The following is an 82590-nucleotide window of genomic DNA, read 5'->3' as shown; positions in this document are numbered from 1 at the left end:
ATTCTCCCCCTTTGAAGGGGAAGGAGGATGTTACACAAAGAGCTCACATCCTACTAGTAAACAATCACTTAATACTAAATGAATAAAATGTATTTCGATACTCAAACTGGGAGAAACATCCCCCTTCCCCCCTTCTAAGGGGGCTTTTATGTGTGTTTTCTAGCTTCATAACTCTGATCTTCTATATTCAAGTCTCCCCCTTTGAAGGGGGGAAGGGGGATGTTACACAAAGAGCTCGCATCCTACTAATAAACAATCACTTAATACTACCTGAGTAAAAATGTAATTCGATACTCAAACTGGGAGAAACATCCCCCTTCCCCCCTTCTAAGGGGGCTTTTATGTGTACTTTTAGCTTCATAATTTATTATCGACCTTACTGCTCATTCAAAAAATCAAGAATTCGCCGCTCGCAAGCATTTTTAAACATTTTTCTTATTTGTTTGTTTTCATCGGCGATAATCAAGACATTTTTCATTTTAGCTTGGCTAATTCCATATATTTCCAAGAGCTTACCTTCGTTTAGCACAAGTAAAGTCCCTTGTTTATCAATCGTTTTCTTTCCTAAATCATGATTTACAACTTCCTCATTAATTAGAATATTAAGTTCCTTAGTGGGGGTTTCATTCTTAAAAAAAAGAATAAAAAACTTAGCCTCCAGTTCAGATAATTGAAAATCTCTATTATGATTGCTTACTGCTCCAAAATCAATGAGCTGATCTCCTATTTTAAGATTGGATATTTGTTCAATTTCCTCAAAATTTGAACAATTTTCTTCTGGTGGTTTGGCTTGCTTACAGCTCCATGTGCCTATAAAAGAAAACATAAAAATGATTATCAGTGTTCTCATTGCTCAATCACTTCTATAGTTCCCACACTTCTAGTTCCTTTTCTCGATAAAATCAGATATTGATATATTCTATCCCAAGAATCTATATCTTTAACAGTTACACAGCCAGCAGATATATTTCCACAATGAAGGAATCGTTCTCCAGAATGCCCTAATCTAAACCATGTTTTGGCATATTTTGCTCTATTGGTATAATATTCACCTTTAGGGTGTGGTTCGTATGGAATTTCTATATCATGTTTCCCAAGTGCAGGAGGATTGGATATTTGGGTTGTTGCATTAAAATATCCTAATCCTTCTATACAAAGTTTTTGAGCTTTAATATTAAAGATTAGCTCAGCAGATCTTTTATACGGATAACCACTTTTAAGGTAGTCCTCAAAGAATGATCCATCGAAATCTTGTAGGGTGATTCCTTTCCGTAGTACCGAAGCTTTTTTCCCTTTAAACCGTCCTTCTAAAATTTCAAATTCTTCTCTATTCGATGACTTTGTTACACGAATTTTTAAGAATTCTGGAAGCGGCCAGATAAATCCATCATTCATTCTTACTCTTAGCCAGCCATTTCCTCCAAGTTTTTCAATATATCCGAAATATGCTCGAAAATTCATTTTTATTAAGCTGTTTAAATTCCTATTATACCTTTTTTGGTGTAAAATCTCTGTTAAATTATACGTTTCAAAAAGAGAATCCAAATAATTGATTATAAATCATTTAACTTTTGTTACGGATTTAATTGTTATTTTTTCAACAAATTACTCTAATCGCTTTAGCTTCCTGATTTCCAAGAAAAAGTAAAGAGAAATAAAAAACATAAGTAGGAATCCAATAAAAAACAAAACTGTAATATCCTTGAAGTATTTTTGGGTAAATTGGTGCTTTTCTTGAGTTTGTTTTTTTTGACTTTTTAATAAATTTTCGAAGGCTTCTTCTTGCTTTTCTATACTCTTTTGTAATTGTTGAAATGTCTTTTTTATTTGTTGATTATTTTTATTCTGTCTATAAAATCCATTTTCTATAGACTTGCGTAAATCTTCCAATTCTTCTCCCTTGCTTAAATACAAACTTTTGGGTTCAAAATGTTCCCAGAGCACTTGTTCGGGTCTTTGATTTTCTGCTTGTATCACAGAGGTATCTTCCAAAAAATATTGGAAAAAAAACGCAATAAATCCCACAAACAAAAGGACAGAAAACACCAATGCAAATGGAAACTTCCGTTTTTGTATAGTATGAATTGGTGTCGTTTCTATTGGTTCTCTTTTTTGGCTAGGCACAGACTCCTGCTGTTTTTCTTGAAAAAATGTTTTGGCTGTTTCTTTTGGTTTTGGTGGTGCTTTTTGCACTACTTTTTTAAGTTTTTCGGTTTTCTCAACAGTTTTTTGAGCTTTTGGCTTGTTTTTAATGTGTTTTTTATCAACCTTTTGATGCTGTTGTTTGAGTTCTAAAAATGCCGCTCTATTCAATGAATATTTCCCCGCATAAACTTCTACATCCCTTTGCCTTACTAACCAATCTAGCACTTCACGAATTTGCCTTTCAGAAATTTCTGGATTATCAATTTTCCATAATACATCTATGGGTTTCATTTCGGTAGCTCGTTCAGTGTTTTGAAAATACAAAATATCTAAAACGATTTCATGTAAAGGTTTTTCGGTTTTTTCTTGCATTACAAAAAGTAGTTGATGGGCACATAATAAAAAGTATTTCCTCCTCCGTCCATAAAAATGGGAAAGCGGTTTCTTTGCCAAGCAAATTCAAAATCGTCAATACGTTGTCGGGCATTTTTCATGGCTTTGGTAAACTCTTGATGATTGAGAATCCGCTTCTTTCTCACATCTTTTATTCTCAAATAATTGAGCTCTTCATCTTGTACACAGAACCCTGTTTTATAAAATATCATATCACTGATATAGTTGCGGTTATTTAAGATTTTTTCGCCAAACTTATCATTCAAATTCTTCACATTTCTTTTATAAACCTTTTTCAATCTTCGTCGGTCTTTTTTGGTAAGTGGCTTATCCACAATGGGAATCACAGAGCGACTCAGTTCTAGATAAGTAACTATTTCTTCTTTTTTCATCAAAAATCCTTTTTGTAAAGAGTCTATATTAAAAATGTTGGTGCTTTGATACAAGGTTTCCTTTTTGTTCCTTTTGGCAATTCTGTGAACCTTGTTTTTACCATATTCAGACTCCTCCAATAACTGATAAACCACGGGACGTGGATGACTCCTTAGAAAACCAAATTTATCGGCGGTATTTTCTAGGCTGGCTATAAATTTTTGGTTAAAACCAAAACTCTTATTAAAAATTGAATCCAGAGCTTGCTCAAAAGAAGGTGCTTGTAAACGCTTACCTATTTTAGGAAAAATCAATCCTCCATCATACAAACTTTGGTTAGGCGAATCATAGAGATAAATATTATCATTATCATTACTCAAGTCTGTAAAATTATTATCCTGAATAAGCATATCATGATCTACTAAATAATCGCTCAAAAAATCTTTATAATAATTTGCCGAAAGATCCAAGATTTCTTTTGCTTGCAGTATAAAATCTTGATGCCCCATGCTGGGTGAAGATTCTACTTGATAAAAAAGCATTCGGGCAGATTTCTTTGCCATTTTCTTTAGAACACTCTTACAGGCTGGCGGAACTCCTCCGTTAGACTCTTCTGTTGTTTTAAAAAGAGATTTTCTCCCAGCAACTAGTACAATATTTGTTTCAAACTGATTACTCATATTCTTTTCGGAAAAGCGTAAGGCAGGGGTAATTTCGTCACTTGCCAGCTGTGCATTGGGAAGTATATCTCCTGAGAAAATTTCTTGTAAATAATCAATCCATTCCGAAAAAGATTGCGTTCTTTTTAGTTGATACGCTTTGGTACACCCAAATGAGCTGCTACTGAAAGAAAAATGATAATTTCTATAGGTTGATTTAGAAAGCTCTACCCATATTTTTTGGATAGAAGCCACCAATCTATTTAGTTCTTTTTTTGTTACTTGGGAGCAATCAAAAAGTAAATGAAAATTGATATTTTTTTGCTCTTTTTCTATCTGATCTATAAAAGCGATAGGAAAACTTTCTCCTCGAATATTGATCAACTTATTTTTGGAATGATCCCAAACTTTATACCTCGCAAGTATTTCTTCATGATGCAAATTATACCCAGAAGAATCGATAATTTCATAATCATAATGATCATTATCGGTCACTTCTTTCAGCTTCTTTCTAAAAATAAAATCGTTTTTCAATAGCGCATTCTGAATCCAGACCATACTGTCTTCATGATGATGATATTTCTGCATCAAGGAATCCACCTGAATATCCGCAACTTCTCTTTGCCCTATTTCTCTTAATAATTCCGTGGGAATCCAGCCAAAAACGGCTTTTTCTTTTTCCTCTTCTTTGGTAGGTATTTCGGCTCTTGTCCCTATCAGTAATGCTTTTTCACCTCTACTCACTTTAAAAAGGTGTACAAATTGATGTAGAGGAAGCTTTTTGAAGGGATTGTTTAACTGAGGATCGGCATATAGCTGAATAGAATCTTTTTTTGTCCAATACCTCAAATCAAGTAGTGTATGCACATCATGCACACCCGTAATGTACTCAATGGGTTGATAATTGTGTGGACTAATTTTAGCGGCTTGATAATGCAATAAATTGTCCTTGTGCATCCACCCAACATATTCTGTTTTTTTAAAATCTTTTAAATGGTTTCTTTCTTTATAAAAGAAAGAGAAAAGTCCTTTTGGTTTTCCAATATTTTCGGGATCTACTTTAATAAGTTCATAAAAATCATCTTCTTGCCCTACGATATAAAAAGCGGTTAAAAACTCTTGTTTTTCAGAAAGTTCTAGACCTAAAGGATCAGCATAGGTAATATTATTTTTTCTGTCGGAAAAAACGATTTTTAAATCATTACTGGGAAAACGCCCTTGAATTCCTGGATGCTCGACACTAAAATTAAATCGATCTAAATCTTCTGACCAAACTTTTTGGTATCTCGATACTTGCCCCAAAGCAAACTGACCGATTAAAAAACTGATATATATAATTAAATTTCTCATTTTAAACGGCTTTGAGTTACCTCGATTCTTTTTACACAAACATTGGTATCTATATTCACTTTACTAATTTCAATTCCCCTACCAGATTTCTTTGCTAAATGATGAAGCCCTTGACAATAGCTATATAAATCATTGTATTTTTCATCATTAATTACAATGATCATTTCGTCTTCCACATTGCATTTATAGGTTCTTTCAATATGTCGTACATTTTTATAAAAAACTCTACGATTACTCGCTTTAGCATTAGCTATAGCTTGTAGCCTCGATCGGATATCTTCTTCTGCTATTCCTATAGAATCAGGTGGTGGCAAAATCTCTAATCGTTGAAACATGGGCAAAATCTCTATCCGATGCATCACTGGGAATCGGGTGGTATTTGTTTGAAGTTTTACGGTATAAATTCCTGGTTTTTTGTATTTATAAATTACTTGTTTTTCATAAGCATCTACAGCTCCTGTTTCACCAAATTCCCAATACCAAGTATGAACTCCAGGTGAATTTGAATAAAAAACCAATTCTTCATTTACATATCCTTTATCTACTCCATATATAACAGGAATAGAATCTCTTAATGTGTTGATATTTTTTTCAATAATATCCACAAATTTTGGAACACTAAACTGATTATCAACCGTAAGGGTAATTAAGTATTTCCCTGGTTTTTGATAGATATAATGTGGATTAAACTGATTAATAATTGAATCCCCATTTCCAAATTCCCAACGGATTTTTCTATTTTTAATATTAGTAGAATCACTAATCTCAAAATTTAATTGTTCATTAATTTCAAATTGGAAATTACCATTGGTATCATGTATGCTAAAATCTAAATCTTTTATTTGATTATTAAACGGCATCCAAAAAGCTACTACTAAAGCTATTAGGACCAACAATGCCAAAAAGGCGGTTAAAAATATGCTACTCGTTCTCATATTATACTAATTTTCTCATCTGTATAATACCGATACATTGCTAAAACTCAGTTATGAATACAGTGATATAAGTGAGTAATTTTAGTAAGCAATCGGTATTAATCAATATTTGCCTGACAATCTTTTAAATTACTCTCAATCAATTCTTTATTCTTCAATACTGCACTGTGTTCCCTTCTGGTTTCGTAGAACACTCTAAGCAATGTAGCTCCTTGTTTGGCAAAAACATATTTTGAATTCAAATTATTCTCTTTATACACAGATTCTATATTAAGCATTCCTCGCTTTAATTCATCTTGTGTTTGTACTTGATGAATATCATACTCAAATGCCGAAATCTTTTGTCGCATTTCTTCTACACTGAGCATAAGGTTTTCTTGGGTTTTTCTCACTTTTTCAAATTCTTCAATAGATTTTAAGATTTCGGTATTGTTGCTTACAGGTATTTTGAGAATAAATTTGGTAAGCAAAATATAGATGCCCAAAACACTTAATACAAACAGAAGAAAAAACTTTATTTTCTTCCAAAATTTTTCATTTGCTGATTGAATAATATCCATAACTCATTATTTATTCAAGATTCTCTCTATACAATTGGATGCATTTATCCAATAATTCCTGCTGATATTCATATTCGTCCTTATTTTGCTGATATTTATCTAAAACGGATTGAATTTCTTTTACAGTTAGCATCATTTCATTATAAATATTTTTTTCTTGCTCATTGATCATCGTTTCTGTTGATTTTTTATCAATCTTGGCTCTCAACTCCGAAATAATTCCTTGAAATGTCTTATGCTGATGCAAGCTTCTCTCTTTATTTTTGAGTTGATAAAGCTGTTTGGTAAGCTTATCAATCTCGAAAGAAAGAGCCGCTTCTATTCGAAATTTTTCTTTATAGTTTTGATGCCTTTCTTCCAAAACGGCAATCCCCTTTTTACCTGTGATAATGCTTAAATATCCTACACCAAAAAAGAAAATAATCAAAATTATAAACCTAAAAGCAAAGCCTTTCATCGCTTTGATTCTAGTGTCATTATTCATTGGTTTCATACAATCTGTTTTTCAATAAGTCTATTCTTAATCTAAAATAGAATAAGTTTTCTTTTGTTCTTTACTAAATGAACTGTGTTTCTCTTCTCCAATAACGATATTCTCACGCCTTTGACCGATATACTCTAACTCACTGAGTTTTTTCCATAGCTTGTGCATGATTGCCAAAAAGAAATCTAATTTTTCTACAGAAGATTTAATGTCTTTATGGTTATATTCTAGATGAATAATATCATTCAATGCGCCTTCTAAAACAGAAGGTGAAACATTAATCCATTCATAAAAATACTGGAGTAGTTCTTCTTTATTTTTCTTATTAAATAAAGCCAATTCTGTTGCCATATAATGTGCTAAAACAGATAAACTATTAACTAAAAATATGGGAGCTTGCTCTTTTCCCATTTGTTGATAAGCAAAGAGATTTTGCCCTACAAAGTCCAATACTTTTCTACAAAGCATAAAAGTGTTCTTTGCCAATCTGTTTTTATCGTATTTCCCTTCGTTTTTAGTATTAATGATTAGGGAGTAACTTTTTAGATCAACCAAAATCTTAGAAACCGAATCATAAAAAGCTAATAAGGTTTTGTTATACAAAATTTTTGAAGTTGGAGGAATATACTGATCATCGACTACAAAAGAATTATTTTGCCAAAACACCCTACCTACCGTGAGGTAATTGTTAACCAAAAAATCTTTATCAATTTCTTGGCTTGACAAAATATGTATATTCACTTTAGAAACAGTGTAAGGGTGGTGCAAAGGGATACAATCTGGATCAGGTTCTCCTGATGGGATTCTTTGGAAGGGATCTACCGCAAGTACTAAATAAAGCTCTACAGATTGAGTAATATCTATTCCATCTGTATCCAAAGAAGCTACGGCCTTATTAGAACCATAGAGTTTTTTATCATAATACACGGGAATTCCCCCTTGGGTAATAGCATGGCAATAATCTAATTGTACTTGCACTTTTTGATCATTAGTAGCATCTATTTGTAAAACACAAGAATCTGACTCCGTTCTATTCGATTCCAGCAATCCATAATTATAGGCGGTCAATTGTGTTTTTGCAAAATCCGTTTGACTTTGATCAATCTGTGCCTGTTGGTGAATGAAGTGGTCTTTGCTTAGTTTTACACCATCTGTCCAATTAATTGGTAATATTTTTTCACTTTTCTTGATTTTGTTCATTTTCATTCTCTTTTATTTCTACAACTCTACGGATATAAATAGTGGTTTTGTTTTTAATTTTATTTTCTGGTGCCGATTGATCATAATTTAGAAAACGGGTAAATAGCGGAAAAGGAAGCCATTTACTGGTATAAAATATCCAACTATAATCTCCATCAGCATATTTGGTCTCAAGAGGCTTATCTGGGAATTTTATATTTTGATCTTTTACAAATTTGTCGAACCATAAACCTATAGAAATATCGGGAGGGAGTTTTGCATTTATGGAAGCAAATCTATTGTCTCCTGCTTCTCGTTTTATCTTAATATTGACTTGCATTGTGTTTGTAGTGTCCACATTTTGCCAATATTGTTCGTTTTTATCCTCTTCAGATACAGCCCATAAATTGTAGAACTTAGCAGGGATTTCTAAATATTTAAACCTAGAAATACGATAAAGTACAGGAATAAAAAACCAGATTGTTGTGGTAGCTGCCAATAAACCAAATTCCATTTTACTCAACCAAGTAAAAACAAGATAATAGATCCATCCTGAAAAGATTACTACAACCAGGGTTAAGAAAAAAACAAACCAGTCATCTTTACGAAATCCAATTTTTTCATAGGATGTTGAAACCACAAATTGGTTAAACAAAAACCCTAAGAATAAATACAGAAGGATACAAAGTAATAGACCGCCCCAAATAAACTCGTACTTTAAGACTCCTAATAAGGAAGGTAGTGCCAAGATAAGGGAAGAAAGTATAACAAAAACAATTGCTTTTTTCATTTTGAAAGCATTGTTCCCTTTTGCAATTGCTTTCATAACAAATAGCATAACAACGACCAATACTGGGACTAATACAAACTTGAGTATTATTGTAATTAAATTATCCATATTAAACTTTATTCATTGATTTTCAATACATAAAAATTCTTAAAAATAACAAATGGCAATATTCTTGATTCTAGAAAACACTAAAATACTTTTAGTATTCTGCCAATACTAAACTGTTTTTTCAAAAACTAACAACTACATGTGGTTGCTATTTTTATAAGAATGGATAATCTTAAAAAATAGCAATTTCAAGATTAGACTTGGAAAAGAAAGAGTAATAAATATCTAATTATAGGTAAAGTAACAACTTAGTTGATGAATACAGTAATTATTTCGATAAAAACCACTTACAACTAGATGAATAGCGAAATCTAAAATTACGAAGCTTTTACCTCCAAAAAACATTCAAGACTTTATCTTTTTCCCAAATATTCCGTTATTTTTACTTGAAAAATAATTCTAAAATGAAACAAATTTTTGCCTGTATATTATTCACGCTCTTTTTAATCCAGCCTATTTTTTCTCAAAAAAGCGACAAAAGAGGGTATGTTATTCTCAATGATGGAACCAAAATTTCGGGGGTGATTGAAAACAGTAGTAAAAAGTACAAAACCAACCCGTTGAATAGAAGTTTACATAAAAAGGTAAAAATAACATCTGACAAAGGAAATAGACTCAAGTTCAAACCTAATGATGTAAAGTTCTTTGTATGTGAGAAAGAAAATCAAAAATGGGTCTCTCTAAGCATTGCGAAATCTCAAAACCCTAAAGATTCAAAAAAAAGAAGGTTTTTGTTTGAAGAAATATCAGGCGAGGCTTCCTTGTACATTCTCAATATCCCTTATAGTAATGGTGCTTCGATGCAAACTCCTTCTGTTGGGTTTTCACCATCTGGATTTATGATATCCCCTACAACGGCGTATTCCTCAGCGTTGATAGGAAAGAGACTCGAAAAATATATCGTATTCGAAGAAAAAATCTATCGAGTTTTTAGAAAAAAACATTTCAGAGAACTTCTGGAAATTTTATTTAAAAAAAGACCCGAAGATTTGAAATCAATAAAAAAAAACTATTTCAGAATGTCTGATCTTAATTTAATTATCAAATTCTTCAATCATCAAATATCTTTAGAGCAAGCCGTCTCTGAACTAAAAAAGAAAAATAGTCGTGCTCATAATAATTATATACCTGCTACTGAAAAAGATAATGGTGACAGAAAGAAGGCACAAACTGAATATATCCCATACACCCAAAGAAACAAGAATAAATCTAAATAAAACGTGAATTGACTTCCCAAAATCCTTCTTTTTTAACAATATCAAAGAGGAGAATTTTCGGCTTATTTTCCCATTTTTTTATTTGTTTATAAAGATATGAAGAAAGCGCTTCTTCGGTCTTGAAATTCTTCTGCTTAATTTCAGTTTCTTGAGTTATTTTCTCTATTGGAAGTATTTCTATATGCGTTGTATTATATTCTGCATCAAACTCTAACCGTAAAAAACTAATATCTTGTATAAGTAACGAAGAAGGTATCGAAACTGTGTTTGAAAAAACAGACTTATCTTTTAGTATTGCAGCACACATATTGAACTTAAAAGGAGTTATTTCACCTGTTTTACTATACAAATTCTCCATGCTTTCTTGCATTTCTCTGTCTGCAAAAACTTGATTCAATTCCTTCAAGGTGACCGTTTCTTCATTTCCTCTTAAAGAACATGAAAATATCAGTCCACTAAAAATAATACCTAAAATGATCTTTTGCATTGTTCCATTTTTTTAATTTAGCTCAAGATACTAAAAATCAATGCAGAAGAAAAAGTAATTTCTTTGGAAAGGTTATTTATTAAAAATCGTCTTCCTCTACTTGGGTCGCTTTTCCACTTCCCATAAGGTAGGCTTTGATAAAATCATCTATTTCTCCATTCATTACAGCATCTACATTGGTAGATTCAAAACTGGTTCTTACATCTTTAACCAGTTTGTAAGGATGCATGACATAATTTCTTATTTGAGATCCCCACTCTATTTTCTTTTTTCCAGCTTCTATCTCGGTTTGTTTTTCTCTACGAGCTTCCATTTCTAACTCATAAAGTTGAGATTTTAATAACTGTAATGCCTTTTCTTTATTTCCAAGCTGAGATCTGGTTTCGGTATTTTCTATAATAATCCCCGAAGGTTTATGCCTCAATCGCACTCCCGTTTCTACTTTGTTTACATTCTGTCCTCCAGCTCCACCAGATCGGAATGTATCCCACTCTATATCAGAGTTGTTTATTTCTATATTGATACTATCGTCCACTAGCGGATAGACATATACTGATGCAAAAGAAGTGTGTCTTTTTGCATTAGAATCAAAAGGTGAAATACGCACCAAACGATGCACTCCATTTTCCCCTTTGAGGTATCCAAAAGCATAATCACCATCAAACTCTAAAGTAACCGTTTTTATTCCAGCTACGTCTCCATCTTGCAGGTTGAGTTCTTTAATTTTAAATCCGTTTTTTTCTCCCCACATCAAATACATTCTCATGAGCATAAAAGCCCAATCGCAAGACTCTGTACCTCCTGCACCAGCGGTAATTTGCAATACGGCACTTAATGCATCTTCTTCTGCCGAAAGCATGTTTTTGAATTCCAAATCATCTATTTGTGTAATGATTTGATCTCTTAATTCTATGAGTTCAGATTCGTCTACGTCTCCTTCCTTAAAAAAATCATAGAGCACCGATAATTCTTCAATTTCGGTTTCTATTTTCTTAGTGGAGTTTACCCAATTTTTAAGATTTTTTATTTTTTTAAGCAATGCTTGTGCTTTCGCTTGATCATTCCAAAAATTAGGATCTTGAGTTTTTTCTTCCTCTTGCTCTATTTGAGCGATTTTTTTATTGATTCGGAGATACTGAAAAAGATCTTGATACTTTTTCTGAAGTTTCTTTATCGTGTCTGAAGTAATCATTCTTTTTATTATACTTTTAGCTTGGTAATACTCAGAGAGCTTGTAAGCAAACTGATTCCTGTAACTACCAATATGATGAGCAAATAGCTCCACAAACGTAAATCTATTGGGTAAGCAGATGATAAAATAGAGCTTCCCATTCTTACGAGTTCAAAATTTTGCTGAATTAGGCAAATAATCGTTCCTAAAATAAGACCAAATATTAATCCTATGGAACTCAAAAGAGCACTTAGATACCAAAATATTTTCCGAATATCGGATAAACGAGCACCTAAAACGGCAAGTGTGTTTAAGTTGCTTTTCTTTTCAATCATCAAGATCGTTATTGATCCTAAAAAACTAAAACTGGCAATCAAAATAATTAAACCGAAAATGAGAATGATAAAATTTTTCTCTAGTTCAATAAACCCAAACATTTCGGCGTGCTGATCTCTTTGATTTAATACTTGAAAATCCTTTCCTAGGCTCGTCTGAAGCTTATTTTTCACCTCTTCAATATCTGCTCTTGGGTCAACAGAAAGTTCAATTGCAGAGAAAGAAGTTGAATTCCCTGTTAACTTTTGTGCTTCTTTTAGGCTTACAAATGCGTATTTTCCATCGTATTCATTACCTATATAAAAAGCTCCATTTACATAAAATGAATGATTCCTAAAAGCTTTTGTTGGATCTAAATATTGTTGATTACTTGCTTTTGGCACCCAAATTTCGGCAATGGAATAAATATTTTGCACAGAGAGACCGAGCTTTGCTTGTAAATTTACACCCATAAACACATTGGAAAGGCTGTCTTTAAAATTCACAAAGCTTCCGTCAAAAGGTTTTTCATCTATTTTGGAAATCAAAGGGTAATTTGCTTCAACTCCTTTAATAAATCCAAACTCATCTTTTCCTTTTTTGGTTCTAAAAATACTTCGAGCTTCCAAAACTCGGCTATAAGCCAAAATTTCGGGCTGTTTTAAGACGGCTTCCATTTCTGGATGGATTTCAAATAAGCTACTTTTTTGGTGTTTTATAACCAAAGGTGGATCAAAAGAAGAGAACATTTTATTGATCTGTTTTTCAAAGCCAAAAAAACCAGACATTATTACAAGCATAGACGCCGTAGCAGCCGTAATGGCTATTACAGATATCCAAGAAATAATATTGACCACATTTCTATTACTGGGAGAAAAAAGGTATCTCCTTGCTATGAAAAACGGATAATTCACCTATCCTTTTAGTGCATCCTCTATTTCTTCTAGACGGTCTAAAGAATCGTCTAGGTAAAACTTTAGTTCTGGAACTACGCGCAGTTGATGTCTTACTTTTTTCCCTAATTCAAAACGGATTTCGTTTTTATGTTCATCTAAAATCCCCTTGAAATCTACTTCTTCATTGTGTGGAAACAAGCTCAATGCAACCTTAGCTAGTCCAAGATCTGGAGTAACGCTTACATGAGTAACACTCACCATTTGACCGGGAAAAAGTACCGAATCTTTGGTTTGAAATATCGTTGATAAATCTTCCTTGAGTAATTGGTTAATTCGTTTTTGTCTGATGCTATCCATTCAGTATTTTTATTTTAACCTACAAAGTTAATCCCAAATATTCCAATTTTGAAATTATGAGATTATTCTTTACAAAAAATCTCACGAAATTGTTCAAATATTTGTACCTTAGGAAAAGGAATTTTTCCTACAAGTAATGACATTTATGGTTTAGTTATCTATCGGTATAAGATAAACTTTCGGAGGAGAAAAGAGATATTCAACATCGAAATACACCGAGAAACAAACTAAAACCTATGAGTAAATAAACATATAATTCGGTTATCAAACAGGGTGAAACATCCCCCGTTCCTTCCCAAAAAGTTGGGACAAGCTACTTAAAGAGAGAGTTGATAATCATTAGTAAAAAGAAATGATAAAAATATGGAATGGATTTTAGGATTATTTTTAGGAATAGGATTAGCTGCTTCGGCTGGTTTTAGGGTTTTTGTGCCACTATTTGCTATGAGCTTGGCAGCTTATTTTGAAATTATTCCACTCAACGAAAGTTGGAAATGGGTGGGAAGTTTTACGGCTGTAGTGGTATTGGGTATCGCTACTTTAATAGAAGCTTTGGCTTATTTTTTTCCTTATGTAGATAACCTTTTAGACACAATTGCCTTGCCTTTAGCAACTGTTGCAGGAACTTTAGTGGTTGTAGCAACGGTGAATGATATGTCACCAGTAGTTACTTGGGCATTAGCAATTATTGCAGGAGGAGGAACAGCTGGAGCTATAAAAGGGATGACGACCTCTACCAGAGCCGTAAGTACGGTGAGTACAGCTGGTGTTGCAAATCCGATCATGGCAGGTGTAGAAACCATTTTTGCTGGTTTTATGGCTATTGTTTCCATACTTTTACCCATTTTGGCCATTGTTTTTGTGTTTGTAATTTTATTCTTTTTTAGAAAATTATTTCGATTTTTCAGGAAAAAACAGCGTTCTGAACCTGTCTAATACCATAAATGATCTAACACAGCGATAAAATCAAACTAAAAAAATCATCAAGCCCCTTGTAATAAGATTACAAAGGGCTTGTGATGATTATATTTTATGACAATACGTTTATTTAGTATTCCATCAAATCTTCAATAGCTTTATCTAATCGGCTATTTGCTAAATAATCTTTTTCTAAACTTGCTGCAAAAGGTATTGGGGTATCCAAAGAGGCAACCCGTTTTATGGGTGCATCTAGGTATTCAAAACATTCTTCGGCAATTAAGGCAGAAAGTTCTCCACCGATTCCAGAAAACATAGAATCTTCATGAAGAATCACAACTTTATTCGTTTTTTTAACAGTTTCCAGAACAGCATCTTTATCTAAAGGAACTAAAGATTGTAGATCTAATATTTCTATGGATTTTTCTGGATGTTTTTCTACATATTTTTTCGCCCAAACAACTCCCATTCCATAAGTAATGATTGATAGATCGTCACCCTCTTGAACAATATGAGCTTTTCCTATTTCCATATTGTAATAATCTACGGGAACATCTTCATAAGAAGACCTATATAATGCTTTATGCTCAAAGAACATTACTGGATTAGGGTCTTCGATAGCAGCAATAAGTAAACCTTTGGCTGCTGAAGGTGAAGAAGGATAAACCACTTTTAGTCCTGGGGTTTTTGTAAACCAAGCTTCATTTGTTTGAGAGTGAAAAGGACCTGCCCCTACTCCTGCCCCACAAGGCATTCTGACTACTACATCTGCATTTTGCTCCCATCGGTAGTGAGACTTTGCCAAATTATTTACAATAGGGTTAAATCCTGAACTTACAAAATCTGAAAATTGCATTTCCATAACGGCTTTTTTCCCATTGATACTAAGTCCTAGCCCTGCTGATACAATTGCCGATTCACATATTGGTGTATTTCTTACTCGTTCTTTTCCAAATTGATCAATAAAGCCATCGGTAATTTTAAAAACACCTCCATATTCTGCAATATCTTGCCCCATGATCACTAAATCATCATGTTTTTCCATGGCTTGTTGCAATCCTTTAGAGATGGCATCTACCATTCTTATATTCTCCGTTTTGTCATATTTTGGTTCAATCAAAACAGGAGTATAAGGTGCGTAAACATCTGCTAATTCTTTTGCAATATCACCATTCTTAGCTTCTTCTTCATAAGCTATTTGCCATTCTGAAAGAATATGAGCATTCAATGTTTTTTTGAGTTCTTCTACTTCAGAACTTGATATAATTTCTTCTTCTAAAAGGAACGTTTCAAAATTGTTTACAGGATCTTTTTTCTCCCAAAAATCCATCAGATCTTGTGGTACATATTTTGTTCCTGAAGCTTCCTCATGCCCTCTTCTTCTAAAAGTTTTGAATTCCACCAAAAATGGTTGAGGGTTTTCAGCTTGAATACTTTTTATCTCTTTGATGGTTTTGTAAACTTCTAATATATTATTTCCATCTACAATACGAGATTCCATTCCATATCCCACAGCTCTATCTGCCAAATCCTTGCATCGGTATTGCTCAGAAGTGGGAGTAGATAAACCATATCCATTATTTTCTATCACAAAAATAACAGGTAAATCCCACACTGCAGCAACATTCAATGATTCATGAAAATCTCCTTCTGAGGTTCCTCCATCACCTGTAAAAACTGCAGTAGTTTTTTTGTTGTTTTCCAAAAGATTCGCTAAGGCTATTCCATCGGCAACGGCTAACTGTGGACCTAAGTGAGAAATCATCCCAACGATATTGTAATCTTGTGTTCCAAAATGGAAAGAACGGTCTCTTCCTTTGGTAAAACCATTATCTTTCCCTTGGAATTGAGAAAAAAGTTTTCTTAGAGGAATGTCTCTAGTTGTAAACACACCTAAATTTCGGTGCATAGGTAAAATATATTCTTCTGCTTCCAATGCTTTGGTTACTCCCACAGCAATGGCTTCTTGCCCTATTCCTGCAAACCATTTAGAAATTCTCCCTTGACGGAGAAGTATCAGCATTCTTTCTTCTACCAACCTTGGTAAAAGAATGGCTTTATAGAGATCAACTAATTCGTTGTTCTCAAAACCTTGACGGTTAAATTTTATTTCCATTATTTTTTTTCAAAAAAAACTAAAAGTCTTTTTAGTGTTAAATTCCTAACACAAATTCTGTGGCAAATTACTCATTTTTCCGATTTAGAAAGAAAAATTTGCAAAAAAAGCAATTAAAAATCCAAGAACGATGGCGATAATTTTTTTAAGTTGAATTTTATGATCTGATGCAGACTCAAAAAGTATGGTGGTAGAAATATGCAATAGCAAACCTATTACAAGTGCCATAAGTTCGTTATGATAAGTAGAAAAAATACTTACACTTCCTCCAATCCAAAGCCCTAACGGCGCTGAAATCACATATAGTACAAGAAATAGAATATTTAGTTTGTTAGGGTTTTTTCTTAAAATATTCCCTAGAACCAAAGCAATTGGAATTTTATGTAAAACGATTCCATAAAGCATAGATGAATGTGCATGAGTATGCCCCAAAATAGGCATGGTTTCTATCAGTGAATGAAGGCTCAAGGCTACTACAACCCCCAAACCTATTTTACCGTGAACATGACCGTGCTCTATACCTTTACTCCAATAATCTAAAATTAATTGAATAAAAAAACCAATAAAAATCCATAAACCTAAATAAACACCTTCTTGATGTTGATGTCCATGGTGGTCGGAATGCGCTACCGCTCCCTGCGAATAAATTTCTGGCAAAATATGAAGAAAAACGATTCCCAGTAGATATGCACCACTAAAAGTAGTAAGCCAACGCACCACTGGACTACTAAATAATTTAAAACCATGATAGTAATACCAAAAAGAGAATAATCCTGCTAAGGTAAGTAATGCAAATTCCATTTATCTTTTTTGTGCAATTAAGATCAATCTTGTGGAAGATTGAAGGTCAAAAGGATTTAAATCATAATCTCCAAAAGTTTGAACAATTTCAAGGTCATTGGATTCAAACATCTTTTTAAAATCCAATAATTCTAAACCAAATACTTCTTCTTGAAAGTCAAACTGATGTCCTTGGTCATTAAAAGAAATATTCTTCTTGATTTTTGCACCCTCAACAGATCTAGAAATTTTGAAGTGAATACCTTCTTTGACAATTTCTTCTTTTTCTATAATGTTGTTTTTCACCAAATGAGCATTCATAAAATCAAAAACAAAATACCCTTTAGATCGAATACACTGAGCAAAGTTTTTAATAACCATCTCATGACGCTCAAGAGTATCAAAATAGCCAAATGAAGTGAAAAGATTACAAACTAAATGAGCATTTTGAAATACTCCTGCGGGGCTATTAAGCATATTGTGTTCAAAGAAATGAAGATTACATTTTTCATATTTTTTAGCTTCCGCAATACTTTCTGGCGATAAATCTAAACCTATTGTATCATATCTTTTATCAGCAAAAATACGTGCGTGCCTACCCTTTCCACAAGCCATATCAACCACTTGATCATCTGCATTTAAAGGAAGAAAATCGCATAATTTATTAATAAAATGTGCGGCCTCTTTATGATTTCTATTATTATATAAGATATGATAGTAAGGACTATCAAACCATGATTCATACCATTTACTCATCCCAAATATTTCGATTGTTGCCACAAATATATGAGATAAATATTAAATGCAACAATATTTCACTTAGAGTATTCTTATGAGTCAGCTAATCCCATAAATCATTTTAACAAAAAGGAAAACCATTTCAAAAAAAAACGAAAAATTTTAGTCATTTTTTCCCCTAAAAATTAAAACGAGTAAAATCAAAGCACCTTGTATCAATAAAATGCATATTTTTTTCCAACTACTGTTTATATTTAAAATAAAAGCTATTATTTTTGTGCATCAAATTTATAAAGATGGCAAAGAAGAAACACGAAAAGAAGTTATCTAAATCAGAACAAGAAATTCAAGAAACAGAAAAAACCCTTGAAGCTTTTGAGCAGTCTCTGACAAAAACGGAGTTGTATATTGAAGAAAATAAGAAATCTATTTCAATCATCCTTACAGCAATTATTGTGCTTTTTGCAGGGTATTATGCTTATCAAGCATTTGTGGTAAAACCTAAAATGACAGAAGCCCAAGATAATATGTTTACTGCTGAGAGCTATTTCAAAAATGGAAACTGGGAAATGGCCTTGAATGGAGATGGACAGGATTTAGGATTCTTAGATGTTGCTTCAGATTATTCTGGAACTCCAGCAGGTAACTTAGCCAATGCGTATGCAGGTATTTGCCTTGCAAAACAAGGAAACTTCGCTGAAGCCATTGACTACCTTGAAGCTTATTCAGGAGATTCTAAAGTGGTTTTACCAATGGTAAAGTCGGCTTTGGCAGATTGTTATGTTCAAACACAAGATATGGCTGCAGCCAAAGGAGCGCTATCAACAGCGATTGCTTCTACCGAAAATAAGTTTTTGAAATCTAACCTTCTTAAAAAAGCAGCTCTACTTGCAGAAAAAGAAGGAGATGTTTCTTCTGCAAAAGATTATTACAAGCAAATTTTGTCAATTGACAAAAAGTCTCAAGACGGAAGATTTGCTGAGAAAATGCTTGCAAAACACGGAGAATTCTAAAGAAAATATCCAATTGTAGGATTTTTCGCCAATACAAACAAAAAAAAGGTTATACTTGCAAAAGTATAACCTTTTTTATATTATGGCTACAAGCAATTTATCAGATTACAACTCAGAATCAGTACCTAACGGGGAAGGATTTAAAATTGGTATCGTAGTTTCGGAATGGAACAAAGATATCACTGAAAACCTCTATAATGGAGCTTATGAAACACTCGTAGAAAACGGTGTCAACCCTTCAGATATTATTCGATTAAATGTCCCTGGGAGTTTTGAATTAATCTATGCATCAAAATTGATGATTCAAACAACTAATGTGGATGCAGTGATAGCTTTAGGTTCTGTAATTAGAGGAGAAACACCTCATTTTGAATTTGTTTGTGATGCCGTAGCTCAAGGTACTAAAGACATTAATTTGAATTTCGAAACTCCAGTAATTTTTGGATTACTTACAGATGATTCTTATGATCAAGCTGTAGCCCGATCTGGAGGAGACAAAGGAAACAAAGGTGTTGAATGTGCTGTGGCAGCTCTAAAAATGGCAGCTTTAAACCAAGTAATGATGCAAGATGAGGACTACGACTCAGATGATATCGACTTTGATAATTTGTAGAAAAAACATAAATTCATATCTTTAAGTCTCTTTTTATAAAGGGACTTTTTTTTGAATCATTTTTTTCCTAATAAATGTCTAAAAAGAACAATATAGCAAATAGAATTATTGGAATTGATATTGCACGTGCCTTGGCAATTTTCGGAATGATTGTGGTTAATTTCAAAATGGTGTTAGGATCCAAAGGTAATGGCTGGGAATACCATTTCTCAGAATTTTTGAGTGGAAAAGCTGCTGCTTTATTCGTTGTTCTAGCTGGTACTGGCTTAGCACTGATGTCTAACAATGCCATTGCGAATAATGACCTGCACAAACAGGAAATAATTCGAAAAAACATCTTTAAAAGAGCCCTTCTCCTATTTTTGATTGGGCTATCCTATATATGGATTTGGCCTGCCGATATTCTTCACTTTTATGGCATCTATATGCTTATAAGTTTATGGTTTTTAAGAAAAAAATCATCCACCATATTTCTCGGAATTGCGTTTTTCACACTTTTATTCCCAGTATTGTTAGTTCTTTTACCTTATGAAAAGGGCTGGGACTTTGTAACTTTAGATTATCAAGATTTTTGGTCTCCAATTGGTTTTTTTAGAAATCTATTTTATAATGGTTTTCACCCAGTAATCCCTTGGGTTTCTTTCATGCTTTATGGTCTTTGGCTGGGTAAAAAGGACTTAAACAATCTTAAAGTTATCAAGAAATACTTTGGCTATAGTCTAATGATTTTTCTATTGATTCAATTACTCTCATTTTTACTTCAAACCTTTTATACCCCTGCGAATAGAACCATAGATTGGGAACAAGAAATATGGTTTTTCACGACTTCTCCTATGCCACCACTGCCACTCTATTTGATTAATGGTATGAGTTTCGCTACTTTTGTGTTAACAGGAAGCATTTGGCTTGGAAAAAAATGTAAAGACAATCATTTCATTCATTTTTTGGCGAACACGGGAAAACTAGCTTTAAGTTTCTATATCATTCACGTGGTTATTGGAATGGTGTTACCCGAAGTTATAACTTCTAAATCTCTCGGTCAATTTTCCATTCAATTTTCGGTGAGATATGCTTTGCTTTTCTGCATATTTTGTTCAATATTTGCCAATATTTGGTTGAAAAATAAGAAATATGGACCTTTTGAATGGATTATGAACAAAATTTTAAAATAAAATATGACCTATAAAGAATTATTCCGTGTTGTGATAAAGTTGTTTGGATTATACCTCTTCTTTACAAATTTCAATCTCCTTTTATTAAATCCACTTATATCAATTATTTCTGAACCACGTCTAGAATATACTTTCCTCTTTTTCTTATCTAGCCTTGCGCTTCTTTTAATCGTTTGGATTTTCATTCTTGATACCAATATGATTATACGTCTTTTCAAGCTAGAGAAAGAATTTGAAGGAAAAACAATTTCTCCTGCTCTTCAACCGAAACAAATATTAGAAATTGCACTAATTATTCTGGGAGGATTTATATTTATCCAAAATATCTCAACATTTCTTAGTCACACCTTTTTAGCATTTAAAACCTCGGTAATGGCTGAATCTTTAGGCATGGTCACAGGAAAATATTCAGCATCTAATAGCTATCTACCTTGGCTTTCAAGCTTTTTAAATTCCTTAATAGGTTATTTATTGGTCACCAACTATCAACGGGTTTCAAAATATTTAATAAAATAGAATCTTGTTGCTCTGTTAAAAATTCGAAAAATCAATAAAATTGTCATAATAAGTGTAAGTTTTAACTAATAATTTAGACCAAATTTAAATTATGTAGTTTAGCATGATTTATTAGAAAAACACTTTTTTATGAAATTGCGAAGAATCTCCCTTGGTCTTTTGGTTACTTTCAGCTTATTGTTATCAATAGAAAGTAAAGCTCAAAAATATTCCGATACTGAATACAAAAACAATCCACACTGGATTGAAATGATGAGTAATCCCGAAGCCAATTTCTACGAAACCCAAAAAGCCTTTAAACTTTATTGGGAAGGTAGAGAAATCACCAAAGGTTGTGGTTATAAACCCTTTAAGAGATGGGAAGAAAGTATGCAATACTGGGTTGATAAACAAGGAAACAAACCCAATAGCTCTAAATACCAAGGTACAATCATAGAAGGAATAAAATCAAGTATTTCATCTTCTAATAATGAATCGACTCAAGCACAATTCATTAGTCAAAATACTGCAAACACCTCAACGACGTGGAACTCTTTGGGTCCTATCAATGTTCCATCTACCACCAACTGGACTAGTTCTTCTCCTGGAATAGGACGATTAAATACCGTTGCATTCCACCCTACTGATAGTAATACATTCTATGTAGGTGCACCAGCGGGAGGTGTCTGGAAAACAACAGACGGAGGAAACACTTATACCTGTTTGACCAATCAACTTGGTACTATGGGAATTTCTGATATTTATGTTCATAAAACAAACCCCAATCATATTGTAATAGGTACAGGTGATGCAGATGGTTCTGATGCTTTAGCATTTGGATTTTTCTACTCAACTGATGCAGGAAGTACATGGATTGCTTCAACTACGGGACCTCCAACAGGAACCGTCTCTACTATTGTTGCAAATCCATCAAACCCTAATACGCTTTATGCTGCAGTTAGATATGATGGTGTTTATGTCTCTCATGATGCAGGAATAAACTGGACAGAGAGCATTAGCGGAAATTTTAGAGATATCGCATATCACCCAACAGATTCTAATAAAGTTTATGCAGTAAAAGACAGTAGATTTTACAGAACCATAAATGCAGGGTCTTCTTGGACAAGTCAAAATATCGGTGGAGGAAATCATTCAAGACTCACCATTGGAGTTTCTCCGAACCAAGCCAATACCGTATATCTCTTTGCTGCTACAGGCTCAGGATTTGGAGCTTTTTATAAATCTACGAATCAGGGAGTTAGTTTCCTTGCACAAACAGATGCAAATACCCCTAACCTGATGGGATGGCAAGTGAGTGGAAATGATTCTGGCGGTCAATCTTGGTATGATATGGCAATCGTAGTAAACCCCACCAATGCTAATGAAATATATGTGGGTGGAGTAAATATCTGGAAAAGTATCAACGGAGGTCAAAACTGGTCTATAGTAACACACTGGTATGGAGGCGGAGGAAATCCAAATGTTCATGCGGATCAGCATCGATTTAGATATGACCCACATGGAAGAATGTTTATTTGTAATGACGGAGGTTTACTCATAAGAAAAAATGACAACCTTTTCACCTTAAAATCAGATGGTTTAGTTATTTCTCAAATATATAAACACAGTGTTTCGGCACAAAACCCGAATTTAATTATGGCAGGTTTTCAAGATAATGGTACAGCACTTTATCGAGGTGGAAATTGGCAAAGAGTTATTGGGGGTGATGGAATGAATTGTATTATTCACCCAAATGATTCGAATGTTCTATTAGGTTCTTTATACTACGGAAGTATCAGACGTAATTTAAGCTCAGGAAATGGATTTTTCACAACTATTGCAGCAGATAATGTTAATGGAATAACAGAAAGTGGTGCTTGGGTTACGCCATTTGTATTGAACGAGTTTAATCCAAACAGAATGTATATAGGATATAGAAATGTTTGGACCACTGACAACTATCAAGAATTTAACAACCAAAACATTGATTGGGAGCAAATTTCAACTAATTTAATTGGTTCTACAAAAAAATTAAGAGTGTTAGAAGCTTCGAGAGCAGATTCCAATATACTGTATGCAGCGGAAAGCACAGGTTTAAAAGTTTCAAAAAATGTAAATAGTCTCAGTCCAAATTGGTCAAATGTTAGCCTTTCTGGTACTCCTGGGAATGCAGATAATATTTATGCTATAGAAACTGTTCCAAATGATTCTTTAAAACTTTTCATAACAATTGATCAAAAAGTTTATCAATCTACAAATGGTGGAATTTCTTGGCAAGACATCAATTATAACCTAAATACTTCTGTGATAAAAAGAAGTTTACTTTGGGTAGATATTCCAAATGGAAAAGGACTCTACACTGTAGATGCATTAGGTGTTTACTTTTTACCCGAAGGTCAATCAATATGGCTAGAAATCACCGATGGTTTACCGAATTATATTTCTGCAAGAGATATTAAAATTTACAAAGGTTTAAATATAAGTGACTCAAAAATTAGTATCGCAACCTACGGTAGAGGAATCTGGCAGGCACCAGCATACACTACTTCGGCTTTTCAATTTACGGCTTCTGATAGTGTGGTAAATCTTTGTAAAGGAGATGTTAAATTAGTATCCACAAACATTGCTGATAGTATCGGATGGTTTAATGATTCATTTCAACAAATAAGTGTGAATGCAACTTATATTATAGGTAATACCACAGGTGGAAACATCTTTGCTATAGGTACTTATAATGGTATTAAGGACACCGTGGAAATTATCATTAACAATATTACTTTTGACACTACCATTATTGCAAGTGCCACAGGATTAAGCGTTCAAGATGCTCAAGCGGATAGCTACCAATGGGTTACTTGTCCAAGCATGACAGAGATATCAGGTGCGACAAATAGCTCTTATACCCCAACATCTTCTGGATCTTATGCCGTAAAAATGACCAAAGCAGACTGCGAAACCGTAAGTTCTTGTAGGTTCTTTGTTCCATTGTCTGTAGAAAATGTAGAAAATTCTTTATTTGGCATTAGCCCAAATCCATTTTCGAATGTTTTACAAGTTAATTTAAACAGCATTCAAGTTGAAAAAATGACCTTGACAGATAGCCAAGGAAGGCTTATCTGGGTAAAAGAACAAGGATTTGGAGAAAAAGAGATTATCGATACAGAGAAAATCCCTTCGGGAATCTATTTTTTAAATATCGATACAAAAACGGGTAAAGAAACCCATAAGGTGGTAAAAGAATAGTTTTTTAAAAAAATATAAAGATCCTAATCCCAAACACACCTGTTTGGGATTTTTTTATTCAAATTTGTTGAATCAACCAAACTGAGAAAATGTCCACAACCTTAAAAAATATTATCGTAGAAGAACTTCCCTTAGACTCTATCAAAGAAAATTATAGACGATCGGTAAAGAATGCTTGTTCTTCTGAAGTAGATCCAGAAGTATTTCCGAATGCTGAAATAATTCATATAAATCATGATTTATTGAAGAAATTGGACATTCCTGGATTATCAAATTCCAACGATATTTTAATGTACTTTTCCAGTAAAAACAAGCTCCTCAACAGCGTTTCCTATTCTTGGAACTATGCAGGACATCAATTTGGTAATTGGGCTGGGCAATTAGGAGATGGAAGAGCCATTAATCTCACAGATCTTTTGGTTCAGTCAAAATTGTTTTCTTTACAATTAAAAGGTGCAGGCCCTACACCTTATTCAAGAAAAGGTGATGGCTACGCCGTTTTACGCTCTTCTATTAGGGAATATTTGGCAAGTGAAGCTATGCATCACCTAAGAGTACCTACCACACGAGCCTTGGGGATCCTAACATCGGGAAAAAATGTGATGAGAGATCCGCTCTATAATGGAAATCCAATCTATGAAAAAGGAGCCATTGTTTGTAGAGTTTCTGAATCTTTTATTCGTTTTGGAAATTTCGAGCTATTATCGTCACAAAATGACTTAAAGAATCTTAAAAAATTGGCGGATTTTGTGATAAAATATCATTTTCCGACTCTTCAAAAAAGTAGGTCACCTTATTTGGAATTATTTGAAGAAATAGCGATAAAAACTCAAAAACTCACCATGGAATGGCTTAGAGTAGGATTTGTTCATGGTGTTTTAAATACGGATAATATGTCTATTCTTGGACAAACAATTGATTATGGTCCCTTTGGTTTTTTAGATCATTTTGACCCCAACTGGACTCCAAACACTTCTGATTTTGATCAAAAAAGGTATCGCTTTTCTTCTCAAATTTCTATCGGACTTTGGAATTTGTATCAACTTGCTAATGCGCTTTATCCAATTATTGAAGACTCCAAAGAATTAGAAAGAATTCTTAAAGATTATCAAAATACCGCTCATAAAAATTATCTTACTGTAATGCTTAAAAAATTGGGTTTAAATATAGATCCTCAATTAGACGATTTTGTGTGGAAACTTGAAGAGAATATGACTAAAACTCCCGTAGATTACACGATATTTTTTAGAAATTTAAGCCAATTTGATGAAGAAAATCCGCACAAATGGTTTGATATTATAAAAGATAGTTTGTATCAAGAACTAGAAACCAATCAGCTTTTATCTTGGGAAAAATGGTTTCACTCTTATGCCTCAGAATTAAAAAATCAAGGGAATTCTAGACTTCGTAGAAAAGAAGAAATGGATCAAGTGAATCCTAAATATATCCTCAGAAATTACATGGCTGATGCATGTATTTCTGCGGCTGAAAAGGGGGATTTTTCACTTTTTAATGAGTTTTATTTACTGCTCCAAAATCCTTATGAAGAACAATTTGAATATGAAAAATGGTTTAAAAGAAATCCGTTCTGGACTAAGGAAAACCCGAATTCATCAACGTTATCTTGTAGTTCTTGATGAGATTTTCATCTCGTCTTCTCTTGAAACAATTGCATTATAGATTCCTATTAATATAAGAAAAAGCATCATACCTTTACTTTTCATTAATAAAGACTCTGTAAGAAAAAACAAACTAAAAGCAAACACTGTAAAAATCATATAATAATGCCTTCTCTGCACACTCTTTATTAGTGTGATGAACAAAAGTGTTATCAGAACCATAAATTGAAAAATTCCACCACTCAAAAGTGTTTCAAAATACTGGTTGTGCTGGTTAAAGTTTGAATGAATAAATTTTTGACCATCATAAATACCGTGCTTATCCAGCCCTATTTTTTTCATATAGGCACGTCTAACAGGTAATGCATTAGAAGACCCTATTCCAAAAACCCAAGCATCTTGCTCATGAAGCACTCCAATAGCTAAATGATTCAACAACAAACGAATATCAGAGGAATTATAGTGAATATCTTGATCATAATGATCTTTAAATTTTCCTGTGGTATCCACTTGCAACATTTGTTTAAATCGATCCGTTTCTGAAATCTTAAAAGCGAAAAACACGCCCAAAATACTCAATACAACAGCAATTCCCATTTTTCTTTTTAGACTTGTCTTATACTTGATTATAAAACGAACTAACTGAATCGCAAATCCTACAGAAATCATTATAATTGAGAGCCTAGACTGTGGCAAAATAATGGCTATGAGCAAAATAGAAACAACAACTATTTTTGGGTAAACCTTGAAATCTCGCTCTAAGATTTTTTCAGAATAAAGAACATAATAAATTAAGCAAACCGCGGCAAAAGAAAAAGAGGTATAATGGTACCGAATATGCTTAGGAAACTTATAATACTGATTAAAAACAGAAGTTTCTTTTCCCGTCCAATCAATTTGAAAAGTGTGAATAACTAAACTATAAATAATCAGTAATAAAAACCCAATGAGATAATAGTCTATAATTTTTCGAACCGTTTTTCTGCTAAAATGAAGCCCATAAAAAGCAACAGGCAACAGCACAAAGGGCAATAAAAAAAAGAGTTCTTTCCTCCATAATGGCAGATTTGTAGAATAGAAATAACTATATAAAAATGGTAAATAATACAAAATCATCAGAATACTCACAATCTGATTTTTCCATTTCCATTTTTGATTCCAAAACTCCTTTCTTGAAAGAGTGAAAAGCAACAGAATCATCAAAACAAACGTTGAGATGGATTCTTTTAAAAGTAAAGAAAGAAAGAGTACTCCAAATAGTACTTCTCGGATTTGATTAAATGTATATTTTCCTCTTAAAAAATGCTTCATATAGCCCGCTATCTATCATAAAAAAAAAGGATTCTCTTATTCTGTTGGAGAATCCTTTTTATCTATCATTGGTTGTTTCCGAAATCTTATTTCTTGAATGGCAGAACCACTTCAATTTTTACATCTGGCCAAAGTTTTGTAACTCCGTCAGCACCTTTATGCAAATCCTTACAAACGTTATTTAATGCTGTTACAGCATCATCAGCTTTCCAGTCTGATAAATTCATGATTCCCTTTACAGAATAAGCGTTATTGGTCATTAGACGATATTCCATTGCTAAAGTTCTAGAGACATCATTCATTTGAATAGAAAGACTCAATTGACCATTTTTATCGGTTCCCTTTACCTCAGAAACAAAACCTTTAATGACCGAAGTTTTTGCCATTTTTCCAAAAAAGTGTTGTACCAATTTTTTATCTCGATCCGCACTATTAGAAAATACACTACTGATATTGATATCAAAACGAGCATTCTCTAAAGCATCTTTAAACGTAGCACCATAAAGCTTGCTATCTGTTTTCACATCTTTAAATGTTCCAGAAACTCCTACTCTTTCAGTGAATTTATAGGCGGTCCATTTTACAGAAACTTCTTCTTTAGAAAAATTCAAAGTTTCTACTTTCTTCTCCTTTTTCACTTCTTCTTTGTTTTTTTGAGAATCTGAGCTACAAGCTACAATTCCAAAAATAAGTACTGCAAAAAGTACAATTCTTTTTAATAACATCTTCAGGTTGTTTTTATGTTTATTATTATCCGTAAAATTATAAAAAAAGAAAAACTAATCATTAGCCCTTCCTTAAAAAATTGTAAAGTATCTTTGATTTGATTAAATTATACCATTTCTCATCTTTCTTTTTATGGGAAATATAATAGCATACATGGTTAAATCCTATTTAGAATTTTTCTTTTGTAAATGCCGAAATCGGTATATGTGAGTAATTTTAGCAAAAAAATGGTTTTAAGTTCTTATTTTTATGATTTTCAATATTAAAACATTTATTTTCTTCTGTTGTTTTTTCGTGTACAATCATCTATCTGCACAAAATTTTGGAGGTTTTGGTACCAAGAATACTTGGCAATTTATAGAGAGTAAACATACCCGTGTTATCTATAATCCTGGAATGGAAAATCAGGCTCGAAGAATTTTACACCTATCCACTTTGCTTGCCGAAAAAAAATCTCGCTCTGTATATGTCCATGACAAAAAAATAGACATCCTTTTACACAATAAAACCACCACTGCAAACGGATATGTAGGACTTGCACCATGGCGATCAGCTTTTTTTGCTACTCCTCCCGAAAATTTCTCAAATCTCGGAAGTGTCAATTGGCTTGATGCACTAACGATACACGAATATCGTCATCATCAACAATTTATGAATTCTTTAGAAGGTATTACTAAAATAGCAAAACTCATTTTTGGAGATATAGGACATGCAGCATTCAGTAATTTGGCATTACCCAACTGGTATTTTGAAGGAGATGCCGTAATTATGGAAACAGCATTAACAAAAGGAGGACGAGGAAGAAATCCGTATTTTTTTCAATTATTAAAGGCAAATTACCTTGATCATAAAACATTTGAATACCATGAATTGAGAAATTCATCTTTTGTAGAAAAAAGGATGAATCATTATACCTTGGGATATCTTATGCAAAGCTATATCAGGAAAACCTATGGAAACGACATCATGAAAAAAGTTGTAGCCCAAGCCAATTCTTTTGACACACCTTTTCATACTTTCAAAAATTCCTTACAAGACTATACAGGTAAAACTACCAAGGAAATTTACAAGCTTGCTCTAAATGATTTTAATACAAAATACCAAAATCATCTTAACCGTGGGGAATTCAAAAATTACTCATCAATTTCGCCAAAACAAACAGCGAACGAATCCTACTATTATCCTCAATTTTCTATTGATGGCGAAAAGGTATTTGCAATAAAAACCTCTTATAACGACCTAGAAACATTGGTTTCCATAAAAAACGGAATTGAGCAGAAAATTTGCTCTGTGGGACGAAATTCAAGTAAAAATTTTCATGAAAACAACGGTGCTTTTGTCTGGACAGCCTTTAGCAATAATACCTTTGAGTACAACCATGATTATAAAAATATTTACCTTTTCAAAGATAATAAAAAGCAAAAAATCACCCATAAAGGTAAATTTCATTCACCGCAAATCACAAAAGATCATCTGTGGATTTATGCCTTATCTTTTGATGAACAAAATAATTCTTCTATCCATAAAATATCGGTAAAAAATGGAGAAAAGAATACCGTAAAAGTATTCCCGAAAGAAGAATATATTGCACAAATGACCCTTAGAGAACATCATAACGAAATATTTTATATCAAAAGAAAAAATCAAAAACTGGCTGTATTTCGATATGATTTATCGAAAGGAATTGAATTACAATTATGCCCTTGGACGCATCATATTATTGATAATTTGAGAGTCTTTCAGGATAAAATATTGCTGAGCTCTTCGCTGGGTGGTGATCAAAATATTTTCTTTATTCCTACAGATCGTTTTTCCGAAAATTCCTATAAGTTAACCCAAGCAAAAATTGGAGCATATCAGCCAGATGTATATCACAATCAGCTCATTTTTACGCAAACCAACAGCAATGGATTTGAAATCCAATCCACTAATTTAAAAAGCCAGTATTTAAAGCCAATTTCTGTAAAGGAAAACAGTACACTAAAAAACTTTCCTGAAGCAAATTTCCAATTAGAAGGTGGTGATATTTTAGATCATTTTGAAGAACCTAAAAACTCACCAATAGCTAAAAAATACCGATCTGGAATTTCAAAAATCAAGCTACATAGTCGATATTTTGATTTAAGAAATAACAAAATAGAATTGGTTTTTGATGGACGTGACATTCTCAATGAAAACAAAGTTCAACTCCGTGCAGGATGGAATCGGGAGTTTAATTTACCCTATTTTGGTTTTGATTACCATTTTAAAAGAAATTTCTTAAAATCAGTTCATTTGAGTTTTAATGCTCGATGGTTAAGGAGTTCAAACAATATTGTTTTCAATGAAACAGATCTTGCTTTAAAATATCCATTGGTGCTTTTAGGAACAGAAAAAAATGCACACTATTTCGTCAAAATTGAACCTAGAGTTCGAGTTTTTTCAAGATTTAGAAGATTTTTTGAAAAAATTCCTATGGGAACTCAAAACAAATACGATGCAGGCTTAAAACTGGATTCATATTGGATAAGAAGACCGACGATTCAACAAATCATTCCAAAATTTGGTGTTAGACAATTTAGCGATTTCTACTCGAGTGATCAAGCACTGTATTCAAAAACAACACTCTATTTCCCTGGTATTACAAAAAATCATGGAATTCAGATGGAGTATCAGTTTCAAAAAATGTTTGACTTTACAGGTGTATTTGCAAATTTCTATTTTTCGAACCCTAAAGGCTATATACTCAAAAGTGACCTTGAGGAAGGACACGCCTTTAAATTTGCTTATCGTTTCCCTCTTTCTTATCCCGATTTTGGCTATGGAGATATTGGTTATTTCAAGAGAATTAGCGCTTCAGTTTTTTATGATTTTTCCAATGAAAAAAGAAAAGACAAATTTTATACTTTTAATTCTATAGGAGCGGGAATATTTTTTGACAAACAGATGCTAAATTTAATACCTTTGAAGCTCGGTTTAGAGTTTGCTTATTTACTAAATACGGATCCTCTAGATAAAAATAGAAAGTTTGCCATTATTCCCACAATTAACTTAAATTTTTAAGACTAAATTGTCTCTATGAAACAAATTGAAAAAATTCCCAATTGGTTATTGATTCTGTTGAGCGTTGTTCTCTATTATGCAATCTGGATTCCCTTGCACTGGTCTCTACTGGGTTTTATAGTCTTTTTACCTTATCTAATTCTTTTAAACCGATGGGCAGAAAAAGGTAGAAAATCATGGAAAGTTTATGGTACCACTTTTCTCATCTATTTACTCCCTGCACTCTGGACAAACTCTTGGATAAGCAATGCTCATTGGTCTGGAACAGTTGCTTCGGCATTTTTTCTCACACTATTACTGAGTATTCCTTTCTCTCTTTTCTATCGTTATAACAGAAAAAAGAAAGTGAAATATGGTGGTTTTGTTTTTGTCCTCTCTATGGTAGGACTAGAATATTTACAAAACAATTGGGATTTCACTTGGCATTGGAATAACCTTGGAAATGCACTTTCCAATTTTCCAAAACTGATCCAGTTTTATGAATTCACAGGATATTCTGGAGGAACATTTTGGATGCTAGCCACCACAATACTTATTTTCCTATGGTTAAAAGGTCATAACCGTGTAAAAATCATCCTGGCTTTAGTATTGATGAATGGAGTATTTGTGAGCTTAAATTTTCAAGATTCCGTGAAATATGATTCAAGTGATTCAAAATTGAATGTCATTATTCATCAACCAAATTATGATGCCTATCAAGAGAAATTTTCTACTCCTATGGTTTTTCAGATTGATGCATTCTTTAAAGATTTTAAATCCTTAGATACCATCAGCCCTCAACTCATTGTTTTCCCAGAAACTTTTTTGAAAGAAGAAATAAATGAAAACGAAATTGATTCAAATCCATTTATCAACTATATACAGAAAAAACTTCCGAAAAACGCAACTGTTTTGATGGGAGCAAATAGTTATCATAGCGTTAACCCAAAAACCACCTTGGACCCTTTTACTGTTAGAAATTCTCATTCAAAAGGTTTTCATAGAAAATTTAACACAGCAATTCTTTTTAATAAAGAAAAAGTATTTGGTTTGTATCATAAATCAAAATTGGTAGCTGGTGTAGAAACCGCACCACATCCTGAGCTTCTTAGTGTTATCCTGAAAGGTTTTAATGTAGACCTAGGAGGCGTTTCGGGTGCTTTAGGCAAAGATGCTCAACCAAAAAATCTTTCCACAGAGACCTTTAACCTTTCTCCCATTATTTGTTTTGAATCAACCTTTTCTGAATATATCGGAGAATTCACAAAACAAGGAAGTCAGTTAATTACTGTAATTACCAATGATGACTGGTGGGGAAATAGTGCAGGACATAAACAACACTTAGCTTTATCAAAAATAAGAGCGATAGAAAACAACAAAACAATCATTCGTTCTGCAAACACGGGAATTTCAGCCATTATTTCTAATAAAGGAGAAATAATCCAATTCTTAGGATATAAAGAACGAGGAAATATTTCAGGAAAAATTGCGTTACAAGCATCACCTAGTTTTTATGCCAAAAATGGTAACTTAGTAGCTCGTATCAGTTTGTTTGTACTGGTTTTACTAATTTTACAGCTTGAAGTTGTACTCATCAGAAAAATATCATAATATGAAAAAAGTTAGCTTGAGTCTATTGACATTATCTTTCATTGCTTTATTTTCTTTAGAATCCTGTTCTAAAAATGAAGTTTTTGATCAACAAGAATTCACATTTAATATCCAAGCAACTGCAAATGGAAAAGTGGTTCAAGTAGATGAAGTTCATGACATTGCTAATGATGATTTTAAATTCAAAATTTTCAAATTCTATGTATCCAATATTGTACTCAAATCAGGAAATGAATCGGATACGCTAAAAAATGTGGCTTTAATTGACCTATCAAAACCTGAATCATGGTCTTTCTCAAAGCAATTAGCAAGAAAAAAATATACACAGATTGAATTTTTGCTTGGTCTAGATTCACAAGTAAACAAAACAGACCCTACTGATGTGGAAGCGGAATCGCCTTTGCATTCAATTACTGGAATGCACTGGAGCTGGGCAACCCTTTACAGATTTGCACTGATAGAAGGTAAATACGGAGAAAAAGGACAAACATTAAGTGAAGATTTTGCTTGGCATACAGGAAAATCCCCATTACTAAGAAAAGTAAGTTTTGCTATTCCCTCAAAATACTATTCACAAAAAGAGGTTAACCTAAATTTTAACCTCAACCTCAATAATTTAACAAAAAATCTTTCCTTACCCGAGGAAAAAATCACTCATACTACGCCACAAAACATTAATATTGCACACAAAATTGCGGATAATATCCAAAGCAATGTTTTTTTAACAAACAACTAAGACGGTATTGAAAGTTATAGGAATATCTGGAATAAGTGGATCTGGTAAATCTAGGCTCACAAATTCTTTAGCAAAACATTACGGTGGTCGAATCCTTGTGATTCATCAAGACAATTTTTATCATGATCAAAGTGATAAGATATTTGAAAAGAGAATTACAACTAATTATGACGAACCTGATGCCATAGAGTTTTCTTTATTTACTAGTAAAGTAAAGGAGATAATTAATGGAAAAGAAACAGAAATCCCCATTTATGATTTTGCGAAGCATACCCGTTCTGAGAAAAAAGTGGTGGTAAAACCTACGGATATTCTACTGTTAGAGGGAACCATGATTTTCACTCAGAAAGATCTCACAGATTTGATGGATATCAAAGTTTTTGTTCATACACCTATGGATATCGCCATTGTTAGGAGAATCACCAGAGATATTGAAGAAAGAGACCGCACAGCATCAGACATTCGAGATCAATACTTTAAAACAGTTAGAAAAGGGATGTATCAATACTCTATTTCTTACAAAGGAGAGGCTGATTTTATTGTTTCTGGGGAAAAAGATGTTTTGGATTACAAAGATTTTGTTTGTTCCATTATCGAAATGTAATTCAATCATTAAATTTTTGTAGATTGAGCCAAATTTTATTTTAAAAATTCAATGGACGCTCAACTTACCATTATTCTCATTGTTGCTTATTTTGCCCTACTTATTGGAATTTCTTATTTAACAGGAAAAGATACCTCCAACGAAACTTTTTTCACAGGAAAGAGATCTTCACCTTGGTATATTGTCACCTTTGGGATGATTGGAGCTTCGTTAAGCGGTGTTACATTTGTGTCTGTACCGGGCTGGGTGGAAGCAGATGGTTTTGCTTACCTGCAAATGTGTTTAGGATATGTAGCTGGTTATATAGTTATTAGCCAATTATTACTTCCTGTTTATTACAAATACAATTTAACCTCCATTTACCAATTTCTAGGTGAAAGATTTGGATCCAATGCACATAAAATTGGTTCTTTTTATTTTATCATTAGTCGTTTGATCGGTGCTTCATTTCGTTTGTATTTGGTTGCCAATATTTTTCAAAAATACATTGCCTCAGAATTTGGCATTTCTTTCTCTGTTACCGTATTAATTACCATTATCCTAATATGGCTATACACCTTTAGATCAGGAATTAAAACCATTGTATGGACTGATACACTCCAAACCTCTTTTATGCTTTTAGCAGTAGGAATCAGTGTCTATTTATTATTAGAAAAACAAGGTTTGAGTTTTGCAGATAGCTGGTATATTCTAGGTGATGAATCTTTGAATAAAATCTTTTTTTGGGAAGACTGGGCTAGTAAAAATCACTTTGTAAAACAGTTTATTTCTGGAATGTTTATTACCATTGCCATGACGGGACTAGACCAAGATATGATGCAAAAAAACCTGACTTGTAAAAGTCTAAAAGAAGCTCAAAAGAATATGCTAACCTTTGGGATTATACTGGTTTTTGTTAATTTCTTGTTTTTATATTTTGGAGGAATTCTCACCGTTTTCTCGGATACCCATGGAATGAATTTACACAACGATGCCTTATTCCCTGGTATAGCCATGAGTGGAAAACTAGGAGCGATAGTTGCCACAAGTTTTGTATTGGGACTTATTGCTTCAGCTTACTCGAGTGCCGACTCGGCTTTGGCTTCTCTTACCACAGTTTTCTGTGTAGATTTTCTTAAAACAAAAGAAGTTAAAAAAAGAACTCGAACAATTGTACATATCGGTTTTAGCATTTTACTTTTTATAATTATCATTAACTTCAAAAACTTTGTAAGTCCTAATATAATCTCAAGCCTTTTTAAAGCCGCAGGATATACGTATGGCCCTCTTTTGGGTTTATTTTTCTTTGCACTTTGGAGCAATAGAAGCTTGCGGAAAGATCTAGTAATACCCATAACAATCCTATCACCAATTCTTACATTTATTCTTCAATATTATCTAAAAGAGTATTATAAGTTTGATCTAGGCTTTACCCTACTTCCAATAAATGGTGCATTGAATTATCTAGGTTTGTTCCTCATTTCGAAACCTGAAAAAGAAAAAACGACTTAATACCATTTACGGTGTTACTTTACTCACTACTATAATCCCCCTTTTGAATAGCTTGTCCCGATTTTCGGGAGGGGAAGGGAGATATTACATCAAGTAAATACACCCGAAAAAGAAGCTAAAACTTTGGCAAATTAACACCGTAAACAGTATAAGAATTCTTATCGGTAAATTCACACCACAAATGGTATAATTTGCCAATTTATAGGCTTTTTACCTTTTTGAATGAGAAAGTCATTCACTTTACTGAAGTGTTTGTTTCCAAACCAATACCCTCTATTTGCACTCAAAGGAGAAGGATGCCCAGAAGTGAGTATCAAATGCTTTGAAGAATCTATCAATTTTGCCTTCTTTTTTGCAAAACCACCCCAAAGTAGGAATACCACGTCTTCTTTTTCTTCGCTAATTTTTTTGATAACAGCATCGGTAAATTTTTGCCAACCTAATTTTGAATGAGAAGCCGCCTCACCTGCACGCACAGTTAAAGTAGCATTTAGGAGTAATACACCTTCTTTTGCCCAAGCACTTATATCACCATGTTCAGGATAATCGAATCCTAAGTCTTTTGAGATTTCTTTGTAAATATTCACTAAGGAAGGAGGGATTGCAACATCCTCATGAACAGAAAAACACAATCCATTGGCTTGCTTGGGTCCATGATAAGGATCTTGCCCAATAATGACCACCTTGCACTGATCAAAAGTACATAAATCAAAGGCTCTAAAAATGTCACTTCCTTTTGGGTAAACCGTATAATTATGGTATTCCTCTTTGATTTTATCTACTAATTCAATAAAATATTCTTTTTTAAACTCTTCTCCGATTTGAGTTCGCCATGAATTCTCTATCTTTACATCCATTGTTTTAGATTGTTTTAAGTAAAAGTACCAAAATATGAAAAGCTTTTGGCCGTATTTTCTCCTTTTTATATTTCTTTTTTCTATTCCAGTTTGTGGTCAAGAGAGCAAAAAAAGAACCCAAAAAGAAAAACCAAAATTAAATTTTGACCTTCAATACAAAAAAGCTCTTGTACCTTGTGCACTCATGACTTTGGGCTTTACATCATGGGTAACAAACACTGATATAAAAATACACAAATGGAAAAAAAGAACATTTGGAGATTTCACTTTTAAATCAGATGATTATTCTCAATTTGCTCCTATGGCAGGTGTGTTTGCCGTAAATGCCCTTGGAGGAAAAACGGAGCATGATGTATGGAACAAGTCTATGCTTTCTTTAAAAAGTACCGTACTCTCTCTTGGAGTTATGGCAGCCATGAAAAGCATCATTAATAGAGACCGACCAATTGCTTCAAAGCCTTCATTTCCTTCAGGACATACGACTATGGCTTTTGTTTCTGCTGAGGTTTTTCGTCAAGAACTTAAAAATCATTATCCAATATTATCCTACACAGGATACTTACTTGCTATAAAAACAGGAATCTTTAGAATTCTAAATGACAAACATTGGGCTTCGGATGTTTTATTTGGTGCAGGTTTAGGTATTTTGGGAACAAGAATTATCTATGCAACCCATCAAAACAGATGGGGAAAATGGTTTCGCTTAAATAGAAAACGAAAAAATGAGCAATCCAGTAAAGTAAGCTTTCATTTTGTCCCCGATTTTTTTAACAAAGGCTTTCTTTTAAGTATGACTTTTTAGGGTTCTTATGTTAATCAGATAATTTTTTGGATTATACTTATGAATACATTACTTTTTGGCAAGGAATAAATATCTATACAAAATTCCTCCTCTTGCAAACATCCAAAATAAAAATGCGATCCAAATTGCGTGGAAACCTAAATCATAGTATCTCAAGGTAATCAATAGCGGCAAGAAAACAAAAAATGTGGCAATTAATAAGGTATTTCTTAGTTCCTTTCCTTTCCCCATTCCTTTTCCCATTCCATCCAAGGAGAAAGTAAATGCATTAAGGAATTGTAATAAGATTAAATACATAGACACCGAAACAAAGAAATTAATTACTTCTGATTTTTCTGAGAAATTTTGAGCAATCCAATCATCAAAAAAGAAGATACTACTTGAGGTAATAAGCCCAAGAAGAAAAGAGAGTTTTACAATCCGTTTCCAAAGTGGATGATGCATATCTTCTCTATTGAGTGCAATAAGTTTTCCTGAAATGGCATTGGCAGCATTGGCGTACCCATCAATAAAAAAGCAGGTAAAAAGCCAAATATTAAGCATAATGGTATGTGTGGCAAGTGTCAAGTCTCCTTCTGAAGCAGCATAACGATTTGTAAGATAGATAACAATATTTAGTGCCAAAGTTCTGATAAAAAGATTGAGAGAAAAAAGCAATAAACGCTTAAGCTCTGGATGAAATGGTAACTGCAATTTCCATCTAAAATCTGTTTTCATATATAAAAACCACAAAGCAGAAAAGAACATAAATAATTGAGCTATCAAACTTGCCCAAGCCGCACCCTCTATATGCATAGCAGGGATAATATCGCCTAATCCATGAATCAAAAAGATATTAAGAATTAAATTCAGAACCCCTCCAGAAATAGAGATAATCATTGCCCAAAGCGTATTTTGTAAACCTCGAAATACACCAAACATTGAAAAAGTAAGCAAGGTTATAGGAATTCCAAAAGCTCTAATCTGATAATAAGACACCGAATAATCAAGGGTTTTTCCTCCCAAATTATAGAGTTCAAAAAGCTGATTTGCAAAGGGTATTGTAAACATCAGTATTAGAAAACATACCACTAAATTTACCAAGACCAACTGTGGAAATAGTTTCTTTGCATGAATACTCTTTTCAGGATTTGAATACTGAGACACCGTAGTAGAAATAGCCGTTTTGGCTTGTGCTAATATCCAAATAATGGCAGAAATAAAAGAACCTACAACACCCACCGCTCCTAAAACTTCTACTGGATCTTGCTCTACTTGACCTATAATTGCTAAATCTGTAAGAGAAAGAAAGGGTTCGGCAATTCCTGCAAATATTGCGGGAATTGCTAGTTTATTGATATTTTTAAAACCGATCAGCTGTTCAACCTTCTCCATATCTTCAAAAATACACCGACTATACCGATGTGTAAATTAATTCTGATTACTTGCTAAAATTTATCTTTGCCGAATGATGTTCAATTCCCCTCCCGAAATGTCGGGACAAGCTCTTGGAAGGGACTTATACCGTGAGTAAACGAACACCATAAATTTTATTAAAACAAAAAACCACCTCAAATAAGGTGGTCTTAATTATTCAAACAAACTTGTAGTTTTTACAAATGTGCTTTGATTTTTGCTTCTAAAGCTGATTTTGATGCTGCTCCTACTTGTTTATCTACAATTTCTCCATTTTTGAAGATAAGAATTGTTGGGATATTTCTAATACCATATTCTGCAGCAATATCTCCTTGCTCATCAACGTTTACTTTTCCGATAGAGGCAACATCTGCCATTTCCGTACTTAGCTCATCGATGATAGGTCCTACCATTCTACATGGTCCACACCATACTGCCCAGAAATCCACTACGGCAACTTTATCAGTTTTTAATACTTCTGTCTCGAAATTATCTTTTGTAAATTCTAAAGCCATTTTCTATTTTGTTTTTTTGTTTGTGTTAATACTTACATTCGACTTTTATCAAATGTCAATCCAAATATATTCTTTTTCCTCAAATTCACATTTGAAACTTAGAGATTTCCATCGATTCTTAATCTAAAAATTAGTTAACCTTCACGATAAGCTTCTCAATATCTTTTAGTTCCTTTATAATTTCTGAATTAATTTCTACCTTAGTATTCTGTGACAAGAGTTTCAGAGTCTTTTTAGATTCACTGTCAAAAATGTTTAGAAAAAGACGTTTAGTCCCTGGATATTGCTCACAAACACTGCCAATTTGACTGATGAGTGTTTCATCTACATCGCCAGCACGCATAATGATATTAAGTTCATGAAATTGTTTCTCAAAAACTTCACTTAAATAACAACCCGACATAAAATGAATTTCTAGTTCGTCTTGATTAAATCTTCTTGGCTGAAATTTTATCTTAAAACTCACAAAAGCACCTACGGTTAAAAATGGTCTCAATAAAGCATATTGCTGATTAAAAACAAGAAATTTTTTCGAACCAGAATAATCCTCCATAATAAATATTCCGAATGGATCACCTTTTCTGGTTATTTTCTCTTGAAATTCAACTACCTGACCTGCAATTACTTTTTGTTGATTTGAGAGTTTTTGAATTTGCTTTTGTCTTTCATAAACCGCCGCTTTCATCAGCTCCTCTTTTTCCTTAGGGTCATCGGTTTCGATCTCTTTATCATCTATTTCTATATCAAAATCAAGATCAGCTAATCGGGTAGTGTTTGTATGAGCTATTTCCTCTTTAAAGATATCTAATGGGTGAGCAGAAATATAGATTCCCACCACCTCTTTTTCTCTTTTGAGTGATTCAATCTTATTGGGTAATTCTACCTGAGGAATGGCAGGATTACTAATGCTAAATTCTTCAGAGTTTCCAAACAAATCTGGTGGACGGTTTAAATGCTCCTTGTACTTCTGTCCAAACCTAACGATCTCATTGAGATAAGTATCTCCTTTGATATTTACTTCGTGAAAAAATGTTCCTCTATGTGTTTCTTTAAAACTATCAAAAGCTCCAGCTAGTACAAGGTTTTCAATCGTTTTTTTGTTTACGGCTCTCAAGTCTATTCTTTTTACAAAATCGAATATTTCTTGAAAATTCCCACCATTATTTCGCTCTTCTACAATGGCTTTAACGGCTGCCTCCCCTACTCCTTTTATGGCACTCATTCCAAAACGAATTTCCCCCTGTTCGTTTACCATAAAAGTATCTATAGATTCATTGATATCTGGACTCAAAACTTTCATTCCCATTCTTTTACACTCTTCCATCAAAAAAGTTACTTTCTTGATATTATTGGAATTATGTGTAAGAACTGCCGCCATAAACTCGGCAGGATAATTGGCTTTTAAATACCCAGTATGGTAGGCTACATAACTATAACACGTAGCGTGAGATTTGTTGAATGCATAAGCTGCAAAAGCTTCCCAGTCATTCCACACTTTGAGTAAGGTTTCTTTGTCGTGTCCTCGCTCTTGCCCACCTTCAAGGAATTTTGGTCTGAGTTGCTCTAGAAGTGCAAAAACTTTCTTACCCATTGCTTTACGCAAAGTATCGGCATCACCTTTTGAAAAACCAGCCAACTTTTGCGAAAGCAACATTACCTGCTCTTGGTAAACCGTAATTCCATAAGTCTCTTCCAGATACTCCTCCATTCCTTCGAGATCGTAAGTAATTTCTGAAAGTCCGTGTTTACGCTTTACAAACTCTGGAATATACTCCATAGGACCAGGACGATACAAGGCATTCATGGCAATTAGATCCTCAAAACGAGTAGGCTTTAAAGATCGAAGATGTTGTTGCATTCCTTCAGATTCAAACTGAAAAGTACCATTGGTTTCTCCTCTTTGATACAGTTCATAAGTCACTTTATCATCTAAAGGAATTTTATCTGGATCAATTTCTATTCCATGCCTAAGTTTTATAATCCTACAAGCTTCTTTAATAATGGTGAGGGTTTTAAGACCCAAGAAATCCATTTTTAGTAGCCCAGCGGATTCTACGACGGCATTGTCATACTGGGTCAGGTAGATATTTTCCATTTTCCCACGAGTAACGGGAACAAAATTGGTAATATCATCTGGAGTAATAATTACCCCACAAGCATGCACTCCTGTATTTCTTAAAGATCCTTCAACAATTTCAGCTTGCTTGAGTACATCCGATATTTTTGAAGGAGTGTCTTTTAATTCTAATAATCTTTTTACATTGACAAAATCATCTCCCTTGAATTTATCTTCCAAGGTTTTTTCATCCATTTTGGCAATTTTCTTGAGCTTAGCTCCGTCTGGGATTAATTTGGCATATTCATTTGTTTCCACCAATGGATATTCTAGCACCCTTGCGGTATCTCTAAAAGCCGATTTAGCAGCCAAACTTCCATAAGTAATAATTTGTGCTACTTGACTTGCCCCATATTTATCAATTACCCATTGGATAATACGATCTCTACCTTCATCATCAAAATCGATATCGATATCGGGCATGGAAACACGATCAGGATTTAGGAAACGCTCAAAAAGTAGATCATACCGTATTGGATCTACATTGGTAATCCCAATACAATATGCCACCGCAGAACCTGCCGCAGAACCACGCCCTGGACCCACGGAAACTCCCATATTTCTGGCTTCTCGTGTAAAATCCTGTACAATAAGAAAATATCCTGGATAACCTGTATTTTCTATGGTTGCAAGTTCAAAATCTAAACGTTCTGCTATTTCTTCTGTAATTTCTCCATACCGTTCCTTGGCTCCTTCATAGGTCAGATGTCTTAAAAAAGCATTTTCCCCTCTTTTTCCGCCATCTTCCTCATCTTCGGGAGCGATGAATTCTTCTGGGATATCAAAATTTGGAAGTAGAATATCTCTTTTCAGTTTATAAAAAGAGCATTTATCAATAAATTCTTGAATATTGAGAATCGCTTCGGGAATATCCACAAAAAGCTCCTTCATTTCTTCGGGAGATTTCATATAATATTCTTTGGATTCTAATCCGTATCTAAAATTCCGCCCTTTACCTATTGGTGTACTTTGATAGTTCCCATCTTTGATACACAAAAGAATATCATGGGCATTATGTTGCTGTTTATAGGTGTAAAAAGTATCGTTTGTAGCAAGTAGTTTTAGTTGATGTTTTTTTGCTAAGTCCTGAATAATTTTATTGGCTACATTTTCTTCATCGAGTCCATGACGGTTAATTTCCACATATAAATCATCGCCAAACTGTTCTTTCCACCAAAGCAATTCTTTTTCTGCATTTTCTACCCCTTCATTTAAAATCATTTGGTAAAGAAACCCATACAAACCACCTGTGAGAACCATGAGGTCTTCTTTGTATTCAAGGATTAGTTCTTTATCGACTCTTGGAACATAATAAAATCCATTTACCTGAGAATAAGAACTTAGCTTACTCAAATTTGTAAATCCATTGGCATTTTTTGCATAAAGACTTACAGATATTCCATTGTCTTTAAAGGATTTGTCCAGATGGTTTTTACACACATTGAACTCAGAACCAATGATTGGAGTTAGTTCGGGCTGAAAATACGTCTCTCCTGCTTCCTCAGCCTCTTTTATTTTCTTTTTTATTGCCGCATTTTCTTTTGTAATAGCTCCCACAAAATTAAATGCTGCCATGAGATTTCCTCTATCGGTCATGGCAATGGCTCTTTGTTTATTTTTTGAAGCATACGCCACTAAATCGCCCACTTGTGTGGTAGATTGGAGCACAGAAAACTGAGTGTGTGTGTGTAGGTGGGTAAATTCGGCTTCCGCCAATAACACTCTATTGGCATCTAAATCTATATCTTTTAATTCGGTCTCTTCTTCAGGTTTGGTCTCCTCATCGGTTTCCAAATCATCGGGCGCATAGGGCTGAATATTTAAGCCTATTAGCTCAAAAGGGTTGGGGTTGAGTTCCTGAAAATTCTGAAATTCTTCTTCTGTCAGGTGAGCCATTTCGGCACTAACTACTCCTAAACGCAAGAGTTCTAGAAAACATCTTGCTGTGGCTTCCACATCGGCAGAGGCATTGTGTGCTTCATTAAATCCTTCTTGGAATAATTTTGTGTGAAGTTCTGTAAGGGTAGGCCATTTAAATTTCCCTCCTTTCCCACCGGGAATTGCACAATAATCTACCGAAACATTTTTGGTATCAATCGTTTTTCTTTCCAGAAGTTCTGTATCATGAGATTTACGGTAATACTCACAACCCATAATATTGTTATCAAAAACAATATTATGCCCAATGATAAATTCACTGGTGCTAACTGCTTTGTTGAATTCTTCCAATACATACTCCAAAGACATTCCTTGTCTTTGGGCTCGTTCTGTAGAAATTCCGTGGATTTTTTCGGCATTAAACGGAATGGTAAATCCTTCTGGCTTTACAATAAAATTCTGAACATCTACCAGTTTTCCTTCCTTGTCATGGATCTGCCAAGCTATTTGAACCAGCCTTGGCCAGTTCTCTGTGTTGGTAATGGGAGCATTAAAATCCTTTGGTAAACCTGTAGTTTCCGTATCAAATATTAAATACATATTTCTTTGCCGATTTTGGGAATTTCAAAGATAAGTTTTTTTAAAAGGGATTATAAGATCTGTTGATAAGTTTTGTTTTTGAAGCTGTATAATATCTGATATAAATAATACCGATTACTTGCTAAAATCACCCACTTATACCGATTATTTGTTAAATAATCACTTACTTCACTTCGTTCGTAATTGATTTTTACCAATATATCGGCATTAGACAAAAAGGTGAAGTCCAATTTCACTGCGTTCATAACTGGCTTTTAGCAATGTATCGGCATTATACCCATGAGTAAATTAACACCATAAATGGTATAATTTGAGTGATTTGTGTTTATTTCCCTTTGTTTCTCTTAATCAAATTGTTTTTTTTGTACCTTGTCTCATGATAATCATAGATATAAATAAAACTATTCATAGAGCTAATTCACACATAGACACAATATCAATACATTACTAAAAGTCAATTATGAACGCAGAAGAAACTGAAAAGAATTTCATTAAAAATTTTATCATTAAAGAACGAAGAGAGCGAAGTCTTTGGACATTGAATAATAAAAAGAAAAGAACTAACTTTATAGATAAATTCAATCACAACTGGAATGAAATGATTGCTGAAAGAAACCTGACTGAATTGAATACAAAATCGGACTTTGAGACTTATGTGAAAATTAAGTCTGAATTAAAACTTAAAGATTCTGACTTGTACTACGTGATTTCATATAGTGAATTTGACAGACAATTCATAGAGATGAAAAAGGCATTTGATGTAATTCAAAAAAGTGGATTTGCTGGACTTATAGTGTGTCAAAACAGAAAAAAATATTATAAAGACTGAACAGGAAATTGGAGCACCTGCAAAATTTATCGGAATTAAATAAAGCCAGCGTCAATAACTAAATTTTAGAATTACTCGCAGAGCATAATCCAAAACCCTGTTATTCCAAAATAAAGAAAGCTGCATAGAAATTATTCTAAAAAGTCGAATATTATTTGAGCGCATGAAGAGGAATGCAAAGAAAAATTGAAAAGTGAAAAACTCAGAACTCATATTAGTTAAAACAAGATTAACAATGCTATTCACTGAAAAAGGTGGACGTAAAACTGGATTCATTTCTGGATTAAGACCTAATCATGTCTTTGAATATCATAATGATGGAATTTTGAGAACCTATGTTGGGGATATTATATTTGAAGAACAAGAACTCATTTTGCCTGGAGAAGTAAAAGAAGTATTTGTTAGATTTATTGATTGTCTATCTATCCATGAATATCTTCAAGTAGGTCGAAAATGGTGGATACATGAAGGGGCTCAATGTACCGGAGAAGCAGAAATCTTAGAAATAATACTACCTACAATAATTTAATCTTAGCATTACCCACGGAGCGAAATCTAAAAACATAACAAACCTCTAGATTCACTTTCAAAACCTGTATTTCTGGAGTTATTTTGTTTTTGATTATTGACAAGAAAAAGCACAAACTTACTTAGGCGTGTAAATACACTTATGTTATTTAATAGATTGTTTATTAGACTATTGTGTATAATGTGAGAATTCAGCTAAAATTTTAATAAATCGTATCTTTACGAAATGAAATCAGAAATAATAAAATCATTATCAAATAATTTTGAAGACCATTAATAAACTACTGAAAATGGAATTGGATTTTGGTTTGCAAGAGATATACAACACCTATTAGGGTACTCTGAATGGAGAATTTTAATGAAAGTAATCATGAAAGCTAGAACCTCTTGTGAAACAACTGGAAATGATGTTTTAGACCATTTTGTTGACATCAACAAAATGGTTAAACTTAACTCAGGAAGTGAAAGAGAAACTGAAGACAGACAAAACAAAGATGAACGAAAAAATAAGTCACTATCTAAACGAAATTGAAAAAGCCAAAAATGTAGAAATCTTATTGGCTTGTGAAACTGGCTCAAGAGCTTGGGGTTTTCCATCTCCCGATAGTGATTTTGACATTAGAATTATATACCAGCACAAAAAAGATTGGTATTTATCATTAAATGAACAAAAAGACAGTATTGACTTGATGTTTGAAAATAATGAGATTGATATAACAGGTTGGGACTTAAAAAAATCCTTAAAACTCTTACAGAAATCAAATGCCCCACTTTTAGAACGGATTCAATCTCCAATAATCTATAAAAAGGATCATGAGTTCTTAGAGGAAATAAAAGTTATTGCACAAAATCAATATTCAAGAATTGCCACCATGCATCATTATTTGAGTATGGCTAAAAAATTTATTGAAGAATTGAAAGAAAATGAAGAATATAAACTCAAAAGATTCTTCTATATATTACGTTCAGCAACAGCGTGTAAATGGATTTTAGAAAAAGATGAAATGCCTCCAATCGAATTTATGAAAATGATTAATAACCTCGCTATTGACCCTATTTTAGTGAAACGTATAAACGAACTTATAGAATTAAAATCTACTAAAAGCGAGAGTTATTACCATCATGGAGAACCCAAACTTTTGAGCTTTATTGAAACTTGTATAAACGAAGCAGAAGAGAATCGTTTAAAATTACCTTCTTCTAAAGGAAAAATTGAAGAACTGAACCAATTTTTCATTAAAACACTCTCCAAATGACAATTAAAGATTTAAAAGATAAAAATCTTATCATTTTAGAATGTATAAGTGGCAGTAAGGCTTATGGCTTAGACACTCCAACTTCAGATACAGATATAAAAGGTGTTTTTATACTTCCGAAAGAAAAATACTATGGTTTGGACTATATTCCACAAATTAGTAATTCCACAAACGACATTGTTTATTATGAATTTGGTCGTTTTATGGAGTTATTATCTGTCAACAACCCTAATATACTAGAGTTGCTGAACACGCCAAAAGAGTCGGTTTTAATTAAACATCCAATATTTAAAGAAATTGACCCAGACTTCATTCTCTCTAAACTTTGTAAAAACACTTTCGGAAAATTTGCAGTTTCTCAAATAAAAAAAGCTAAAGGATTAAAAAAGAAAATTGTAAACCCTGTAAGTAAAGAACGTAAAAGTGTTCTTGCGTTCTGCTACGTCAACCATAATCAAGGTTCGATTTCACTATCCAAATACTTAGAAAAAAATAACCTAAAACAAGAAAATTGTGGATTAGTGAATGTTGCAAACATGAAAGATATTTATGCTCTTTTTCACGGAGAAAAACTTGGTTATAAAGGAATAATTCAGGACAAAAATTCAAATGATATTTCTCTAAGTTCAATTCCTAAAGAAGAAAAAGAAATTGGTCTTCTTTTTTTTAATAAAGAGGGTTATTCTAAATATTGTAAAGAATACAAAGAGTACTGGGATTGGGTAGAAAATAGAAACGAAGAACGGTATCAAAACACAAAAAGTCACGGAAAGAACTACGACTCAAAAAATATGATGCATACGTTTAGACTTTTAGAAATGGCTGTAGAGATCGCTAAAGAGAAAAATGTAAATGTGAAAAGACCTAATAGAGATTATTTACTTGATATAAAAACTGGGAAATTTGAATATGAAGATTTGGTAAACAAGGCAAATCAATTACAAAAAGAAATGGAAATTGCATTTGAAAAATCTGATCTAATGGAAAAACCAAACAGAGAAATGATTAATAATTTAACTTTTAGGCTAAGAGAAAAATTGTACAACGAATAAAAAGGAAAAACAAATCCTTATTTTAATAATTTGTACCTTTTAAAAAAGGAATTATGGACTTTCAAAAATTGAATTAGTTAATTTACTCTGATGATTTCACTACTTAAATGAAAAACAAGTTGGAAGTTCCTAACGAAAGAGATTTAGTTGATTTCAACCGATTATCATGATAAAGGCTAAAGATTTTGCTACGGAAATCACAGTATATAACACAAAAGAAAAAAGATTAAAAAACTAGAAAGAAGGGTAAATTCAGAACCAAAAAAACTTGGAAAAAACCCTGATAAACTGAAATAGATAAAACACTAACGTATTCAAAAACAAAAATGTATTTTTTTTTAATGTTTTTGCTTTTGGATATGTAATCTTCAAAATGATGAGAGAATTGACTGAAATAGAATTTAGAAGAACTTTTGGTAATGGAATGACAGATATTACTCAAATGGAAATTGATGAACCGATTAATATTTGGAACTATGTAAAAAAATTGATTGAATTTGAAAGTGGGACCATTGACAATTTTGTGTTCGAGAAGGAACTTGTTGAGAAAGTATATCGGAATGATTTGAAAACATATGACCATATATTACTTCCAACAAACACCCAAAATGTATTTATGACGATAATTGTTGACTTGAAAACTAAATTGATTTTCGGACATAAACTTTTAGATTTAAACAAAATGTATGGAGAATAACCAATGCTTAATTGGATTTTTAAAGAAATAAAACTAATTTTTTGAGAAATGTCAAACGAAAAATTCAAACTTCCAAACCCAGAGCTTGAAGGAGAAATTTATTACTTGACCGAACAAGAAGGCGGACGAAAAAGCAATATCCATACTGGTTACCGTGGACAGTTTTTCTATGACAACAAAAACTGGGATGCATCTCAAGAATTTATTGATAAAGAAGTATGTAAGCCGGGAGAAATGATAAATGTTCGACTACAAACTACCAGTCCTGATCTTCACGCTGGTCAATTTTTTATCGGAAAATCATTTGAAATTAGAGAAGGTGCAAAGACAGTTGGTTTTGGAAAAATCACGAAAATCCTAAAACAAAATTTCAAATATTGGGATCCGAGTAGTTTTGTTTTTAATCTAACGAAAGAAATCGAACCTTATGACAATCAAAATCTTGATGCTTTTATCGAAAACATCCATTATGGATTGGATTTTATTAGGAAAAAAGGAAAATTAAAATTCACAAAATCTATTTCCAACAAAAATCAAATGTTAACAATTGAGTGTATAATTAAAGATAAAAACATCTCAGCTAGACCCCTTATTGATGAAATTTGTTCAAGTTGGCGTAATGAAATTGAATTAAAAAATTCGCTCTACAAAATTGATATAAAACACGTTGACAATAGGTTTCAATTTAAATTAGTGTTTGCCACTTGGCAAGAAAACTATTTGACAGGAAAGATAATTATTGATACCATTATGAAATACTGACAAACACTTTAAAAACATCTACATCATCGAACTCCTTATAACTAATATAAAACCTTGTTAATGAAAAATAAATGAAAGAACAAATAACAGTTGACAAAGCAATAAAAAGAGGTCATTTAATAGTGAATATCCCCGTATTTATCACGATTATCAGCTGTCCTGCTTTGGCTTTATATTTCAAAAAAAAGTACCTCATTCCTGATTGGGGAATTGGAGTAGCTTTTCTTATTGGATTTTTATTTGCATGGTTAGTATGGAGTTTCATGATCACCAAATGGAGAATTTGGGCATTTGAAAATGTCAGAAACGTTCACGAATTAAAGAAAAAAGCAATCCAAGAAAAATTGATTTGGAATGATGGAAATATTTTCGAAAAAACAGAAATTAGAAATACCGAAGATACGAGTAAACTAAAAAAAATCGAAAAGAAATTTGAGCAAGAAGATGAATATAAAGAAGACTATTCTCTTCCGGCTAAAATGGAAATTCACAACTCGAAAACATATAATTATTTTGAACTCGGAGTTTCAATTTTTATCATTGGAATTGGACTTTATTTTTTCACTACAAGAGAAATCAATCATTATATTTTAGGTGGAATTACAACTATTTTTGGACTTTATGGTACAATAAATAAATTAAGAAAAGTTCTTGATTCTAAACCAATAATAGTAGTTGACTCAAAAGGAATTCAAACTAAAAATGTAGAATTCAAAAAATGGAAAAATATTGAAAAAGAAGAAGTTGCCCTAATTGATTATGGGAAACTCACTAGATCCTATCTAATCTATTTCTACGATAAAAATAAAATTGAAAAAATAGAAATTGGCTCTCTTAATGTAACTCATGGAGAATTAGAAAACATAATAAGGACATACAGAATAAGAAATAATAAAACTTCACTAAATTGAATAACCATTTTTTTAAAGCTAACAAACTATGAAGAAGAATGATTAACGAAAACTCAAATAATACCATTTATGGTATTAATTTACGCATAGGTATAATGCCGATACATTGTGTGAGTATTGAACAAGTAGACGATATAATTTTTATAAATCAATCGGCATGTTCAAAATCAAAAAATGAAGCTAACACTTCATAATGTGGCATTCAAAAAAATGAAAAAAATACTACTGCAATTCTCAATCCTAGGACTTTTACTGAGTCAATCTTGCTCAAATAGAAATGATAAATTGTTTAGCGCATTTGACGAACTTCATTATATCATTCTTTATAAAAAAGGGAATGAATTTGAAATACTATATAATGGATTTAATATTGCTGTAGGAACATACACCCTAAAAAGCGACACAATTCTATTACCTACAAGGAAGACCAGTTCGAAGAATTTGATCCAAATAAAAAATTGACTCGTCAAATCCTAATTGACAAAAAATCAAAAAGCGTAAAATCAATTGATAACAAAATGAAATTCTGTGCGAATATCACAATTGATAAAAGAAAAAATGACTAAAAACCATTACTTGTGTTTCAATAACATTTTCAAATCAACATGGATTTTCCGACAGATTTATAATAAAAGTCAAGCATAGTTTCCGGGCATTTTTATGAAGTACGTAAACTCATTTAAGCACTTTCAAATTATTCGGTTAGACAAATTCCTGATCATACAACCGAAATTTTACGCATAGTGCAAAAAATCAATTCATTGGTAGGGCAAATCTTTTGAATTCATTAGATTTGGATAAACATATATATGAGGCATCCACATTTACAAGAGTGTGATATATGGCTTTTGTGCCTCAAACTTATAAAATGACAAAGTAGTCTAATTGGACTACTTTTTGTATATTTGCTTTAGGAATAAAAAAAGGGAAATATTCTTCTTTAAAAACTACTTTGAAGATTTTTACGAAAATCAGACAGATAAAGTAAAAAAGAAAATCATTTGGACTTTGAAAATCATTGAAGAACTTGACCGAATTCCCGAAATTTATTTTAAACATCTGAAAAACACTACAGGACTTTACGAAATTCGGATTCAAGTAGGAAGCAATATTTTCAGAATTTTTTGCTTTTTTGATTTAGACAATTTAGTAGTTATCGGACATGGATTTCAAAAAAAAACTCAAAAAACACCAAAAAAACAAATCGAGAGAGCGGAACAGATCAAAAAAGAGTATTATGACAGTAAAGAATAAAAACCTAAAAAGCCTCGACCAGTTTGTAGACGAAAAAATTGGTCAGAGAGGAACGAAAAAACGTGAAGAATTTGAATCAGATTATGATGCTTTCAAACTTGGAATTTTAATTAAACAAGCAAGAGAAGAAAAAGGACTTACGCAAGAACAACTCGCTGAATTAGCTGGAACTAATAAGTCCTATATCTCAAAATTAGAAAGAAATTTAAAAGATATCCGATTTTCTACATTGCAAAGAATTATTAACGAAGGTTTAGGTGGACATTTAGATATTTCTATCCGTTTTAAATAAATGTACAAAAGCACAATAACTAAACTTTTGAATTCTTTACAGAGCAAAGGTTAAAAACCATAGACCTAACCAAATTTTCTTCTTCGTTTTTTGGCTGTAACATTGGTATCAATTTGAGTTAAAAAAGTCGGACAAGAATTATGAAAACTAAAATAAGTAAACACAAATCAAGAGAATATTTTAATCTTGGGTACAAGTTAGCTTTTGAATCTAAGAGAAAGAGTAAAGATTGGAAAACAATCTTTGATTTGTGGCTCCTATCAGGAAACTCTGGATATAAACGAGCGCAATATTATGTTGGAGTTTGTTATGATAATGGTTGGGGTGTCGCTAAAAATACTCGACTTGCATTTGATTGGTATCTAAAAGCAGCGAATCAAGGTCATAGAGATAGTCAATACAACATTGGTTTTTTTTATTACAATGGAGAGCTAGTAAAGCAAGATTATCAAAAAGCGGTCTACTGGTATACGCTAGGAGCTGCTCAAGGACACTTTGATTCTTTACGAGATTTAGCTTATTGTTACTTTTATGGAGAAGGTGTAGAAATTGATATGGTAAAAGCAGTTGAGCTCTATAAAAAAGCAGCAAAACATAATGATGAAAAAGCCTTACTGAATTTGGGCTTGTGCTACAAATATGGCGATGGTGTTAACCAATCAAATCGATGGGCTAAATACTACTTTGAAAAGGCTGAACAAAATGGAAATAACAGAGCAAAAAGAGAATTAAAAGACTTAAAATAAAGACACTAATATAGATTTCAAAAACTTACACACACACGGGAGCATATCCTCAAAAAACATTAGAAAAGAAAGCCCTAAAGAGAACCGCAACTAAAAAAGCTAAAAAAACGTTTTTAGAGAAACTCAATACATAACAACGTATAATAACCTTTACTATTAACTCTTTGTTTAGACAAAGAAATTTTAATCTTGTTTTGATGTTAATTTTAGCACATACATAATATTGTTTTTATCTAATTGTAAAAAAACACCAACAATCATTTAACCTTAGAATTCGATTTTTGGAATGTTCAAACAAACAATTAGAAAAAATGAAAAAACCTTTATCACTTCTTGCGGTAAGTGCTATTCTCCTTAGTGGAATGGCAGATGCCCAAACTATTTTCCCAGAGTCAATAGATCCAAATTATTCTTCAAACACCTTACTAATGCCACCTTCTCCATTGAGTACTCAAGTACTATTTATAGGAGGAGTTGATAAAGTACAGACAGTAGATTCAAATGGAAATCCAAACGGAGATGCAGTAGCAAAACAATGGCATGATTTCATCGGTTTTACACCAGATAATTCTGGAAACAGCATGGGGTGGGTATCTATCAACCACGAAAGAGTTTCTATGGATGACAAAATTGGTGACGGTGGAGGAATGACTGTTTTTAAAGTAAAAAGATCTGGTGATTCTTTGGCAGTAGTACCACAAACTTTAACAGATGGTAGATCTGGTGATTTCTTCAATGTAGATTTTGTAAACACCGTGGGTGAAACAGGAATGAACTGTGGTGGAATCGTAGGACCTGATGGTAGAATATGGACTGCCGAAGAATGGGGTAGAAAATCCAATGCTCATATCTATTATGACGGACAGGGTATACGTGATACTTCAGATTATACTATTTCTAACAGCGGAATTTCTTTTGCTGATGGACAATCTGTTGAGCGTTACAAAAACCTAAACTATATGGTAGAAATTGACCCAAAAGAAGCCGTTGCAATTAGAAAACAATACAACTGGGGACGTTGGGATTTTGAAGGTGGAGCCATCTTGAGTGATAACAAAACTGTGTTCCTAGGAGTAGATGCTACACCGTCATTCTTTATGAAATTTGTAGCCACTACAGCAGGTGACTTCACAAAAGGAGACCTTTTTCTATATAAAGAAGATGCCGCAAATAAATGGATAAAAATTAATAATAATTCTATGAATGATATCTTTAGTATCAAACAACAAGGAGTTGATGCAAAAGCAACCATGTATAATAGAATTGAATGGGTACAGGCAGACGAAAACTCTAATGCCATCTACTTTACAGAAACAGGAAGAGACCACCCAGCAAGTCGTTGGAAAGATGAATTTGCAGAAGGTGCAAAATTTGCAAATCACCATGTTTTGAGAGCAGCACAACAAGGTACAACACCAGACTCTTCACTCTATGCTGATTACTACGGACGTGTGATGAAATTAGACCTTACAAACAATAAAATGGGTGTTTACTTAGCTGCAGGACCAGAATACAATATGGATTCAGTTCCTTCAAACCTATATCCAGACAAGCATCTTTCAAATCCTGATGGATTGCATATTATGAAAAAAGACGATAAGTCTTATATGTTTATCTGTGAAGACTTAAACGGTTCTTCTTATGGACGTGTACCAGAGGACATCGCTTCAGGAAGAACTTGTGAAATGTGGTTCTTAGACATGGCTATTGCCAACCCAACTGTAGATGACTTGATCCGTATAACAGCAACTCCTACAGGTGCAGAAATCACTGGAGCAATGTCAACTCCTGACGGAAAAACTTTATTGGTAAATTCTCAACACCCATCAGCAGACAATCCTTATCCTTATAACAATTCTTTAACTATTGCTATTAATGGATGGGAAGATTTCTTGGTAGGAATAGAGGAAAACGACTTGGAAGAAAAGACCTTCGGTTTTTACCCAAATCCCGCTTCAAGAAATATCGAATTATCAGAAATCATGGATATCGCTATCTACGACGCTCTTGGAAACAGAGTAAGAGTGTATAGAAACGTAAAATCTATTGATGTTTCTGCGTTCGCAAAAGGAGCATATTATATTCAAGCAAATAATGGAACAACACAAAAATTGATTATTCAATAGTTCTATATATTTTCACTAGAAAGCCACTGTTTTTATCAAAACAGTGGCTTTCGTTTATTCCCAAAAATTTTACAAACATCAATTTAACGATATGAAAACGTGGTTACTTTCCATTTTTATTTTTCCTTTTGTACTCTTTTTTACTCATGAAAAAGAACCGTCCTACCCTATTGCTACAAACGCTAAAAAGCAAAACTTCCATAGCCAATTATCACAATTTACACAGGATGAAATCACCAAGCTATCGTTTGCACTTAAAGAATGGAAAAAACATCCCACAGACTTCAAAAAATATCAACTTGCCCGAAAACACCTTAAAAGACTGGAAACCCTTTGGGCTTTTGTAGATGCAGAACAATATAATGCAAAAGTAAATGCCGCTCCCCTCTTAAAACCCGAAAAAGGCGTAGTAGATTTTGCCTTTTTATACCCACAAGGTTTTCAAGTGATTGATGAAATTTTGGCAGAAGAAAACCCTTCAGAAATAGCAATAAAAAAACAAATATCTTTAATAGAAAAAGAGACCAAAAACTTTTCTATTACCATAAAAAGAAGCTATTTAAACCAGCGAGTTTTTATGGAATCTATGACAATGGCGGTAAATAGATGGTATAATTTCGGGCTTTCTAATTTTGACACCCCAGGAACTCCATCAGAAATTACAGACGCAAAAGAAATGGTTCTTGCTTGGCAAGAGATGAATAAAGAATTTCTTTATCCTATTTTAAAAAAACATCAAAAAAGCAATATCATCAAGGAGTACGAAAAACATTTTGACCAACTTCTGCATGCTATCAATCAACCATCAATCAACTACCTTTCCCTATTGAGAGAAGGCGTACTTCCTTTACAAAAACTGATAAAAGATACCCAAGAATCATTGGGAATCGAGTTTAAGAACGAAGTTTCGGACCGTGTTTTATCCTACAACCCCAAAGCTGATCATTTTTTCGCAGAAGATTTTTTAAACGCCAATTACTTTAGTGGAATGCACCCCGATGAACACCATCAAGAAATGGTAAAACTGGGGAAACTTTTATTCAATGACCCCATACTTTCTGCCAATAACCAAAGAGCTTGTGCCTCTTGTCATCATACAAACAAAGCCTTTGCAGATGGGATGACAACCAGTGTGAAATTTGGGAAAGATGGATTTATCAAAAGAAATGCCCCAGGACTCATCAATGCTATTTTTGCAGAAAAGTATTTTTATGATTTAAGAGCCGAAAACTTAGTAGCACAAATAGACCATGTGGTAACAAATCCTCATGAATTCAATACAAATTTTGGAGCCATTGAAGAAAAACTCAACCAAAGCGACGAATACAAAAAACGATTTCAAAACACCTTTCCTTCTCACAAAAAAAGTATCAGCAAATACAGTGTTTCAAAAGCCATAAACAGCTACCTCCACACCCTAAAAAGCTTCAATTCGCCCTTTGATCAATACGTCAGAAAAGAAAAACAAGAACTCCCAGAATCTGCAAAAAGAGGCTTCAATCTCTTTATGAACAAAGGACAATGTGCCACCTGCCATTTTGCCCCACTCTACTCAGGACTCGTACCACCGTTTTATACAGAATCTGAAAGCGAAGTACTAGGTGTATGGAACCAATACGACACCCTAAACCCTACTCTAGACGAAGACCTAGGAAGATGGAATAACAAGGTTGTAAGAGACAAAATGCACTTTTACAAAAACTCATTTAAAACACTCACAATAAGAAACATAAAAGAAACCGCACCCTATATGCACCACGGAGCATTTACCAGCCTAGAAGAAGTTCTAGACTTCTATAACCGTGGCGGAGGACAAGGCGTAGGACTCAATGTGGAGCATCAAACTTTAGCACCAGACAAGCTAAACCTCAGTCCCACAGAAATAAAAGACCTGATCTCCTTTATGAACCAATTATCTGATAATCCCTTTATCAATCAAACAAAAGAAACACTCCCAAAATTCAAAAATCCTGAATGGAATAAGCGAGTGTATGGAGGCGAATACTAGTTTTTTTTGAGCAGAAATCCGCTTTCTGCTCAATACCGATTACTTGTTCAAAACTCACTTACTTCACTTTATTTATAAGTGAGTTTTAACTATGCATCGGCATCGGACAAAAAGTAAAAGCCAAAAAAAACAATAAGTATTTATTCTTGTTCTCTCTTCTGGATTAGAATGTTTTTTGTACCTTAGTCTCATAATATTCAAAAATATAAATAGTACCTCTAGATTCACTTCCAAAACCTATATTTACTGGGCTTTTTGTGTTTTTGATTATGACAATTAAGTATAGACCTTGGAAACTGTTTTTCTTTTCACCGAGAGGAATGAGTGATTTGAAATCATCTCAAATGTCTCTTCCAAAACAGAATGAACAATTACTTTTTGATGAATTTGTTTTAGATCATCAGAAAATTGAATAAAAAAACGAACTAAAATATATGTAAATGAGATTTTTCCTATTGCACATACTAATTAAAGATTTGTCATTTATGTTTTTTTATTTCTTGCTAATGAAATATAATATAACAAACGAATCTGTATTAATTCAAGCATTAAAAAATCATCCAACTGTTTCTGAATGGAGTATTTGGAGTATTATACAAGGTTCCATTTTCTACAACTTAACGACTTTAATTTTTAGTTTAATAACCTATTTTCCTATTTTTTATATTTTCAAAAAAATTATAATTTGATCTCGTACATTAAGATTATTAATAACAGGCTTTTTTCTAACAATGACTACACCAATATATTATTGGTCTTTAATGAATTGGAATCATAATGATTACTATCTTCCAATTGCTGAATTCATTGCTTGGATTTTATGTTTTATTTTATCAACTGGTGTTTATTATCTGCTAAATTATAGATCTCATATAAAAATTCACTTTGCGAATTGAAAATTTTCATTGATTAGTATCACACTAAATAACTAAGTCTCCAAATTACTCAAAGAACAAAGCTTGCACTAGGTAATCTGTCCTAAAAGCAATCAGTATTAACAAAATACGTTTCCAAAAAACATCAAAAGACTTTTGAGCAATCAAAGGTCTTTTTTTGTGTCGTAATTTTGACTTTCTTAAAAGAAGATGCTTTCTTCATTCCACGTATTTTTGATAAATCTACCGTGAATCAGATTGTGTTCAAATACAAGTTTTGTGTTGCTCCCAATACCGATCTTGCTCAAAAAGCCGCGGTTCTAATTGGCTTAGCTGGACAATTCTATATGGTAATTCTTACAAGTATTATTATTGGGAAATTTATTGGCAAAAAAGATTAAAAATCACCAGCCAAATCAAAATGATTTTATAGAAAAACTACACGAATTATCTAAAAACAACCCCATTAATAACAAATAACCACTACTTATCAAACAGATAGCTATCGCTATTGACAATAGTGTCCTCTTCAATTCACAAACTTCTTAAAGTAAGCAAAATTCATTTTCCGATACTTTATAAAAAAAAAAGTACCTTTATAAAATGGAGACTTAAACCTTAATAGATTTGAGCAAAAGAGTCCTTCACAATTGAAAGAATGAAGACTTGTTCTATCACTCAAAATCTAACAATTAAACAATCGTAATACTGCTTACAAAAAATGACAATTAAAAAAATTCATATCATTCTACTTACGATCTTTGCTTTGACAATATTTCAAGGTGAAATAATAGCTTGTAGCATGTATAAAATAACTGTTGACGGAAAAACAATGGTTGGCTGTAATCACGATGCTTGGTTGATTACTCCCAAAATATGGTTTGAGAATGCTAAAAATAAAAATGAGTATGGAACCGTCTTTACAGGATCAAGAGAAATTTCTCCTACAAGGACAACTCCACAATCAGGAATGAACACCGTTGGTCTTGTATTTTCACGATTAGCCTCATATCACCCGCTACAAAAAAATCCATTTGCAAACAGACAAAAAATAACAAATGAAGCTGACTACTTATCAGAGATACTTCATAAGTGTGCAACTGTAGGAGCGGTTAAGAAACATATTGAACAATATGACCATAGCCTCTTTTTGAATGATGTTTTTATATATGTTGACAGCTTAGGCGACTATTTAATTGTTGAACCTTATAACCTTATAGATGGGAAAGACTCTAATTATGTTTTGGCGAATTTTTGTCCCTCTAGAACGAATAATGAGCAAGCACGGCAAATGGAAAGATACCGGAACGGGGAAGATTTTTTAAAAACTCATAAAGCAATCGCTTCCGTAGATTTTTGTACTGCACTTTCAGGCTCTATGTCTGTTTGTAGAAACAGAAAAGGAGACGGAACATTAATCACTTCTATTTTTGATACCAAAAAGCAAATAGTGAACGTGTACTTTTATCACAACTTTGATACCTCTATACAGTATAATTTAACAAATGAATTATCAAAAGGAGACTATGTTCTCAATCTTTCTGAAATATTCCCAAAGAATCGTGAATTTGAAGAACTTGTGAACTTTAAAACTCCTTCCAATACAATTGCTCTTAGAATTTCTATGGTATTGATTGCGGGTTTATTAGCGCTTATTTCTTTTGCTTTGTTTATTGTACAAATACGAAAAAAGAGAAACAGCTCACTTTCTACAAAATCTGTCATTTTGTTTATAACTTTAAACATACTACTCATTGTATATATGGCAGTTCTAATTACAAATAAAAGCATTTTCTATTTTGATGTTCCCTTTAAACATCATCATTCAAATTTAATAAGTGCTACTTCCTACACACCTTTTTTACTTTTGTTATTATTCATTCCCATTACATCTTATACAAGAAATAGATTAACATCAGATAAAACAAAACTCTGGTTTAAAACTATTTTAGTCTTAAATAATATCATATACTTCCTTCTCGTTTTAGGATTTGGATATTGGGGCTTATATAACTTTTGGAATTAGGAAAAAAATGGAACCTTTCAAAATTCATTTTCCGATACTTTATAAAAAAAAAGTACCTTTATAAAATGGAGACTTAACCGCCATTTTTTTGAGTGATTTAGGGCAATATTCTAAAGAATGAAAAATATTCTTCACACAAAAACCCCTTTATAACCCTAGTGTAGTTAATTTGAAAAAGGCTAAAAAGCACAAATAATAAAACACACAAAACCAGAGTTTTATTTACAATCAAAAGAAAATGATGAAAAAGAAAAAAGTCAAACTGATTGCTAGAATATTACTACTTACGGGTACGCTGGTCTCCTTGTTTTTTGTGCCATGGATTTTGGTGAAAGCATGGATTTTACCACTACCAAATTCGATTCAAGAACAAGTAGAAGAAGCCATTGGACATGGATTTGATGGAATGATCGTTTACGTAGATCAAGCAGGGAAACCACCAGCATTTTTCACTGGTGGATGGAAGGATAGACAAAAAAAAATACCTACCGATCCAAATGCCTTGTTCAAAATTGCCAGTATTAGTAAATTATATACTGCCGTAGCGGCTACTAAATTGGTCAATGAAAAACGCTTATCTTTTGATAAAACTCTTACCGATTATCTTCCAGAACTTAGAGATAGGATTGAAAATGCTGAAGAAATTACCTTGAGAATGATGATTCAGCACCGATCTGGTATTCCAAATTTCACAGATAATCCTGCATATTGGGAAAACGAACAGGAGAACGGAAAAAAACCCTTGGATTTTGCACTCGATCTACCTGCCAGCTTTAAACCTAACCGAGGATATGAGTATTCAAACACAAATTATTTATTGCTTCGCAGGATTATGGATCTTACTTTAGGATATAACCACCATCTTTATATCAAAGAAAAAATATTGGTTCCTCTAAAACTAAAGAACACTTTTTTTTCGATCACTGAAGTTGATTTAGAAAATGTTATGAGTGGATACTACGTGGGTTTTGAAGAAGATTTTAAAGCTCGTGAATATGGAATGCTTGCCACAGCAAAAGATGTTGCTGTATTTTTACGTGCCTTAAATGATGGTTCTGTATTTCACAATGGAGAACAGGAAATCTATCCCTACGTTTACAACCATGGAGGTTTAGTTGTTGGTTATCAAAGTTTAGCAGAATATCACAAAGAGATAGATGCTGTTGTTGTTCAATTCATCAACACCACAGATTTTACGGGTTATGAATGGAATTTATCTGAAATTACCATAAACAGAATTGTAAAAATCCTAAAAAAGAATGAGCTGTAATTTTCTTGGATCTCTTATTGTCAAATAGAAAAGTAGCTTTTATTGGACTTGTAGACTAAATTATTTATGATAAATTTAGAAATGTATTTAAACAAAGTACTCATGCTGTATCTTTAGAATAAAAAAATATTGAAGTAAAGAAATGGAGACAAACACTAATAAATTCAACATAGTTGGGTTAGTTTTATTGATTTTGTTATTAAAACTGCTCATCATGCCCTTTTCACAAACTGTGGATGCTGATGCCGTTACTCGGATTTTTCTATCATTAGATTGGATAGAAAATCCAACATGGATCTCTGAAAGTGTTTGGGGTCCTTTACATTTTTATTTAAACGGATTAGCATTAGCGATATGGAAAAACCCAGTTTACACACCCAAAATCCTTAATATCATATTAAGTACATTTTCCTTAATTCCATTTTATTATTTTACAAAAAGAGAATTTAATAATAATGGAGCGTTAATTACAACAATTTTCCTAGCACTTTCACCTATTTTATTTCGCAACAGCTTCTTTGGATTATCAGAAACACCCTATTTATTTTTTTTAGTCTTAGCTATGAATTGGTTATCTAAATGGATAAAGGAAAGAAAAACATTATTCCTCATTTTATCTGGAATAGCCATCACAATTGCTTCTGGAATTCGCTATGAGGCTTGGATGATTATGGCTATTTGGGGAGTTTTTGTTTTGGTAAAATATGATTTTAAAAACGCTTTCATTTTTAGTGTGTTCGCCTTAATATTTCCATTTATTTGGATGATGCAAAGTTATTTAAACACAGGAAATCCATTCTCTGGAATAGAAGGTAACTTCAAGTGGACTATGGATGTTATGGATAATAACGCGAATCTCAATTTTGAATCTTATTTGAGACGTATATGGTATTTTCCTTTTATTTGGGTTATCTCTGTTGGACCTCCACTTGCCTTTATTTTACTAAAAGATCATTTTCAATTTAAAAAATTCAATAATGCTAAATTTTATTCCAATATTTGGTTCATAACACTCATTATTGTTTTCGTATTTATCATTATTAATTCATTAAAAGGAACTCTATTATTGCATGCTCGCTTTGTTGGCTCAATACTTATCTTTAGTTTGCCTTTTGCAGCCAACTTCTTTAGGGAGAACACTATTAAAACAAGAAAACTGTCTGTTTTATTTATATCACTTTCTGTAGGCTTATCCTTTTTCTATAATATTTCTAATGTAAAACCAATACCCCGATTAGAAAACCAAAATGCAAAGGAAATTGCAAAGAAAATCACCAAATACAAAGGAAATTCCACCTCACTTTACATCGATGATTGGGGATGGGATAATACTTATTATATTGGATTAAATTCTGGAGTTCACCATAAGAATATTAGCTTTATCAACCAGTATTCTCAGGATTCTGAAATTATTAAAAAATTAAAACAATCCATACAATTTAATGGCAACAGATTACTCCTACTATCCAATGCTTCTCAGTCAGAAAAAATTTTAACTATCAATTACTCAAAGAATACCATCCAATTTAACAGTAAGGTTCATTCATTTGAGATTTTGTCAAAAAATCAAAACGTCACTTTGATTAAAATTATTGAAAATCAACATCTCTAAAGTTAATTTGATAGACAAATATGAAGGGCAATGTACAAATTCAATATGCCGATAGAAATAAATTAGATTTTGAAGATTATGGAATTGTTAGTCTTGAAAAAATCATAAATATTTTTAATGAATTTAACTGGGGGCAGCAATATGAAATTATGAATCAAAGGAGCTTAAAAAAATTAACATCCTCAATTCCAACATTCATAATATCAAAAGAGAAAGACATTGAATCCTTATTCATCTATGGTATAAAAGAAGGATGTTTTGAAATAATATATCAAAAAAAAGATAAAATTGGTACGGCTATCATCACCAATGACGTTACTCTAAACAAGGGATTTTCTCCTCATGATTATATAGTCGATTTTTTCAAGGGAAACCTAAAAGCGACGATCAAACTGGAAGATCAACCTATTTTACAAGACGAGATTGAGCTTGGAAATTATAGTCTCAAAAAGTATTTAATCTATCTTGTAATTCTTCTTTTTCCGTTGGGAATCGTATTATTTTCTCAAGGAAATTTTGAGAACAGTAGTGCAATTATTCGAATACTCATTTATGGAACTTTAGGAACAATAATCCTCTTGATACCTTTTTTTGTAATCCTGTTTCAATATTTTTCTAAACCAAAATTATTGAAATCAAAATACTCTTTTACAGACAAAACTCTAGTTCTCTATTATTCTAAAAAAGAAAAAATCATTGAAACTAAAAATATTGAACAATGTGTTTTCGTTTATTCCACCAATCACAGGTTACCTTGGTCTTCTTGCTCAAACGTAGTAATTACCTTAAAAAATAAAGAGCAACATTTCTTAACAAGTTTAACATTCAGCCATAGAGAACTCTCAAGTTTGTTAGAACTATTAAATGTTAATTACTTTTATTTTGATAAACCTATTCAAACAATAAACAAAACAATTTTCTTAGAAAAAGCCCTTCAAAACACCCCTTTGGACATAAAACTATTGAAAAAGACCTATTCTGAGTACACAGATGAAAAGCTAGATAAAGTTTTAGAGAATGCCATAAACTATCAACCTCAGGTTATTGAAATGGTAAAACAAATTAAAAAGGAAAGAAATCTTATTTAATACAAATTCCAATTACCTTTTTTATAATACTGATAAAGAGTAGGTTTAAAAATGGTATTCACCTCAATACCAGAAGTATCTACTAAAGGTTTACCGAAAGAAACTAACTGAGTAAGCGATTCTTTATTGAGCCACTTTAAATTTTCTGAAGGTTCTAGATTTACAACCTGCTTTTTTTCAAGTGGAAAATGACTTCCCACAATCCATCCCCACTCTCCTAGAGTCAGGACCTGATTGTGCATGGGCAATGTATTCCATCCGGCTGCTTTCATGGTTTTTTGGATACAATAAAAAGCCTTGGTAGCATAATAGGGCGAGCCTGCCTGAGTGATAATAAAACCATTGGCTTGTACTTTTGATTTTAGTAAACGGTAAAATTCTTTTGTGTATAACTTATTAATATCTACACTATTTGGGTCAGGCAAATCAATCATCACGATATCATAACTTTTCTTAGATTTTTCTACAAACTGGAATCCATCTTCGGCATAAGTTTTTAATCGTGAATCGTTCATGGAATTTTTATTCCACTCAATAAAAACGGGATGTTCTTTACCTAATCGAACCATTTCAGGATCTAAATCTACTAAGTCCACTGATTCTATATTTGAATATTTCCATATTTCACGCAATAAGCATCCATCTCCTCCACCCAAAATTAGAATATTTTTTGGATGACCTTGAAGCAGTAACGGTATATGTGCCATGGGTTCATGATAAAGAAATTCATCAAAAGTAGAGAGTTGCTGATTTCCGTTGATATACAATGAGTGCCAATTTTGCCACTCGGTTAGAATGATTTTTTGATATTTCGTTTGTTTACTAAAAACTATTTTGTCCTTATATTTCTTTTGTTCTCCATATTTTACGATAGGTTCTGCCAAGACAAAACCAATCATTTGAACAGAAAAAATAATAAGGTAAAGCACCCAAAGCCAGCGTTTTTTCCTCTTGGAGATATATTCATCTAATACCCGAAATAGATAAAAAGAAATCAATAAATTCAATAAACCAAGGATAAAAGGCGTGTAGGTAAGACCAAAATAGGGTAAGCCTACAAAGGCAAAAAACAAACCTCCGATAAGGCTTCCAAAATAGTCTTTTTCTAGAATACTAGAAATGTTTAATCTTAAACTTTCATAAGAATCATTGATTCTTGTGGCAAAAGGGATTTCAAGACCTATCAAAACTCCAACAAAAATGGAGAGCAAATAGATGAGAATCCAATAAACATCTCCGTAACTGTATGTGGTGTAAACGATGAGTGCAGAAAAGGAAACCAAAACAGACAAAACCAATTCTGTGATGATAAAATAAAAAATCACCTCTTTTGTAAACCACTTACTAATCCTACTCCCCAATCCCATGGAAAAGAGCATAATAGAAACAATAAGTGTAAACTGAAGAACCGCATTTCCAATAAAATAAGACGCCAGAGTAGAAAGAATATACTCGGCTACAATTCCGCTAACACCTGTAGCAAAAAGGGCAATTTTTAATGCCCTAGATTTCTGCTTTTTAGAATATTTATTTTCCAAATCCTCCTGATCGTGATCTTGTAGATGAACCTCTTGAATAACGAGAAGAGGAACGTGTTTTTCTATTATTATAATTTTTTACTGCCGATGAAGTGGCTCTTCGGGTATAATAACCCGCTCTGGCTGTTCTTTGTTCTTCACTTCGGGTTCCATGAGCATATTTCCCATTAGTACCTGCTCCGTAGAATGCTCTGTTACTAGTAGCGTGATTTTGGAAATTGTTATAATGTCCTCGACTCACACCGCTTCTTCCAGAAGATGCCAACCACATCCAGAAAAATGGACTAGTACTGGAATGTCTCCACACTCTATTATGACCTGAGGAATTGGATGATGAATGATTGTTCGTAGAATCTGGAGCAACCCACTCTCCATGTTTTTCATTTCCAACAGCCCAACCATATCCCACAGGACGAGCTACATCGGAAACGACTCCATCTTGAAAGGTTAGAATTTCCATTCCCAAATCGTTTTTATGTTTTTCGTAGAGGGCTTTACTTACATCTACCCATTCTTTATTTACCTGATGAAGAGAATCGTTCTTGAGAATCAAAATTTGATATTTATGTTGATGCACAAAATATTCTTGTGTTTCATTGATTTTCATATCATCTAAAACAATAGAGAAATTATCTCCAGAATATTTCATTTTATAATAGTCGATTCTATCGTTTTTAACTTCTTTGACTTCTTTTTCACTACTTCCACAACTACTTAAAAATAGTGCAGTAAAACTTAAAAAAAATATTAAAACCTTCTTCATCACTTTTTCTTTATTTCGTTAATGCTTATTTCTTTTCCAAAATGAGCTTCATAATCATCCTGCCCCCAATAACTGATACAAATTAGCTGATTTTCATCAGAATAAAATACAAACTCCTCAACCCTTTCTCTTCCCAAATTATTGGTTTCTGAGCTAAAAATTCCTTTATAACTTTCTTCGAGCTCATAAAACATTCCTTGGTATTCAAATTCTTTATTCTCCAAAGCTTCTTTCATTTCATCGAGACCAAGATCTATTTTTCTTGTTAAAGTAAGTTCCCACTGATCTTTTTCTTTTTCCACCTCTAGAAACATTTCATCAAATCCACTTTTTAAGGTGTATTCAACACTGTTTCCCGAAGGAATCCATTCATATCTATCTTTGGCAATAATTTCCCATTTTTCAGACATATATTTAATCTGATCACCAATTTTCCAATCATCCAATTGACTATTCTTATTTTTCCAAAACATGATCTATACAGGAGTTTTTTTGTTTAAAAATGCAGGATTACCTCTTTTAATTTCTTGAATTTCTTCTTTTTGAGATTCTAATTGTTCTTTTAACCAAGCTTTTGCTTTAAGGATCTCCACGGTTTGATTACACGTAAAAAAATCAATTGCTACAAAACCATATTCTGGCCAAGTATGCACCGCAATATGACTTTCTTCTATAACAACTACTCCACTCACCCCGATAGGAGAAAAGGCATGAATAGTAGTATTTACAATATGCAAGCCCATATATTTAGCGATTCCTTCCATAATTTCCGTTATTTTTTCTACAGAATTTATGACAGAATAAGAGCAATCATAAAAATCAATCGTTACTTGATTTCCCAAATGTTTATTCATCTTATTTTCAATAATTATGAGCTAAACTAATCAATTTATTCAATATTTGATTCGTATTACCTAAACAAACACCAATGCTCACTTAGACCACTAAGACATTCTATTTAGTTTCAATTTGCCACTGTTAAAAGAAAAATCTTATTTTTATGTATAAAATCTTCTATTTTTGTACAAATTATGATTTAGCAAAATGAAAATGAAAAAAACACTTCTTACTTTATTATTATTTATTTCATCTGCTTCTGTATTTGCTCAGAATGAGCAGTTATCCATTTTTTCTAATCTAGTCAATAGAACATGGAAAGCTGAAGGAAAATGGGAAAATGGAAAACCTTTCATCCAAGAAAGTTCTTTTGAATATGGAGCAAATGGAAAAGTTATTGTGGTAAAAACCAAAGGTATTATAGACGAAAAAACGGCTAAAGTAGGTGATAGAAACCATGGAATCAGACAATTTGAAAAAGAAAACGGAATTATACGATTTTGGGAGTTTGATTATCAAGGAAACCTTACCAAAGGAAGTGTTTTTGGACTCGGAAGAAACCTAATGTACCAATATCAATATCAAAACTTTAGAGTAACAGACCTTTGGGAATATATAGATGAGAATACTTATAAACTCACTGTTGGTTTTTATGAAAATAATAACTGGAAACAAATTTTTCTTCAAACAACCTTTAAGGCTGTAGAGAAAAAATAGTTTTTATGCTCAATAGAGGTATAAAAAAAGCGAAAATTCATTTTGAATTTCCGCTTTTTTTTATGCATGTACTTCTACAATTTCCCTCTGATGTCTCTATGTTTAGAAATCATACTTGTGGAAAAATTACAACTAGAAGCGTAAGTATTGGTACTACATTCTATCGGGAACTTGAATTCCTAATAAACTCATAGAAGATTTAATAATTTTAGCTACCGATTGACATACATTGATTCTCAAAGCCTTCAGATTTTCATCTTCTAGGCTCAAGATTGGTGAGTTTTGATAAAAATGATTAAAATTCTTCACCAAATCATAGGTATAATTAGCAATCAAAGCTGGGCTAGATTCTTGAGCAGCTAACTGAATAACCTCTGGATAATCATAAATGAGTTTTACCAATCCTTTGGCATAAGTATCGAGTTCTGCCTTGTGGATATCCACATTCTCTACTCCTTCATATTTTCTAAGAATCGAGCAAATACGTGCATGTGCATACTGGATAAACGGAGCCGTATTTCCCTGTAAATCTACAGATTCATCTGGATTAAAAGTCATTCGCTTCTTAGGATCCACTTTTAGTATATAATATTTCAAAGCACCTTGTCCGATGATTTCATTCAGTTCTTCTTGGAGTTTTGCATCTACTCCTTCATAAGAACCTCGCTCTGCTCCTTGTTTTTGAGCTTCAAGAAACATGGCTTCCATTAAATCGTCTGCATCTACCACCGTTCCTTCTCGAGATTTCATTTTTCCCGAAGGCAAATCGACCATTCCATAACTAAGATGCGAGCAGTTTTGTGCCCATGAGTATCCCAATTTTTCTAGAATTAAAAAGAGTACTTTGAAGTGATAATTCTGTTCATCACCTACGGTATAAATCATCTTATTAAAAGAAAAATCTTTATGACGCTCTATGGCTGTTCCAATGTCTTGTGTCATATACACTGAAGTCCCATCTGAACGTAAAACAAGCTTTTCATCCAGCTTTTTATCTGTTAAATCACACCATACAGATTGATCTTCTCTTCTATAGAAAACTTCTTTCTCCAGACCTTCCAAAACCACATCACGCCCAAGAATATAGGTATCTGATTCGTAATAATTTTTATCAAACCCTACCCCCATTCTTTTAAAGGTCACCTCAAAGCCATCATAAACCCATTGATTCATCATTTCCCAAAGCTTCATGATCTCGGGATCATTTCCTTCCCATTTTCTAAGCATTTCTTGGGCTTCTAAAAAGATTGGAGCTTGAGCTTTCGCTTCTTTTTCCTCCATACCTTTTTCCTTCAATGCCTTGATTTCTTCTCTATAAACCTGATCAAATTTCACATAGTATTTTCCTACTAAATGATCCCCTTTCATTTCCGAAGATTCTGGTGTTTCTCCAGCTCCATATTTTTGCCAAGCCAACATAGACTTACAAATATGAATTCCACGATCGTTGATCACTTGTACTTTCTTTACATAATTTCCTGCTGCCTCATTGATAAGAGAAACAGAATACCCCAAAAGGATATTTCGTATATGACCTAGGTGAAGTGGTTTATTTGTATTAGGTGATGCAAATTCCACCAAAACAGTTTCTGATGTTTCATTGGCTTTTTGCCACCCATAGTTTTCTTTTTTAAGAGATTCTGCTAAAATGGATTTCCAGTACTCATCAGAAATTGAAAGATTCAAAAAACCTTTTACTACTTGAAAACCTACTACTTTAGGTTCAATCTCCATAAGTTTGTGAGCAATTTCTTCACCCACCATCTCTGGTTTTTTCTTAGCTGCTTTTAGAAAAGGGAAAGTAACTAAAGTAATATCTCCTTCAAATTCTTTTCTTGTTTTCTGAAAAGAAATTGGTGCATTTTCTAGTCCGTAAAGTTCTTCTACTACTTTTTGAACTTGACTGGTAAGTATATTTTCTATTTGTTGCATAAGCTTACATTTTTACTATTTTTTCCAAAATGGAAAAGGCTGTTTCTGCCATTTTATTTTCTTTATCATCTAAGGTTGGATTGATTTCTACCATTTCAAAACAAGCCACCTTTTGAGACTGGAAAAGGTAATAAATAATCTTTTCCGCTACCACTTGAGTAAGTCCGTTTAAAACAGGTGTTCCTGTTCCTTTTGAAATCATAGAATCCATACTATCTACATCAAACGAGATATAGAGAATATCACAATGATTCAAACTTTCAAGAGCTTCGTTCACACATTTCTTGGGCCCCTTCATTCTCACTTCTTCTACCGTGAAATTCTTAATTCCCAAATCTTCTATAATCTCATCTTCAGGAATTTCGGTATCTCTTACCGCAAAATACACCAAATCATCTGGAGAAATTCTAGGTTTATCACCACACAATTCATCCCAAATTTCTTTCGTTTTAGGGTCAATTACTCGGTCATCCAACTGGAATTCATTATCATTAAGACATAATGCTGTTGCCAATGGCATACCGTGTACATTTCCACTTGGAGAAGTGTATGGCGAATGGATATCGGCATGAGCATCTATCCATACAACCCCGATATTTGCATCAGGAAAAGCATCTGCAATTCCTTTTATTGTTCCTCCAGAAACCGAATGTGCTCCAGAAATAAGGATCGGAAATTCTTTGTTTTCAAAAGCATTTTGCACTTCTTGAGACAAATTTTCATACACCTCGGCAATTCCTTCTAAATATTTTGCTTGAGGCGTATCGGTTTCATCAAACAATAAATCATTTCTTACAGCCACACTTGTGGTAGGAAATTGATTAAAAAAATCTCTCTTTCCAGCATTGATAGATGCCACCCAAAGGGCATCATACCCTAAACTTGCTCCTCTTGTTCCTGCCCCTAATTCGGACATCGTTTTTATAATCCTAATTCGATCCATTTTTTCTTCCTAACATGCTTTATACCCATACGAAATGCACCTTTAAACTGTACTATTTCGACCTATTTTTTTGTCAATAATCTTTTAACACCTAATCATAATTTAAGATATTGACGAACGACAAATTTAAAGTTAAAAATGTAGAATCTTCTTTTTTTTCTTGATAAAAATATTTCTATTCATTTTTCACCATACCTTGTATAAAATATCAAAGTTTGGCAGGTGAAAAATCAAGAATGAATTCCTTCTTTAGAACGTTTTTAAAAACCGAAACTGATTTATTTAAAATTATTGTTAAAACAAATAACTCGTAAATACCTAACAATCTATTATATATACTAAAATTATATTTCATTTTGACTTACATCAAATTTTTTGGTCAAATTTTTGTTGACTATTGTAAATGTGAAATATGATTGCCTAAAATTATGTAACTTTCATAACTCAAACAAAGCAATCAAACTAACGATCAACAATATAACACTGCTTAAAAATAAAAAAACAGTCTTATTTTATTGTTCATTTTATAATTTATAGAACCTTTTAAACTTTATTTTTTTTTTGACAAATTATGCAAACATTACACTTTAAAAGAACTTTTACCTTTTTACTGATGCTTTTTACGGCAATAAGCTGTAGTAAAGAGTATGAAAACGAAGCGAATCCCACACCTCCATCGGATACAAATATTACCTACGCAAAACATGTGAAGCCCATTTTGGATCAAAATTGTATTTCGTGTCATGGTGGAAATACGCCCGTTGCAAATCTTAGGCTCACCACTTACGAGGAAGCAAAAGCATCGGCAAAAAGCCAAAAACTGGTTCAATATATTTTTGGACTTCAAGGTGCACCTATAATGCCACCAAGTGGAAAAATGTCTTTTGAAAAGACTCAAACAATTGAAAACTGGGTGGATCAAGGCTTAAAGGAATAAGCAAACAGAAACTTAAAAAATAAAACCAAACAACTTATTATGAAAAAACTATTTATTACCGCATTACTTTTGCTAGGGTTTCATCAAACTTGGGCACAAAAGTATTTTACAAGAACTGGTCATACCGATTTTAAAGCTTCGGTGGAAGCTTTTGAACCAGTAGAAGCTGAAAACAAAAGTACTACAGCCATCATTGACAGTGAAAAAGGAACTATGGCTGCATTGGTTTTTGTGAATGCTTTTAAATTTGAAATCGCCCTTATGCAAGAGCATTTCAATGAAAATTATATGGATTCTGACAAATTTCCTAAAGCCAGTTTCAAAGGAAGTTTTGAATCTCTAAAAGTAGAGAGTTTAACTGCTACACCTCAAAAACATCAGTTGATGGGAACGCTTACCATTAGAGGAATTTCAAAAAAAATTGAAACAACTCCTATGATCAGCCTGAAAAATGGAAAAATCATGGTGAAAGGTTTTTTTAAAGTAAAACCTCAAGATTTTGATATAGAAATCCCAAGTGCTGTAAGAAATAAAATTGCAAAAGAACTCATTATAAGCTATCACTATGAACTGGAAAAAAGGTAAAAAATTTCTTTTAGTATTCTGTATCTTAGGATTTATTGCAGGTTTTTTTGGCTACCGATATATCTATAAAGATCACGACACCATTCAGGAGTTATCTACAGAATACTCGGGTACAGCAAAAGAATTATTAAATAAAGTATCCGAAAATCCTGAAAATTGGAATAATAAAATTGTAGAAATTAGTGGACTAGTTACCAAAGTAAATGCGACCTCTATAACCATAAATAGTAGTGTTTTTTGTCAACTAGATCCCAGTAATTCTAAAACGATTAATCAGCAAGACAAAGCAAAAATAAAAGGAAGAATCATTGGATTTGATGATTTATTAATGGAACTTAAAATGGATCAAACAATTGTATTGTCAAAATAAATTAGAATAAAATATGCTAAAAACTTATATATTATCAGGAGTTCTGCTCTTAGGAACGGCTCATTTAAAAGCTCAAGACGATTTGTTGGCTGAACTGGAATCGGAAACTACTGCAGAAGTTTTTGAACTCCCTGCTTTTAAGGGAATGAGGATTGCTTCTCAACAGAGTACAAAATTAGCGGCAAAAGGAGATTTATATTTTAATATTTTTCACCGCTTTGGAACGATAAAAGGTGGTGTTGAAGAATTCTTTGGTTTAGACCAAGCAAGTACTACAATAGAATTTGTCTATGGTATCAGTGATAAAGTTCAACTTGGAATTAGTAGAGAATCTTTTAAAAAAACCTATACGGGATCTTTAAAATATAAACTCGCAAAGCAAACACAAGAATTCCCACTACATTTAGCGCTTTATACTACTGCAAATGTAAATACAGAACTCAATTCTGATAATATCAAAAACTATCAATTCTCTACCCGTATGAGTTATGGATTACAGTTTTTGGCATCTAGGAAAATTAATGATAAACTTTCTTTACAACTCTCTCCTACCTATATCAGAGAGAATTTAGTATTGAACGAAAACTACAATCATGATCAAATTGCTTTGGGAATTGGAGGAAGATACAAACTCAGTAAACGTTTTTCTGTAAATTTAGAATATGCTTATAACTTTTCTAGACCTGAAAACAGTGTTTTCAAAAATCCCCTAACATTGGGAGTGGATATAGAAACAGGCGGGCATGTATTCCAAATGATGTTCTCAAGTGCACAAAGCACTTCGATCCCAGGGCATTTCAGCAGATCTGATGGAGACTGGACTGAAGGAAATATCTTTTTCGGATTTAATATAACAAGAGTTTTCTAGTTCCAATTTTTGTAATCAAATCCACAAATCCCATCAATTTATAATATCTTTGGACATTGATTGAAAAGAGCACATTATCTTTATCTGATTATGAGAACCATACAATTTAGAGAAGCCATTGCTGAGGCAATGTCTGAAGAAATGCGAAGAGACGAGAAAATTTTCCTTATGGGAGAAGAAGTCGCAGAATATAACGGAGCCTACAAAGCAAGTAAAGGAATGTTGGACGAATTTGGTTCCAAAAGAGTTATTGACACTCCTATTGCTGAATTAGGTTTTGCAGGAATAGCCACAGGAGCTGCCATGAATGGACTTCGTCCAATTGTAGAATTTATGACTTTTAACTTTTCGCTTGTAGCGATTGACCAAGTGATTAATTCTGCTGCAAAAATGTACCAAATGTCTGGTGGGCAATTCAATGTACCTATTGTATTCCGAGGACCTTCTGGTTCTGCTGGTCAATTGGCGGCACAACACTCTCAGTCTTTTGAAAACTGGTTTGCCAACTGCCCAGGACTTAAAGTAGTTGTTCCTTCAAACCCTTATGATGCCAAAGGATTACTAAAAGCGGCTATTAGAGATAATGATCCCGTTTGTTTCTTTGAATCAGAAGTAATGTATGGAGATACTGGTGAAGTACCTGAAGGAGAATATATCATTCCTTTAGGAGTTGCCGATATAAAGAAAGCAGGTGAACACGTAAGCTTGGTAACTTTTGGAAAAATTACTAAAATTGCCTTAGAAGCAGCAAACAGACTCGAAGAAGAAGGAATTTCTGTTGAAGTTATTGATCTTCGATCAATTCGTCCGCTAGATATCAATACCGTATTGGAATCAGTAAAAAAGACCAATAGATTAGTTATTCTCGAAGAGGCATGGCCATTTGCGTCTGTTTCTTCAGAAATTATTGCTCAGGTTCAAGAAAAAGCCTTTGACTATCTTGATGCACCAATTCAAAGAATCAATACTGCAGATACACCTATGGCCTATGCTCCGACACTTGTGGAAGAGTTTATGCCAGATGCAAATGAAGTTGTTGAAAAAATAAAAAAAGTTCTTTACGTTAAATAATGAACTTTCGAAATATCTTAAAAAAGTCAGATTTTAATAAAATCTGACTTTTTTTTGTCTATTTTTTTAAATAAGTAGCCTTTTTCGCTATAAATTACTCAATAACTAGTCGCAAAATCATAATTTTGCTCATGAAATAAAAGATGATTTCTTTTTATCATTCTAAAATTAGATAGAAAAAATATCATTCATTTCAAAAAAGTAAATCGAGACAAAATGACCAAAAATCAAGCATTAGTTAAAAGCGTTTTAGAACATAAATGTCCAAAATGTGTGCAATCTAAAATGTATGTAGAGCCAAATCCTTACAAGGCTGCAACCATGACAAAGATGCATTTAAACTGTCCAAGTTGTGGATTTAATTTTTATCCAGAACCTGGTTTCTATTTTGGAGCTATGTATATTACTTATGCTTTAGTTGCTGGAGAATTTATTATTCTATTTCTATTAAAAACATTCTTAGGGCTAGAATTAGGAATTTGGCAATTTGTAGGTATTTTACTTGGATTTTTGCTCATCATGGCTCCTATAAACTTTCGATTCTCAAGAGTTATTTGGCTTAATCTATTTTCTTCTTATGATGAAGAAGTTGCCAATAAGGTGAAAAACAATAAATGATTCCTCAAATACTTTTTGAGGACAAGGATTTAATTGTAATCAATAAACCTAGTGGCTGGATTACAGAAAAAAATCCATTTGAAAAATCTGCTGAATCTTGGGTATTTGACTATTTAAGTAAACCCAATAAAAAAGCACCATATCTAGGTGTGGTTCATAGACTGGACAAGGTAACCAGTGGTGTTTTGCTTTTTGCAAAGAAAAAATCTATCCTAAAAGGGATTCAAGAACAATTTGCAAATCGCTCTATTCAAAAAACTTACTGGGCATGGGTTGAAGGTGTTCCCAAAAACAAAAAAATGGAACTTATTAATTTTATTAGTGTTAATAAAAAAGAAAAAAAAGCAGAAATAGTCGCTCAGCAAACAAAGGAAGCTAAAAATTGTAGCCTAAAATATGAAATTATTGAGACCAAGACTCAATCGGCACTCCTAGAAATAAAACCAAAAACGGGTAGATTTCATCAAATAAGGGCTCAACTCGCACATATTCATCATCCAATTATTGGCGATTATAAATATCAAAACAAAGACCAATATACAGGATCCATAAAACTCCACGCACAAAAATTAGTGTTTATTCACCCCAAAACGGAAAAGCAAATTGCGATAATTGCCGATGGATTTTGTTAATATCACATCGTTATAACAGACGTACAATAAGCCTATTTTACTGAATACACTTTTCGTTTGAAAATAAAAAACCAGAGCCAATAGAATTGACTCTGGTTTATATTTCATAGACAGTATTGTATTAAAAATAGCACTGCCCTTTTATTCTGAAGAAATTTGAAACTCCTACAATTATTTAAACAATCCTCCTAAGGCATCTCCTATTCCTCCTAAAAGACCTTCGTCTTTTTTGCTTTCTTTAGAAGCTCCACCACCAACAAATTGTCCGATAAGATCCATCATATCAACACCATTGTCATCTGATTCTTTCTTCATTTTACCTCCAAAGAACTTTACAGCCATTGGTAATACAAATTCTGAAATTGCTCCTGCTTTTTCTTGAGAAAAACCAACTTTTGAAACCAAACCAGAGATTACATTCTCTCCTATTCCTTCCAATACATCAGGGATTCCATCACCATCAGCATCTCCAAACATATTCAATAAACCAGAGATATTTCCTGAACTTAGCTGGTTTGATACCGAAGATTGAACTTCTTCACCAACAACATCTACAGATTGATCTGCTTCTTTTTCGCTCATTCCAAATTGCCCCATCAATTGTCCTAAGGCTTCTCCTTTAAAAGATTGTATAAGTTGTTCTAACATTGTGTCTTTTTTAAAAAATTAATACTAAAGCGATATTATAAAACTAAAACTAAATATAAAACAATTTTTCGTTAAATAAACGCAAATAATAGTTCTTTCTATCGTTTAGAATGGTCACCATAAATTAATACTAGCCAAGAAATTAATTGACTATATTACTAATCCAGTATCAACAAGGTTTTTATTTTATTTATCGGACCTCCGCAAAAATTATCATGACAAGCCACACAGTTATTAATATGACCATTGAAGGCTTCTTTCTTTTTTTGAAACCCCTTCAAGCTGGTCAATAAAGAATCTGAAATAATATGTGCTTCCGCCAATGAATGAAACAATGCATTATTTTTACTTTCGTCTGTATGCTTTGCGGTATGTAGCCTTCTAAAATTATCAGAATAAGGTAGAAAAGACTCCCCATTAAGCAAGGCTTGCTTTCTTAATTTATTTGTTTCGAACATCAACCTCATTAGCTCTGCTAACTCACTAGATTTAGGAACTTCTGGTACCCAAGGTTCTTCTGAGACAGCGGCGGCATCCTCAGATTTAGTATGAGCAGTATCGGGACTATTACAAGACAAAACCGATAATGCCAAGATCGACATTAAGAAAGTTATAGCATTTTTCATCTTCAAGACTATTTTTTAATCCATACAGTAGAAGCCAAAATAGTTTTCTCAATTTTTGGTTCAGTAATTTTAGCAATTTCTGCTTCTGTTTTCCCAGCATCTTCGGCATAATGCTTTAAATCTTTAACTGAAGTAGTGTCATTGCTCACTACACCTTTTAAAATAGCATTTCTTCCATCTACATTTATTGGGAGCAGAAATTTGTAATCATAACTTACAAATACACTTTCTCCATTTGGATTTTTCATAGACATCCAACAACCTTTTTTTGTACAAACTTTATCAATTGTACCTGCTAAAATGAGTTCCTCATTTTCCTTTCCTTTTGTAAGCTCGTTGAAGGCACTCATCTTGTACACTTTCTTATTTTCAAGCACTAAGTCTTCACCAAAGGCAATATGATTTTCTTTCTTAATATCTCCTGTAAATAGATTCGTTTTTTTCTCTTTTGGTGCTTCTTGAGAACAAGATGATATCATAAAAACACTTAACAAAGCGATAGCTATTTTTTTCATAATGATTTTTATTTTCGTCAAATGTAGTAAATATATCCACATTTCTTGAAGACTTAAGTCGAATAACAAAATGATTCTCATTAAAAATATTCATTAGTCAACAAAATTCAGAAATAGACTAGCTTCACAAGCTAAAAAAAGAGCGGTCTAAACATTTTTAATTAAATTGTTAGATGATAAAAAAACACTCAAAACCTTAATAACCATGTTATATATAAGTAAAAATAACTGTCCACTTTTTAGAGACAAAAAATTTTAATAACCTGTTATTAAGCGTTTTAAAATTGTCGCATGTTTCGTCTTACTATTTTTTTTGTTCCACCAAGAATAATATGGACATTTGAAAAACACGAAACGAAAAATCAATACCTATTTTTATTTTTTTTAGTTTTTATTATTTTCTATTTTTCAATTCGTAAGAATTTCCGTTTTTCTTTATTTTTTAGTGTTTTTGCCATTCAGTCCAAAAAATTGAATGGCTTTTTTTTGTGGTAAATATTTATAAAAATCAATCAAAATCGATTAATTTGTACATCGATATATTCTCAATATCCGCTAATAACTATGAAAAAACAGCTATTATTTTCACTATTTATATTCTGCGTTTTTGTTTCCAAAGGAGCAAATATCCTTATTCCCATGGATGAAAAAAGCCAAAAAAACCATCTAAAAGCTTATGGAATTACTTATTGGCTTTTGGAAAACGAAGTAGAAGTAGATTGGTTATTAAACTATAAAGGAGGGAGTTTTGTATTGAGTTATCTCAAAGAATTTGAAACAGAATTATCATTAAGAGGTGTTTCTTATGAGTTGATATCCGATAATGAAAAAAATCAGATTTACCAAAGCATTCAACATCCTGAGATTAATCAGGATATCGTAAAGCTTGAAAAAGTGCCTAAAATAGCGGTGTATTCGCCTAAAAGCAAGCAGCCTTGGGATGATGCCGTAACCTTGGCACTCACTTATGCAGAAATCCCTTATGATATTGTTTATGATGATGAAATCTTGGGAGATTTATTAGCAAAATATGATTGGTTACATCTCCACCATGAAGACTTTACAGGACAATATGGGAAATTTTATGCTGCTTATAGACACGCTCCATGGTATATTAAACAAAAAAAAGACTTTGAAGCCAATGCACATAAACACGGCTTCGAAAAAGTTTCTAAAGCGAAACTAGCTGTTGTGAAGAAAATAAAAGATTTTGTTATTGGAGGAGGATTCATGTTTGCGATGTGCTCTGCAACGGACTCTTATGACATTGCGTTAGCCGCTCAGAATACAGATATCTGTGGCCCTATGTTTGACGGAGATCCCATTGAAACTAATGCCAATAATAAAATAGATTATAGCCTAGGAATAGCTTTTAAAGACTATAAAGTTCTTTATGACCCGTTTCAATATGAATTTTCTTCCATTGATGCCACAAGAACAAGAAAAGTAAACGCTTCACAAGATTTCTTCACACTGTTTGATTTTTCAGCAAAATGGGATCCAGTACCTACAATGCTTACTCAAAATCACACGAAAGTGGTAAAAGGCTTTATGGGGCAAACGACTTCATACAACAAACAATTTTTGAAATCTGAAGTTCTTATTTTAGGAGAAAATAAATCTGCCAATGAAGCTAAATATATCCACGGAAATATAGGAAAAGGTATGTGGTCTTTTTATGGCGGACATGATCCTGAGGATTACCAACACCGAGTAGGTGATCCTAAAACAGAATTAGATTTACACCCGAATTCTCCAGGATATCGATTAATACTCAATAATGTGCTTTTTCCAGCAGCCAAAAAGAAAAAAAGAAAGACCTAATATCGCTTTCTTTTTGCTCCATAATTTATAGAAATCTCCGTAGCACCTTGCCCATACTTGCGATAATCGGCATCGCAAAAATCCATATAATGATAAGTTTGCTGGATGTATTTTCTTACTTCATTCTTTAAAGTACCCTCACCGATGCCATGAATCGCAATGATAGAAGAAATATTATTTTCCAAAGCATGTGCTACACAGTTTTTCAAAGCTCTCATTTGAATTCCCAGCATTTGTGTGTTATTTAAGTGAGCAAAAGAGGGAACGAGTTCATGAATATGCAAATCAATCTCAAAAGTAGGTTTTTTCTTCACTTGAATAAGATTCCATGATTTCCCTTCAGTAGAAAAATTCACTTTTCTCTCCTTTCGTTCTTTTTTGGCTTCTTCTTTAAGTCTTTTGAGTTTTTCTTGCTCGTTTTCTTGTTTTTCTACAAAAATCTGTTCAAAATCAGGATCCATGAAATTGGCATTTCTTACCAAATCACTCTGTGCATAAGGAAATCCAAAACCAGATTCATCTTCCACCAAAACAAATCCATCTTTGAGAATTTCAGCAACCTTTCCTTCGAAATCCTCATTCATTGCTCTTACCTGATCTCCTATTCTAAACATGACTTTTTAATTTTTTTCCAAAACTAATGGATTCTTTGAAAAACGAATCTAAAAAGTTTTCTCTATACTGAAATAAAAATTTCTTGGACTGGCAGGGATAATTCCTGGACCAGGATACCCCGAAGCTCTTCTTGTAAAGTACCTAGAATTCAATACATTATTAACACCAGAACTGAATATCCATTGATTTTTGGTTTGATATTTCATATTCCAATCTACAATATGATAACTGGGAATTAAACCCGTTAAAGCTCTATTGTCTGAAACTTTACTATTTTGAGCATCAGAAAATTGCTCTCCTGTATAGGAATATACTAAGCTTGTTGACCAATTTTTATAAGTCAATAATCCACCAATTTTCCAATTGATATTTGGAACTAATTCGATTTTTTTTCCATCTATGGATTCTTCTTGAGAGGCAAGATATTGCCCATATTGCCAAGTAAAATTATTAAAAACCCTTAAACCAATGGCTTCTTGATTCTCCATCGATAAAACTTCATAAGAAAGATAGGAATCAAAACCAAAAGTTCTGGAATCCGATATATTCGTTTTAAAACGATATGATTGATATTGTTTGGGGTGATTTTCTGGATAATATTTTTGAAGAAAACCTATTCTATCAGAATAATCTAAATAGAATACACTGGCATCAAACTGAAAACGTTCATTAAAACGACCTCTATAGCCAATGTCTACTGTGAAGCCCGATTCATCTTTAAGATTTGAATCAATCACTAAATTGTAATTATTTTCATATAAATCATTAAAATTAATTCCTCGATAATTCTTTGAAAAATTTGCATACCACTCGGCATTTTCATTTCCAAAATATGTTACTCCTAAACCATATAATAAAACCCCTCGTTTAAGATTTTTGGCTCCAAATTGTTTAACAACATTTCCATTATTTGGATCTATTACTTGATTAAATCCTTTGGCTTGAGTATGGATATACTCATACCTAATCCCAGGTGTAATATTCCAGCGGGTATTTAGGGGAATCATATTTTCAGCAAAAACGGCTATATTTTTACTCGGAAACTCATAAAATGAACCCGAATTCTTATTTTTTTCAAATAACTCAAACTCTTGCTTAACACCTGAAGGTCCAAAACCTTGATTTTTCTCTGTAAAACCTTGATAATATCGCACTCCTGCCAGTAAAGCTGCCGAAGATTTACCGATTTCATAACGATGAATCAGTTTGGTTTCATTTCCAAAATTTCTAAAATCAGAAAGAATCAAATCTCTATTGGTAGTGAATTGACTTTCACTCCAACTAATGTTTTGCAAGTACCCAAGAGCATTTCTTTTTGCCAAAAGCCCAAAAAACTGGCTACTCATTTGCGTAGCAGTAGAAAAACGATGTTCAAACCTAAGTGCAAACACATTCCAGTCAACTTGAAACCAATTTCCTGTTCGGTTACTTTGGCTAGGATTGTCTTCAAACTGTAAATCTGTGAGCCCCCCTGGTTGTTGAGCGGTATAATATAGCTTTGTATATTCAAATTTTAATGATGATTTCTCTGAGAGATTCCACTCCATTCCGCCAAAGAAATTCCATGAATCTAAAGAAGAGTTTGGTCTCCATCCTTTTGATGTTTTCCATTGCCCAAAGGTATAATAGTTCATTTTCCCTATTTGCCCTCCTACACCAAGATAAGTGGAAAAAAGACCAAAAGAACCGATATTTTGTTGTACTGAGATTTCTGCTTTTTTGTTTGGGTTTCCTTTTTTCAGTTGAAAATTTAACATTCCGCCAAACTGTGGACCATATTGCAAAGAAGCTGCTCCACGAATAAGTTGAATTTTTTCTACTGCATGGGTCGGTGGCGTATAATAGCTTTCTGGATACCCAATTGCATCTGCAGAAATATCATAACCGTTTTGCCTAGTATTAAAATTCGAAGTTCTCTGCGGGCTCAACCCTCTTGCACCGATCTCAAGCTGTAAACCCGCTTGATCACTTTCCCAAATATTAAGACCAGGTACTTGTGCAAAAACTTGTCTACTACTATTTGTGGCACTGTTGTAATGAGTGTTTTTTATGAGGATTACATCATTCTTTTTACCTGAATTTAATGTCGTACCTTCAATTGTTTTTAATCGATAAATAGATTGTTTTGCTCGTTCTCCTTCAAGCTGTTCTTCTAGAACCGTTTCACTGAGCATATTTTGGCTAGGATCCAAATAAAAAACAGATGTTTTGCTTTTATTGAGATTAATTTCTTTTGTTAATTTATGATAGCCTACAGAAGAAATGATGAGCGTTTTTTTCCCTCGAGGAATTTTAAAACGAAACATACCATCGGCATCACATTCTGTAAAATATTTTTCGCCATATTGCACACTAGCAAATGGCACTATTTGATTCGTTTTCCGATCTTTCACTTGGCCTTCAAAAAGGACTTGTGCAATAGAAAACTGGAATATCAACGATAAAAAAATCAAAAACCATTTATTCATGATGCATAGGTTTTATCCAAGTTTTGTGAGAAAAATTGTCTTCGATGGTTGCCAAATTCACTTCAGGATCTATATACAATTGGTTTGCTCTACCATTGAGACTTACATATATTTCTGCCGTTATTTTCGGGTTTTTCAAACCATTTTCTTCAGCATGTTTTTTAATAATCTTCGCAAATTGAAGAATTAAATCTGGCTGTGTACTCATCATTTTCTCTTGTAGAGGAGTCAAAAAATCTCGGTTATTTATTTCGTGTTTTTGCCCTGTTTCTGGATGATGAATATAAAAAAATGCCGTACCACCTTTTTCCATGAGCATTACTCGCCAAGAGAAGCGAAAACCTTCTTCTGTCCAGAACAAGTTTCCAGGATATAATAGATACCTAAATGGGAAAATTAACTGAAAAACTAGGTAAACGCTTATCAAGCCTACAGTAATTTTGTTGAATTTATAAGTCTTACTACGATTGATTTCTTGATCTTTCCATTTTAAAAAACGCTTCAAATATCCAATAGATTTCTGATGCCAGCTTACAGGAAAAAAGATTGTTGTAGCTGCTATCATAATAAAAGGAAACATCCCGATAGGAAATAACATTCGAGTGAAAAGATGAAAAAATACGATAAAGAAAAAAGCAATACCTACAGTGCGTTTATTAAAAAGAAGAAAGGGTATCACTAGATCGAAAATACAACCACCCCAACTCATGGCATAAGCAAACCATTTTTTTGTAAACAATGGACCTATCAACCACCAATCTTGGTGAGGTTGTAGCCACAAGCTAAGAGGCTGTGCTCTAAACAACCAATCTCCATGTAATTTTGCAATTCCTGCATAAAAATACACGATTACCAAAGAAATTTTTATGAGAAAAATTGTCCAATTAGGTACTTCTGCCCGTGCTATTTTAGGTCTTAGCTTTGCATCCAATGAAAAATGAACATGCATAGGTAGAAACATTA

The 82590-nt window shown here is 32.8% G+C and carries 76 protein-coding genes (1 of these 76 cut by a window edge); 42 read left to right on the top strand and 34 right to left on the bottom strand.

What is annotated here, in order from left to right:
• Positions 1–376 precede the first annotated feature (376 nt).
• From N4A45_00590 to N4A45_00550, 9 genes are all read right to left on the bottom strand, one after another.
• Entirely contained in the window at positions 377–850 is a 474-nt protein-coding gene (locus N4A45_00590; protein MCT4663711.1) for a peroxiredoxin family protein, read from the bottom strand.
• Positions 847–1461 (bottom strand): hypothetical protein, encoded by a 615-nt coding sequence (locus tag N4A45_00585; GenBank protein MCT4663710.1) that lies wholly within the window; start codon positions 1459–1461, stop codon positions 847–849. The genes N4A45_00590 and N4A45_00585 overlap by 4 nt, the downstream gene beginning before the upstream one ends.
• Positions 1462–1605: 144 nt before the next feature.
• The gene (locus N4A45_00580; GenBank protein ID MCT4663709.1) at positions 1606–2517 is read right to left on the bottom strand and encodes a DUF5457 domain-containing protein; all 912 of its coding nucleotides are present in this window, start codon (positions 2515–2517) and stop codon (positions 1606–1608) included.
• On the bottom strand, positions 2517–4919 hold the full coding sequence (locus N4A45_00575) for a hypothetical protein (GenBank protein MCT4663708.1): 2403 nt from the start codon (positions 4917–4919) through the stop codon (positions 2517–2519). The genes N4A45_00580 and N4A45_00575 overlap by 1 nt, the downstream gene beginning before the upstream one ends.
• Complete coding sequence (locus N4A45_00570; protein MCT4663707.1) at positions 4916–5854, bottom strand: PKD domain-containing protein; 939 nt, start codon at positions 5852–5854, stop codon at positions 4916–4918. Before N4A45_00570 ends, N4A45_00575 begins: the two co-directional genes overlap by 4 nt.
• Positions 5855–5952: 98 nt before the next feature.
• A complete protein-coding gene (locus tag N4A45_00565; protein MCT4663706.1) occupies positions 5953–6414 on the bottom strand; it encodes a type VI secretion system transmembrane protein TssO in 462 nt (153 codons plus the stop codon).
• 10 nt (positions 6415–6424) lie between these two features.
• The gene (locus N4A45_00560; GenBank protein MCT4663705.1) at positions 6425–6907 is read right to left on the bottom strand and encodes a hypothetical protein; all 483 of its coding nucleotides are present in this window, start codon (positions 6905–6907) and stop codon (positions 6425–6427) included.
• Between the two features lie 27 nt (positions 6908–6934).
• Positions 6935–8098 carry a hypothetical protein gene (locus N4A45_00555; protein MCT4663704.1) on the bottom strand — a complete coding sequence of 388 codons (1164 nt, stop codon included), beginning with the start codon at positions 8096–8098 and terminating at the stop codon, positions 6935–6937.
• Positions 8076–8975, bottom strand: coding sequence for a TssN family type VI secretion system protein (locus N4A45_00550; protein MCT4663703.1), 900 nt, complete (start codon positions 8973–8975; stop codon positions 8076–8078). Before N4A45_00550 ends, N4A45_00555 begins: the two co-directional genes overlap by 23 nt.
• 404 nt (positions 8976–9379) lie before the next feature.
• On the opposite strand from N4A45_00550, the gene N4A45_00545 reads away from it, so the two are divergent.
• Positions 9380–10192 carry a hypothetical protein gene (locus tag N4A45_00545; protein MCT4663702.1) on the top strand — a complete coding sequence of 271 codons (813 nt, stop codon included), beginning with the start codon at positions 9380–9382 and terminating at the stop codon, positions 10190–10192.
• Here the strand turns inward: N4A45_00545 and N4A45_00540 are convergent.
• The 4 genes from N4A45_00540 to N4A45_00525 all read right to left on the bottom strand — a co-directional run bounded on the left by N4A45_00540 (position 10185) and on the right by N4A45_00525 (position 13418).
• Positions 10185–10679, bottom strand: a complete 495-nt coding sequence (locus tag N4A45_00540) for a hypothetical protein (GenBank protein ID MCT4663701.1) — start codon at positions 10677–10679, stop codon at positions 10185–10187. The genes N4A45_00545 and N4A45_00540 overlap by 8 nt on opposite strands.
• Before the next feature lie 79 nt (positions 10680–10758).
• The gene (gene prfB, locus N4A45_00535; GenBank protein ID MCT4663700.1) at positions 10759–11871 is read right to left on the bottom strand and encodes a peptide chain release factor 2; all 1113 of its coding nucleotides are present in this window, start codon (positions 11869–11871) and stop codon (positions 10759–10761) included.
• Between the two features lie 8 nt (positions 11872–11879).
• Complete coding sequence (locus N4A45_00530; protein MCT4663699.1) at positions 11880–13022, bottom strand: hypothetical protein; 1143 nt, start codon at positions 13020–13022, stop codon at positions 11880–11882.
• A gap of 57 nt (positions 13023–13079) precedes the next feature.
• Entirely contained in the window at positions 13080–13418 is a 339-nt protein-coding gene (locus tag N4A45_00525) for a ribosome-binding factor A (protein ID MCT4663698.1), read from the bottom strand.
• 363 nt (positions 13419–13781) lie between these two features.
• Here N4A45_00525 and N4A45_00520 point away from each other — a divergent pair, with 363 nt between their 5' ends.
• Positions 13782–14354 (top strand): DUF4126 domain-containing protein, encoded by a 573-nt coding sequence (locus tag N4A45_00520; protein MCT4663697.1) that lies wholly within the window; start codon positions 13782–13784, stop codon positions 14352–14354.
• 112 nt (positions 14355–14466) lie between these two features.
• On the opposite strand, the gene N4A45_00515 is transcribed toward N4A45_00520, so the two are convergent.
• From N4A45_00515 to N4A45_00505, 3 genes are all read right to left on the bottom strand, one after another.
• On the bottom strand, positions 14467–16452 hold the full coding sequence (locus N4A45_00515; protein ID MCT4663696.1) for a dehydrogenase E1 component subunit alpha/beta: 1986 nt from the start codon (positions 16450–16452) through the stop codon (positions 14467–14469).
• Positions 16453–16536: 84 nt separating this feature from the next.
• On the bottom strand, positions 16537–17253 hold the full coding sequence (locus tag N4A45_00510) for a ZIP family metal transporter (GenBank protein ID MCT4663695.1): 717 nt from the start codon (positions 17251–17253) through the stop codon (positions 16537–16539).
• Positions 17254–17988: a class I SAM-dependent methyltransferase gene (locus N4A45_00505; GenBank protein ID MCT4663694.1), complete on the bottom strand. Its 735-nt coding sequence runs from the start codon at positions 17986–17988 to the stop codon at positions 17254–17256. It lies immediately after the preceding gene.
• A 278-nt stretch (positions 17989–18266) separates the two neighbouring features.
• On the opposite strand from N4A45_00505, the gene N4A45_00500 reads away from it, so the two are divergent.
• The 6 genes from N4A45_00500 to N4A45_00475 all read left to right on the top strand — a co-directional run bounded on the left by N4A45_00500 (position 18267) and on the right by N4A45_00475 (position 26143).
• Positions 18267–18983, top strand: coding sequence for a hypothetical protein (locus tag N4A45_00500; GenBank protein MCT4663693.1), 717 nt, complete (start codon positions 18267–18269; stop codon positions 18981–18983).
• An 82-nt stretch (positions 18984–19065) separates the two neighbouring features.
• Positions 19066–19596, top strand: a complete 531-nt coding sequence (gene ribH / locus N4A45_00495; GenBank protein ID MCT4663692.1) for a 6,7-dimethyl-8-ribityllumazine synthase — start codon at positions 19066–19068, stop codon at positions 19594–19596.
• Positions 19597–19670: 74 nt separating this feature from the next.
• Positions 19671–20768: a DUF418 domain-containing protein gene (locus N4A45_00490; protein ID MCT4663691.1), complete on the top strand. Its 1098-nt coding sequence runs from the start codon at positions 19671–19673 to the stop codon at positions 20766–20768.
• A 3-nt stretch (positions 20769–20771) separates the two neighbouring features.
• Positions 20772–21284 carry a hypothetical protein gene (locus N4A45_00485; protein MCT4663690.1) on the top strand — a complete coding sequence of 171 codons (513 nt, stop codon included), beginning with the start codon at positions 20772–20774 and terminating at the stop codon, positions 21282–21284.
• A 129-nt stretch (positions 21285–21413) separates the two neighbouring features.
• The gene (locus N4A45_00480) at positions 21414–24506 is read left to right on the top strand and encodes a T9SS type A sorting domain-containing protein (GenBank protein MCT4663689.1); all 3093 of its coding nucleotides are present in this window, start codon (positions 21414–21416) and stop codon (positions 24504–24506) included.
• A gap of 89 nt (positions 24507–24595) precedes the next feature.
• Positions 24596–26143 (top strand): YdiU family protein, encoded by a 1548-nt coding sequence (locus N4A45_00475; protein MCT4663688.1) that lies wholly within the window; start codon positions 24596–24598, stop codon positions 26141–26143.
• Here N4A45_00475 and N4A45_00470 read toward each other — a convergent pair.
• Entirely contained in the window at positions 26126–27436 is a 1311-nt protein-coding gene (locus N4A45_00470; protein ID MCT4663687.1) for an O-antigen ligase family protein, read from the bottom strand. The two genes, N4A45_00475 and N4A45_00470, sit on opposite strands and share 18 nt — an antisense overlap.
• An 86-nt stretch (positions 27437–27522) precedes the next feature.
• On the bottom strand, positions 27523–28161 hold the full coding sequence (locus N4A45_00465) for a YceI family protein (protein MCT4663686.1): 639 nt from the start codon (positions 28159–28161) through the stop codon (positions 27523–27525).
• A 250-nt stretch (positions 28162–28411) separates the two neighbouring features.
• Here N4A45_00465 and N4A45_00460 point away from each other — a divergent pair, with 250 nt between their 5' ends.
• From N4A45_00460 to N4A45_00440, 5 genes are read left to right on the top strand one after another with little or no spacing between them, the layout of a single operon-like run.
• Positions 28412–31204, top strand: coding sequence for a hypothetical protein (locus N4A45_00460; protein ID MCT4663685.1), 2793 nt, complete (start codon positions 28412–28414; stop codon positions 31202–31204).
• 15 nt (positions 31205–31219) lie between these two features.
• Positions 31220–32794 carry an apolipoprotein N-acyltransferase gene (lnt, locus tag N4A45_00455; protein ID MCT4663684.1) on the top strand — a complete coding sequence of 525 codons (1575 nt, stop codon included), beginning with the start codon at positions 31220–31222 and terminating at the stop codon, positions 32792–32794.
• 1 nt (position 32795) lies between these two features.
• A complete protein-coding gene (locus N4A45_00450) occupies positions 32796–33530 on the top strand; it encodes a hypothetical protein (GenBank protein MCT4663683.1) in 735 nt (244 codons plus the stop codon).
• Between the two features lie 7 nt (positions 33531–33537).
• Positions 33538–34134 (top strand): uridine kinase, encoded by a 597-nt coding sequence (gene udk / locus N4A45_00445; protein MCT4663682.1) that lies wholly within the window; start codon positions 33538–33540, stop codon positions 34132–34134.
• Positions 34135–34185: 51 nt separating this feature from the next.
• Positions 34186–35625, top strand: coding sequence for a sodium:solute symporter (locus N4A45_00440; protein MCT4663681.1), 1440 nt, complete (start codon positions 34186–34188; stop codon positions 35623–35625).
• 170 nt (positions 35626–35795) lie between these two features.
• Here the strand turns inward: N4A45_00440 and ung are convergent, their stop codons facing one another.
• Positions 35796–36482 carry a uracil-DNA glycosylase gene (gene ung / locus N4A45_00435; protein MCT4663680.1) on the bottom strand — a complete coding sequence of 229 codons (687 nt, stop codon included), beginning with the start codon at positions 36480–36482 and terminating at the stop codon, positions 35796–35798.
• Positions 36483–36516: 34 nt separating this feature from the next.
• Here ung and N4A45_00430 point away from each other — a divergent pair, with 34 nt between their 5' ends.
• Positions 36517–37284 (top strand): phosphatase PAP2 family protein, encoded by a 768-nt coding sequence (locus tag N4A45_00430; GenBank protein ID MCT4663679.1) that lies wholly within the window; start codon positions 36517–36519, stop codon positions 37282–37284.
• Positions 37285–37332: 48 nt separating this feature from the next.
• On the opposite strand, the gene N4A45_00425 is transcribed toward N4A45_00430, so the two are convergent.
• The 3 genes from N4A45_00425 to dnaE form a co-directional block, all read right to left on the bottom strand.
• Positions 37333–38658: an MATE family efflux transporter gene (locus tag N4A45_00425; GenBank protein ID MCT4663678.1), complete on the bottom strand. Its 1326-nt coding sequence runs from the start codon at positions 38656–38658 to the stop codon at positions 37333–37335.
• A 218-nt stretch (positions 38659–38876) separates the two neighbouring features.
• The gene (gene trxA, locus N4A45_00420) at positions 38877–39194 is read right to left on the bottom strand and encodes a thioredoxin (GenBank protein ID MCT4663677.1); all 318 of its coding nucleotides are present in this window, start codon (positions 39192–39194) and stop codon (positions 38877–38879) included.
• Between the two features lie 130 nt (positions 39195–39324).
• The gene (gene dnaE, locus N4A45_00415; GenBank protein ID MCT4663676.1) at positions 39325–43788 is read right to left on the bottom strand and encodes a DNA polymerase III subunit alpha; all 4464 of its coding nucleotides are present in this window, start codon (positions 43786–43788) and stop codon (positions 39325–39327) included.
• A gap of 460 nt (positions 43789–44248) precedes the next feature.
• Here dnaE and N4A45_00410 point away from each other — a divergent pair, with 460 nt between their 5' ends.
• The 19 genes from N4A45_00410 to N4A45_00320 all read left to right on the top strand — a co-directional run bounded on the left by N4A45_00410 (position 44249) and on the right by N4A45_00320 (position 63120).
• Complete coding sequence (locus N4A45_00410) at positions 44249–44617, top strand: hypothetical protein (GenBank protein ID MCT4663675.1); 369 nt, start codon at positions 44249–44251, stop codon at positions 44615–44617.
• A 235-nt stretch (positions 44618–44852) separates the two neighbouring features.
• On the top strand, positions 44853–45146 hold the full coding sequence (locus tag N4A45_00405; protein MCT4663674.1) for a hypothetical protein: 294 nt from the start codon (positions 44853–44855) through the stop codon (positions 45144–45146).
• Positions 45147–45515: 369 nt separating this feature from the next.
• A complete protein-coding gene (locus tag N4A45_00400) occupies positions 45516–45677 on the top strand; it encodes a hypothetical protein (protein ID MCT4663673.1) in 162 nt (53 codons plus the stop codon).
• On the top strand, positions 45640–46401 hold the full coding sequence (locus N4A45_00395) for a nucleotidyltransferase domain-containing protein (GenBank protein ID MCT4663672.1): 762 nt from the start codon (positions 45640–45642) through the stop codon (positions 46399–46401). The genes N4A45_00400 and N4A45_00395 overlap by 38 nt, the downstream gene beginning before the upstream one ends.
• Positions 46398–47453, top strand: a complete 1056-nt coding sequence (locus N4A45_00390; protein ID MCT4663671.1) for a nucleotidyltransferase domain-containing protein — start codon at positions 46398–46400, stop codon at positions 47451–47453. Before N4A45_00395 ends, N4A45_00390 begins: the two co-directional genes overlap by 4 nt.
• Before the next feature lie 373 nt (positions 47454–47826).
• Entirely contained in the window at positions 47827–48150 is a 324-nt protein-coding gene (locus tag N4A45_00385; GenBank protein ID MCT4663670.1) for a hypothetical protein, read from the top strand.
• A gap of 48 nt (positions 48151–48198) precedes the next feature.
• Positions 48199–48912 (top strand): hypothetical protein, encoded by a 714-nt coding sequence (locus N4A45_00380; GenBank protein MCT4663669.1) that lies wholly within the window; start codon positions 48199–48201, stop codon positions 48910–48912.
• A 71-nt stretch (positions 48913–48983) separates the two neighbouring features.
• Positions 48984–49823: a hypothetical protein gene (locus N4A45_00375; protein ID MCT4663668.1), complete on the top strand. Its 840-nt coding sequence runs from the start codon at positions 48984–48986 to the stop codon at positions 49821–49823.
• 210 nt (positions 49824–50033) lie between these two features.
• The gene (locus N4A45_00370) at positions 50034–50285 is read left to right on the top strand and encodes a hypothetical protein (GenBank protein ID MCT4663667.1); all 252 of its coding nucleotides are present in this window, start codon (positions 50034–50036) and stop codon (positions 50283–50285) included.
• A 423-nt stretch (positions 50286–50708) separates the two neighbouring features.
• Positions 50709–51077 carry a type II toxin-antitoxin system RelE/ParE family toxin gene (locus N4A45_00365; protein MCT4663666.1) on the top strand — a complete coding sequence of 123 codons (369 nt, stop codon included), beginning with the start codon at positions 50709–50711 and terminating at the stop codon, positions 51075–51077.
• Complete coding sequence (locus N4A45_00360; GenBank protein MCT4663665.1) at positions 51061–51369, top strand: helix-turn-helix domain-containing protein; 309 nt, start codon at positions 51061–51063, stop codon at positions 51367–51369. Before N4A45_00365 ends, N4A45_00360 begins: the two co-directional genes overlap by 17 nt.
• A 140-nt stretch (positions 51370–51509) precedes the next feature.
• Complete coding sequence (locus tag N4A45_00355) at positions 51510–52115, top strand: sel1 repeat family protein (protein MCT4663664.1); 606 nt, start codon at positions 51510–51512, stop codon at positions 52113–52115.
• Positions 52116–52426: 311 nt separating this feature from the next.
• On the top strand, positions 52427–54241 hold the full coding sequence (locus N4A45_00350) for a DUF839 domain-containing protein (protein MCT4663663.1): 1815 nt from the start codon (positions 52427–52429) through the stop codon (positions 54239–54241).
• Between the two features lie 91 nt (positions 54242–54332).
• Positions 54333–56249, top strand: a complete 1917-nt coding sequence (locus tag N4A45_00345) for a cytochrome-c peroxidase (protein MCT4663662.1) — start codon at positions 54333–54335, stop codon at positions 56247–56249.
• A 1066-nt stretch (positions 56250–57315) separates the two neighbouring features.
• Positions 57316–57525: a hypothetical protein gene (locus N4A45_00340; GenBank protein ID MCT4663661.1), complete on the top strand. Its 210-nt coding sequence runs from the start codon at positions 57316–57318 to the stop codon at positions 57523–57525.
• A gap of 320 nt (positions 57526–57845) precedes the next feature.
• Entirely contained in the window at positions 57846–59150 is a 1305-nt protein-coding gene (locus tag N4A45_00335) for a hypothetical protein (protein MCT4663660.1), read from the top strand.
• Between the two features lie 238 nt (positions 59151–59388).
• The gene (locus tag N4A45_00330; protein ID MCT4663659.1) at positions 59389–60420 is read left to right on the top strand and encodes a beta-lactamase family protein; all 1032 of its coding nucleotides are present in this window, start codon (positions 59389–59391) and stop codon (positions 60418–60420) included.
• Between the two features lie 214 nt (positions 60421–60634).
• Positions 60635–62032, top strand: coding sequence for a glycosyltransferase family 39 protein (locus tag N4A45_00325; GenBank protein MCT4663658.1), 1398 nt, complete (start codon positions 60635–60637; stop codon positions 62030–62032).
• Positions 62033–62052: 20 nt separating this feature from the next.
• Entirely contained in the window at positions 62053–63120 is a 1068-nt protein-coding gene (locus tag N4A45_00320) for a hypothetical protein (protein MCT4663657.1), read from the top strand.
• Here N4A45_00320 and N4A45_00315 read toward each other — a convergent pair.
• From N4A45_00315 to speD, 4 genes are read right to left on the bottom strand one after another with little or no spacing between them, the layout of a single operon-like run.
• Positions 63117–64658, bottom strand: coding sequence for a polyamine aminopropyltransferase (locus tag N4A45_00315; protein ID MCT4663656.1), 1542 nt, complete (start codon positions 64656–64658; stop codon positions 63117–63119). The two genes, N4A45_00320 and N4A45_00315, sit on opposite strands and share 4 nt — an antisense overlap.
• Positions 64648–65421, bottom strand: coding sequence for a hypothetical protein (locus N4A45_00310; protein ID MCT4663655.1), 774 nt, complete (start codon positions 65419–65421; stop codon positions 64648–64650). Before N4A45_00310 ends, N4A45_00315 begins: the two co-directional genes overlap by 11 nt.
• A complete protein-coding gene (locus N4A45_00305; protein MCT4663654.1) occupies positions 65421–65894 on the bottom strand; it encodes a DUF4178 domain-containing protein in 474 nt (157 codons plus the stop codon). Before N4A45_00305 ends, N4A45_00310 begins: the two co-directional genes overlap by 1 nt.
• A 3-nt stretch (positions 65895–65897) precedes the next feature.
• Positions 65898–66275 (bottom strand): adenosylmethionine decarboxylase, encoded by a 378-nt coding sequence (gene speD, locus N4A45_00300; GenBank protein MCT4663653.1) that lies wholly within the window; start codon positions 66273–66275, stop codon positions 65898–65900.
• Positions 66276–66471: 196 nt separating this feature from the next.
• Between speD and N4A45_00295 the strand changes: the two genes are divergently transcribed.
• A complete protein-coding gene (locus N4A45_00295) occupies positions 66472–66975 on the top strand; it encodes a hypothetical protein (protein ID MCT4663652.1) in 504 nt (167 codons plus the stop codon).
• A 153-nt stretch (positions 66976–67128) separates the two neighbouring features.
• Here the strand turns inward: N4A45_00295 and argS are convergent, their stop codons facing one another.
• Together argS and N4A45_00285 are read right to left on the bottom strand one after the other, a co-directional pair.
• On the bottom strand, positions 67129–68907 hold the full coding sequence (gene argS, locus N4A45_00290; protein MCT4663651.1) for an arginine--tRNA ligase: 1779 nt from the start codon (positions 68905–68907) through the stop codon (positions 67129–67131).
• A gap of 4 nt (positions 68908–68911) precedes the next feature.
• A complete protein-coding gene (locus N4A45_00285) occupies positions 68912–69823 on the bottom strand; it encodes an arginase (GenBank protein MCT4663650.1) in 912 nt (303 codons plus the stop codon).
• A gap of 598 nt (positions 69824–70421) precedes the next feature.
• Here N4A45_00285 and N4A45_00280 point away from each other — a divergent pair.
• The 7 genes from N4A45_00280 (at position 70422) to N4A45_00250 (ending at position 74931) form a co-directional block, all read left to right on the top strand.
• Positions 70422–70787: a hypothetical protein gene (locus N4A45_00280; protein MCT4663649.1), complete on the top strand. Its 366-nt coding sequence runs from the start codon at positions 70422–70424 to the stop codon at positions 70785–70787.
• A 39-nt stretch (positions 70788–70826) separates the two neighbouring features.
• Entirely contained in the window at positions 70827–71372 is a 546-nt protein-coding gene (locus N4A45_00275; GenBank protein MCT4663648.1) for a YceI family protein, read from the top strand.
• Positions 71353–71742 (top strand): hypothetical protein, encoded by a 390-nt coding sequence (locus N4A45_00270; GenBank protein ID MCT4663647.1) that lies wholly within the window; start codon positions 71353–71355, stop codon positions 71740–71742. Before N4A45_00275 ends, N4A45_00270 begins: the two co-directional genes overlap by 20 nt.
• 13 nt (positions 71743–71755) lie before the next feature.
• Complete coding sequence (locus N4A45_00265) at positions 71756–72610, top strand: DUF5777 family beta-barrel protein (protein MCT4663646.1); 855 nt, start codon at positions 71756–71758, stop codon at positions 72608–72610.
• 90 nt (positions 72611–72700) lie between these two features.
• Positions 72701–73681, top strand: a complete 981-nt coding sequence (locus tag N4A45_00260; protein MCT4663645.1) for a pyruvate dehydrogenase complex E1 component subunit beta — start codon at positions 72701–72703, stop codon at positions 73679–73681.
• A 216-nt stretch (positions 73682–73897) separates the two neighbouring features.
• The gene (locus N4A45_00255; GenBank protein MCT4663644.1) at positions 73898–74299 is read left to right on the top strand and encodes a DUF983 domain-containing protein; all 402 of its coding nucleotides are present in this window, start codon (positions 73898–73900) and stop codon (positions 74297–74299) included.
• Complete coding sequence (locus N4A45_00250; GenBank protein ID MCT4663643.1) at positions 74296–74931, top strand: RluA family pseudouridine synthase; 636 nt, start codon at positions 74296–74298, stop codon at positions 74929–74931. Before N4A45_00255 ends, N4A45_00250 begins: the two co-directional genes overlap by 4 nt.
• A 171-nt stretch (positions 74932–75102) precedes the next feature.
• On the opposite strand, the gene N4A45_00245 is transcribed toward N4A45_00250, so the two are convergent.
• The 3 genes from N4A45_00245 to N4A45_00235 form a co-directional block, all read right to left on the bottom strand.
• A complete protein-coding gene (locus tag N4A45_00245; protein ID MCT4663642.1) occupies positions 75103–75579 on the bottom strand; it encodes a hypothetical protein in 477 nt (158 codons plus the stop codon).
• Between the two features lie 158 nt (positions 75580–75737).
• Positions 75738–76205, bottom strand: a complete 468-nt coding sequence (locus tag N4A45_00240) for a hypothetical protein (protein ID MCT4663641.1) — start codon at positions 76203–76205, stop codon at positions 75738–75740.
• An 8-nt stretch (positions 76206–76213) separates the two neighbouring features.
• Entirely contained in the window at positions 76214–76720 is a 507-nt protein-coding gene (locus N4A45_00235) for a DUF4920 domain-containing protein (protein ID MCT4663640.1), read from the bottom strand.
• Between the two features lie 564 nt (positions 76721–77284).
• On the opposite strand from N4A45_00235, the gene N4A45_00230 reads away from it, so the two are divergent.
• Entirely contained in the window at positions 77285–78544 is a 1260-nt protein-coding gene (locus N4A45_00230; protein MCT4663639.1) for an asparagine synthetase B, read from the top strand.
• Here the strand turns inward: N4A45_00230 and N4A45_00225 are convergent.
• The 3 genes in view from N4A45_00225 to N4A45_00215 are tightly spaced (at most 48 nt apart) and all read right to left on the bottom strand, a layout consistent with a single transcriptional unit that may run on beyond the window.
• Entirely contained in the window at positions 78541–79158 is a 618-nt protein-coding gene (locus N4A45_00225) for a Smr/MutS family protein (GenBank protein ID MCT4663638.1), read from the bottom strand. The genes N4A45_00230 and N4A45_00225 overlap by 4 nt on opposite strands.
• A gap of 48 nt (positions 79159–79206) precedes the next feature.
• Complete coding sequence (locus N4A45_00220) at positions 79207–81627, bottom strand: TonB-dependent receptor (GenBank protein ID MCT4663637.1); 2421 nt, start codon at positions 81625–81627, stop codon at positions 79207–79209.
• Positions 81620–82590, bottom strand: the 3' portion of a protein-coding gene (locus tag N4A45_00215) for an HTTM domain-containing protein (protein MCT4663636.1). It continues 370 nt past the right edge of the window; 971 of the gene's 1341 nt are visible here — the last part of the coding sequence; the start codon falls outside the window, past its right edge; its stop codon occupies positions 81620–81622. The genes N4A45_00220 and N4A45_00215 overlap by 8 nt, the downstream gene beginning before the upstream one ends.

Source organism: Flavobacteriales bacterium (genome assembly GCA_025210805.1).
Classification (GTDB): Bacteria; Bacteroidota; Bacteroidia; order Flavobacteriales; family CAJXXR01; genus JAOAQX01.
This window is presented reverse-complemented; position numbering and strand designations above follow the sequence as displayed.

Excerpts from the sequence above, each read along its gene's own strand:
- N4A45_00245 (MCT4663642.1), bottom strand. The coding sequence starts at position 75,579 with ATGTTAGAACAACTTATACAATCTTTTAAAGGAGAAGCCTTAGGACAA.
- N4A45_00505 (MCT4663694.1), bottom strand. The coding sequence starts at position 17,988 with ATGAGTAAATGGTATGAATCATGGTTTGATAGTCCTTACTATCATATC.
- N4A45_00265 (MCT4663646.1), top strand. The coding sequence starts at position 71,756 with ATGCTAAAAACTTATATATTATCAGGAGTTCTGCTCTTAGGAACGGCT.
- N4A45_00350 (MCT4663663.1), top strand. The coding sequence starts at position 52,427 with ATGAAAAAACCTTTATCACTTCTTGCGGTAAGTGCTATTCTCCTTAGT.
- N4A45_00380 (MCT4663669.1), top strand. The coding sequence starts at position 48,199 with ATGTCAAACGAAAAATTCAAACTTCCAAACCCAGAGCTTGAAGGAGAA.
- argS (MCT4663651.1), bottom strand. The coding sequence starts at position 68,907 with ATGCAACAAATAGAAAATATACTTACCAGTCAAGTTCAAAAAGTAGTA.
- N4A45_00540 (MCT4663701.1), bottom strand. The coding sequence starts at position 10,679 with ATGCAAAAGATCATTTTAGGTATTATTTTTAGTGGACTGATATTTTCA.
- N4A45_00550 (MCT4663703.1), bottom strand. The coding sequence starts at position 8,975 with ATGGATAATTTAATTACAATAATACTCAAGTTTGTATTAGTCCCAGTA.
- N4A45_00555 (MCT4663704.1), bottom strand. The coding sequence starts at position 8,098 with ATGAACAAAATCAAGAAAAGTGAAAAAATATTACCAATTAATTGGACA.
- N4A45_00255 (MCT4663644.1), top strand. The coding sequence starts at position 73,898 with ATGACCAAAAATCAAGCATTAGTTAAAAGCGTTTTAGAACATAAATGT.
- N4A45_00370 (MCT4663667.1), top strand. The coding sequence starts at position 50,034 with ATGAAAAAAATACTACTGCAATTCTCAATCCTAGGACTTTTACTGAGT.
- N4A45_00440 (MCT4663681.1), top strand. The coding sequence starts at position 34,186 with ATGGACGCTCAACTTACCATTATTCTCATTGTTGCTTATTTTGCCCTA.
- N4A45_00250 (MCT4663643.1), top strand. The coding sequence starts at position 74,296 with ATGATTCCTCAAATACTTTTTGAGGACAAGGATTTAATTGTAATCAAT.
- N4A45_00485 (MCT4663690.1), top strand. The coding sequence starts at position 20,772 with ATGACCTATAAAGAATTATTCCGTGTTGTGATAAAGTTGTTTGGATTA.
- speD (MCT4663653.1), bottom strand. The coding sequence starts at position 66,275 with ATGAATAAACATTTGGGAAATCAAGTAACGATTGATTTTTATGATTGC.
- N4A45_00270 (MCT4663647.1), top strand. The coding sequence starts at position 71,353 with ATGAACTGGAAAAAAGGTAAAAAATTTCTTTTAGTATTCTGTATCTTA.
- N4A45_00375 (MCT4663668.1), top strand. The coding sequence starts at position 48,984 with ATGAAAGAACAAATAACAGTTGACAAAGCAATAAAAAGAGGTCATTTA.
- N4A45_00410 (MCT4663675.1), top strand. The coding sequence starts at position 44,249 with ATGAACGCAGAAGAAACTGAAAAGAATTTCATTAAAAATTTTATCATT.
- N4A45_00395 (MCT4663672.1), top strand. The coding sequence starts at position 45,640 with ATGAACGAAAAAATAAGTCACTATCTAAACGAAATTGAAAAAGCCAAA.
- N4A45_00515 (MCT4663696.1), bottom strand. The coding sequence starts at position 16,452 with ATGGAAATAAAATTTAACCGTCAAGGTTTTGAGAACAACGAATTAGTT.
- N4A45_00590 (MCT4663711.1), bottom strand. The coding sequence starts at position 850 with ATGAGAACACTGATAATCATTTTTATGTTTTCTTTTATAGGCACATGG.
- prfB (MCT4663700.1), bottom strand. The coding sequence starts at position 11,871 with ATGATTACTTCAGACACGATAAAGAAACTTCAGAAAAAGTATCAAGAT.
- N4A45_00450 (MCT4663683.1), top strand. The coding sequence starts at position 32,796 with ATGAAAAAAGTTAGCTTGAGTCTATTGACATTATCTTTCATTGCTTTA.
- N4A45_00400 (MCT4663673.1), top strand. The coding sequence starts at position 45,516 with ATGAAAGCTAGAACCTCTTGTGAAACAACTGGAAATGATGTTTTAGAC.
- N4A45_00480 (MCT4663689.1), top strand. The coding sequence starts at position 21,414 with ATGAAATTGCGAAGAATCTCCCTTGGTCTTTTGGTTACTTTCAGCTTA.
- N4A45_00390 (MCT4663671.1), top strand. The coding sequence starts at position 46,398 with ATGACAATTAAAGATTTAAAAGATAAAAATCTTATCATTTTAGAATGT.
- N4A45_00520 (MCT4663697.1), top strand. The coding sequence starts at position 13,782 with ATGGAATGGATTTTAGGATTATTTTTAGGAATAGGATTAGCTGCTTCG.
- N4A45_00430 (MCT4663679.1), top strand. The coding sequence starts at position 36,517 with ATGAAAAGCTTTTGGCCGTATTTTCTCCTTTTTATATTTCTTTTTTCT.
- N4A45_00490 (MCT4663691.1), top strand. The coding sequence starts at position 19,671 with ATGTCTAAAAAGAACAATATAGCAAATAGAATTATTGGAATTGATATT.
- N4A45_00405 (MCT4663674.1), top strand. The coding sequence starts at position 44,853 with ATGCTATTCACTGAAAAAGGTGGACGTAAAACTGGATTCATTTCTGGA.
- N4A45_00565 (MCT4663706.1), bottom strand. The coding sequence starts at position 6,414 with ATGGATATTATTCAATCAGCAAATGAAAAATTTTGGAAGAAAATAAAG.
- N4A45_00335 (MCT4663660.1), top strand. The coding sequence starts at position 57,846 with ATGACAATTAAAAAAATTCATATCATTCTACTTACGATCTTTGCTTTG.
- N4A45_00585 (MCT4663710.1), bottom strand. The coding sequence starts at position 1,461 with ATGAATTTTCGAGCATATTTCGGATATATTGAAAAACTTGGAGGAAAT.
- N4A45_00525 (MCT4663698.1), bottom strand. The coding sequence starts at position 13,418 with ATGGATAGCATCAGACAAAAACGAATTAACCAATTACTCAAGGAAGAT.
- N4A45_00235 (MCT4663640.1), bottom strand. The coding sequence starts at position 76,720 with ATGAAAAAAATAGCTATCGCTTTGTTAAGTGTTTTTATGATATCATCT.
- ung (MCT4663680.1), bottom strand. The coding sequence starts at position 36,482 with ATGGATGTAAAGATAGAGAATTCATGGCGAACTCAAATCGGAGAAGAG.
- N4A45_00425 (MCT4663678.1), bottom strand. The coding sequence starts at position 38,658 with ATGGAGAAGGTTGAACAGCTGATCGGTTTTAAAAATATCAATAAACTA.
- lnt (MCT4663684.1), top strand. The coding sequence starts at position 31,220 with ATGAAACAAATTGAAAAAATTCCCAATTGGTTATTGATTCTGTTGAGC.
- N4A45_00230 (MCT4663639.1), top strand. The coding sequence starts at position 77,285 with ATGAAAAAACAGCTATTATTTTCACTATTTATATTCTGCGTTTTTGTT.
- N4A45_00360 (MCT4663665.1), top strand. The coding sequence starts at position 51,061 with ATGACAGTAAAGAATAAAAACCTAAAAAGCCTCGACCAGTTTGTAGAC.
- N4A45_00475 (MCT4663688.1), top strand. The coding sequence starts at position 24,596 with ATGTCCACAACCTTAAAAAATATTATCGTAGAAGAACTTCCCTTAGAC.
- N4A45_00570 (MCT4663707.1), bottom strand. The coding sequence starts at position 5,854 with ATGAGAACGAGTAGCATATTTTTAACCGCCTTTTTGGCATTGTTGGTC.
- trxA (MCT4663677.1), bottom strand. The coding sequence starts at position 39,194 with ATGGCTTTAGAATTTACAAAAGATAATTTCGAGACAGAAGTATTAAAA.
- ribH (MCT4663692.1), top strand. The coding sequence starts at position 19,066 with ATGGCTACAAGCAATTTATCAGATTACAACTCAGAATCAGTACCTAAC.
- N4A45_00260 (MCT4663645.1), top strand. The coding sequence starts at position 72,701 with ATGAGAACCATACAATTTAGAGAAGCCATTGCTGAGGCAATGTCTGAA.
- N4A45_00295 (MCT4663652.1), top strand. The coding sequence starts at position 66,472 with ATGAAAAAAACACTTCTTACTTTATTATTATTTATTTCATCTGCTTCT.
- N4A45_00330 (MCT4663659.1), top strand. The coding sequence starts at position 59,389 with ATGATGAAAAAGAAAAAAGTCAAACTGATTGCTAGAATATTACTACTT.
- N4A45_00510 (MCT4663695.1), bottom strand. The coding sequence starts at position 17,253 with ATGGAATTTGCATTACTTACCTTAGCAGGATTATTCTCTTTTTGGTAT.
- N4A45_00275 (MCT4663648.1), top strand. The coding sequence starts at position 70,827 with ATGAAAAAACTATTTATTACCGCATTACTTTTGCTAGGGTTTCATCAA.
- N4A45_00325 (MCT4663658.1), top strand. The coding sequence starts at position 60,635 with ATGCCCTTTTCACAAACTGTGGATGCTGATGCCGTTACTCGGATTTTT.
- N4A45_00460 (MCT4663685.1), top strand. The coding sequence starts at position 28,412 with ATGATTTTCAATATTAAAACATTTATTTTCTTCTGTTGTTTTTTCGTG.
- N4A45_00470 (MCT4663687.1), bottom strand. The coding sequence starts at position 27,436 with ATGAAGCATTTTTTAAGAGGAAAATATACATTTAATCAAATCCGAGAA.
- dnaE (MCT4663676.1), bottom strand. The coding sequence starts at position 43,788 with ATGTATTTAATATTTGATACGGAAACTACAGGTTTACCAAAGGATTTT.
- N4A45_00240 (MCT4663641.1), bottom strand. The coding sequence starts at position 76,205 with ATGAAAAATGCTATAACTTTCTTAATGTCGATCTTGGCATTATCGGTT.
- N4A45_00545 (MCT4663702.1), top strand. The coding sequence starts at position 9,380 with ATGAAACAAATTTTTGCCTGTATATTATTCACGCTCTTTTTAATCCAG.
- N4A45_00575 (MCT4663708.1), bottom strand. The coding sequence starts at position 4,919 with ATGAGAAATTTAATTATATATATCAGTTTTTTAATCGGTCAGTTTGCT.
- N4A45_00465 (MCT4663686.1), bottom strand. The coding sequence starts at position 28,161 with ATGTTATTAAAAAGAATTGTACTTTTTGCAGTACTTATTTTTGGAATT.
- N4A45_00285 (MCT4663650.1), bottom strand. The coding sequence starts at position 69,823 with ATGTCCGAATTAGGGGCAGGAACAAGAGGAGCAAGTTTAGGGTATGAT.
- N4A45_00580 (MCT4663709.1), bottom strand. The coding sequence starts at position 2,517 with ATGCAAGAAAAAACCGAAAAACCTTTACATGAAATCGTTTTAGATATT.
- N4A45_00280 (MCT4663649.1), top strand. The coding sequence starts at position 70,422 with ATGCAAACATTACACTTTAAAAGAACTTTTACCTTTTTACTGATGCTT.
- N4A45_00310 (MCT4663655.1), bottom strand. The coding sequence starts at position 65,421 with ATGAAGAAGGTTTTAATATTTTTTTTAAGTTTTACTGCACTATTTTTA.
- N4A45_00385 (MCT4663670.1), top strand. The coding sequence starts at position 47,827 with ATGATGAGAGAATTGACTGAAATAGAATTTAGAAGAACTTTTGGTAAT.
- N4A45_00345 (MCT4663662.1), top strand. The coding sequence starts at position 54,333 with ATGAAAACGTGGTTACTTTCCATTTTTATTTTTCCTTTTGTACTCTTT.
- N4A45_00305 (MCT4663654.1), bottom strand. The coding sequence starts at position 65,894 with ATGTTTTGGAAAAATAAGAATAGTCAATTGGATGATTGGAAAATTGGT.
- N4A45_00320 (MCT4663657.1), top strand. The coding sequence starts at position 62,053 with ATGAAGGGCAATGTACAAATTCAATATGCCGATAGAAATAAATTAGAT.
- N4A45_00355 (MCT4663664.1), top strand. The coding sequence starts at position 51,510 with ATGAAAACTAAAATAAGTAAACACAAATCAAGAGAATATTTTAATCTT.
- N4A45_00560 (MCT4663705.1), bottom strand. The coding sequence starts at position 6,907 with ATGAAACCAATGAATAATGACACTAGAATCAAAGCGATGAAAGGCTTT.
- N4A45_00220 (MCT4663637.1), bottom strand. The coding sequence starts at position 81,627 with ATGAATAAATGGTTTTTGATTTTTTTATCGTTGATATTCCAGTTTTCT.
- N4A45_00225 (MCT4663638.1), bottom strand. The coding sequence starts at position 79,158 with ATGTTTAGAATAGGAGATCAGGTAAGAGCAATGAATGAGGATTTCGAA.
- N4A45_00500 (MCT4663693.1), top strand. The coding sequence starts at position 18,267 with ATGGCAAAGAAGAAACACGAAAAGAAGTTATCTAAATCAGAACAAGAA.